Here is a 115,343-nt window from a genome sequence, read left to right as displayed (position 1 = left end):
GTTGTTGAAATAGACCCGGGTTGGATGATTTAACGCGAGCGTGGCAAAAGCGGCTTCGCTGGCTTTGCCGACCGGATCTCCAAGTGTCGCGGAGGCCAGAATGATAAATTTTATTTGATGATCGTAGTCGAGTGTTCTATCGATAATGTCGGCTACCAGGCCGAGATTCTTCTGTTCCACCAAACGGCCGACCGCGGTCAGGAGAATGGGATCGCCCTGCGGTTCTGAGCCAAAAGCTTCGAGGTGCAGCAATCGCTTCAATTGCGCTTTGGTGGCGAGACTGGCTGGACCGAAATTGTGATCCCCGGCAAGCATCTCGGATTGCGTGACGGGGTTGGCAAAAATCGGCTTTGTCCTGTTTGACTGCATCGCCCTCAGAACACCCGCTTTCAACTCAGGCAAATTTTGCGGCCGGTTCGTGTCGCTCAACCCGTTAGTTATGCCGGCAATGGGAAGCTTCTCAAACACATTGAGATGTCGATTGGGGACGAAGATTTCACCGGGTGGCCCGCCTTTTTGTGCATATGCCTGAGCCCAGAGTTGGGCGTGATTTTGTTTCAGTTCCGCGGCGTAGCCCCAGGTGCCGGCGATGTCCCCGCTCACCGTGGTGATTTTGCCGCCCATTTCATGCACTTTGAGCATGCAGGCCTTGATCAGATTCAGGTTGTCAAAAAAATCAAAATACCTGTGGAACAGTTTTTCGCCGGGCAGATTGATACGCTCAAGAGAATGGTAGCCACCGCCGATGAGGGGCGTGATTCCCTGGTAGGATGCGTTGTGAATGGTAAAATGCACCGGCACTTCGCTCAGGTAGGCATCACCCAGGTAAAAGGGTATTAGGCCCACGTGGTAGTCGTGCAGGTGAATCACATCAAAATGGCTCTGCTTGATGTATGAAGCCATGGCCTGGCTTACCGAGGAATAGAGGAGCAGTCCCATCTGCGGATCATCGGGGTAAACGGCTTGGGCATTGGTCCAGTTCAGCTGCAGGTTGTCCCAGAAGTAGACGACCTTCTGGCCGTCACCAAAAACATGCTCGTAGACATCGAATTCAAAAGGGTTGCCCAGCAGGGTCGCTGAGGCTTTGGATTCGACAGGAATCAGTTTGCGCTTGTCATAGTGGGCAAAACATGGGGAAAGGATGGTCACTTCCAGTTGGATGCCCTGCCTGTCGGCGGCCTTGACCAATTCCAGCGGCAACTCTTCAATGATTACCCCCAATCCACCAATCTTTACTCCCAGACCGGTTTCCGCTCGTCCGATTTCCCAAGCCGGCATTGCTACTCTGAGTTTGTCCTTAGCCTTCAACATGGAGCGAGTCCCCTTTTTTTTCATTGTCGATATCGCTGATGCCCTTCGCAAGCTCAGTGCTTTCTACCACAATATTGCATGAATGCCAGCACCATAGCGGCGCTCGAAGTGTTCTTGTCGATTACCATGGGGGAGAGCAGTGACGCCGGTGAGGTGCCGTTTTACTGCAAAATCAGTTTCTCGATTGCACCGATGGAGTTGCGTATTGGAATGTTCACCTTGATTGAGTTAAGTTACCATTAATTCGAGCTGACAGCAGCCAAATTTATCGATTTTATCGGTAAGCCTTTGTCATGCCGACGAAATGCCGCCAAGGCGGGAGGCATCCAGTGGGTACGGCCGACTCTCTGGATCGCGGCGTCTGGTTGAATGACGAAGGTTGTTTGCCCGTACAAAGGTGGCTGAATTTCGGCAACAGCAGAGGTTTTAGAGGATCCTCAGATGAGCGATCAGAACGGATCTGCAAATCAGGAAACAAGAGTCCATCACCTGGAACAAGAACTGCGAGAGTTGAGGGATGAAGCGGTCCGGCTGCAGGATGAATTGAACACTACTCGAGCATTGTACGCTTTTGTCTCGGCGCTCGGTACCAGCCCAAGTCTCGGGGAAAGCCTGCAGTTGATCGCAGATAAGATCAGAGAGTTTTTTGGCGCGGTTGGGTCGTGCCTTGCCTGTCTGGATGCGGAGGCGAAGAACTTGACTATCACCGCATGTGCAGGGAACAAGATAGAACCTCTGCGTAACCGCTGGCTTGCTGCAAGTTCTCCGCAGTTCGATGGGAGGGGGGAAGCGGTTATTTTTGAAGCAGACGTTGCAGGGGACGACCCCATCGCCGGTCAAATCATCGGAGGGGCCAATGTCGTGTCCGGGATGCGGGCACCACTCCGAATGGGGAGCCACTGTTTTGGCTACGCCTATGTCTTCAGCGAAGAAGACATTTTTACCGGTACTCACCTGGATACTTTTTTACGGTTGACGCAACACGCCGCTGCCGAAATCCAACGCAGCAGGACGGAACAACTGCTGAGGGAGAGTGAAGAACGGTTTCGCTTCATGGCCGAGACCACCGGCGATGTCATCTACCGTCTCAGGTATGACTCCATGACGTACGATTATCTCAGCCCGGGAATTTTTAATTTGACGGGGTATACGAGGGATGAAATCGAGGAGTACGGGTTTGGCAAGCTGATTCTGAGAATAGATACGCCGAGTGAAAAAAACATTTCTTCTCAAGCCATTATCAAGAACCGGCTGGAGGGCAAGACTCGGGAATATCGGGCAGATTATCTTCTGAAGACAAAGTCCGGCGAGTTGAAATGGATTCGGGACCACTCTTCCCCGTGGTACGATGAATCTGCCGTGATCATCGGATCGGTGGGCATATTGAGTGACGTGAGTGAATACAAGCGAGCCGAGGAACGCATCGAGCAGCGCACGGTGGAGCTCATCGAATCCGAGGAGAGGTACCGTAGTTTGGTCGAGAATGTGCCCCTGGTGGTCTATCGGATGAGACCAAGGGGGCACGTTTTTTTCCTAAACCAGTTTGTTGAACAGGTATTCGGTTTCACTGCCGGCGAGATCCTTTGCAATCCGGAGCTCTGGCACAGCAGAGTGCACGGAGAGGACCAGGGCAGGGTCATGAACCTGCGCGATGCGAGCTTCAAGGAAGCAAGAGACTTTTTCGCCGAGTATCGAATCATTCACAAGAATGGTCATTTGGCCTATGTGCTGGATCATGCCGTCCCGTTTTATTCGACCGATGGCCGCATCAGCAGCCTGGATGGGATCATCATGGACATGACCGGCAGGGTGAGGCTGCAGGAGCAATTGCTGCGGGCAGAGAGCCTTAAGACCATAAGCGAGGTTTCCCAGCGGCTGGCGCACGAGATCCGCAATCCCCTCGTGTCCGCAGGCGGATTTGCGCGATTGCTGCTGTCTTCTATGGCGAGCAGTGATCCCAACAGAGAAAAAGTGGAAATCATTGTGCGGGAGGTGGGGCGACTGGAGTCGATCCTGCGCATGATTATCAACTACATCCAGCCCCTCGAACTGAAACCGGTACCTACGGAAGTGGCTGACCTGCTTCATTCCGTGTTGCGCAAGCTGGCCGGGAGTTTCGAAGAGAAGTGCATTCGAACCAAGCTCCAATTGGCAGCGCAGATTCCCCCCGCGGCAGTCGATCCGGTGCTGATGGAACAAGCCCTGGAGGCTCTCGTCAGAAATGCCGTTTGTCATATGCCCACGAACGGCAGGATCTTCTTTCTGAGTATGCAGGAAGACGAGTTTGCCAAATTATGCATAAGGTATCCCGCGGAACACGTATCCAACGATGATATCGAACATTTCTTCTATCCTTTTACTACCTCTCACTTTGGACCCGGTGATTCCGACCTTCCCATGTCCAAGATCATAATCACCAAACATGGCGGGCATGTGCATGCCGCAGCCAATGAATCGAGCGAGATCATTTTGACGGTTTCGCTGCCGCTGCAAGGGAGTTCTGTCCCGGCGCATTTAGCTTAATACTTTGAAATGAATTAGAAATTTACTTTTTTACGGGAGCCTTCTACGGTTGATAACGGATTGTTGATTGGGCGGCGCGGACCCTTTCAGCCGCCGAGATAGAGTTTTTGTACTTGCGGGTTGGTCAGCAGTTCGCGACCTGTTCCCTGCAGCCGGTTCCTGCCCTGTTCCAGCACATAGGCGCGATGAGAAACGGCCAGACCCTTGCGGGCATTCTGCTCCACCAGCAAAAAGGAAGTGCCCTGCCGATTCATTTGGAGGATCCGCTCAAAGATCTCTTCGACCATAAGAGGCGCGAGTCCCAGCGACGGTTCGTCGAGCAGCACCAGCTTCGGCTGCATAAGGAGTACACGGGCGAGAGCCAGCATTTGCCGTTGACCGCCGGACAGTTCGCGGGCGGGCCGGTGGCGGCGCTGAGCGATCCAGGGAAACACGGCAAAGACTTCTTCTCTCCGGCTCTTGAGGGTCTCGCGGTCGGGCAGCAGGTAGCCGGCCATTTCCAGATTTTCGGTTACCGTCAGGCTGGGGAAAATGTTTTGACCTTGGGGAATGAAAATAAGTCCCCTGGTTCCCTTTTCCTGCGGATCCATCCCGGCCGTTGCCATCTCCTCGAACAGAATCTCTCCTCGAGTCGCTGGTAATTGTCCGACAATGGCGCGCAGCACAGTGGATTTACCGGCACCGTTGGGGCCGATCAAGCACACGATCTCTCGGGGCATCACAGCGAGTGAGATGCCGAAGAGAATCGTGACACGTCCATAGCCCGCATGCAAATCCCGCACTTCAAGTAGCTTCACAGCCTTTTCCCAAATAGGCTTCAATCACGGCGGGGTCTCGCTGTGCCGTTTCAGGAAGCCCGTCAAAGATGAGGCGGCCTGCATCCATCACCAGAACTCGTTCGCACAACTCGGTCACCAGCGGCATATTATGTTCTACGACAAAAAACCTTATTCCCTGCGCTGTCAACTGCCGGATGACCTGAACAATGTGGCGAATCAGAGAAGGGTTTACGCCCGAAGTGGGTTCATCCAGCAGCACCAGTTGCGGTCGGCACATCAGCACCCGCCCCAACTCGATCAGCCTCTCCTGCCCATAGCTCAATTCACTTGCGGGCCGGTCTGCCAGGTGCGAAAGCTTGAGCAGTTGGAGAATTTCCTCGGCGCGGCGGCGGTTTCCACGTTCCTGCCGATTGATGGCTCCCGGGCGGAAAAAAACCGCTAAGATGTTTTCTCCCAGCTGCTCTGGAGCCACCGCCAATAGATTGTCGCGCACCGAAAGAAAGGGCAGCACTCGGGTCTGCTGAAAAGTGCGGATCAAACCCAGGCGGCTGATGACGTCGGGCGGCAAATCCTGGATCGGCTTGTGGCGAAACAGAATCCAACCGTTATCCGCTCGATAAAAGCCGGTGATGATATGAAACAGTGTGGACTTGCCGGAACCGTTTGGCCCCACCAGTCCGGTCACCCGGTTGTTCGCCAGATCCACACTCACGTCGGCCACTGCTGTTAATCCACCGAAGCTCTTGCTCACATGTTCGATTCTAAGCACCGCGCCCCCCGTGCAATTCGGCAATGAGACCCTGCGGGCGTCTGAGCATGAGGAGCACCAGCATAAGCCCAAAAACCATCCCCTGCAGGGGCGCCACGTGCCGTCCAAAATCGGTCGGGATGGGCAAAAAACGCAGGGATTCCTGCAAGAGAACCACCACGCAGGTTCCGAGCAGCGGCCCCGAGGGAGATCCTTTACCGCCCAGCACGACACACAGTAGCACGATGATGGTCCCCTGCAGCGTGAAGTCGTTGGGACTGATATAGGTCATGTAATGTGCCCATAGAGCGCCGGCTAGACCGGCGATGACCGATCCGACGACGATGCAGCGCATCTTGAGTGAGAGAAGGTTCTTGCCGAACGCCTGCGCCACAAACTCGTCTTCTCTGACTACTTTGAGGGCGCGGCCGAAAGGGGATGTTTCCAGTCGGTGCAGGATAAGAAAAACCAGAATGGTGCACGCGACGGTGAACATCAGGTACTGCAGCAGGTCGGCCGGCATCCCGCCCAGCAGGGTGGGCCGGGGAATTCCGGGAATACCCATGGGACCTTTGGTCAGCCAGCGTTCATTGAGGAACAGAAGGCGCATCATTTCGCCGAAAGCCAGGGTGGCGATGCCAAAATAATCGCCGGTCAAACGCAAAACGGTGAATGCCAGTCCGGCACCGATCAGGCCTGCCAGGGCCATGGCCGACGTTATTCCCAGGGGAATCGGAAGGCCGCCGACGGCCATCAATGCAGACGTGTAGGCGCCGATGCCGAAGAAGGCGATATGGCCGAAATTGTACAGACCCGCATAACCCAGCTCAAGGTTGAGCGACATGGCGAAGATGGCGTAGATGAGAGTTGAAATGGCGATGTGTAACAGGTAATCCATGCCTCAGCGCATCCCCTTCTGGAAGGAGAAAATTCCTCCCGGCCGAAACAGCAGCATGACCAAAATGACGGCGAATGCGATGAAATCCTTGTAGCCCGGGGAGAGTACCGCCACGCTGAGGTTTTCCGCCACGCCTATCGCGATGCCGCCGATCAGCGCCCCCCAGACATTTCCCGGGCCGCCCAGCAACACGGCGGCGAAGGCTTTCAAAAGATTGATCACCCCCATCATGGGTTCGAGGCTCGTGTCCATGGCCAACAGTATCCCACCCACTGCCGCGAATGTGGCGGCCAGTATCCACACGGTACGATTCACCCGACCCAGCGGAATCCCCATGATTCCGGCCAGCTCCATGTTGTCGGCGACCGCCCGCAGCGCTTTGCCCAACATGGTGCGGGTGAACAGCCAGTAGAGAAAGGTGAGAAATACGACGGCGGTGATCAACATGGAGAGCTGCATCCGGGTGACGATGATGGGTCCCCATTCATAGCCTGCGGCGAGGTCCACATTGTAGGAGAGCAGGTCCGATCCGAAACCGAACTGGATGGCGTTGCGCAGCAGGTAGGAAAGGCCGATGGAGGCAATCAGGAGGGTCATGCGGGTGCCGTGACAGAGCGGCTGAAACACCAGACGATCCTGCAGCAGACCCACGCAGACGGTGCAGGCGACCGCAGGTGCCGTCGCCCAAATCAGCGGCAAAGACAGGGGAGGGGAGGTGAAAAAAAGCGCGCTGTAGGCTCCCAGCGCGATCAGTTCCCCGTGGGCGAAATTGATGAAGCGGAACACGCCGTACACCATGGTCAGGCCGACGGCAAACAGTGCATACATGCTGCCGGCTATTATGCCGTTGATCACCAGTTGCAGATAATACACGCCTGTGCTCTATCAGGAGGCAAACAACGGGGGCGCGTTTGCCCCCGCAATCGAGCAGGTTGTTTGAACCAGGGAAAGGGCCGCCAGTGGACTACTTTCGATAGTCTACGATTTTGCCGTCCGTCACTGTCCATTTGCCGTATACTGCCCCCACGTCGCCGTTCTCATCAAAGGTCTTGTCACCGGTGACACCCTGATAGCCTTTACCCGCTTCCATCAAAGCCTCACGGAGGGCTTCCGGGGTCGACTCTACGGCCAGATTGAGAGCCTTGGCCGTGAGGTTCACCATGTCGTAGTTGTATTCCGCAAACACGCCGATTTTGCTCTCCGGATAAGCCTTTTCCCAGGCGGTCTTGAAATGCTGATACTGCGGGGTATCCTGAGAAAAAGTGGGATAGGTGCCGATGATTCCTTCCGCTGCCTCGCCTGCGATCTCCACCAGCTTGGGGGACTTCGAGGCGGAGCCCATAATCCATTGGGTTTTAACCTTCATTTCAAAGGCTTGCTTCAGCATGGCGGCCCCTTCTTTGATGTACGTCAGGTTGACCACGGCCGGCGCGTTGCTCTGTTTGATGCGCAGAATTTCGCTGCGATAGTCGCTCTTGCCTTCTTCATGGGGGAACTCATCGATGATTTCGCCGCCGCTCTCTGTGAAGCTGTCCTTGAACGCTTCCGCCAGGCCGACCCCCCAGTCGTTGTTGATGTAAGTCAGCACCACCTTGCGGTATCCCAATTCTTTGGCAAGCTCGGCGCCGCCCCTGCCCTGCAGGATGTCTGACGGAAACACGCGAAACACGTAGGAGCCGCACTGGGAAATGTCGGCTGCAGCGCTTTCCGCACCAATCAGGACAACCTTATTCTGCTGGGCGATGGGGCAGATCGCCAAAAAATTCGAACTGGCTGCGGGACCAAAAATAATCGGCACCTTATGCACCGTGATCAGCTTCTGGATGGCAGAAACCGATCCCTGCGAGGTCGATCCGTTGTCCTCAAAAATGATTTTCAAGGGTTTTCCCTGGATACCGCCCGCGGCATTGACCTCTTCCAGAGCCAGGTTCATGGCCCGCTGGAATCCTTCACCATAGACCGCCAACTTGCCGCTCAATGGGGTTATGGATCCCACTTCCACCGCATCTTGAGCCCACACCGGGAGTGCCGCCAACACGATAGCCAACCCAAGCAACTTCTTCAAACTGCCCATCATAGATTTTCTCCTCTGTGGTTGTGGTGAGGATCGAATATTACGTCAATAGGGATGATGCTGTCCAGGACCTTGTCCGAGATCTCTCCTCCGGAACATGTTACCGACCGCTCACCGTCGTCACAACCCTACAGCGGTCTTGAGCGCATCGTTGCGTCCGTCTTTCCACGGGCTGAGGTAGCGGGCGATGGCTGCAGCGAGCGTGTCAAAGGTACGGCAAAACTTTTCCTCGTCCGTTTCCAGCAGGGTCATGCGGAATCCCTGCAGCTCCGAGCTGAACGAAGTGAGTGGCACGACACAGATTCCGGTCGCTCCCAGCAGATAATAGACAAATCGCTTGTCGGGTTGCATGCTTCGGTCGGCGGTCAGCTGTTCGATCAGCACACGCACCTCGGGGTCCTCCAGCGGCAATGACTGAGAGCCGTTGACCCAGCCATCCTCGAACACGGCGGTCATGTAAAACGCTCCCTGGGTGCGGTTGGCAACGATGCCGGGCAGGCTTCCAAGCCTGTGATAGGCCGCCCCGGACAAACGTTCATAGCGCTGCAGCCGCTCCTGTAGATAGCCCGGATAGGCAGGATGCTCGAATATGCGGGGGATCGCCCTCTGCGGCAGTGTGGTCGAGCAGACCTCCACCATCTTGGCGTTGACGATGCTGCGCACGTATTCTGCAAACAACGGGTCTTTATCGCCATTATAGACTTCCAGCCAGCCGCATCGGGCTCCGGGCCAGGGCAGCTCCTTGGAGATGCCCTTCATGGCTATGCCGGGGACGTCTTCGATCACTTCCGCCAGCGATTTGGTTTTGTTCCCGTTGAAAATAAGGTTCTGATAGATTTCGTCGGCGATGATGAAGAGATCGAAATCCCTGGCGATGCTTACGATTTCCCGCAGGGTCTCTTCCGGGTAGACCATGCCCGTCGGATTGTCGGGATTGACGATGAGAATGCCCGCCACGGCCGGGTTGTATTTTACTCTGCGGCGCAGTTCGGCGACGTCCGGCAGCCAGTGATTGTGTGGGTCGAGAGGGTAGCTCACGGGCGGCAGCCCGGCGTGGGAGGCTTCGGATGAGGAATGGGTGGTGTAGGTGGGCGAAGGGGTGATCACTCGAGCGGTGCGCCGCAAAAAGCCGTAGACCTTGGTGATGGCGTCTCCCAGGCCATTGAAGAAGATGATGTCTTCCGGTTTGATTGCGGCGCCGCCTTTGCTGTTATTCTTGGCCGCCAGGAACTCGCGTGTTTCCAGAACACCCTGGGTGGCACAGTAGCCGTAGGAACAGTCTTCCATGGCCAAATCGGAGATAATGGCCTTCATCCAGTCGGGAATTTTTTCTCCCTTGGCCACCGGATCGCCGATGTTTTCAGAATTGATCACAACCCCGAGCTTTTCCAGCCGTTGAGCCACATTGACGATGTTGCGTATTTCGTAGGTCAGCTTGCTTGCGCCTATATGGACAATTTCAGTTCGCATGGCAGTAATTTCCTTTCCAGTTATTTTCAGCCGATCGGGCTTGTGTTCTTTGATCAAGATCAAAAAGAAAAAGGCTGCGACAACGGGCAGCCCTGAAAACAAGAAGGGCTGCGGTGGAAGGCCCGCAGCCCTGAGATGGTCGGTAGTCTGTGCGGTTCTCTATACCATTCCCATCCGGACCACGGGCCTGCGCGCCGCGGCGGCCGCCGCCACTGCTGCTGCATTCAATGCTGCCAACAGATCCGTGATCCTGATGCGATGCATAAACTTTAACACTCCTCCACACGATCAATCCACTAACCGTGACCGTTTGTGCTCTCTGCTAACACAGCCGCAGCTGTTTGTCATCAAAAAAATGACAGAAAAAAATGAAAACCCGCCATGGCGCAGGTCAGGGTGTGACAGGAAGGAGCTCGCTGACAGGGTTGTGCTGCCGGGGAGTGCTGCGCACACCCTGACCTACGGCTGACACAATCGTGTTGTCAGGGGATGCTGTGCACACCGTGACCTACCAACGACCTGCAAGTGAACGTGTCCATGCCCACATGGGTTGCCAAATCTCTCATTATGTTCAGATGGTTGCTTCATGACCCGTTGCGCCGAAGATGCGGTCGTGCAGGTAGAGCCGATGATATTCCAGTTGTTCGGTGGAGCATTCGGCGCTCACATCCCTTGCCCCGACTTCGTGCACCGGCACCTGCAGCAGGTCCAGAAAACGCCGTGCACAGCGCTGGTGAGGCGGCCGATACTGATCGAGTTTCTCCAATTCAGTGACCAGGTGCTTGAACAGATGTTTTTTCAGGATAAACGAGTATCCGACCGTCTGCCTCTTTCGCCCGCTGATCTGCTCGATATTTTCGCGTGTGAGGAGACGCAGGGCTTCGAGGCTCTTGAAACATTCAAGCCGATCCAGACGTGCATTGACCAGCAGATGGTGGAGGAAGGCGTGGGGAAAAAAGCGCAGGGCACTGGTGACGGGATTGGCTGCGGTCATCCCCAAGCCGCACTGGCTTCCGGCCTTGACCGCATCACTCTTGGCCCACAGAGCATGGACGTGGTCGCTCAGCCCCTCTCCCTGAAGAATACTGTCCAACGTGGCTCCAAGGGAGAGCGTCCCCTGCAGACAGGCGGGGCACTGCCCGCAGGATTCTTCCGACAGCCAATCGGTGAAATGCCTTGCCAATCGCACCACATCGTCGTCTTCACCGATGAAGACCAGTCCGCCGGACCCCAGCATCGCGCCCACATTGTCAAAGCTGTCGAAATCGAGCGGCGTGTGCAACAAGTAGGAACGCACTCCCGTGAGTGACAGAATGGCTCCCGACGGACCGCCTATCTGAACCCCGGCCAAATGTTTGCCCTCCTGAATGCCGCCGCAAATTCGAATGATATCATCCAGTGTACGTCCAAATCGCACCTCCACCAGTCCGGTATGTTTGACGATGCCGGCAACGGAGAAAATTTTACTGCCGCCGCTGCGCTCGGTGCCTTGTTTGGCGTACCACCTGCCGCCTTTTTGGATAATGAGGGGAACATTGGCGAAGGTTTCCACGTTGTTCAACAGGGTCGGCTTTCCCCAGAGTCCCCTGAAGGTGTTGGAAATGGCGCCCAGGGTGGGCTCTGCCGCTTCTCCCTCGATGGCCCGCATGATGGCCCGTTTTTCCCCGGCGACAAAGGCGCCCGCTCCAAGGCGAATATCGATATCAAAGTGTTTTCCCGAAACGCCGAAGATGTCTTTCCCCAAAAAACCCTTGCGGCGCGCTTGAAACAGGGCATGTTCCAGGCGGCGCACGGCATCTTCGTATTCCTTGCGCACGTAGATGACCCCATAGCGGGCATCCACCGCAAGGGCGGCAAGCAGCATTCCTTCAATCACCTGGTGGGGCTGTTCCTGAATGAGAGTGCGGTCCATGAAGGCTCCCGGGTCCCCTTCATCGCCGTTTGCCACAATGAGTTTGATGTCATCCTTGTTCGGGTCTTTTTCGTCAATTGCGCATTTTGCCAGCCGTACCGCGTCCCACTTGCGGCCAGTGGGAAAGCCTGCGCCGCCGCGCCCCCGGAGCTTTGCCTCACTGATCGCTATGACAATGTCTCTTGGTTCCCATGCGGGTTCCGAGGTGAGTCCCAGTACCCGGAAAACTGAAGCGTACCCGCCATTGGCGCTATAGGATTCGATATCGTCCCCGGGTGATCCGGTGGAGGCAAAACCCAGCACCAAGCGATCCTGATCTCTCAGGAAGGAGTGATCATCTCCTTGTACCAGGCTGTCAGCCAGCCCCTGGTCTTCGACTGGGGGCGCGTGGTTCGGGGGTCCGCTGAGGCATATCAGCCTGTAGCTCCCATCCTTCCGCCTGACAGCAACGGCATTGGCGTTATAGACCCCCATGCGCATCGGACCCTCGGTTCTCTCCGCCTGCACAAACCCGTCGACAACTCTGGCCTGCGGCTTCAGGCTCTGTTGCAGTTCCCTGGCGAGGAATCCTGCGGGATAGTTGATGAAGGTTTCCATCTGTGCCGCCTGGTCGAGGATCACGCAGCCGTTTTGTTCGACCCCGTCGGGTGCCGTATAGCTGAAGGCCAGGCTGTGAGGGACAAACTGTCCGAGTGCATGGCGCCGGCCATTTCGACAGGCATAGACTTCCCCGGCGGCATCAATTTTCAAATAATATCCCGTGACATCGATATCTTGTGAGGTATCCAGCGCCACCCGGGCAGGTCCGTTGTTCCGAACGATTGCGGATATGCGGACTTCTTCCAGCAGATCGCTCTCATGCCCCGGCGCCAGCAGTTCCTTGATCCGGTTCAGGAACATGATGCGGTTTTCGTATTGGGGTCCTTTTAAGAGGTGCTCGATAGTCCTGGGTATGTCGTCCGCAGTGCGTTTTCCCAGGAAAGCATCGCGCGTTTTGATGACGGGAGCCAGGTGGCATACCCCGAAACAGTCCATCTCAATGAACTGAATGCCATGCCGCCCGACTTCTCCCTCTTCAGCCGCAATCTCTGCGGCGAGGCGACGCGACAAATCCGGTTGACCGCGCAGAAAGCAAGCCGTTCCCTTGCAGATGTAGATGATGATATCGCCGCCGGGATCTGCACTGTATTGTTTGTAGGATGCGATGACGCGAATGACGTCTACCGGATCGAGCTCCAGGGTTTGCACGATCTTATGAAAGGATTCCGGCGTGATATATCCGAAGATGTTGTGCACCTCCTGGAGAACCCGGGGTAGCCTGGCCTTGGGACCGAGACCCGCAATGACGTGATAAATGTCTTTGTGCTGTTCCCGTTCAGCGATAGCGGCAACGACGTCCGGACGTAACATGAACGCATAAAGAAACCACGCTTGTTCCTCGTCGCTGTAGGATATTCTGCGTGTCGAATGCTCCGGCAAACGATTGTAGCGCTCCATTTCATGCTGCAGTCGTTCGTGCTGCGTGGCCGAAGGTGCGTAGCACGTGGCCAGCAATTTCCGATAGGCCTCTTCATGTTCGATCAAGTATCTGACGAAGCTCGAATGCCCCTTGTTCTCGATGGGAAGGGCTTCCAGCAGGAACAAAGACGCCTTCTCGTAAGGTTTGAGGGGTAGCCGAATTCCGTGGGCCGTCCACAACTCCTGCGCTTTTTCATAGAGCTGACCCCAACACTGCGCCGGATCATCCGCCAAATTGCGGCCAACCTGGTTTTCATCACCCGCAAGACCCATGCTCTGCAGCAGCCCGCGAATCAGCAACGGCATGGAATCCGCACCGAATTTCTTGGCGGCGGTCTGGTTTGTTCTGATGGCGTGACGGGCATAGGTGAGCCCCATCAGGTTGGCGCGCGCTTCAGAAATCAATCCGCGAACGGTACGTTCGTAATCGACCCAGTTTGTCTCCCGCAGGGTCTGGAACTGCAGCAGCTCTTCTTCCAGAATTGGGTCGTCGGAGGCGGACAAAAATTCCAGTATCATCTCCAAAACGTCCTGTTCACGCCAATCAATCCGCGCCAGGTGACTGTCGAACAATCTGACTAGAAGCCCCTGCGGATCTTGCCCGTGCAGGCCTTTTTTTTTGCCCAGCAGGGTTGCACGAAAAGCATGAAATTTGTCGGGGCGCTGTTCGAAAGCCAGTCGAAGTTGACTCAAGCTGAGCCGCATGGTGCACACAGCCTGGGCAAGTTGCGGCAAATAGCCGGGAATTCGGGTATCGACGGGGCCCCAGAAGTATTCGTGAGCCCTGTCGTGCAACTCTATCCACTCATCGGGACTCATATGAGGAGTAGGCAGCACCAGTGCGTTTCGGGTGTGATTGATTTCAGCCATGCTCAATTCCTCCTCAACCAAGGCGTGATTCCAAAGTCACCATTTGCTCGCTCACCCAGTTGTCCAGGTCCCTTTCGGCCATCTGCTCCGCCTGGGCCTCCCATTCCAGCAAGGAAATTCTCAGCAGCGCACGCAGACGGTTGTCAAGCTCCTTGATCCTTGCATCGCGATCCGGGCGCTGAGAGGAACGCAGTTCCTCCAGTGGAGCAAACCAGTGGTCTCGCAGAAAGCACCTGAAGTCATCAAAGCTCGGGTCGGCCTCCCTCTTCTGATATTGGCGCAGGGTATAAAAAACGCTCCGGCGATTGATGCTTCCGTTGGACCAACTGCGGTAAATTTCTTCCCTTTTGTTATCCAGTTGGTCGACGATCTGCTCGATTCGCCTCTGAAAAGTGGCGATACGTTCCTTTTCGAGCAGATCCGAAAGCTGTCGGTACATTTCTTCTTTGATTCTCCCCAGTGCGACACCGCGTCGGCTTGCAATTTCATGGCAGCGTTCATTGCTCGAAACGTCATCTTTGAGAATGTCGGATCGGATTCCATAGAATTCCCGTTCCACCTCTTGCAGTTCCTGATCCTGAGCGGCCAGGCGGCGCGCCGTCACCGTCGTGTAAATCCAAATCTTGTTGTCTTTGAGTTGCTCTCTTCTTTCCCATTGGCGCTGGATGGCAAGTTCCAACGCAGGTTCATGGATGCCCGCCAGATCGTAGCCGGCATTCTTGAAATCGGCTACAAGACCCTGCAAGTTCCCATTATGTTCCTCGTTGAGGAGCACGTGAAAACGTATGAAATTTGTCAGTTCGTTAACCGCCGCCGCAATGGCGCGCTTTTCCTTGCGTGACACCCCGTCGCGCAGCCCTCGATTGATGGCGTCTTTGTCCTTGACGCGGGAAGCCAGCAAGGTAATCCCCAGTGAGGTGCCGGGCAGGCCCTTGGGTCCCGGACCTTCCAGTATGCGCTCCTGAGTGAAGCGCAGCCATGCCGCCTCCATGATGTCGGAGGTTTCCCTGATTTCCCTCATGAGGGCGGTCAAAGAATCCAGATTGCCCTCCATCTTGGCCAGCAGGAAAAGGTAGTGCAGGAGTCGTTCCCGATCCATGGTTCTGTGGCGTTCCAGAAGGAGATCGATGACCGATTTCAACTCCGGGAGCATCTTTACGAGGGCGGCCTTTTCCTTGGAGCGGGTCTGCTTTTCATCAGCTTCCCTCGGCGCTTCATGGGGATCCTTCGAAGGGTGCATCACATCCCCCGGGGCGCTTCGAGAAAGCAGTGGAAGCCGGCTGGCTTTGCTCAGCGATTGATGCTGACAGGTTAAAATGATGCGATAGAGGGCATCCTCTATCAGCCGTTCCCTCAAGTATGGATGGACCCTAAGCAGTTCACGAATCTCCGCTGCAAGCTGCTCCTTGTGCCTTCCCTCCCTGAGACCGCGTCGGATGAGCAGCCGGAAATAGGCAGAGGGGATTTCCGGCCGACGATCTTCCCCGGCGTGGTCGGCTGCTGCCGGTTGCAATTGAGCGTCTTCCTTCGCCCTGGCAGAAGAATCGCCCAGGAGTCGATCAAACCAGCGGCATTCTAGCTCCTCCCGGTATCTGTCCTTGATGGCTGTCACAATCACCGCACGGATCAGGGCAACACGTTTGTGCAACGGCTCCTGCCAGTTCTTCAGGTACCATGCGGAGCCGCCGCCGGTGTTCACCCCGCTGCCGTTTCCATCATCGGCACCGGGCAAACCCCGTAGAGAGTTCTTCTCCTCCGCCGAGAGTTGCTCCCACAGGCAACAGAAATCAACGGAGAAACGAAAGTTTTCTTCCTGAAAACGTTTCCAGATTCTGTCCCCTGCCAGCAGGAATTGTTCCTCTGTTGAGATGGGTAGAGAAAACAGCGCGACGGTTAGCTCTTCAGTAGAGGCTTCCGCCAGTTTTGACTCATCGACGAGCGCCGGGATGAGTTCGCGCAATTGTGCCAGGGTCCCGATCAAATGGTCTTCGGGCTGGTCACGCAATTGCGTGAGTCCGGCATGCATTCTTTCCATGGCGAGACTTTCGGAATCCAGCCAGTAGGTCAGGAGAGCCTCGCCAATGTGAGAGGAGCTCTCTTCCAGGAGGACTTCATTTTTTAGTGTGGCCAGCGCCTGACCCGCGGAAAGGGAAGACTCCTGATGCCAGTAGGCGTTCTTGATGATCTTGGAAAAGTCCTCCCAGTCTCTGATGAAAAAGTCGGGCAGGTTCATGCTCAAAAGATCTTCATTCCACCAATAACTGAATCCATCCTGAGATCTCTCGTATCGGTGCTGCAGGACCAGTTGGCGGTCTTTTGCACACAACTGGTGCAGGAAGAAAGTGTTTTTATAAAAATCTGCTGCAACCCAGGAAGGATCTTTCCTTTGCAAAAGCGGTCGACTCTGACGTTTGCGATTCAGCAGGTTCAACCAGTTCTGACGATCCTTCAATGCCTGCCATTCGGCTTTGAGCCTTTCCTCACCGTGTTCAATCAGGTGCGCCCGTTCATCATCATGCAGGCGTTCAACCGCCTCCGGACCCATAAAAGCCCGGAGACTCTCATGAAATTCCATCATGCTCGGGTTCTTGAATATTTGCGGCTTAGTGGGAAAATTGCGCCATAATTCTTTCAGCCTGGCCATCAACAGATGGCGAGCTTTTTGTGTTTCGCTGGAAAAGACTTTTCGGAACAACTCCTTTTCCGCCGAGGCTTGCCATTTGTTGGGATCAGAAAGGATCTCGAGCCAATTGGCGGACTCCCCGGCGTTGTCGGCCGTCTCTTTGAACTGGCGCAAAAGGCCCACGAGGTGAGAGACAGCGTGTTTCTGCAGGTGCACGCAGTGCTGGGGCTGCGCTCGATCGGTCAGCAAACTGCGGGCAAATTCCCGGCAGCCGACCTGGCCGCAGGCGGCACAATCCAGCTGAGGGAGCAGTTGCACAATTTTCTGCAGGGCATCTTCTGGTATGGCTGAGGTGGTTTCCTCAGGCTTGAGGAGACTCAAAAGCGTTGCTTGGACGGATTGATGGGTGAGTGTGTGCGGCGGCAGATCCACCTGCGCGGCGCAGTTTTCCAACTCCGCCAGAAATACATCCAGATCCCCATGGTCCAGGAACGACGGGATGTTACCGCCCAACCGTCGGTGTGCTTCCCACGCCAGATACGCTTTCCATTCCGCTGCATTGAGAAGGCAGGGGCGCAGGGCGGCTCGATACAGTGACGCGCCGCGCCGTGCCAGGTCTTTTTTTAAAGAATCGAGGGTGACGGCCTGAAGGGCATCCAGGGGAGGAGCCAGCACTCTTATCATCGGACCTATGTGGTCGACCGAAGCCGCAATGCGCGAAAGGTCTTCCCGGTGTCTGCCATAGCCCACCAGCAGAGTGTAGAACGCAGGGTAGAACTCGCTGACCATCGAACCGTAGACCTCCTGCAGGTCGTTTTCGGTCGTTTCAAAAGCCCGCTGGAGCTGCGGCAAAATATGCTCAGAGGGGATGACCGCGCGACAGTAATCTTCAACCGATTCTATGGCATGGGGATGAACCTGTTGGATGCTCAGCCCCCATTTTTTCCCAGTATCTGCGACCCAGTCGGGTCTTGCCCGTTCGCAAACGGCTGAAGCTGATTCCTTCAGCTGCGATGCTGGATTATTGGAGCATTCGTTGCGCAGGTACTGAAAGACAATGTAGCGAGTGAACTGGGTGTAATCGTGATAACCCTGAATTCGTCGGCTCTGTGCAATGCGTTGCAGCGCGTCCCACTGGCTCTGAATTTCTCGATCGATCCATTGCTTGAGCTCGTTGCGCGATTTCAGTTCATAGCCTTTCCTTGGTCGAACAAGGAGTCGTAAACATTGATCGGGCAGAGTCCCAAGGACTGTTTCGTGGAGTTTTTCAGGTTGCTTTTGCGGAAGCCAGGGAAGAGCGGCCATGGTCCAGCCGGTGGCAAACCGGACCAGTCTTGCGATATAGCGGTTCCTGGGCAACGGTTGCACTACGGCCTGTGAGTAGGCTGCACACTCACTGACTATGTCTCTTATGATGCGATTGTGCCAGTCAGTCAAGATTTGCCGGCTGAAAGCCAGATCATTTTCGATGCGCCCCGTGAGACTTTCCAAATCAAAAAAAAGGGGCAGGGGAGTTCTCTCGAATCGCTCCACTTCATCCAGCGAAACCAGATCCGCTTCATACGGATCACGAAATCCCTGATGTTCGATGTTAAATCCCTCCGACTGAAGCCGATCCAGAACAGCACCGGCCTCGGGTATCGTGCGTTCGCCCATGGTCTTGTTGAGCACCACGCGCATGAGATCCAACAGGCTGTCCAGCCGTCGGGTGGCAAACAGTTTTTCGATACGTCCCTGTTCGCTTTCAGTCAGCGTTTCGGCCAGACAGTATTGATGGCATCTGAGCAGGACGTAAAGGGATGGTGCCAGCAGCGATTCTTCTGCGAGCAATTCGGGGGAAACGTGACCGTCCAGCTCCTGAGCGAGTTGGTGACTCAACATGCCGGCGCCGCCATCGGACAAGCCGGATTCCTCAAGCATCCGAAACTCCAGCCAGATGCTCAGATCCTCCGGGTTTCGCAAAGGCTCCCCCTGGATGATGTGAGAGTGCAGTTGACGGTAGCGATCCAGTCTGGCTTCGTGCTCGATGGCGTCCAGCCGGTGGTATCTTTCGATCAACAGAAAGCGTTTGGTCCAGCCGGTAATGTCTTGCCGGCTCTTCTGAAAAAAACCGGCTCTCTCCAGATGCTGCAGGCTCGAGAGCAGGGCAGCCGGCAGGGAAGCCTCCGAGAAATGAAACATACCATGACCTGCGTCGGTTCTTCCCGGCGCCTCCGTAAACGGCAGGCGTAACGATGCCTCATACCACTCTCGACGGAACAAACAGGATGCGTAGCTGGAGACGTCGCATTCCCCTTTGGTTCTGCATGTCTCATCCAAGGCAAAGTTGCTCTCAAGCGCTTCGCGAGCCAAACGCTTGACCTCTGCATCGTCCACCGAAAACTCAAACAGGGTATGCAACTGAAAGAGGATTTCCGCCAGGAGTTGCTGCTTGCAGGCCAACACCTCGCTCTGCCACTGCACCGAAAAGTCGACGGGTTCTTCTCTCGACCCCATTGCGCCATGCGCGCTTTTCGGTTTGCCGCTCGGGCGCATGGGATATTGTCTGTCCAATTGATCGTATAGCTTTGAACGGATAGTCTCATCGATCATGAAGGTTTCCTCTTCTTGCGTCAGGGTCGGTGTTCTTGTCGAGTTCAGTGAGCTGCCCCGCCTGTTCTGCCGCTATGACAGAGCCTGAAAAGCTAAGGGGCGAAGCCCAGCAGTGCGGGTTGCACCCAAGTGCGATAATATTCCAGGTAGAAGCAGGGATTTTTGGGGTACGCAGGCAGGCATCGCTCCACAAGGTAGCGCTCCAGTTCGAGGCTGACGGTGTTATCGAACTCCTTTCCGTGTGCCTCCTGCGCCAGTTCCCGCAATCTCCGCGCCAGTTCCCGGAGCCTCCTCAAACCTTCCCCTTCAAACAATTCCCTCAGTTCAGGAGCGTAGTGCTGGGCGAGTACTTCACACTGCAATGTGCGGTCAATGACGTCCCGATAGCAGGCTTTGAAATCGAACAGAATGGCATCCACCTGGTCCGGCGACCAGCGCTCGGTCAACTGATAAAGGGCTGAATGCGGTTCCTTTTCCAGTCGTTTGATGAGCAGGTGCTGATAATCTTCCGGGTTGTAGAACAATGGCTGTTCACCCTGGAGTGTTACCATTTGCTTTAAAATGGTTTCAATGAGCAGCTTTTCCTCGGGTTCAAACGTCTGCCGGAAGGGTGTCTGGTCCGGCCGGATGTCTATTTCCCTTTGAAATTCGGGCGATTCGACGGTCGTATGGGGAGGAGGTGCTGGTTGTGCACCCTCGATCTGCGCCGTAGCAGCTGTTTGCGGAGAGACTCCGTGATGCATGAGCAGGGTGTGAGACACATCGCTTGCTACTCGCCCGTCCTCCTCCAGGAATGCTCGGGCACTCTCATGGTCCTGCGGATCATTGCTGTAATGCAGAAGAATGAGTGCGTGTCGCCAGTCTGCCAGCTGGTTTTGGACGGCATGCCTTGCCAATCGCATTTCAACGTACAGGACGATCTGCTGCAAAAGGGCAGTCTCCTGCAATATTTCCCTCGGTCCAATGAACTCAACCTGATGATGGCTGGCCAGTAACATGCTATAGTTTTTAGCTGCCAGGAAGCCTTCCAGTCTGTTTGCATGTGCCTCATATTCCTGCTGCACATCGTTTGGCCGCCGCATGTGTTTGGGCACCCGCGTGTGCCGGTTGGTGTTGCGCAGATCCAGCGCTGCCGCCTCCTGCAGCATGGCCCGCAGCAGCTTATCCTCGGCAAGCCACTTGTGGATCAAAGGCACTTCCCACGCCTGAGGCGGGTGAAACAGCAAGTGGGTGGAAAGCAGTATCTCCCGCATTTCCGGAACCGTGATTTCCCTGCCTCCCAAGCCGCCCACCAGTATTCGAATCCGTTTTTTGTCCGGGTTTGCCCGGAATGAATCAAACCGGGCGAGGGATGTGAGTACGCGTGAGGCGAGAGGCGGAATGGATCCGAAGCTGTTGGAGCGATCCATGATCACCAGTCGTTGCACTTTTTCGAACCATGGGAACAGTTTACCTTCAGGAAACGGGTTGAAGCAGCGCACGGACAAACAGCCCATTCCGCTCCAGCCCTGCCCTTCAAGTTCCTGGAGAGCTTCAACTGCATTGGGGTAGAGCGATCCCTGCAGGACGAAAAGGGTCTCTATGTGATCCGCCGGTGTAGTGGACTGGATTTCCAACTCATCCAGCTGGATGCCGGTCAGTTCCCGAACGGCCTGGACTGCATAGGGGTAAACTCGGGTTGCGGCCTGGTGCGCCTTTTCGAGTTCCGACTGGGTCTCCTGATAAACGGCGGAAGTGCCGCTGGGGCCGTGCACAATCAATTCTCCCTGGGCATTGATCAGCTTATGTTCCAGGAAGTCAAAATCTTTCAGCGCCTTTTTGAGCCAGGCACGCACCCGCTCATCGGAGGGAACCTTCACCAGCCCGATCTTATGCGTGTCAGTGATGCCTCCGATGGCGACGATGACGGGTATCTTGGCAAAATGGGTGAGAAGGCGTGCCAGGTACAGAGTCGGCACGTATTCCTGAATGCCCTTGGGGGCGAGCATGATCCCGCCGTCATCACGGAAGCTCATGAAATCCGTGTGGCTCTCTTCGATGTTCAGATTGGGAGCGGCCAGAGCGCGCTTGGCAATGAGGAAGAGCCCTTCCAGGCGGGCTCCGACAAATTGCGGGATTACCTCGGTGAACAGGCGCCAGCCCTGGGAAGCGGTGAATGTGACGGGCAGAAAACCACCGTTGCGTGCGATGCCGAGCAATTTTTCAGCAGCGACTTTCTCCGACGGATTGACCTCATCGACAACGATGTACGGGTGTCCGTTGGCGAAGGCTTCGGCCATGGCGTAGAATGGATTGCCGGCCGGAGTGATGGGAAACCCCACGTAGAAGAGAGGATGCTCGCCGGTGGCTATTTGGCTCAGTACCATCCCGGCCAGAGTGCCGCCCATGATCATCAGGTATTGACTCGGATCCTCTTCCAGCAGTCGGGAGTCGAGCTCCGTTGACAAGCCGGTCGGCATTTCCTGAGGAAGCTTTTCCCCGGATTGCTCTGCAGCGCTTCTTATGCCGGCCCGGGCTTTGGCCATGTCCATTGCCTGGTAGTATTGGTTGAGCAATTTCTTGTTGTTGATCACCGCCGCGGGAAAACCCTGGGTGAGTACAGGCAGGTCGCGCTCCCAACGAAAGGGGAATCCCAGTTCCTGAAGGGCCTCGAAAATCGGGGCCACGGCCACCAGGTTGGATACCACTTTGGAGGTGCCGGTGACTTCCTGCATAATGCCATCCATGTCCACCGTGACCATTCGGACACCGCCCATGGCCAGGACCTTTCCTGCCAGTCGGCGCTGTTCCTCGCTCAGGGAGCCGTGGGTTTTGTTCCACAGAAGCCGGGCAATCTCTTCGAGAATCGCCTCATGCTCCGGTCTGGTACCGGAAGACAACCGTTCACGAAGTGCGGTCGCCGCAGCACGGATTTCTTCCGGATAAAAGCCCGCCAGTTCGTGCCATAAAGCCTCACCGGACTTGTTGCTGTTGATGATGAGAAATCCATCGGGATGCAGTTGTCCGAAAAACAGGTCCGGCTGTCTCTTCATTTCCTCGAAGTTGGTAACCAGCAGGACAGCCATCGGGTAAGTGTACATGGCGTCTTTTCTCTGAAGCGGTTTAGAGTCGACAAAAGTGGCGGAAAGAACCGGCGTGCCACGTTTTGATGAGCCAAACTGCCAGGCCATCCCAGCCCAGGCGCCTTTGGCCGTGAAAAAGTTGGCAAAGATTCGGTTGATGGCGATTCCTCTGTCGCCGGCCAGACTTGCCACTCCCACCGAAAAAGGACCAAGTTGATCAATGTGCTGGAATATTCTGTCCCGTTCTTCACTCGCAGCGCTTTGCCGGGACTCCTTGATCAGCCCACCGCTTTTTAAAAAATCCTGCTTCAGTTGCTGCGCCAGCCGGAACTGTTGCAGCTCCATCTGTCTGGCTATGCTGCGTTCCTCGATGATACGATCCAGGAGAGCATAGAGACTCTTTCTCCTCGTCTCGAAAGGGGTGTGGTCATTTTCTCCGGCGGTGTGGAACAATTCATCTTCTATGGGATCACTTTTGATTGTGGTTTCAGCAACTTTCTTGAGTTTGCCGAGCTGCTCCTGAAGACCTTGCTGCAACGCTTCGATGGCGGTTAGTATTTGAGCCACCTTGCCGCTGCCTGAATCGTGCGCGGGAAGTTCATTCGCGTTCGGGGGAGCGATCCTCTCAAGTTCTCCCAGACGGGCAATGAATTCCTCGAGTTGGCTTTGCCGTTTTTGCGCTGTTATTTCCCGTGTTGCCAGGTATCGTGCCAGCTGGTCCCAACCCATGATGCGGCGCACCAGCTCCATCTCGAGGGAGACGGCGTATTCAGGCTTGAGATCTCCGGATTGGTTGAAAAGCATCGCATACGGGAATTGTTCCAGGCGGTACCGGTAATGCTTCCATGCCTCTTTGAGTTCAGACATCAGGGATGCCGCCCACTCTTCCGCCTGGCACACCAGATGAGTTTCCAGATCGATTTGCCAGTTGAGTTGATCGCGGTAACTTTCCAGTTGCATGATCAGATAATGGGCTGTCAGGTTGCTCGGTTCCAGCTTGCCTGTGCGGGGATTTTTGCGAAACAGGGCCCGATAGCGCGGATCGCGCTGTAGCCAGTAGGTGATGGGTTTGGGCGTACGGCTCCATTGGGCATACGGCTTGTCGCGTTCTTCAGGATGATAAGGAGTGATGCGTTTTCTAAAACGGCCCACAAAAACAATTTCCGGAAGCATGCCGGCATGAGCCATGATCTCTGCCAGGTCGTCGGGGTCTTCACCGAAAAATTTGCCGGTTTCCGGGCATGGAGTGATGTCCCAGCGGATTGCCGACTGCCCCAGTTGATCGGCCAGTTGCCAGAACTGCTGCATGGCTGTACGATTTGCACTGTGGCCGGAGCCGACCAGAATACCGGGAAATTCGCAGGCGAGGTTGATGAGGTTCCACTGAATCTTCTGGTTTCCAATCAGAAATTTGCCGACCGGTGTGGTCAAAGTGCCCATACCCAGAAGGGAGGTGGCGGAGCTCTCTCCTCCGGTATTGGAATACACCTGCGTATCGGTAATGTTGATGAAATGGAGGACATTGGGATGGCGTTGGGAAATCATATATGCCTGCTGTCGCAGGGCGTTCAGCCATGCGGGAAGGCCGATAACGGCGCCGCCGTCGCCTCCCTGACTGACCACATAGCGTCTGCCTTTGTTGAGATACCCCATGCGCACGGCGTGATCCTGGGCCATGGTGAGGGCTTCCCCCAGGGCAAAGCCACCGCCGAACACAGTACGGCCGCCGGGCACCTTCTGTGCCACCTCATTGACTTTGTTGAGCGTTTCGCTCATACATCCGGTTTCACAGGTAAAATAGACCCGGGGTAGCTCTTTTCGGGCGAGGCTCATGGCCATGGCCATATAGACCGGTATCGCCAGGACTTGCGCTTCGGCGCAGCTGGGACAGGCACTGTGCCCGCTGGCAAAGGCCAGGTTGCGGTAGCGGGCATGGATGAGGGCATGATTGCGTGGAATATCCTGCAGCAGTTGCCGGGCCTGATCGGCTTCGGCATGCATGAGCTCCGGGTGGCTGGTGAAAATCTTGAAAAACTCAGGCCCCAGATCTGTCAGCAGTGGATTTCTTGCCAAAGGGAATCCTTGCGGAATGTGGGGCGACAGGATTTGCCCCTGCCGGCCGGTGTGCTCGATGATTAACTGATGGAGCTCTACGGGAATCCGGTCCGCGTAAGGTGCCAGAAAAAGATCGATTTGTCCTTCTTCCCAGAGATCTACCAAAGACTGACCGATGGTTGCGGGACGTCCCAATGCATGAAATAATCTACTGGTCTCATTGACGGGAAAGAGCGTGTCTCCATGGCCCGAGGGAGCCACAGCAGCGACGTCGAGCCCGAGCTTCATGGCGGTTCGAGCCATATCCAGCTCGACTCTGCCACTTTGGGTTTGCAGCACTAAAGCCGCGCGCAGCAGGGAACGCAGGAGCACCACACGATTTTCCCTGCGTTTGCAGCGAACCGCGGTGGCCAACAGTGGTCGCCTGTCCGGGAAAGCCCCTCGTGCGGGCGGGTCAAGCTGGATCTGTTCTTCAACGGGCAGGGAGCGGCTTGTGTTCGACAATTCCTGCGGGACTTTCAGGCGTGGTCTTGTGTCATAGGGGAATTGCGCATCCTTATGACCATTGCCGTTTTTCAGCAAGTTCAGATAGTTTTCGGCAGGTTTGCCGTACAAATGAATGGCCGGGCCTCCTTCATTGATACCCGGTCTTCGGCGATCGCTGGATTTTTCCAGCTCTTCTTTGGGCCGTGCGGCAAGAAATGAACACCTCTTCTGGCACAGTCCGCAATTGGTGCAGAAGTCTTCACTCGGTCCCAGCAGCTGGGCCCCCTTGTCCGTTACGATGGCGCGCATTTCGTTGCACACCGTTGTGCAGCGCAGACAATGGGTGCAAAGTCTGCGGTCGTAAACGACCTTCTTGGAGATGTGTTTTGTCAGTCGTTCGGTACTGTGCCTCTGTACAATGGACGGGGCTCCCAGCGTGAGAAAGTCGCCAAAGTCGTCAAAACGTGCCGGGTCGTCTACTCTCTCCGTCAGCAGCTGCGCCGCCATCGTGAAAAATCCCCAACCGGCCTCGTCTTCTTCATCGGTCATTTCGATCAGATGCAGGTTCCCTGTTCGGTCCTGCAGAAGGGTCGCAAAGGTGAACGGCGATGCCGGGATGTCGGGATGGCCGAAAGTCAGCGTGTAATAACTGCCTTTTCCATACTCTCTCTGCACGACCTGGCGCAAAGGCTCAGGCCATGACCGCTCTTGGCAGTACTTTTCGTAGTGAGCGCCCAGAAGACCGAGTGAGAATCCCCAGCCCAGCGATTCCGAGCGCACAATCCGAAATATCTGATGAGAAATTTCAATTAAATGCATGTCCGAAGCAGGATCTTCCACGAGGCTCCAGGTGAATTTCGGCGCGGGCGCCTCATGGGGTCGTCTGTGTAGAATACTGCCGGCGAATGCATGAATCCAGTTCGGTAGGGATGACCTCATGTTAACAATCCTTTAATTGGTTGCCCAAAGCTGATCCATTTTCCGTGGGAATAATCGGCTGTTGCCCAACCGACCCGGGCGAACGGGCCGGATCGAACGAGCTTCGACCTGAAAAAACGCAATATCCTCGCGCGCGCAGCAAACCCGCCTGGTTACGGGTGAACCAATGAAGTCAACAACGGGCTCCGCCGAACAGGATGGAGATGTTTGTGCTGGACATGCCGAGTTCATTTTCAATCAAAATTCTGGTTCAACAGGGATGCAAAACCGTTGGATCAGGCCAGAACAAGATGTATTGTGGATGATCACCAAGAAGTGATCCGCGAGACTTCAGGCAACCGATGGTAATCGGTGCCGTCCTTCTCGATGCCGGTATCTCTAGCAAAAAACAATGTGTATTGGTGAGTCAAGAAAATAAATTTCACAAAGTGAGGAAGTGCTCGGGGTCTCGATATGAGCGATCCCGCTTCAATCTACGATGCTGTGCCCAACCAGCAACATGATGACGAGCAGGCCGAAGGGCAGAGGGTTCGTATGGATTTGGTAAACAGTTTTTCGTATCCTTTTGGGACTCATTTTGAATTTCATCAGGACTCCGATGAGAGCCAGTGCGGCCATAATCACCAAGCCCCATTCCGGTAGAGAGCTGGATCTGCAGCGGGACAGGCTGAAATGGATGCAGGCCAGAAGCAGCGCCAAAGGGTTGAGAATGTAATGGAAGGGCATCAGGTACTTTTTTTGAGCTCGGTTGAGTCTCTTGAGCCGCTCCTGCAGGTTTACCGACACGGCGTTGTTGTGGGTGAGGGCTTTTATCAGCAGGCTGAGCAGAACCGGAAGGTTCGCGGCGGCAAATGTCCAGGCGGCAGACTCCCCTGTGAATTCGTTTCCCTTGTCACCTTTCATTTTGCCATGCTCAGAGCCGAAAAGCGTATTCCAGTCAACCGGTCTGCCTTTGTGGCTATCGTCGTCAGCAGTCGTTTGAGGGGGACAGACCATGAAGCAGAAGCACATGCTTGACAACAAAACAGTCCCTGCCAGCAGCATTCTTGCAAGTGATGGATTCCGATTGCGCATTTCTGTCTTCTCCGTCCTTTCGCCCGATGCTTGTCAGCTCTCAACACCATGGCGCCCTACTGCGCTGCATGGTTGCCGGCCGCGCTGCGTGCCCGGCTGCAAAAATCTGAAGGAGATAACCACTTCACGCGGTCCGCTGGAGCCAGGATTAACGGCGCTGTGTGAGAGGGGTGGAAATCCCTCGCCTTTAGGCGATGATCGGACTATACACTGTGGCTATGCGGTGTTGCAAGTTTAATCGACAGCTTTGCTGGCGCCAAAGCGCCTCCCAGGCTCTATTCGCAAATGTTTCATTGGGTGGATTGAGGATATGAGCACAGCACAGATCACGGCAACATTGGGCAGCATCTTCGATGACGAGAATGAGCTCTCGGAACTCCCGGCTCGATCGTCGAGGTGGGCTGCATGGAGTCTCTTTTACGGGTGGCTGGTCCTCGCGTTTTTGATTCTCCCGGGATGCGCAACACCGGTAGGCGTCAAACAGGTGGATCCGCAAACCGTTCATCGGGAGCTGACCGGCAATGTGCTATCCTCGGGTGAGCTCAGTGAGCAAACCCGGGTTGTCCTCAATCGGAGAAGTCTCACCACGCTGTTCAAGCAGGACCCGGGTGAAGCTATCGCGCAGCTTCATGCCCTATATGTCGCGGGCGGCAATGCAGATGATCTTTCAGCCCTTGTAGAGACCTGCTTTCTGCATGCGGAAAGTTCCGCCAACAGGGAATTCTACCTCGCTTCAGCCATCTATGCGTATGCATTCCTTTTCCCGGAAAACCAGGAGGAAGAACCCAGTCCCTACGATCCCCGTTTTCGCCTGGCCTGCGACATTTATAACAGGAGCATCACCTCGGCTTTCAAGACCGATACGGGATCGACGGTGGCTCTTCGAGGGGGCAGCTTCTACCTTCCCTTCGGCTGTATTGAAATCAAATTTGATTCATCAAGTCTTTTCTGGAACAACAGGGTCCTGGTGTATTTTCAACCGGTTGCCGAGCTTCAGGTGCGCGGGTTGACGAATCGTTATCGCTGGTCGGGAATTGGAGCGCCTCTATCGGCCAGAGCGGCGTCTTTCAGCAGGCAGGCCGGCGCGTCGGAGCTCATTGCAGATGATGTGCAGGTGCCGATCACGGCCCTGTTGCGTATCCCCGAGCCGAGAAAGCAAATCACCGGGAAAAAGTTGCACGGGATTCTTGAGATTTACGATGTATCCGTTCCCAAGTCGGTTGACATCGGCAGCCGTAAAGTGCCTTTGGAGGTGGAATCGACTGCCTCTCTGGCAGCGATGTTGGCCGAATCTCCGGTATGGCAGATGGAGTTGGTGGGGTTCTTCAGAAGCATACTGAACATGAAGGGGAGCTCCCAGCTGCGCGCACTGCGACCTCACCAACGAGGATTGATACCGGTGGTGATGGTACACGGTACGGCTTCCAGTCCCGGCCGCTGGGCTGAAATGGTCAATGAACTGCAAAACGACCCGATCATTCAGCAACACTTTCAGTTCTGGTTTTTCGGCTACGATACGGGAAACCCGATCGCCTACTCGGCCTCCTTACTGCGGGAGTCACTCACGCAGGCGGTCAAAGAATTCGATCCGCGGGGCGAAGATCCCGCCCTGCACCGAATGGTCGTCATGGGCCACAGCCAGGGGGGGCTGCTGACCAAAATGACGGTCGTCGACAGCGGCGACAAGCTCTGGAATCTTATCAGCAAAAAGCCTATGGATGAGCTCGATCTTCGGGAGAGCACGCGCACCCTGCTGCGTAAGAGCCTTTTCGTAAAACCTCTTCCCTTCGTTCGTAGTGTGATTTTTATTGCAACTCCCCACCGGGGAAGCTTCATCGCGGGATGGCGTCCGAGTCAATGGATTACGCGGTTCATCAAGCTACCCACCAACATTTTGTTGGGCCTGGCGGACCTTCTGCAGCAGCATAGCCTGGCGTTTATCTCAACCGGCAGAATACCCACCAGCGTGGGCGATATGACCCCGGGCAATGCCTTCCTCAAAATCCTGGCGGAACTGCCCATCGCTCCAGGCGTTTCGGCTCACTCCATCATTGCCGTCAAAGAAGGAATGCCGGTGGACCATGGCCATGACGGCGTTGTGGCCTATCAGAGCGCCCATCTGGCAGATGTCGAATCAGAGCACGTGGTTCGTTCGGCCCATTCCTGCCAGGGGCATCCCCACACCATTGCAGAAGTGCGACGCATTCTCTTGGAACAACTGCAAGGAAAGCGCGGGCGCTTGTCCGAGCGAAGCCGATGAGCACAGATAGCCTTATCCAATCTGCGTTCATCTGGGTTCATTTGCGGTTGAAATGCTGGCCTTTGCCGTTAACAAGCTTGACCAAATTCGGCCATGGCGCGCAGCAAAGCGGTTTTGTGAACCTCTCCGGCGAAATGGACCGGGCTCTTGCCGTACAGCGGGTCCCAGCCGGCCGGATCCGCCGAGCAAAAATATTGGGTTTCCAAACCGATACGCGTCGCCGCCTCATCTACGGGCCATCCGATGATTCTTGCTGCGGCTTCCCAACTGGCGCCGCAGGGGGCTCCTCGCAATACTTTAACGCGGGCGATTTTGCCGTCTGCGATGTGTACGGCATACTCCGGTGCGCCGAATTTTTCACCGTAGATTCCCAGGCAGACCTGCCTGGAGAGGCCGCATCAGGTGGGGGGCGTAACCGCCCATTTGACACGATGCTTCTTCCCCGAAGCAACAATTGGAATGTTCAAAGCCTCGCACAGCCTTGCCAGATCATGCGACAAATCCGGGTGCACGAGGAAATCGAGCACCAGATCAGCCTCAAGGCTGGTCGGGAGATATTCTTCCGTCTCATCAAGGACGGCGGGCAAAGGAGCGTCGATGGACATAACGTGCAAGTCAAACAGCCCGACACCGTACCTTGTCAATCCTTGAATCTTTTTTTCTCCGCTGCCGTTTTGTTGAAAAACAATGATCTTTTGACGAACAGTTTCCGTCAGATGGTTGTCCGAACCGGCAACTTCTTCAATTCTTCCACACTTAAGCATCAATAGTCCTTCATCTGTCAGCAATGGTACCGATTGTTCCTCGATGTGATCTGATTCCCGCCGCAGCAAATGGGTCCACGGACATCATAACGGTGATCTCCATCTGTTTGCTTCCTTGATTACAGTGTATTTTAAGCACACCAGATCTTCACCGATCCTTTCCATTGCCTGTAATTTCAGAATCAGTGAGACGTCGTCGGAGAACAACGAAACGCCCCGGCCGAAAATAACAGGGGAAATGGTGACAATGATCTCGTCGATGAAACCTTCTCTGGCAAAGAGTGTATTGACCAGGGATCCACCCGCCAGAACAACTTCTGAATAGCCTTGTTGCTCCAGGGTTCTGAGAATTTCTTCCGGCCCTTCCTGGGTGAACCACAGGTTGCTGTCTCGTGACACTCTGCTGGAGTCACGGGTCATGACGACATTGACGCGGCCCGGCAACGGAGTCCCAAAGGTATCGAACGTCTTCGAGCCCATGATGACCACTCCCGCCTTTCTGCTGAGCGCAGCGAAAAATTTCTTATCTTCTTTGCCCGTCCAGTCGGGGAAATGATCCGGGGTTTTCCCGATCTTTCCATCCAGAGTCAGGGCCATTACCAGGGTCACCTTCATACTGTGCCTCATTTGTGCGACGGTGAAACCGTCCGGCGTGGTTTGCCCTCAATCGGCGAGCATCAACCGATTTGCCTTGTCCGCTCTATTCAGTATAATGGTTTTTGGTTGCGCGGACCGCAAGGTTATCCCCACGAATCATACACGGAAAATGGTGGATGGTGAAATGGATGGGTCACATTGCATCTCGCCGTGAGCAAGAACGCCGCTCGTGAACGTGCTCGGCAACAGCGCAAAGGGTTGTTGGAGACGCCACAATCAGGGGAATCACTTGCGGTATGGAGGAATAGCCCCCAGCGCCTGACGGAGCAGGTCGGACAATCGAGCTCACCTCGTTGCTGCAGTCCAGCCTCCTGGACTGGATATGGTTGTGATGCGAATACTTGTTGTGGAAGACGAAAAAAAGGTGGCCAACTTCGTGAAAAAGGGATTGGAAGAAGAGGGCTACGCGGTGGATGTGGCATTCGACGGAGAAATGGGGCTGCATATGGCTCTGGACGGGGTGCACGATCTGGTGCTGCTCGACATTCATCTTCCCCGGAGAAACGGACTGCAGGTGTTGCAGGAGATGCGCCGCCAGAGGGTAACCACGCCGGTGTTGCTGTTGACCGTGAGGGCGACCATCGAGGACAAAGTCCTGGGTCTGGATTCGGGAGCTGATGATTACTTGACCAAACCGTTTGCCTTTCAGGAACTTCTTGCCAGAACCAGAGCGCTCCTCAGACGGCAGAGCGAAAACAAGGAGGCGCTCCTCAGAATTGCAGACTTAACGGTCGATCCCGTGCAGCGAGTGGTGCAGCGGGGTGATCGGCAGATTGAACTGACCGCCAAAGAGTTCGGCCTGCTCCATTACTTCATGCGCAACCCCGGTCGCGTCCTGACCAGGACCATGATCGCCGAACACGTGTGGGACTATGATTTCGACTCGATGACGAACGTTATCGACGTCTATGTGAACTACCTGCGCAAGAAAATTGATGCCGGCGCGCGACCGAAACTGATTCACACGGTGCGCGGCGTCGGCTACGTGTTGAAGGCGGAGTAGAGCTTGCTTTTTAAAACCATTAGAAATCGCCTCACAGCCTGGTATGTCGGGCTGCTCACCGTCGCCTTCGTCATCCTCGGGGGCGCCGCCTATCAGCTGCTCTCCTACAGCCTCAACCAGGAGATGGACAACACCTTGACCAGCGTCGCCAGAGTCCTGGCCGAAAGGGCGGCCAGAGAACCGGGAGCGTCCTTTGCGGGCGAGGTCGATGAAATCTTTCGCCGCTTTTTTGGTTTTTCACCGGTTCACAGATACTTTCGCATGCTCAGCCCTCTTGGAAACAGGGCTTCTACACAGTTCAATCAGGCTTCGGAAACACTGCCCCTCAGCAACAATGCTCTCAACAATGCGGCGCGCGGACTGCCCACCTTCGAATCTGTTCAGGGCCCATACCACTATCCGGTGCGACTATTGACCATGCCGGTCATGCAGGGCAAGCGCCTGACCAACATCATCCAGGTGGGAATGCCGCTGGAAAACCTGCAAAAGACTCTCATTCGCTATCTGCTCGTGATGGCGGTGCTGCTTCCCGCGGTTCTGCTGGTAGCCGCCGCAGGCGGGTGGTTTCTGGTGAGGAGGGCATTGCAGCCGGTGGATCGTATGACCAAAGCGGCCAGCCGGATCAGTGCCGAGCACCTCACCGAGCGCGTGGAGGAAACCCACGCCGGCGATGAACTGGACCGGCTGGCAAAGACCTTCAATCAAATGCTCGCGCGATTGGACGCGGCTTTCAGCCAGGTGCGGCAGTTCAGCGCCAGCGCATCGCACGAACTGCAGACCCCGTTGACAATACTCAGGGGTGAACTGGAGGTCGCACTTCGCTCCTCGAGGAGCCCCGATGAGTATCAACAGATCATACGAAGTTCGCTGGAAGAGATTGATAAGCTCTCTCAACTGGTCGACGGCATGTTGATGCTGTCGCGTGCGGAGGCCGGCGTGTTGAAATTTGATCGGCGGCAGATTGACCTGGCTGCACTGGTTGAAGAGGTTTACTGGCGGCTTAGAGTCTTGGCCGAATCAAAATCAGTGGATCTGCTGCTGGATCGCCCGGATTGTGTGAGCGTGCAGGGAGATCGGGAGCGCCTGAGACAGTTGCTGGTCAACGTTATCGAAAACGGTGTCAAGTATACGGGTGACGGCGGCCGGGTTGCGGTCTCATTGAGGCAGGCGAATGATTGTGCGGTTGTGGAAGTTTCTGATACCGGCGGCGGAATTCCTGAAGAAGAACACGAACAAGTCTTTCAACCGTTTTATCGCACCCTCGATGCGTTGCCGGAAAAAGGTGCCGGGTTGGGTTTATCGATTGCGCGCTCCATCGCTCTGGCCCATCAAGGTCGAATCGAAATTGACAGTGCGCCGGGAAAGGGAAGCACCTTGCGCATTGTTCTGCCCACGGGGCAGAATCATCTCAAATAAACTTCCATTAGAAAATTTTAATTTCCCTCTAATCTTCTTCTAATCTTTCCTTCCTATAGTTACGCCAACACTGTCGACAAGCATGCAGGTCATAAGAACGCACATGAAGAAAGGACAACAATGCTCAAGAATGTCAAGCAATACGTCAAGGTTGAACGATTTCGAGTGGGGTTCTTCACCACAGTTGCCGTTATTGGTCTGATCACCGGGCTGATACTGGCTTGCGGCACGGACTGGACTCGTTCCGTAGCAGCTCACACATCGGAAAATCCTGCACTGCCGACGAGGCCGGCGGTTCTGCAGGAATCCTTTGCGCCTCTGGCAGAACGACTTTCGCCTGCGGTGGTGAATGTCAAAGTCACTAAAGTGGAGAAGGCGGTTTTCAATCCACGTGAAATTCCCGAGGGGCCTTTTGGGGATATGTTCAGACGATTTTTTAACGACAATTTTCAGTTGCCCAATCAACAACCAGTGAAAGGTGCCGGATCGGGGGTCATCATCAGTGAGGAGGGATTTATTCTGACCAACAACCACGTAGTTGAAGGGGCGCAGGAGGTCACGGTGACACTCGCGGACCAGAAAGAGTTGAAAGCGGACATTGTCGGCCGCGACCCCAAGACCGACCTGGCGGTTTTAAAGATTCCGGTCCGGCACCATTTGCCCGCTGCACAGCTGGGCAATTCGGATCAGTTGAAGGTGGGTGACTGGGTCATCGCCATAGGCAATCCCTTCGGGCTAACTCACACGGTAACTTCGGGCATTGTCAGTGCCAAGGGGCGAATCATCGGTGCCGGGCCCTACGATGATTTCATTCAGACCGATGCATCCATCAATCCGGGCAATTCCGGCGGACCTCTCTTCAACATGAATGGTGAGGTCGTCGGCATCAATACCGCCATCATTCCCAACGGCCAGGGCATTGGATTCGCCATTCCGGTGAACACCGCCAAGCCGCTGATTCCGCAACTCGTGAAAGACGGCAAGGTGACCAGGGGATACCTGGGAGTGAACATTCAATCCGTCACCCCGGAAATTGCAGCCGCCATGAAACTTCCAGATGATAAAGGCGCCCTGGTCGCAGATGTTATGCCGGACGGACCGGCATCGAAGGCGGGCGTCCAACGGGGTGACATCATCCTTGCTTACAATGGCAGGCCGGTTCAAGACAGTCACGACCTCCCCGCGATAGTGGCAGAGTCGCCTGTCGGTCAAGAGGCGACGGTGACCCTTCTGAGAAACGGTGAAAAGAAGGAGATAAAAGTCACTGTTGCCGAACTGCCGTCCGACAACGACGCGGTGGAATCCTCAGCAAAGCCCGAGCAGGGAAAATGGGGTCTGCAGCTGCAGAATGTTACGCCGGAGATGGCTCGCCAGCTCGACCTCCAAGTCCAGGGGGGCGTTATGGTGAGCGCCGTGCAAGCGGGCAGTCCGGCTGACAAAGGGGGAATACGGCCGGGCGACATCATCTTGGAGGTCAACCGTCATCCTGTCACAACGGTTGAGGATGTGACCCGGAACATTGCCGGGAACAACAATGAGGATGCGCTCCTGTTGTTGGTCCGGAGGGACAGCAGAAGCCTGTTTGTGGGTCTCTCCGAAAAACAGTGAAGGACCGGATCGCCCGCTGCTCTTCAACGGGGTGCGGTGAGGGCAACTACGAGCCCCTCCCCCGGGAGGCTTGCCGGAATACTGGGTGTGCCGTGTGATCAAATCCTGTGGGCAGGCACAGGTGCAGCCTCCCTCCCCGTCAATATAATGGGGGCTACCCGCTTTTTTGCACGGTGGCCCCTTTGGCTTTCAAGAGGAGAGCTCGCGCAAGGGGGGGGGTCATTGCTTTCCTGCCGGCGGTGAGGGTATCATATCTCCCGGCAGCAGCTTCCAAATGCCGAGATTTCTCGCACGTGCGCTCTTTTCCAGTCTGTGGTATTCTGCCGGCGCATGGGGCAAAGCCTCCGCCCATCCGTTCTGCAACATATAGGCGGCGAGATCCTCGCCTTGCGAGGTACACACGGCATTGATGCCGCCATCCCCATTCCGGCTTATTTCGTGGCAGTGAACAAAATAGGGATCGATTTTCAGTTCCAGCATCAATACCGCTCTGGGGCCACACCGCGGCGGTCGTAAGAAGTCAAGGCACGATTCATAAGTCGGAGGTATACGAAGACCGTAAAGCCAAATAGTCCGTCCCTGCACACGCAACGAACCATCATTTTTCACGATCGCGTAACTTTTGTACTCGGCGGCCTGCGGTACCAGCGGGAGAGAAAACAAAACAGCCAGCACGAAGGTTGTTCTCCAGCGCATCGTCTGATCCTCCCAGGCATAAAGCCCTGCAACAAAACCCTACGATTTGACATCTATTCACCTTACATTATAAGCAAACCTCTGCAGACCTGCAAAAAAGTGTCGTAGGGACAGGGAGGATCCGCCGGCGCAACAAAAGCGGAATCCTGTTCGGGATTTCATCGCCCCAATGGAGTGAGTTCTGCCAGGCAAACTACCGTGGTCATTGCGGCGAACGCCCGAATTCAGCGTGTCTGCATCACCGCTGAATGCCTACCGTCCTGACGGTATTTCGTTGGCATGACAAAGGGTTACGTGGAAAATCGCGAAATCCGGGGCACTATGGCCGAAATTTTCAAAATTGAACCGGTGCATAAAAAAATGCTGCCACGATTCGGCTCTTTTCTGATATAGAACGGAGTGCTGTCGAAACTGAGAGAGTCTCGCTGTTTACCTGAAATTTTAGGATGATACATGTGCTTTATGCGAAATTATCGAGGTCTGGCCGTTGTCCCCGTTATTGTCATTTTTGGACTGGTCGCCGGCTGCGCAGCCTTGAACAAGAACAAGAACAACGTGAAAGAACTGGCCAGCGCCATTGAAGCCTTCAACACAGCCTTACGCTGGGGAGATTTCAAGCAGGCTGCGGTATTTGTTGCGCCTGCTTACCAGGAGAAATTCTGGCGGCAGTCGGACAAACTGGAAGGTCGGATGAGATTGACCGAGTACGATATTCGCCACATAAACTGGCAGAGCACTGCCCATTCCGTTCCGGTAATTATACGATATCGTTATTATTTCACTAATGATCCAAACCTTAAGACAGAGACGGTCACACAGATCTGGTCATATAGTGAAAAAATGCAAAATTGGCTGATAACCCAATCCGGATTAGACCCCCTCACAATTCATTGAACATTGGTTCAAACAAGAACGGGATAATGCGAGGCGCGCAGTGATTTTTTGCGACCACCGGGGAGAATGCTACTTTTCGATGCCCTTGTAATCTGATATAGAATCGCCACACAGAACTATGACTTGTGCGTTTCTGTTTGTTATCTATTCGCTTCCAGAATAGAATCAGCGACCGACATACAGACGCCTGGAAATAGCAACGTTCAAATCCCCTGGAAGAGCCGGGCAATTCATCCTTGACTCATCCTGATCGTGCTATAATTGAGGGGTTACTAAATACGCAAAGCAGGGAGGCTTTGATTTTGAGTCCTTTTTACAAGAATTTAGCCCTTTGGCTGGTCATCAGTCTCATGGTGATTCTATTGTTCAACATGTTTCATCAGCCGCAGCAAACCAGCCATCAAGTCAACTATAGCCAGTTCATGACTTCGGTGCAAAAAGGGGAAGTATCACAAGTCACCATTCAGGGCGACAATATTTCCGGAGTCTATGCTGACGGCAAGCCTTTTCGTACGTTTGCTCCGCGTGATGCAGATCTGATTCGTACTCTCAGGGAACACGGCGTAGAGATACAGGCCAAACCTCAGGAAGAATCACCATGGTACATGACCATCCTGATCAGCTGGTTCCCGATGCTGCTACTCGTCGGGGTGTGGATCTTTTTCATGCGCCAGATGCAAATGGGCGGCGGCAAAGCGATGAGCTTCGGCAAGAGTCGTGCGCGGCTGCTGAGCGAGAGTTCCAAAAAGGTCACATTTGACGACGTGGCAGGCATTGATGAAGCCAAGGAAGAGCTGCATGAAATTGTGGAGTTCTTGAAAGACCCCAAGAAGTTCACTCGACTGGGCGGAAGAATACCCAAGGGTGTGTTGCTGGTGGGTGCGCCCGGTACCGGCAAAACCTTGCTGGCCCGAGCTATCGCCGGGGAAGCCGGGGTGCCGTTTTTTTCCATCAGCGGGTCTGATTTTGTGGAGATGTTTGTCGGAGTCGGCGCTTCCCGAGTGCGCGATCTGTTCATGCAGGGCAAGAAAAATGCTCCGTGTCTGATCTTCATCGATGAAATTGATGCCGTGGGAAGACACCGGGGAGCGGGCCTGGGAGGCGGTCATGACGAGCGCGAGCAGACGCTGAACCAGTTGTTGGTGGAAATGGACGGCTTCGAATCCAATGAAGGCGTTATCCTTATTGCAGCGACCAACCGGCCCGATGTGCTCGACCCGGCCCTGCTGCGTCCGGGCCGATTCGACCGGCAGGTGGTCGTGCCCGTACCGGACATACGCGGGAGGGAGGGCATTCTCACCGTGCACATGCGCAAGAAGCCTCTGGCCGCCGATGTGGATAATCGGACACTGGCCAAGGGGACGCCCGGATTTTCCGGGGCGGACCTGGAAAACCTGGTCAACGAGGCAGCCCTGCTGGCGGCGCGGAAAAACAAAGACGCCATTGACATGTCGGACTTTGAGGAAGCCAAAGACAAGGTGATGATGGGTCTCGAGCGCAAGAGCATGTTCCTGAGTGAGGAACAGAAGCGCACCACTGCTTATCACGAGGCGGGACATGCGTTAGTTGCGCGAATGCTTCCCGGGGCAGATCCTTTACACAAAGTCACCATCATACCACGCGGCCGCGCATTGGGCCTGACCCAGCAGCTTCCCCAGGATGATCGGCACACGTACTCACGAGACTACCTGGTGGACAGCATCGCCATTTTGATGGGAGGCCGGGTGGCCGAAGAACTGGTTTTCAACCAGCGCACCACAGGGGCTTCCAATGATATCGAGCGAGCGACGCAAATGGCCCGGCGCATGGTGTGCGAATGGGGCATGAGCGAAAAGATGGGGCCGCTCAGTTTCGGCAAGCGCGAGGAGCAAATATTTCTTGGCCGAGAGATAGCGCAGCATCGCGATTACAGCGAGCAGACAGCTATTCGGATCGATGAGGAAGTGCGCAGTATTGTGGAGGAAAATTATCAGCGTGCCAAGGATATACTCACACAGCACATCGATCTGCTGCACCTCATTGCCGGTGCCTTGTTGGAAAAAGAGACCCTGGATATCCGCGACATAGACAGGATCATCGGTGAGGTCAAGCCGGAGCTCATTAAGGACCTTCCCCCCAAAGAGCAGGAGCCGGCGGATTCCGGCCTGGTCATCTCCCCATCGATGGAAGCGGCCTCCAGTACAGAGCCGGAAGAGAACCCAAAACCTGGCGACGATTCGGGACCGGAAAAATCGGTCAAGCCCTCCGATAAGAGCGACATCACTTAACGGGAGGCACGCAGCGATGAGCGTTTCCCCGCGCAAGCCATATGTGCTTCGGCTCAAGTCCGGCACGCTGGAGCTCGGACCGCGTACTCTGGTCATGGGAATTTTGAACGTCACACCGGATTCCTTTAGCGACGGCGGGTTTTTCTTCGATTTTGAGGCAGCCAGCGCCCAGGCTTTGAGGATTATCTCTCAAGGGGCGGATATCTTAGACATCGGCGGAGAGTCGACCCGGCCTTTTTCCGAACCCGTCTCCATTGATGAGGAACTGCAAAGGGTTCTGCCTGTCATCGAGGCCGTTCGACGCGTCAGTGACATTCCCATCTCCATAGACACCACCAAAGCCGAGGTGGCTCGTCGTGCATTGGAAATCGGAGCGGACATCATCAACGATGTCAGTTCACTGCGCTTTGACGACCGGATAGCAGATCTGGCTGCCGCCACCGGTGCCCCTCTTATCCTCATGCACATGCAGGGAGTCCCCGGGACGATGCAAAAAAATCCCACCTACGCTGCGCTTTTTTCCGAAGTCATTGCTTTCCTGCAGGAGCGCATTGATGTTGCCGTCCGGCACGGAGTGGCGAGGGAACAAATTGTGGTGGATCCGGGCATCGGATTCGGCAAGACCGTGAACCATAACTTACTGCTGATCAGGGAGCTGAATCTTTTGCAGTGCCTGGATCGTCCCATTCTGCTGGGGGCATCGCGCAAACGCTTTATTGGAAGCCTTCTTGACCGCCCCGAACAAGATCGTGAGATTGGGACGGCAGTAGCGAATACTCTTGGAATTGCGGCCGGGGCGCATATCATCCGTGTTCACGACGTGGCCATCAACAAGCAGGTGGCGGTGTTGAGTGACGCCCTCCGCAATGCCGGGCAGTGAAGCCTTTTTCCGATCGCACTTGACGAGGAGTCAGCGATGAAACGCTTGTTTGGTACCGATGGAATTCGCGGGGTAGCCAATGTGCCCCCTATGACCACTGACATTGCCTTGAAGGTGGGATGCAGCACCGCCCATGTCTTTAAGAACAAACACCGCCGACCCAAAATCATTATCGGCAAGGACACCCGTCTTTCCGGATACATGATCGAATACGCCATCACCTCGGGGATCTGTTCCATGGGTGTGGATGTCCTGCTGGTCGGTCCTCTGCCTACTCCCGGCATCGCCTTCATTACCTGCAGCATGAGGGCGGATGCGGGTATTGTTATCTCGGCATCGCATAATCCTTACGAATACAATGGAATCAAGATTTTTGCCGCAGACGGATTCAAGCTTCCCGATGAAACGGAAAAGCTTATGGAAGAGCTCATTCTAAGCGGGGAGATCGAGCGTCTGCCACGGCCATCGAGCTCCGACATCGGCCGTGCGCGGCGTATCGATGATGCTCAGGGACGTTACATCGTCTATCTGAAATCAACCTTCCCCGGGGCGTTGAGTATGGAAGGCTTGAAACTGGTCATCGACTGCGCCCACGGTGCGGCATACAAAGTGGCTCCCACCGTGTTCGAGGAATTGGGTGCACAGGTCATTATCACCGGCGATTCTCCCAATGGTAAGAACATTAATGAAAAGCGCGGCTCTCTCTATCCCGAACATATGGCCGCCCTGGTCCGGGAACATGGCGCCGATGCCGGATTCGCCTTCGATGGGGATGCCGATCGGGTGGTGTTTGCCGATGAAAAGGGTGAAATTCTCGACGGCGATCAGTTGATGGCCATTTGCGCCGGTCACTACGTCAGGAATGACAGACTGAACGGCAAGACGGTGGTTGCCACGATCATGAGCAATTTGGGACTGGAAATGGCGATCCGCAGGATCGGCGGCTGCTTGTTGCGGACCCCGGTGGGAGATCGCTACGTGGTCGAGCAAATGCGACAGGGAGGATACAATCTCGGGGGCGAACAATCCGGACACTTGATTTTTCTCGATTACAGCACCACCGGCGACGGGATTCTCTCTGCTCTGCAGGTGTTGGCGGTGATGCTGCGCGAAGGACGTCCTCTGTCGGAGCTCAAGAAGACCATGGAACTTTATCCGCAAACCTTACTCAACGTGCCCATTAAGAACCGCAGACCCATTGATGACATACCTGAACTGGTCGGCTTGAAGCAAGACATCGAGCGACGTCTCGGCAAGGACGGGCGTCTGGTGATTCGGCCATCCGGAACCGAGCCGGTGGTGCGCGTGATGGTGGAAGGTATCGACCAGGGACTGATTGAAAGCACTGCCCAGGAGATGGCATTTCACATCCAAAAATATATGGCTTGAGGACAGGACATCGCCATGCTGCTCGCTATGGATATCGGCAACACCAATACGGTCCTGGGAATTTTTGTGGGAGAGCAACTGGTTCAGGACTGGCGCATCCGCACGGAAGTCAACGCCACTACGGATGAATATGGAATTCTGATGCGCAGTCTGTTTGCAGCCAATGACCAGGCGCCGGAGAAAGTCAAGCACGTGATCATATCGTGCGTGGTGCCGCCGGTTCTCAATTCCGCCGAGGGCTTCTGCCGAAAGTACCTGCACATCGACCCGCTCATTGTCGGACCCGGCATAAGAACCGGAATGCCTATCTTTTACGATAATCCCAAAGAGGTGGGGGCGGATCGCATCGTCAACGCGGTAGCCGCCTTTGAGGCCTACAGGAGCGCCACCATCGTGGTCGATTTTGGAACGGCCACCACCTTCGATTATGTTTCCGAACGAGGCGAATACATGGGTGGTGTCATCTGCCCCGGAATCATGATTTCCTGTGAAGCGCTGTTTCAGAAAGCATCCAAACTGCCCAGGGTCGAAATATTTGCCCGACCTCGATCCATCCTGGCCAAGAACACTATAGCATCCATGAATGCTGGAATTGTTTATGGCTATGCCGGCCTGGTGGAAGGAATCATCAGGCGAACCAAGCAGGAACTGAAGAGAGATCTCAAGGTCGTCGCGACCGGCGGTCTGGCTCCCCTGATCGCAAGTGAATGCCCGGCTATCGACGAAGTCGACGAATACCTCACGCTCAAGGGGCTGAGAATCATATTCGAAAGAAATCAGAAATAGCCATGTCCGTGAGTGCTTTAAGAGACGGAGCCCGGGTTGCTCTGGTGGCTCCCGCCAGCCCTTTTGAGACGGAACGGTTAGAGCAGGTGGCCGGAATTCTGCGCGACAGGGGATTCGATCTTGTCTATGGCGGTCATCTCTTTTGTCGGCACGGATATCTGGCCGGCACCGAAGCCGACCGGGCTCAGGACCTCATCGATGCCATAAACGATCCGTCCATTGCCGCCATCATATGTGTGCGCGGCGGGTACGGGAGTAGTCGGCTGCTCCCCTGGCTGCCTTTTTCAGGGCTGCGGGGAAGTCCCAAGATATTCCTGGGCTACAGTGACATTACCTTCCTGCATCTCGCTTTCCTTGGTCGGATGGACTGGATTACCTTCCATGGACCCAACCTTATCGATGCGAACTCTCGGCCGGGAAAACTCGACTCTGTTTTCCGGGCACTCCAGGGGGAAAATTGCTTTTCCTGGCTCCTGCAACCGCAACAGATTCTGCGTGACGGAATAGTGACGGGCAGGGTGTTTGGCGGCAACCTCACCTGCATCGCCCATTCTATCGGCACAGAGTATTTCCCTGACCTCGAGGGCGGTCTGCTGCTGGTGGAAGATTGCGGCGAGGCGCTCTATCGCCTGGATCGGGCGATGAACCATCTCAAGCTGAGCGGATTACTGGCGCGTCTCAGCGGCCTGATTCTCGGCAATTTTAAGGATTGCGGTGAACCCCATGCCATCCATGATATGGTGCTGGATCACTGCAGGTCCTTCGACTTTCCGATCATTGTCGCTCTGCCGTTTGGCCACGATGATCCCAACGATGTGATTCCCTTCGGGATTCCCTTTACCTTGAATACCTATGAACGAACCTTCGGAGCAACGCAAAGCCCTTTCGCAGCCTGATTTTCCACTATCTTCAGAGCTTGACCGCTGTTTTCGGACGGCCCTGGATGAGAAAATCTTTTCAGGGGCCAGTTTGCTCGTGGGCGATTCCGAAAAGATAATTTTTCAACAATGTTGGGGGCGGACCAGGAGCGATGGAATTCCAGTCGATGCCGCAACCCGATTCGATCTCGCCTCCCTTACCAAGCCGCTGGTTACCACACTGCTTGTCATGCAGGCTGTCCATGCCGGGAAATTCGGGTTGGATGATTGTCTGGCAAGCTTTTTCCCCGCCGGCTTGGTACCGCTGGAAAAACGATCCATCACCATCCGGCAACTGTTGAATCACTCTTCGGGACTGGCGGCGTACCATTCGTTCTATCTGGAGCTCATCGAGATTCCCGAACGGGAGCGGGCGCCTCGACTGCTTGAGTGGATCATGCGCACGCCATTGCAGTCCCGGCCGGGAAGACAGTCCAGGTACAGTGACTTGGGGTTTCTGGTATTGGGAACGATTATCCAATCGGTGTTGCATGACCCTTTGGATGTGCTTGCTCAGCAGTTTGTCTTTATGCCCCTTGGTGTCGAGGAGCTTGGTTTTGTGCGACTGATTCCCCCGTCGAATCCCACCATTACGCCGGCATTTCCGAGCCAACCCGGGTCTGCTTTCGCAGCGACCGAATGGTGTCCATGGCGCCGGCGACTGGTACAGGGCGAAGTGCATGATGAGAATGCCTACTGCCTTGGTGGAGTAGCCCCCCATGCCGGCCTGTTCGGTACGGGGCAGGGGATTTACTCGGTACTTTCGCACCTTTTGGGTGCATACTGCAGGAAGAACCAAGCTGCACTGTTCCCTCCAGATCTGCTCGAACACTTTTGGACGAGGGCAAATGCAGACGAAGTCGGCACCTGGGTCTTGGGCTTCGATACCCCAAGTAGCCAGGGCTCCAGCGCGGGTCGTTATTTTTCGCCGCACAGTGTCGGCCACCTCGGGTTTACCGGCACTTCTTTCTGGATGGACCTGGACCGGCAAGTTCTGCTAGTCTTGTTGACCAACCGGGTCTACCCGACTCGGAAAAACGAGAAAATAAAAATTTTCCGACCAATGGTTCACGACCTTGCAATGAAGGCATTTTATGCACACTCACGGCATTAAAAAGATCTACCTGATGGGCATCGGCGGCATCGCCATGGGGACACTGGCAGGGATGCTGGCAGAAAAGGGCTTCCAGGTAACGGGTTCCGACCAGAACCTTTATCCTCCCATGAGCACTCACTTGGAACAGTTGCGTATCCCGATATTTACCGGCTACGGGGCTGAAAATCTGGAGCAGGCTGCCCCGGATCTGGTGGTCATCGGCAACGTCATTCGGCGCGACAACCCTGAGGCTCTCCATGTCGTGCAGCGTGGGCTGCCGTACTTGTCCATGCCGCAAGCCATCGGCGAGTTCTTTTTGGACCGGCACCAATCCATGGTGGTCGCCGGTACTCACGGGAAAAGCACGACGGCATCTCTGCTGGCCTGGATATTGAGTCATGCGGGCCTCGATCCCAGCGCATTCATCGGCGCTTTTGTGAAGAACTGGCAAAGCAGTTACCGCCTGGGGACGGGGCCATACATGGTCATCGAAGGTGACGAATACGACACCGCTTTTTTCGACAAGGGTCCCAAATTTCTCCACTACCGACCTTCTATAGGGATTGTCACCAGCATCGAATATGACCATGCTGATATCTTCCCGGACTTTGCGGCGGTCATCGATGCTTTTGGGAGATTCATGCAACTCTTTGGTCCCCAGAGCCATTTGATTGTCAATGCAGACGATCCCAATTGTATTGCTCTGGCGCGCCAATGCAACGGCAGGGTCATGACATACGGCTATTCTTGTGATGCCGACTGGCGGATTCTTGACATAAATCACCGCCCGGGAGAAATTTTTTTTCGCTACCAAGATCCACAATTAAACCGCCATGATATGGTCACCAGGCTTGCGGGCGACCACAACCTCATGAATACCATGGCGGTGATCGCCGCCGCTTCCCTCGCCGGCTTGACTCCCAATCGCACGCAAGAGGCCATTTTGGCTTTTGCCGGAGTAACCCGCAGGCAGGACGTTATCGGAGAGAGCCGCGGCATTCTTGTTGTCGACGATTTTGCCCATCACCCGACGGCGGTCAGGGAGACCATATCAGCCATGCGGCTGCATTTCCCTGAAAGACGCATCATTGCGGTATTTGAACCGCGAACAAACTCGAGCCGCAGACGTGTGTTTCAGAATGCCTATGCCAGGTCGTTTCAGGATGCTGCCTGCGTTCTTATAAAAGAACCCCCGGGCCTGGAGAGTATTCTGCCGCAAGAACGTTTGGACGCCCGGCGCATGGTGCAGGATATTCGCCGGGCCAAACAGGAGGCGCACTACTTTGAGAACACGGCAAACCTGCTGCAGTTCCTGCTTGGCTACTGCAGGACAGGCGACTTGGTGTTGTGTATGAGTAACGGAAGCTTTGACGGTTTGCCGAGCGAGCTTTACCAGGCGATTCAGGAACAGTGACAATGGACAAAATATTGCTGCACACCTGCTGCGGACCGTGTACTCTTTATCCCCTGCAGCGACTCCGCGCACAGAATTGGACGGTGCATGGATTTTTCTACAATCCCAACATCCAGCCTTACCAGGAGCTGCAAAGGAGGCTTGAAGCGCTTCAGTGGATCGCTCATAAAGAAGATCTGAACCTCATTGTTCGCCCCGATTATGAGCTGGAGGCCTTTTTCCGGCATACGGCTTATCGCGAAAAGCAGCGCTGCCTGTACTGCTACTCGACTCGACTGGAAGCGGCAGCCCGACTGGCGAAGAAAAGTCGTTTTGACGCATTTTCCACCACCTTGTTTTACAGCAAGCGGCAAAAACATGAGCTGATCCGCTCGATAGCCGAGGAAGCTGCCAGGCGCGTCGGCATCCCCCTGTTTTATGAGGATTTCCGCACCGGCTGGAAAGCGGGGCAGGAGCGAGCTGAGGGGCTCGGTATATATCGGCAGCAATATTGCGGTTGCATCTATAGTGAAAAGGAAAGATTCTGCAAAGATTGACGGTGCATGCGGAACGATTCGATCAAGCTCCATATTCGCCAATATTATGCGGCGCTTTATGAAAATAAACAGCCACGTCACCTGCCGGTGAAGACAGGCAGACTACTGGCGGAATGCTTAAACTACCCGCTAACGCTGCTTCACTTTCTGTCGGACAATTACTGGCAACATTTCTTGCCGTGCGGCAATCCCATGGGCTTGCTCTCTCCCAAGAGTGGAGATCGTTTACTCAACCTCGGCTGCGGGGCGGCCATTGATTCTTTTGTGATGGCGGCACTGCACAAGGATGGCATCGAGATCGTCAATCTCGATGTGGTTTTCACGGCCTTGCACAAGGCTTGTTGTCAGGCGCGCAGGGCACCCTTTGAGCACATGCTGAGGTGGCTTTGTGCGGACGGTGAAAAGCTTCCTTTCCAAAATGAAAGCTTCGACTGGCTACTGATGAATGGATCGTTCAACTTGTTTCCGCAAAAATCAACTGTTCTGCAGGAAATTCGGCGGGTGCTGAAACCGCTCGGAGTGTTTTGCTGTGCCGACCTGTGTGCCGCGTCCATGCTGCCCGATTACTTCGAACAGGAAAAGGATGCGTGGGCATGGTGCATGAGTGGCGCCTGTACCGAAGAAAGGCTGGGCCAGCTGTTGACGTCCCATGCCTTGGAGTGCATGAGGCTCAATCGCCGGAAAGCGAGCGGCGATCTATTGTATCCGGTGGTCTTTTCCTGCCGAAAGGTCTAGTCTTCCTGTTGTTCTTCAACCATCGAAATGGCTTTGGTGGGACATTCTTCCGCACAAATGCCGCACCCTTTGCAGTATTCCAGATCGATCTCTACCGGAATGCTTCGTTTGACCACGCCTTCCGGGCAGTACAGCCAGCAGATGAAACATGAAGCACGCTTGTTCTTGGCCGGTGCACATTTGGAATTGTCAATCTCGGGTCGGAACGCTCTCCAATCTCCAGTTCTTCCTGCTTCGCCGATGCACAATTTGGAGTGCGCGTAGGTGAACTCGTCTTTGTTTCTATCCGCCATGTATATGAATCCTTTTGGTTTTCTGATGGTCAAGTCGGACAAATCAGGCACACGCCAGTGCAAATTTTCTGAGTGTCGTGGTTCCTTCATAGGCGAGGCGGGCACCCTGCACATTCCTTTCTGCCGCCTGCCCGCTGAAATGGCTGCGCAGTGCTCTTTCGATACTCTCCAGGCTCACCAGTCCGGTCGCTCGGGCAAAGCCTCCAAGAATGGCGGTGTTGAACAGCACCGTGCCGGAAACGATCAGCCCAGCCTCCCTGGCCCATTGGCTGGCATTGGTGGTGGCCACATTGTACGCCGGATCGAAGCCCAATGCTTCCGGCGGTTTCCCTGAGTTGATCAGTACGATGCCATCGGGCCTGATGCCTGCCGTCACGTTCACAACTTTCAGCAGTGTTGCATCCAGGACCACAACCACATCGGGATATTCCACCAGGGAAAACGTCCTGATCGGTTCTCGCCCCAACCGATTGGTGGCAATGATGGGTGCACCCCGTCGCTCCGCTCCGAAGAAAGGCGCCGCTGTGACACCTTTGTAGCCGTCGTAATACGCCGCTTCAGCCAAAATACTGGCAGCCGTAACAGCTCCCTGGCCTCCGCGGCCATGCCATCGCACCTCAACACAGTTTCTTCGCATACCTCTCAGCCCCTGTACCCGTTACTGACAGTAAATCCGATCCATCCGCAGCAAGAGCGGCAACCGATTGATGCAGAAAACCATTGCTTTCATGACCTTGCCGACTTGTGACGTAGTTTAATACCTCTTTGTCCGTTCGGAGTCAACAGAGCCCCCTTTTAAACTTGCTTTTTGGGCGCCTTTTGGCTAATTCCTGCTGGGTCAGCTTACGGGAGGATCGATGATCAACTGAGCGAGGGAAGTGATGCAAACGGAAGGCCGCCTGATTGGAACAATGAACCTGGCAAACGGATTGACTGTTTACTTTTATGATCAAACGGTGGGAATCATTGGAGACCGCTGCCAGGTCAAGATGGTTGTCTCGATACCCATAGAAATCAAGCGGGAATACTTTGAAAATACCGATAACCCCGGTACCACATACGACAAATTTGTTTCCGTCGTCGGCAACACGGTTCATTTCCAAGCCAGCCGCTTGCGCAATTTCATCGACCGCAGCGAGGTGGATCAGATCCTGGTGGAACTCAAAGGAGAGTTCATCCGTTCCAATCTGGACTATATCTCAAGGCCTCATTTTGCCCGCCGGTTTGTTTGGAAAATGTACCGAGAGTGGCAGGAGAGCGTCCGTTTGAATCAAATGTACGGCCACCACCTGCAACAGGCGAAGGAATCCGGCTGAAAAGCATCGAAATGTGAGTCGGTGGATGTTTCGGAAAACACTCGAGAAAGCCCCGGAGAGGCAGTGAAATCAGGGCCTGATTGCTACCGGTGTTCCTACACCTGCCACACGGAACAACTCGTCCATGTCTCTATTGTACAAAGCTATGCAGCCATTGGTCCAGTCTTTGTGGGCGCCGCCCGCATGGATGAAGATCTGGCCCCCCAACTCTGTGTTGGCCGGAGGTAACAGCGTCCTTTCCAGGGCAGCCACGATTTCCCTGAATTCCGGGGGGGTGATGAGTCCCGCAAAAAGAGCACGTTCGGCACGCCTCTTATCGGGGTAATTGATCCCTAGAGACTTGATGAAGCGGCTCATCGGGTTTTTCACGCAGATGATGAAGTTGCCCTCAGGGGTTTTGCCGTCGCCCTGGGTCTGTTTGTCGCCTCTGGGGTTAAAGCCCAATCCAATGGGGTAGTCGCGCACAAGGACGTTGGACTGGATCACGTACAACCTTCTTTTTTCCTTATATACATAGACTTCCGGATTGGTGATTTTATCCAGAGGGGTAAGATAATCTACCGTGAGGGGCAGCAAATCCCGTCCGGAATGCCTGCTTCCAGCCTGCCCTGAGGTTTCGGTCCGGGCGTCCAGCGAATCGACTTTGGATCCTGATTTCTGCATGGAACATGCAGAAATGACGACTGAAAACAACAGCAGTCCCAGCAAAGGACAAACGCGGGATCGGTTCAGGGCAAACAGACGCATACGGCTCACTTCCTCCTGCATTGATTTGGTCCGGCAAGGCGACAGTCGAAAGCTAGTTTAGCGAATTCTCCGGTTTGTTGAAATACAAAAAATGATCTCGGGATGACTTTTTTGAGATCCCTGCTCCCCTCGCGTTAGCTCTCCAGGAGTCCGGCACTCCATTGTAATGTCATCCCTGGACAGGTGGAACATTATAGCCGACTATTTTGGGACTGATGAAGATGAGCAGTTCCGTTTTGGTGATCTTATGGAAATTTGATCTGAACAACCACCCCAGCAGAGGAACTCTGTTCAGCCCGGGTACTCCCTCCTCGCTGCGATCCTCACTGTTTTCTATGATGCCGCCGATCACTATGACGGCGCCGTCGTCAACCAGAAGTTCCGTCTGTATTTCCTTGGTGTCGATGGGTGGTTGGCTCTGAATGCCAATTGGCGCACTCAGATCCACTTGATCCTTCTTGGCCTTGATCTCCAGCCGCACGCGCTCATCGGGTGTTATATGGGGGGTCACCTCAAGTTCAAGAACAGCATCCACAAGCTCCGTGGAGGCCACATTTTGATCGCTCAACACCAGGTAAGGCACCTGCTTTCCCTGCTTGATGAGGGCCTTAACATTATCCATGGTCAGCACTCGCGGTGCCGAGACAATCTTGCCCTCTCCGCGGGTTTCGAGGGCCGTCAGAATGAGATCAACGTTCCAAATCGTCTGGCCGGTCAGTTGCCCGAAGCTGAATCCGAACGAATCCGGCGAGGTAGCCGGATGATTCACTTGAAAATCCTGAGTGAACAAATGAGAGCCGCTTCCCGAAGTGCTGGCCAGGAAGAAATTCCATTCGATGCCCAGGTCCCTTTCCATGTTCTTATTGAGCTGCACAATCCGCGCTTCGATCATCACCTGAGGAGTGGGTTTGTCCAGGCGGCTGATCAGCGTCTTGGCATTTTGCAGCCGCGACTGATAATCTGTGTAAATGACCAGGCTGGTGCGATCATCGATGGAAATTTTGCCCTTCTCACTTTTGATTTCGCTTATTTTCGCTGCAATGTCGGCAGGCTTGGCATAATTGACGGCAAGATATTCCGTTGTGATTTCACCAAAATCTTTGCTCGCCTCCATCAGCTGCTGGCGCGCCTTCAACGTCTCTTCCTGCTGTTTCCATTCCTGCTGGAGCTTTGCCCTGGTGGCGATGCGAATGACATTGCCGACTTTGTCTACCGCCAGGTCGTTCATGGACAATATCAAGTCGAGGACCTGGTCCCAGGGCACTTGCTCAACCTTCAGGGTCACCTGACCCGCAACGCCTGGATCGATCACCATATTGGTGCCGGTGATATCGGCAATCAAACGCAGAACATTTTTAACGTCCGCGTCCAGCAGGTCCAGGCTGATCGGTTTGCCCACGAAGCTCTTGTTCAAACCGGTTTCCTGTCCGGATCCCACCGATGAACCGCGTACAGGAGCAGGGCCGGTTACTCTACCCGGAGCAACTACGGGGCGTGCTTCTGGCCCCACAGACATTGAGGAAGAAGGGGAGGGCGATACACTCCGGGTGACAGGGACGGCACGCGGGGAAGATTTGTCGGCCAGGGTAAGCCTCAACATTAGACCATTACTGTCGGTCGGGCTCAAAAAATAGCGTTCAAAAGGCCTGTTAAGCGTTCCAACTATTTGTATGCCCCGGGATGAAGCCGAATCCCGGTAGATCAACCTGACTTTATCAGAGGCGGTCGGCACCGGTGGCTGGGGCGGGGTCCGTTGCACATCGCCGAGGTCCAGTACAAATTGGTTTTCTCCCAGCCTCTGCATTTGATAATTCTTGAGCGGGCCTGTACCGAACAAAGTGATGACTATTTCGTTGGGTTGCTCGGAGATGTTTATGTCGAGCAGCCGGTTGGTTGCCGTTTCGCCAGGCGCAGCGGTTGCAGAGTCCCTGGTAGGAAGTTTTGACGGCACCGCCGCTGCTTGCTGTCCGGCGGTTTCCACCGTTGTCCATTGATCTGCAGGGGGCGACGGCGTGGCGCAACCCAGGCAAAAGGAAAGAATGAAAGTCACAATGGTGCATGTGCTGGTAAATTTTGCTGCTCCCTGCATGTCCCCCTCTTCTCTAACCGATCTTGCAAGGAAATCAACTAAGGTAATCGTTGTTCATGGTGTGCCTATTTTCTCTTCTTCTTTCCCTCGGTTTGTTGCTGCGCCGGTTCAAGAAAACGGTAAGTAACGATGGTGCAGCCCACCTGCAGAGTGGAATCATCACGGCGGGTGATGGTTAGATTGTCGACCTTAAGAATTCGATTCAGCTTGCTGATCCTGTCAAAAAAAGTCCCCAGTTCATGATACGACCCAATCAAGTCAAGGCGCACCGGAATCACTGCATAAAATTCCCGTGGTTGTTCAGGTTGTGGTTGGAACAAGATATTCTCCAAACCCACCTGAGCGCCCAATTGGGACACACTGTCGAGAAGACCGGGTATCTCTTTTTGGTCAGGCAGCATGGCCAACAGGTGGGCAAGTTCGACCTCTGACTGGGCCACCTCTTCTTCCAGAACATCCACCCGTTCCCTGGCCTTTTTCAGTTCAACCAGGCGCTTTTCCTGCCGAACAATATTCGTTTTGAGGCCGTTGATGCGTTCAGCCAACGGCTTGTAGGTAGAGAAATAAAAAGCCGCACTCAAGGCCAAAAGGGTGCCTGCAAACAGCAAAATCTTCCTCTGCGTGGTCAGGCCTTCAAATTTTTCCTGGAGCGACACGGGCAGGGTGAGTCTTTTCATCCCTTCGAACCCCTATCTTTGAATTGCATCAGGGCGACCATATTCTTTTCGGTACGGCACCAACAACCAGTCAAAATATCTGTCCCTTTCAGCACCGGCAACGGTTGAATTGCTTCAAATACGGCCACGGAATAGCGAGCTCGAGACGGCGGTTCATTCTCCCTTGACATTGCTTGATAGAGCAACACGTTTCTGATTTTCAGTCAACCCCAAATTAGCTGAATTGCAATCAGCAACGAATTCGAAAAATGGTATTTTCATCTGTAATAATGAAGGTTTGCTGCGCAGTCCAAAAAAGCATAAGTTGAATTGCACTTGAATGCAAGCGCAAAAACAATGCCCTGAGGCTGTTCAAATGCAGTTGCTTCAGATATTTTTGTAGTGACAATGGGCGGAATCAGCCATGTTTAGAAAAAATATAAGTTGTGCATTGATGGATTCGACGATGACAGTCAAACCAACCGAACCACATACCACGGCAGAACCAGCTGAGCAGCGCAGCCATCCCCTTGCGGGCGAGATGGAAACCCTGCCGCATTCACCTGGAGTCTACCTGTTCAAGGACCCTCAGGGGAAAATGCTGTATGTCGGTAAGGCCATTGACCTGAGAAAGCGGGTGAGCAGCTACTTCCGGAAAACCGGTTCGGAAAACATGAAAACCAGAGTCCTCCTCAAAAGGGCTACGGAGCTCGAATATGTGATCACCTCCAGCGAAAAGGAGGCTCTGCTCCTCGAGGCCAGTCTCATTAAGAAACACCGGCCGCGCTACAACGTCATCCTGCGTGATGACAAGAATTATCCTTGTTTGCGTATCGATCCCCGGGATCCTTATCCACGGCTGGAGATTGTGAGGCGCTTTCGCGGCGATGGCGCATTTTACTTCGGTCCTTATCATTCGGCGCATTCGGTTCGGGAAACCTTGAGACTCTTGAATCAGCTTTTTCCCTTGCGGCAATGCAAAAGCAGAAACCTGGTGACCAGGCAAAGACCCTGTCTAAACTACTCGCTGGGACGCTGCCTGGGGGCCTGCGCGGGCAAGGTCAGCCAGCAGCAGTATGCCGATGTGGTTGCGCAAGTTGTATTGTTTCTGCAAGGCAAGACCGACATGCTGCAGCAGCGGTTGCGGCAGCAGATGGAGCAGGCGGCAAAAATTTTGGACTTTGAGCGGGCGGCATTTTATCGAGATCGATTGCAAGCCGTCGCAGAGACTCTGGAAAAGCAGCATATCGTTTCCAACCGCCTGCAAAACCAGGATGTGTTGGGAATTTACCAGGAAGAACAAGGCACGGAAATCGTCGTTCTTTTCGTTCGCCAGGGAGCTCTGGTGGGGCAGAGTAGTTTTGATATCAAAGAGGCTCAAGGGGAGAAGCCGGAACTGCTGACTTCCTTCATCCAACAGTATTATGCCGAAGGACGCTATATTCCTGATGAGATCGTTGTTCCCCTTCCCCTCGACAGCCAGGAAATCCTGGAAGAATGGTTGTCCGAGCGCCGCGGCAAAAGTGTCAGGATTTGGCCCGCCAAGCGCGGAGACCGCAAATATTTGCTCACATTGGCAGAAAAAAATGCTCGGGAAAAATTTGCCGGCCATCGAAAATGGAGGCGGCAGGAAAAGAATCTGCTGGAAAGTCTTCAAAGCATATTGAGACTGCCCGCTTGTCCTCTTCGCATGGCGTGTGTGGACATTTCCAACATACAAGGAATGCATGCGGTGGGGGCTCTGGTAGTATTTGACCGCGGGCAACCCGATAAATCATCCTATCGCCATTATCACATACGGGGCAAAGACCGACCGGATGATCCCGCCATGATGGCCGAGGTCGTGGAGCGGCTCATAACGGAAGATGCGCAGCTCACCGCCAGTCTGGACTTGCTGGTCCTGGATGGTGGTAAGGGACAATTGAATCGAATACATCGCGTTCTGGCGGCCGCCGGTATTGACCAGGAGCTTCCCGTCATTGCCCTCGCCAAAGAACAGGAAGCCGATCGGGGCGATAAAGGCCGCGGGCTTTATGAAAAGGTGTACCTGCCGGGGCGCAAGAATCCTCTGTTCTTATCGCGTTTTCCCGCTATCCTGCATCTCCTGCAGAGGCTCCGCGATGAGGCCCACCGGTTTGCCATAACGCACTATCAGCATCGCCACCGAAGTCGGCTGCTGTCCTCGATGCTGGATTCTGTGCCCAACATCGGACCCAAACGGCGCCAACTGTTACTTCAGCACTTCGGCAGTGTGGAAAAACTGCAGCAGGCCGGCATCGAGGAATTGAATGGAGTTCCCGGGTTGCCAAGGAATGTCGCGGAGGCTCTCTATGAGTACGTTTGCCAGGATCGAAGCAGCCAATGAAAAGGGTACGCAGGCTCAATTCTCGGACGGTCAGCCGGCAGCTTGTCCAAGGACACCCTCTTCCTCGAGGGAGAGGATAGGGGTGGGGGTGTAACTGGTTGAAGCCTCACCCCCTCAAGAAAGAGAGGAATCTTCCATGCTCGGAGCGTCTCCCTAGCCGGATTCCTCGTCATCTTCCAAGCTCAGGCGTCTTAACAATTTTCTGCCCAGGGCACGCAATTCGACATCAGGTATCCCGGCAAGCAGTTCCTTTTCCTCACGAGTCAGCGGACGGCTTGGGGATTTTGATTTCTTGCCGGACGGTACTTTCTTTTTTTTGAGTCTACCCAAAAGGCGGTGATTGGGATTCAGAACCGGTTGGTCAGGGGCAATTTCCCCAATCCTGATGACTATCTTTTCAACCAGAGGCTCCGGCCGGCTATGGTTGATCTTATCCAGCAGGATCGTCTTGTTGAGTTCGAGATGATGTTTCCAGATGGAATCATAAACATGAACGTGCAGCACCTTGTTCTTGAGTGATTTTGGCTGGGAATGACGAGCCAGCTGTGGCCCCACCAATTTTTCCCAGTCCCCTAATGGGTTGGCTGAAAAAGCCGGGTGTTTCTGCAAAAAATTGCACAGCAGCTCCCCTATTTGCTGCCGGCCGCCCCTTGCTGCCTTCATTCACCCCTGCCCTGCGAATGAGTCGCGTTGTTTGAAGCGGCCCGCAGCTGCTCCAACATGGTGTGAAGTTGTTTGAAATGCTTCTGCATGGCTTCCAGAATGACAACGGTATCACTGCTTTGAAAGGGAACGCGCGACAGCAAATGATCATAGAAGAGCGCATCGACATTGGATAGATAAAGATTCTCCATGCGTTGTAGCAGACCGCTCACCAGGCTGAGCGCGATGACCACGACAATCACCTGTGCGATGGGGAGTAGGCTTGCCGTTAGAGGCCCCAGTGAATCATTGATTTCCTTTTGCGCCGTCAAGGCGGGTAGCAACTCAAGGTAAAAAAGCCAGCAGGTCTGGACGAATGCCAGCAACGGCAAGGACCACAGCAGCCAGCGGAACGGCGTCCAGGATGCCCAGAGAATCTGCCAGTCCGTTTCAACGACACGGCGCTCCTTCTCCGTCATGTCCTCGGAGGAGAGTGTCCGGTGAGAGTGGGTGAGTATCAGACGCAACCTTTGAAAGGCATGAAATAGGAACCGCAGGCGAACGCTCTGCAATTTCTCCATGAGCATGTCCGTGGGGAATGCTGAGTGCGACTGACCGGAAAAGTCAGCGAAATTTACTTTGGGTTTGCCGGGGACATTCTTGACGGTCTGCTTCAACAAAACCTTCACCAAATATTTGCCAAGATATTGAACCAGCAGCCAGGCCGTCTTGCCAAACAAAAACAGTGCGACTACCCAAAGCAGGTACAGGACGATTCCACCCACAGGGTCCAACCCCAACCAATAGCTCTGGGTCCAAAATTGACGGGTTTTGAGAACTTCGGGATGGACCGAAGCCAATACGGCGGCTCCCTGATATTTGACCTGATAAAGATTGCAAAGGGGGTAAGCGAATCCCAGGCAAACCAGGAAAAGAATGAACCAGAAAAGTCTTTGAATGGCCTCGTAGCGTCTCAGTGTATAATGCATAAGGGTTCCCACACTTGGTCAGGTATCCTGGATGAATGCTGGTTGTGGCTTCCAGCCAGCCGGTATCGGCATTGAGCATGCATTTTATGGGGAGAAAGTCAAGCCATTAAAGCAGGCAGTGCGAGTCACTGGAGTAGGGCAGGGGTGATGGACCACAGCGGATATTGAGTTCCGCCCATGGGCTTCTGTGTGTTTAACGCCAGCGGTGGATGGTTGAGATTTATACCTGCCGGTTAAGGGCTTGGAAATCCTGCCCGTATGAGCGCATTCCGAAGGGAATCCGCGACCAGTGCTTGGTGGATTCCACGGTCTTTCTGAGCTCGGTGGGACCTGCGATGGGGCCGAGCCCCGAACGGGGGAAGACGAAACTTCCCCCGCCGGCAGCAAACAGCCTATTTTTTCCAGATGGGATCCTCGGGACCATAACTTTCGGGCAGGACCGCCTTTTCGCCCCAGCCATCGGGAAGCTTAGTGCCAGGCTTCTCGCCGAGCTTTTCCTTCTTCTTGCCGAGGCCCGGCCGGGCAAACTTCATGTGCCCCTCTTTCAGTGTCCGGCCATTGATGACAGCTTCCGAACGGAGCCGCGTGCCCACTGTCTTCTCCATCTTCCGGCCAAGCCACAGAATGCGGTCCACGTCGTAGCCATGCTCGATGCCCAGTTCGTCGATCTGAACCAGTAGATCCTCCGTGCAGATCAGGCCGACGTAGCGGGGGTCCTCATAATAGTACTCGCCGGTGCCCTTAATGGGGCAGTCATCGAGGAAATTAGCCGGCTGGCCGCCGAGGCCGCCGAGCGTCGACTCGAAACGGCAGATGCCCGCCTGGAGGGCCGCCAGAACGGACGAGGAGGCGATGCGCTTGGTTTCGTGCAGGTGGCACAGGTGCGCCTCGGGATTCGGCATGGCATCAAGGATCATGGAGAAGTAGCGGTACACGTCGGCGGCGTTGGCCGAACCGTCGTGGTCCGCATGCTCGATGTCGTGGGCCCCGATTTCAAACCAGCGTTTGGTGAACTCCACGGCATCCTCCAGCTTCGTGGCGCCGCTGATGGGGCTGCCCCAGATGGTGCTCACGGTGCCGCACATCTTGATGCCCGCGTCGCGCGCCTTCTTGATGCACCGCTCGGCTTCCTTCCAGTAATCCGGGAGGGTGGTGCCCGAGTTGGCGAAGTGGTGCTCTTCGTCGGTGGAAACCATCATGAGGATACGGTCGGGACCATAACCCTTCTGCCTCATCTCGATGGCGCGGTCAACGGCGGTCTCACGAATGGTCACGCAGGTGAGCGTCACGTCCTTGTCAATGTCGATGCCCTTCCTTGCGGCGCGCTTCCGGAAAGCGTCACTGCGCATGGCCTGCATTACCTCATCGGCGTCTACAAACTGCGGCGTAGTGGTAATGGCGCCCAGGTTCGTCACTTCCAGCTCGCGGCAACCCGCAAGGATCAGCTCCTGACCGTAGAAAATCTTGGCCTTCGTCGAAATGAATTTCTCCAGATGCTGAAAACCGTCACGGATCGTAATGTCCCCGATGGTCACCTTTTTGGGCATCCTTGGAAAAATTTTCCAGTAATCGTATTCTGTTTTTATCGTCATGGTGGTATCTCCTTGTCTCTCAACACTGTTTCTGGTTCATGCTGGTCGAAGGCCGCTCTCCTTCCCCGAAGGGAAGTGCTGTGGATGGTCGCTAAACGATGCCCCCCCTTGTTCCTCAAGGGAGGAATCCATCCCGGCCGGTCAATGATTTCTGCCGTCATGGACTAGAATCTCAAATTGCCGAAGGCCGGTTCGCCAATCGGTTGCAGCAAACTGACCTCGAAAGCCATTGCCAGCCAGTCTCTCACTTCCCTGAACTTCAGCACTCGATCGCTCAGCAGGCGCGCTCCGCAATAGAAGGGGTGAGCCTCACCGTCGTATTTATCCATCATCTGCTGGCGGAAGGCCTGCTTTTCCCCTTCGCTCATGGGATTGCCCGTAGCCGCACGCTTGCGCTCTTCAATCGAGAGCAGCACCTCGGCTGCAGACCGGCCGCTCATAACGGAGGTCCTCGCCCTCATGGTGTGAAACAGAAAATGTGGACGGTAGGCTCTGCCGCACATGCCGTAGTTGGCCGCACCGTTATCCGGGCCGACCACCAACTGGATGCGAGGGACCTGGGCGCACGACACCGAGCGCACCATATCCGCGCCGTACTTGCCGATGCCCATATGTTCCGATTCGGACCCCACCATGTAACCGGGTGAGCTCTGCACAAACAACAGGGGCACCTTCTCCTGGGAGCAGCGGACAATCCACTCGGTGGCCTTGCGCGCCGCTTCCGCAAAGATGATGCCAAGGCCGTTGGAAGCGATGACTCCCACCGGTATTCCTTTCAGGCGAATTTTTCCGGTCACAATATTGTCGCCGCGACCCGGCGAATAGGTCTTTTTGTATTCGATGAAATAACTGTCGTCGGCTATGGCTTCCAGGAAGTCACGGACTCTGATGCCTTGATGAATCTTGGCGGGAAACGTTTCATAAATGGCCTCGACGGGCATCTGCGGAGGACTTTCGGCGTAGCGATGGATATGCAGCTTTTGGGGGGCTTCCAGCGACAAAATATCGCGCACCTTGGCAATCGCTTCGTCCTGATTGGTGCAGAAATGGTCGGCGCCGCCCGAAATTTGGGTATGCACCCGGGCTCCTCCCAAATCTTCGGCGGAAATCACTTCGCCGGTGGCGGCCTTTACCAGCGGAGGCCCGCCCAGGAAAGAGTAGGACATCTTATCGATCATGATGGACTGGCATGCCATAAAAACAATATACGCACCACCGGCGGTGTTGCCTCCAGTACTGAGAGTGATTTGTTTCAAGCCCTTGGCAGACATGCGCGCCATGTTGTAAAACATCGAGCCGAAGTGTTGATCATCCGGAAAAACGTCCGCCTGCATGGGTAGATAAGCGCCACCCGAGTCTGCGATGTAGACGCAGTTGAGGCCGCAGCGCTCGGCTATAGCCTGGGCCCGCATGTGCTTTTTCAAGGTTATGGGGAAATAGGTCCCCGCTTTCACGCGGCTGTCGTTGGCCACGATCATGGTCCAATTGCCATAAATTTTCCCAATGCCCGTCACAATTCCGCCACACGGCACGTCGTCCACATCCGGGTAAAACATTCCGAAACCGGCGATACGGCTCAGCTCGAAAAACTCGGTCCCGGGGTCGATCAGCTTCTCGATGAGCTGTCGTACGGGTTGTTTTCCCTGCTTGGCCAGGCGCTCGATGGCCTTTTCCCCACCGGGCCAGGTGGCGTCATAGACCTGCTGGTCGAGCTTGAGCTCTTCATTTTCCCAAAACGCTCTGTTTTCATTTCCTGAATCGGTCATTTTGCATCATCCTTACCAGGCGTAGTTGATATTATTTACCCTTGTAGACCGGTTTGCGTTTTTCGCGAAATGCCGCCAGCCCTTCCAGTCGATCTTCTGTGGGGATGGTCACCCAATAGGCATTCGATTCAATGGCAAGACCGGTGTGCAGATCCGTCTCCAAACCGTAGTTGATGGCATACTTGGCCTGCTGGATGGCAATGGGACCGGTCTCGCAAATCATGGCGGCCATACTCAGGCACTCATCCAGTAAAGACTCAGGCGGGCAGATCTTGTTGACCAGCCCAATATCCAGGGCTTCCTGAGCATCCACTCTGCGCCCCGTAAAAATCAGCTCCTTGGCTTTGCCTCGTCCCACCAGGCGCGGCAGCCTCTGGGTGCCCCCCGCGCCCGGAATGATGGCCAGACGGGTTTCGGTGAGTCCCATACTGGCTGTGGTGGACGCAATGCGCAGATCGCAGGCCAGAGCCAACTCCGTTCCACCCCCCAGGGCGATCCCGTTAACCGCCCCGATAACGGGCTTGTTCAAGTATTCAATGAAGGTGAAAAGGTTGCGGATCGTGAATATGAATTCCCTCACCTGTTGCTCGCTGTAGGTGGCCCTCTCTTTCAAATCGGCACCCGCACAAAAGGCTTTTTGGCCGGCACCGGTGATGATGACTACCCGGACCTCAGGATCAAACTGAATGGCCTCGATGCGCTCTTTGAGAGCCAGCAGCATGCCGAAATTGAATGAATTCATCACCTCGGGCCGGTTGAGCGTGAGCAGCGCGACCTGATCTTTTCTTTCCTCAAGGACTAGCTGTTGATCCATAACTCCCCCTCTTTGGCAACAGGCGGTGACCAGAACGGACTCGACCACCGCCTGACGTCTTTAGCGTTGCGCTTTGCGAGCAAATTCTTCCCGGGTCAGTTCGCGGGCAATGATCATTCTTCGAATTTCGCTGGTGCCGGCACCTATTTCATACAGTTTGGCATCACGCCACAGTTTTTGCACAGGGAATTCGAGGCAATAGCCGTAACCGCCGTGAATCTGGATGGCCTGATCGCACACCCAGGTGGCCGTTTCGGCGGCAAACAGAACGGCTGAAGCCGCCAACTTGGTGAGCTCTGTGCCCTTGCCGCCGCGCGGCGATCTCTGCGCCAATTCAGCAGCCCGATAGACCATGAGTCTGGCGGCTTCGGTTCTGGCGTACATGTCGGCCAGTTTCTGCTGAATCATTTGAAAATTGGCAATGGGCTGCCCGAACTGCTCACGTTCCACCGAATAGCGAATGGAGTATTCCAATGCCTGCTGGGCCATGCCCACCGAACCGCCCGCCAGCACGATGCGCTCAATGTCAAGGCCGCTGGTCATGACGTGCACGCCCATATTTTCCTGACCCACCAGATTGTCCGCAGGCACCTCACAGTTTTCGAACACCAGCTCGCCGGTCGGGGAACCGCGCATCCCGCATTTTTTCAGCTTGCGGGAGACTGAAAAGCCGGGAAAATCTTTCTCCACTATGAACGCACTGATACCTTTGGCACCCTTTTCGGGAGCCGTTTTGGCATAGACCAACAGTGTGTCGGCTACGGGTCCATTGGTGATGAATATTTTGGTGCCGTTCAAAATGTACTTGTCGCCCTTCTTTTCCGCTCTGGTGCGAAGACTCATGGCGTCGGAACCCGCGTTGGGTTCCGTGAGGCCTAATGCACCGATCTTTTCACCGGTCATCATGGGCGGCAGATATTTCTCTTTCAATGCTTCGCTGGCGTTCTTGTGAATATTGTTGGCGCACAGATTGGAATGGGCGCCATAAGTCATAGCCAGCCCCGGGCAAATGCGACTCATCTCCTCGATGGCCAATGTCTGCATCAAAACATCGCCGCCCAGTCCGCCATACTTCTCGTCGATGGTGATTCCAAGAATGCCGATGTCGGCACATTTCTTAAAGAAATCGGGCGGAAACCAGTCTTCTTCATCAATCTTTTCCTGCAAAGGCCCCAATTCGTTCACGGACCACTTGTAAACTGTTTCCTTGATCATGCGTTGTTCATCGGTCAGTTGGAAATCCATTTGTCTTCTCCCTTCCGTTCGAATTCTCGCGGTTGCCGTTGTTAGTCACCATCACTCGATTCATTCCAAGAACTGCAAATGCGCTTCGACGCCCTTCCTTCCATACCCTGCCGTGTTGCAATCGGCCAATTGCCCAATTGCCAAGACGGCAGTGGCAATATCCATTGCGCATGCGATCCGCCGCCAGGAAGCTGTACGGCAGCTCCCTCCTCTGTGACAGAGGCGTCCGCCATTCTCGGGCAAGCTCCTGCCAGTTCGCTGACGAACCTGAAAAAATTCATTTAATCAAAAGTGAAACGAATTTGTTAATATCAAATTTTTCTTGGAATTCAAAAACGAAAATTCACAAAAGTCTCAAGAGAGTTCGGAATGCGGGCGATACAAGAAAACCAGCCGGCCTAACGCGGCGCGATCCCCATGCGTGTCTCAACCGCCTTGTCGAGCATGGCGGGGAGTCCTCCTCGTTCCTGCGGGGAGAATCCAAAAACCTGCTGCCAGATGTCTTCACCTTCCATGCACAAATAGACGCAAATATGCGCATCGACCTCGCGTATGCGGTCCACCATCCAAGCGTAAAGTTCCACCCGAATATCGCGAAAATAGCGCAGCTTACCGTCCAATCCTCGGATGAATTCGCCGTAGATGACGGTGCTGCCAGGATGCCTCCTCTGGATGATCGGTTTCAATTCCGGCATGAAGCGAAACGCCCCCAGGCTGATCCAGACAATGCGGCTCGTGTCGACGGATGAGAACAGTCGATCGAGGACCTCTCGATAACCTTCGCGCCAGCCGGGATATTCAATCATCGGATCGAAATGAAACGCCAGTTTGTATCCCCATTGGGCAACTTTTTTGGCCGCCGCCAGACGCTGTTTGATGGTGGTCGCTGCGGTCTCTTCGCGACGGCGGATGGGTGCTGCGTTCAGAGACCATGCCGCCAGAGTGTGTCCCCTGTGATCCAGATCCCTCAGATTATCGATAAAATCGGTCTTGGTCTTGAGCTCCAGTACGGCGTTGGGCTGTTTAGCAAAAAACGGAACCAGATCGCGTGAGAATTCCGTCCAGGGATCCACCAGCAGGGAATCCGTGAATTCCCCGGTGCCTATGCGGTAAAGCCTTTCGCGATGGGTAGCCAGTTCCTGTCGCAATTCACGGAAGAGATCCTCTTGGTTGCCGAAAATCCTCAGGTTGGGATGATTGAGATAGGCCTGCAGAATGCAGTAAGTACAATTCAAGGAGCACTGCACGCCAAAGTGCAGGATCTGATAGCCGCAGCAGAAATAGTGGCGCGTTCCCGGGCAGGACTTAAGAAAACGTCCGCGAAATTGCACCACCTCGAGTCTTCGCGGATCTCTCAGCGGCGAGTCCGAAATGGTTTCAACCACCTCGAATTGGGCTGCGGGCAGATTGCGCCGCAGTTTCTCAACCAGACGGCTGGTCCTGCAGGCCTCTTCGACCAAAATCTTGCTCGGCTTGTTGCGCATTAAGAGCTGCCTCTCCAGGATTCATTAACGGTTCCGGTAAATGATTTGTGTGCGGTATCTCATGGGCGGATCAATGCCGCAAACTGGCCGGTCCTCACTGAATGTTTCAAATCCTGCAACATCTCCATGAGTTGCTGCGGATTCTGGAAATAGAGCTGCAGCTGCCAGGTCGCGCCTTCGAATGAAGGTGGAGGCAAAATCTTTACGTTGCTGGGAAGTCCGGCAGCATTCATGTCTCGCACAAAACGTTCTTCCCTGGCTGCGACTCGAGGATACCGCCGGCGGTAAAGCCGGGCACGCACCAGTTGAGTTTTCTCACGATGGTTCACAGTTTCGTCCAGGATAATATCAGTGATTGCTGGGTCCGTGAGCACTTGCTCCTTTCGGATGCTGTCACGCAAAGCAATTTCCTTTACTCGATCAAGAATCTCACACTGGATGCTGCTGCTGCAGCGGAGTTGTTTCAAAAGGGCAACCATGCTCTTCTGGGATTCACCTTCCCAGTCCGCCAGTTGCAAAGCGGCTCGCTCACAAATGTCATCGCATGCGGCTGCAGTCAGCAGTTCCTGAGGCGAAGCAGCCAGACGCACCCACTTTCCAATAGCGCCTGGTTTGGCGGGGATGCCCAACCGCGGCAGGTAAAGACGCAGCAGCTCCTGTTGCGAAAGATGATCCGTGAGTCGTGCAATCAGCTGAGATTTTTCCGCGGTGTTCAAAGGTGCGCCTGAAAGCTTCACTGCAGCGCGCTCGATCATCAACCTGGCGGGATCGTAATCCTGGGGGAAAATGAGACACTCGAATGTTTTCAATCCTTCCCGGCGGGCCCAGAAAAGCCTCTTGAATCCGTCAACAATGACCCTGGATCCATTCGGTTTCTGCCAAATCCAGGGTGGCGAGAGTATACCGTGACGCTGCAGTGAAGTACGCAGTTCAGCCGAAGGCTCCAACGCGAAAAGGGCAAAAGTGCGGTCCTGCCAATCGAGGTCGTTGATGGTCAGGTCCTCGTGTATGCTGTTCATTGTGGTTTAGCCAAACAGTTTGAGATGTAGGTTAAACGAGTGTTCTCCCGGAGAGGCGCTGCAGGGCTTCGATGTAGCGCAAACGGGTGTTTTCTACCACCGTCGGCGGCAGCTCCGGCGCCGGGTCGGTTACCTTCCACCCGGACTGCACCAGATAATCCCGCAGATATTGCTTATCAAAGCTTTCCGGACTAGAGCCGACCTGGTATCGATCGGCCGGCCAGAACCGGCTTGAATCAGGGGTGAGGACTTCGTCGATGAGTATCAGCCGATCGTCCATAAGACCGAACTCGAACTTGGTGTCGGCCAGAATAATCCCTCTGCTTTCAGCGTATGAAGCTGCCTTCTGGTAAATTGCGAGGCTCCTGTCCCGGACTTGTCGAGCGATCCTTTCCCCCACCAGGGCAGCCATTTCGGAATAGGATATGTTTTCATCGTGCGCCCCCTGGGCTGCCTTGGTTGAAGGCGTGAAAATGGGCCTTGGCAGCTTCTGAGCTTCCTGCATGCCGGGCGGCAGAGCAATAGCGCAGAGCATTCCTGTTTTCTGATAATCCTTCCAGCCCGATCCCACCAGGTAACCTCTGACAATGCATTCGACGGGCAGTGGTTGAGCCTTCTTGACTCTCATGCTGCGTCCGCTCAGGTCAGCCCGATAGGGACGGCACACTGCCGGGTATTGGCTCACATCGGAGCTGATGAGATGATGCTCGATCAAGTCCTGGAGAAATTCGAGCCAAAACTCGGACAACTGGGTGAGCACTTTGCCCTTATCGGGTATGGCGGTCCGCATCACGACATCGAAGGCGGAGATGCGGTCAGTCGCCACGATCAACAGTGAATCGTCAAGATCGTATATGTCTCGCACTTTGCCTCTGGAGAGCAGTTTCAATTCGGGAAAATTCGTTTGGAACAACGTCTTTTGCGACATTCGTCTTCCTCCATCTGGTGAAAACTCACCGGCTGTGTTTCCCGCCCGTCACCAACCATCACACGTACCTCAACCCAGCCTTGCAAAGCCAATAACAGCTTTCCATACACTATAGATACGATTGTGAATCTCTCTATCATAATCTTGCCAGAATGCAAATCTGCAAGCAGGTCATTTACCGATCCGGGCGCTCCTGCTCAAATCCTGGTTGACCCACCCCAGAGCTCTTGTTATTTTGCAGCTACAGACAGGCAGGGCGATTTAAACGGCAGCGAGAGGGTGCCAATGAATGCTGCATTAATGCTCAATGGTTTTCTTCCATGTTCCAGGCACCGATGCAGTGCAACAGCTCATAACAGGAAGTGATTCATGAAGAAATCACCACACCTTTCAGTCGGATCTCTGCGCGGAATTGCTGCTTTGTTCGACGACGCGGAGCGCAAGGAGATTTTTCGCAAATACTTGTTTTTCCTTGGATGGGTAGAACTCTTGATCTTTGCGGGTTGCTTTCTCTATCAACTGGGGGACCAGGGCTACGACCAATACGGACCCATCACAACGCCCTTTCCCTGGAAGGTTTACTTCCTGCTCTCCTTCCTGGTGCCCCTGGCTATCACTTTTCTCCTTGGCGTCATTATTGTTGGTTTCAACAAATACTTTGGTGAACCTGAAGCGGCCACTGCAAAGCCACAGGAAGACATTCCTCCGGAAGATAAGTCGAGTCGCGCCTACAAGCTCTATGTGGCGATGAACTGGCTCCAGCGCCTGCCATTTCTCAGCCTGCTGCTGTTTTTGGGAATTGCCGTCGGGGTATTCTACAACCTGGACGTCATCCTGGGTTTTATCGGTGCCGTAGGGGAAAAGACGGTCAAGATCATGTTGACGGCCGCCGCTATCCTGTTGGCTGTGGGGGCGGTTTTCGGCGTTGTCTTGCTGGTCCTGAACTTCAAGTTGCGCAAGAAGTCAATGGAATACAAGTACAAGGCCGATGTTGCTGAACGTTACGGCCTGATCATTCTCGAAGACAATACCGTCCTCAACAGTGAAGGAACGCCGCTGCTTCAGGGCAAAAATTTCAAGGATGTAGTGCCGCTCTTGCCGGATTCATCCGAATCCCGACCGCCAGCCGATCCCGGCGCAAATCTGGCGACTCAAACGGCTGATCTCAAATCGACCTGAGGTTTCGGCCGCCCAGATCAAGATTCCATGTTCCGGATTCCTTTGCGGGCTTCAGCAAGGCTCCCATCCCGGCACAATGCCTCCAAGGCGATGGCCATTGGGGAAACTGTGCGAGCCTGCCGGTCTCATATCGTCTTGAGGCAATTCCTTTTCTTAACCCTTATAAAATCGTGATGGCAGGTGATGGATATTCTCATCTTTGAGCAGCGAGTTCTCCAATTTGTGCGGCAACGGCAACTCATTGATCACAACGATCACGTCCTCGTGGCGGTTTCGGCAGGACCCGATTCAGTGGCTCTGCTGCACGCTCTTGTTGCACTTCAAAACGATCTGGGGATCGCGCGGCTGACGGTCGTGCATTTTAACCACCAGCTGCGCGGTCATAGTGCTGCACAAGATCACGATTTTGTGCTTGCTTTGGCGAAACGTTTGGGTCTTTCGTTCTGCGCCGCTCAGCAGGATGTGCGTGCCTGTCAGAAAGATCATGGGGGTTCTCTGGAAATGGCGGCGCGTGCCTGCCGCCACAGCTTTTTTCGCGAAGCTATGCTGACCAACGCAGCACAGAAAGTTGCGCTGGGACACACGGCAAATGATCAGGCGGAGGAACTGCTGCTGCGACTGATGCGTGGAACGGGCCCCTCGGGAATGGCGGGAATGGCGGCCGGTACCGAGCAGGGAATCATCCGTCCCCTGCTTTTCGCCGGCAGAGTGGAGGTGATGGAGTATCTTAAGGCCAGGCAGCTTGACTTCCGGCTGGATGCCTCCAACTTGGAACCCACCTGCCAGCGCAATGTTCTCCGACTTGAAATGTTCCCACGGCTGGAAAAACATTTTCACCGGCAAATCACTCAGACTCTCTGCCGCCATGCCAGCCTGGCCCAGGAAGAAGAAAGCTACTGGAAGCAGCAGGTCGAGAGAATCTGGTCCGGGGTCTGCAGCGAGGAGGCCCAAACGCGGATTTCGCTCCGTCTGGCCGGTTTATCGACGCTCCACCCCGTCCTGCTGAAGCGCGTTCTGCGCGAAGCCGTCAAACGGCTTAAAGGAAGCACCCTCGGTTTCTATGCGGTGCATTGGGTATTGCTCCATGAATGGAGCACACAGCCCGGTTCCGGCAAATTCCTCCAACTTCCCCGCAGGCTTTGCGCTTACAAGGAGGCTGATACACTGATTATTGCAACGGAAGCCCTGCACGCCCCCGCTCCCTTATTGGAAGGCATTTCCGAATTGGGATCTCACGACTTTGGCGTGTTCCGGCTGAATCTTAGCTGTATCCGCCGCAATTCCTCAGATGCGCCACCGGCAGAGCCCAATATCGCGTGGATGGATGCCGATCGAGTCAACTGGCCGTTGACGACTCGCTGGTGGCAGCCGGGGGACCGTTTTCAACCCCTTGGTTTAGCAGGGAGCAAGAAGCTGCAGGATTATTTTACCGATTGCAGGATCTCAAGGTCCCGCCGAGGCAGAATTCCGCTGCTCTGCGATCGACTGAAAATCTGTTGGATCATGGGGCAGAGACTGGACCACCGGGTGCGGATCACCCCGGAGACGAAACAGATCCTGGTTGCAGAGTATCAGCCCAGTGAATGATTCCGGAGAACGTTCCCCGCCGGTCCGGCACATGCCTTGTGTGTATCCCGACTTTCGCTTTGCAGGGGGGACTTTCAACCGCGACTTGACTTTTCCCCGCAATCTGCTGTTCGGGATTTCGCCGCTTGTGCGACCGAAAAATCCGCATTCCCGAGCTGAGCCCCTCTGAAATTATCGATCTAATGGTTGAAGTTGAAGAAATTGTGTTGGGCATGGACACCGCCATCCCCTGCGGCTCGATGATCATCGGGAGATGGCCGCCACAGCGGGAAACATCAGCAAAACCGACAAGCACGCCCGGGCTGAAAATCTCGTTTGGATGAGGCTGGGAGGAACAGTTGGCGGAGGCAGCCCGATGTATGCTTCGTGGTTTGTTTTTGAGATACGGATCTTGAGAATGATTACCTTGAGAACGGAGCTATTGAGGCTCTGGTAAAAGCAAGGATGAATAAATTCGCAAGGAGGCTTGTGATGACCAAGGAAGAAAAACAAGAAGGCACGATGGACATGCAGGCGGCGATGGAACTGTATGCCAAACTGGCGACTCCGGGAGATCCACACAAGTTGCTGGCGAGCATGGAGGGGACCTGGAAAACCAAGAGCAAGTGCTGGATGGAACCGGGCAGGTCACCAATGGAATCGGAAGGGACCAGCGAACAGAAAATGCTCGTTGGCGGACGCTTTCTGCAGCAGGAATTTAAGGGCGATATGATGGGCACGCCGTTTACCGGCCTCGGTTTCACCGGATATGACAACCATACCAAAAAGTATGTGACCACCTGGATGGACTCGATGGGCACGGGCATCATGTTTTTTGAGGGAACTGCCGGCCGGGATGGCAAGACCATCACACAGGAGGCCCGTTACGACGACCCTGTGCGAGGCCCCATGATTTGGCGTGCCGTGACCAAGTACGTGGACGGCGATACCATGCTGTTTGAAATGTACGCCACGGCAAAAGGGGGTAAAGAAGAAAAAATGATGGAAATCACCTACACCAGGAAAAGTGACCGAGGGGCCGCTGCGCGGCCTGGTGAGGCAAAGAAATCAGTGCCTTGAATTCCATCGTCTATTCGGCCCTCCATTAGGGTTTCGTGCGGGGTATGCGGAAGGAATTCAATGAGAGGAAACTTCGCCAGGTAATCGCTCAGTGGCCGGCTGCCAGTTCCCCGAGTTTTTCCGACAGGAGCCGGTAGCTTGTGTGCAGGTTGCGCCGTGTTCTGATGAACTCCGGGCCGTTCGCCGCCAATCTTGTGCGCAGCTGCTGATCCTGGATCAATCGGGAGACGGCCTGCGCCAGAGACGTTCCCCCGTCATCCGTAACCAGCAGGCCGGTTTCATTGGCCAGCACCACCTGGGGCACACCCGCCGTATCGAGGGCTACGACCGGACAGGCGCACGCTTGGGCCTCCAGAAAAACCATCCCCAGAGATTCTCCAAGCCCCGGAAAAACGAACATATCCGCTGCCGAGTAGAATGCCGGCATCTCTTGACGTTCCACTCTTCCCGCAAAAATGACCCGGCCCGGCAGGAGCTTGTCCGCCATGGCACGGGCCTCGCCTTCCATGGGGCCGTCCCCGCAAAGCAGCAGCGCGAGCTCGTGTTGTTCCAGGTTGAGCACGGCCAGGGATGTGAAAAGATAGCGGATGCTGTCGAATTTGACATCGGCTCTCAGCATCGCCGCCGTCAAAAGAAGGGTCTTGTCGGATGGAATGCCATACCGTCTGCGCACTGCCAGTCCCGCAGGTTCATTACGTTCAAACTCTTCGGGGAAGATTCCCGGCGGAATATACGTTATTCGGTGGGCGGGCAGAGCGCGATGCAGCGCCTCGAGATCGTCCAGATTATTGGTATAGGCATGTCGACATGCCTTGAGGGCCAGTCGGTTGCAATAAAAGCCGAACCGGGTTTGCTTGCGCTTGCGCCTGCGCGTGCTGTACATGGGCTGGAACAAGACGTAGGGAATATGCAGCAGACGACTGATCCAGGGACCGAGCACATCGGGGGACTTGTAGTAGCTGTGGTAGGTGAGCCACAGGTGGGGGCGGAAGCGTATGCTGCGGCGATAGGCCGAGACAAAACTGGCGGCGGCTTGCAGCCGGCCCCGATGATTTTGCCAGAACCACCTGGATCGAAATTCGGCAATTTCTCGGCAATCGTGGCCGAGAGCATTCAAAGCCTGCCGGATGCCGCGTGCGATGGTCAAATCACCCGACGGCTGCGGATGACTGAGGGGCTTATTGGGACAATAGAAAGCGATCTTCATCGTTTGGCGAGGGCTCTGCGGAACAGTTCAAACAGTTGCGCCGTGCAGCGGCGGTTGTCGAATTCCCTCTCCACCTTGGCCCGCGCTCTCTCTCTTGGTTTATCATAGCTGTGGGAGTTGCCCAGCATATGCATGATTCCGTGGGCCAGGGCAGCCGGATCTTGCGGTTCCACCAGAATCCCGCTGAGGTTGTCTTCGACCAGTTCGGGAATGGCCGAAACCCTGGTGGCGATAACCGGCAACCCCACAGCCATCGCCTCGACGAGCACGTTGGGTATGCCGTCCCGGTCGCCGTTGGCGGCAACCTTGCATGCCAGGGCAAAACAGTGGGCGGAACGGTAGTGCTCGATGACTTTCTCGTGGGGGAGGGTTCCAAGCATCGTGACCCGGTGCTGAATTCCCAGTCGGCCAATGATCGTGTGGAATTCTTCGGTGAGTTCTCCACTTCCGATTTGCACCAGTTGAAAATCCAGGCCGGCATCGTCCAAAAGCTTCGCCGCCTTGAACAGATCGTCGTAGCCCTTCTTTTCCACGTGACGCCCGATGGAGAGAATTTTATAAGGCGGTGCAGGATCCGGACGATGATCGAAGGTGAAGAAGCCCAAATCGATGCCGTGATAAATGGTGTGGATGGGAGTCGAGGGATTCTGCGCCGCGCGTTTATGGCTCAGCCCGGCGAGATAGCGGGCGTTGTAGCGAGTGCAGGTGACTACGAACTGGGCGTTCTGTATCTTGCGTGTCAGTTGCTGAGGGTCCGAGGTGTAAATGTCCTTGGCGTGAGCCGTGAAGCTGAATGGCAATCCCGTCAGTTGTGCGGCGAACAGAGCAACCGAGGTGGGGGTGTGGCAGAAGTGGGCATGGATGTGACTCACCGGCCGATCCAGCAGGCGCTTTGCAGTGAGGTGCCCGGCCTGCAAAAAATGCCGCACGGTCGCAGTCGTTCGCCGCTGCCAGGCTCTGCGAAATGCCGCGCCAAGTTCTTTCAAGTAGCGAAAGCCCAGCTTTCGCGCCGCTGTCCAGTTGCTGCGCAGCAGGACCTGCCAGTGCGGCAGCACATATTCCGGCAGGTAAGTGACCGGCGCTTGGATCGCCTTTACCTTCTTGTGTGAAAAACTTTCTCGCGGCTGTTTGAGCGAATAGATTTCAATGGGTATTCCAAGCGATTCCAGGAGTAAAATTTCGGTGCTGATGAAGGTTTCGGAAATGCGCGGGTAACCTTTGAGGATCATCCCCAAAAGATGTTTGTTTGGCTTGTTCGCTACGGTCATAGTATGGAGGGTCTGGCGGGTTATTTTGCGTTCATGTGAAAATACCGGTCAAGGAGGTGTGCGGGTGTCTCGTTCCTGTTTTTCTTGTTCTCCAGAATGCGCTTGCGGATGATGTTCAGCGCCGTGAACGGAAAAGACTCCATTTTCCGCCGATAATAGGTTCCATTGTCCAACAGCAGCAGCAGTTTTTGCCGCAGTATCCGGGGATTCAGTTCACGCGGATCGATATAATCACAAAAACCTTGCGAACACAATACCTGCGCACGAATCAGTTGTTCTTCCCGAGGAACCGTTCGGGGGACGATCAAAAAGGGTTTTTTCTGGCTGATGATTTCACACACGGTATTGTAACCACCCATACTCACCACCACTTGGGAAGCTCCGATGAGACCCTCCACAAAGCGGTGGAACTTGAGGCAGATAAAGCCGAGGGCTTTGCATTTCCTGGCCACTTCGCGATAGTGCTTGCGTGACATGAAGGGGCCCGTAACTACGGCCACCCGCGTGTGCGCTGGAACACCCCCTTCCGCCGGGTCAAAAGCGGCCAGCACGGTATCCACGACCGGATGGCCGTCGCCGCCTCCGCCCGTGGTGACCAGTATGAGGCGATCGTCTTCTCTTATTCCCAAATCCTTTCGGGTTGCGCGGATTTCATCGGGAGACGGTACATGCCTTGGAATGTACCCGGTGAAATGAACTTTGGCGGCAACATGTGGAGGAATCCGATATTCGCTGATGGCGTCGTAGAACTCCCGCTGGCCGTAGACCCAGATTTCCCCGTAAAGTTGTGCCATGGCCTCGTATATGTCCTTGCCCGTCCAGTCTTCAATGGTCGATTCGGCGCTGTCCATGATGTCGCGCAACCCGAGAATCGACTGGCAGTGAGGGAACTCCTCCTTGAGCCACTGCAGGGTGTCCACCACTTCCCTCTTCAAACCCAAAGGAGCTTTGTCCACGATGAAATAGTCGGGCTTGAATGCCATGGCTGTTGCCAGGATAAGACTCTTTCTGATTTCCAGCACTTCGGTCGCTTCCAGGCGCATGGACTGGGGAAGGTATTGCTCATTGGTGACCTTGATCATGCCGGGGATGCGCACAAAATCCACGCGCTTGGCGATGTCAAAGCGGCCTACCAGATGAGAGCCGGTCAATATCAGAATGTTGGCGGGACTTTTCCTGAGACTGCGAGCGATTGCCAGGGTTCGTCGAATGTGCCCCAAACCATAGGTATCATGGGAATACATCAGGATTTTGTAGGGGACACTATCACTCACGATACTTCTTTCGGTTGGCTGGCAATCGTGCGGGCGGCGTCGTTCGCTTGATCCAGACCAAACTGGTCAACTCACCGACGTTACGCAATACGCCATCCTGGCAACAATGGGCAATCTGGATATGACCAAAACTCAGCATTAGCAAAATGCATAATAAAAACAATAAATGCTAATGGCAATAAAGATCTATGGAGTCAAAATCAAAAAAGCCGGTCCCGGACCACATATTTTTTGCTCGATACATGTCGTTTGTACGATCCACATTACTTTTTACATTGTGACACTGGAATGATATCTAGCGTTAAGTCGATTGATTTGCAATGAGTTTCTTACCCCCGACAGTGTATCGTTCAAGGAGGTTTTCTTCATGAGTTGTCAAGTGATTCACACGGAGCGGGCGCCTGCGGCCATTGGTCCGTATTCGCAGGCAGTCAAAGCGGGCGATTGGTTGTTTGTGAGCGGTCAGATTGGGCTGCATCCCGAAACGGGGGAGTTGGTGAGCAACGATCTAACCGGACAGGCCGGACAGGCACTGGAAAATCTAAGTCAAATAGTGACGGCTGCCGGCTGCCGACTGACCGATGTGGTCGCGGTCGATGTCTATTTGACGGAGATGGGCCAATTCGCCGCTTTCAATGAACTATACCAGCAGGTATTTTCGAACCATCGACCGGCGCGTGCCGTCGTGGAAGTGAGTGCATTGCCCAAGGGGGCGCTGATCGAAATAAAATGCATTGCCCATCTTCACTAGCCGGCGATAGTTGCTGCACCCCCCATGGATGATCGCCGGTTTAGGCTGCTTCTGGACTGGTTCGGCCTGTCCCGGGACGGCTACTACCGGGTCAGAAAAGGAGTCAAAAAGCGCATTGGCAGGCACATGCTGGAGTGCGGCTGCCGCAATGTCAGCACATACCTGATGCGGCTGACCCAGGATAGAACACTGAGAGAGCAGTGTCGGACTCTTTTGAACGTTTCCATAAGTCGTTTTTTTCGGGACCGCGCCCTCTGGCAATTGTTGCAGGAGGAGATTCTTCCTGAGCTCATAAATGCCGGGGTGGATCCGTTCAGGGTCTGGTCGGCGGGTTGTGCCAGAGGCGAAGAAATTTACAGTTTCAAGATGGTGTGGGATCTTCTTGGCCATGGTCGGGACTCGATGCCGCAACTGCAAGCCTGGGCCACCGACATGAACCAGGAATGCATTGATGCTGCGCGTAGGGGTGTCTACTCTGCAAGCAGTCTTAAGGAAGTGCCTGACGAGTTGAAGCAACGATATTTTGAACGCCTCCCCAAGAAGTCGCTGTTGGCAATTCGAGAGTCGGTTAAAGGGGGGATTTCGTGGAGGTGTCTCGATCTCGTGGCAGACGAGCCGCCGGCACAGGATTTTCACATGGTCTTTTTGCGCAACAATATTTTGACGTACTGTGGGGAAGTCTTACTTGACGCGGCATTGCCGAAAATATGGGAAGCCTCTGCGCAGGGCGGCTACCTTATCATCGGTTCAAAGGAGAAGTGGCCGCCGGAGGGGGGCCGCTTTATCCCCATGCGGGGCATCCCGGCCTTCTTATGAAGTAGCTGGTCATCCCCAGTTGCACCATTTCAGAGCATATCCAGGATGCGGTCCTTATAGGCAGGATTGAGGGACAAAATGGCTCTTGCCTCAGCGGGTGTGGCTATCTCCCGGCCAATTTCCCGCGCCATGCGCACCACCTTCTGCACCAGCAGAGGATTGCTGGCCGGGGAGCCGTCCGGCATAAACAAGTTGTCCTCCAGGCCGACGCGCACGTGCCCACCGAGCACGATGGCCGCAACCGCCAGAGGAATTTCCTGCCTGCCGATGCCCGCCACCGACCAGGTGGAACCCGCGGGGATACTCTCGGACAGGAACAACAGATTCTTGACGGAACCGGGCATGGCGCCGGGGGCGCCGAGAACGAAATCAAAATGCAGGGGCGGCTTGATGTAGCCTTTTTTCTGGAGATGCAGCGCATTATTGATCATGCCGGTTTCAAACACTTCGATCTCGGGTTTGACGCCGGTTTGCTGATAGACTTTGGCCAGATATTCGATGAATTGCGGTGAATTTTCGTAGACGATGCCGGGAAGGTTGTTGGATCCAGTGGTGAAGGAGGCCATTTCCGGTAGGAGCCGCACCGGGTTGACGCGATCTTCCCAGTCCATCCCCGCACGGCCGCCGGTGGAGAGCTGGATGATGACTTGCGGGGCAAGCTCCTTGATTTTGCGCACATTGGCCTTGAAGTTGGGGAGCCGCAAAGTCGGGCGCTGCTCCTCATCACGGGCATGAACATGAAACAAGGCCGCGCCTTCATCGGCGCAGCGCCTGACATCTGCGGCGATTTCCCCGGGCGTTACGGGTACGTTGGGATTCATCTTCTTGGTGGGTACGTTGCCAGTCAAGGCGACTGTGATGATGAGCTTGTCCATTCGCCATGTCCCTCTAGGTTCACCGGTACGGGTTGCCGTGACGCGGGTGTACTCGCGGCTCACTGCCGCACATCCTGTCACCCTGCCGCGCCTTCCATTGCTCGCTGCGCAGCCATTTTTCGCATCTTTTGAATGCTGATGGCAACGGCGTAGACGCCAATGCCGACGGGATACATGTAATACTTGTTGGCGGGGTCGATATGGAAAAGCCATGCGACTCCGCCCGGGTGGAACAGGGTGAACCATGCTGCCAGAAAAAACGGGATTTCATAAAGTTTATTCTTCACCAGGCACCACCCCTGGGCGAAGCACTCGAAGGCGGACATGCCGATCAGAGCCATGCCGAAGATCAGCAGGGCGTGAGACCAGCTGTTGATGCCGTGCAGAATCAACTCTGGATTGAATACGAACATGAAGGCGATGCAGGACGTTCTTATGTCATACAAAAAGCCTTGAATCCCGGTGGGAATCGGCTCCGACTCGGCAATGGCCGATGCGGCGTAGGCCGCCAGCCCTACCGGCGGGGTATCATCGGCCAGGATGCCGAAATAGAAGCAAAACAGATGAGCCGCCATGAGGGGCACCAGGTAACCGAATAGGCCTCCCACTTCCACAATGATGGGGGCGGTCAAAGACGCCATGACAATGTAGGTGGCAGTGGTCGGAAGCCCCATGCCGATGATCAGGCAGGCCATGGCGGTTATGAGCAGCAGCAGAAAGATGTTGCCGCGGGCGAGAATCTCCACTACATAGGCGATCATTCCGCCGATTCCCATATTCACCACGCCGACGATGATTCCCGCCGAAGCGCACGCCAGGGCCACAGACATCATGTTTTTGGAGCCCTGCACGAAGCCGTTGGCAATAATGCGAAATGCCTCTCCAATGCCGGAAAACAGCCCGGTTTTTCGTTGCATTGCATTGCGCACCTCCTGATAGAAGATCACTCCAAACAGGACCATGATGGCGCGAAACGCGGCCAACTCCGGTGAGTGCCTCAAATAGATCAGCTCCCACATGAGCATCGCCAGGGGGATCAGATAATGCACTCCGGTTTTGAGAGTTTCCCAAAAGTTCGGCAGGTCCTCGGAGGAAAGCCCCTCGATGCCGTGCTTGGATGCTTCCAGGTGCGCTATGCAAAACAGTCCGAAGTAGGACGCAAAAGCCGGGATGGCAGCGGCTTTGATCACCTCGACGTAAGGCACATTGACATACTCGGCGATAATAAAGGCGGCGGCGCCCATGATCGGCGGCATTAACTGACCGTCGGTGCTGGCGGCCACTTCGATGGCGGCGGCTTTTTTGGCCGGATAGCCCATCTTCTTCATCAGTGGAATGGTGAATGGGCCGGTGGTCACGATATTGGCGATGCTCGAGCCGGACACCAGTCCGGTGCCGCCGCTGGCAACGATGGCGGCTTTCGCTGCGCCCCCCTTGAAGCGTCCCAGAACGGCAAAAGCCAGGTTGGTTAAGAACCTTCCCGCACCGGCGCGATCCAACAGCGCCCCCAGCAGTACGAACAGGTAAACGATGGAGGCGGAGACCCCCAGCGGTATTCCATAAATCCCTTCGGTAGAAAGGGCGATGTTGCTGATATACTTGCTCAGGGAAACGCCCTTGAAGGCTATCAGCGAAGGCATATGGGGACCCAGAAAGGCGTAGGCGGTGAACAGCAGTGCGATTATCGACAGGGCGGGGCCGATGATCCTGCGGGTGGCTTCCAACAGGAGAACGACTAGAATGCCTCCACACACCAGGTCCAAAGTAGTCGGAGCTCCGGCTCGCATGGCGATCTCGGCATAGAACAGGGCGAGGTAGAGCGCCGTGAAGGTGCCCAGGATTGCGCAGGCATAGTCCATGAACGGAATGCGGTCGGTGATGCAAAGATAGCCCAGCCCCTTCCTGCGCTCCTTCTGACACGGCATCAGCAGATACAGAAGGGCCATAGCAAAGGCAAGATGAATCGCCCGCGTTTGCGTACTGTCGAGGACCAGAACACTTGGCAGGGCCAGTTGAAAAAGAGCCCAGCCAATGGCGATGACCGAAACCAGAAGTCTTTCATGCGGTCGGAGAGTGCGAACATCACCGGTTTCCTCCTTGAGCAGTTCCTCGGCAGATTTTAGCTTTCTCTGCAAGCCTAGTTTCTTCAGCATCTTTTATCCTAAGACTCTTTTTTACGGTAAAAAGCGACACTCACCGGGCAGTGACGCATCATCTTTTCAGCGACTCCGCCCACCAGTAGATGGGGATGGTCACTCCTGCCCTTGTGACCCATCACCACAAGATCGACCTCTTCTTCGTTGACCACTTTGATGAGCTCCTCGAACGGGTGCCCGACTCTAAAAATGACCTTGACGTTCTCTTCAGGAAAATCCGAATCGGCTATCATTTGCCGGAACATCTCGGTTCGTTCATCGATCATGCCCTGGACGTAATCTTTTGTATGGACGGCATACCCCATGGCTTCGATTTTGCCGACCGCCCGGACGTCTTTGATGTTGATGACATTGACTGCCACCAGCTGAGCGTGGAGTTGTGTGGCGAGCCTTGTGGCATAACGGAAAGTGACGGGGCAATAGTCGGAGAAACAGATGGCCACCAGAATCTTGTTCACTTCAGGCATGGCGAGGGGATCCTTCATGAGTTTGCGGCAAAATGACGGTTCTCAAACACGCCCCGGTGCACACCCAGAAGGCTGTCCCGATCCATTTTCCGTCGGGAAAGTTCCAGCTTCCCGGGCACCCATCGACTGGGCTGTCATCCTGAGACCGCCGGCAGCTGACCGGCGCGTGTGTGACGAGGGCAGTGTAGCTGAGCAGGAAGCCGACCGATAACGGGCATTTTGGCAACCCGCAAGGGTTGCCACGGAAGCACCCGATTCTCGGACAGACTTCCGGCCACTCTACTGTTTTGGTTTGAGCTCGTCAGCAATATGCTTGTCCAGTCCCGCTTCCTGGTAGTATTTGAAAGCGCCTGGATGAATTGGGGCCGACAGGCCTTCGAGCATGTTCTCTTTGGTCAGGACCGCATAAGCGGGATGCAGTTCCTTGAATTCGTCAAAGTTCTCGAAAACCTCCTTGGTGACGGCATAGACTACTTCGTCGGGCACCTTGGCGGAGGTGACAAAGGTGGCCTTCACGCCGAATGTCTCGACATCCTCCGTATTGGTGGCGCTGGGGTAGAGCTTAACGGGAATAGTGGCTTTGGCATAGTAGGGATGTTCTTCCAGGAGCTTTTCGACACCGGTTATCGGCACAAAATGGACCTTTCTGCGCCCGGCGGTGGCTTCCTGGATGGCGCCGCTGGGGTGCCCTACGGTATAGAAGAAAGCGTCGATGCGGCCGTCCTGCAACAGACCGGGGGCCTCAGCCGCCTTTACGCCGTGAGCCGTAAGGTCTTTTTCAAAGTCAATTCCGGCATTAGCGAGGGCATCGATGGAGTTCTGACGCTGGCCGGAACCGGGATTGCCGATGTTCACCTGTTTACCTTTGAGATCCTGCAGGGTATTGATGTCGGCGTCGTCGGCAGCCACCAGGGTGATGGATTCGGGATGGATGGCAAACACGGCACGCAGATCCTTCTGGGGTCCCAGCTCTTTCCATTCAGCCAGCCCGTTGACCGCCTCATACTGACGATCGGACTGGACGACTCCAAAATCCAGATCACCGGACATGACCGCATTGACGTTGAAGACCGATCCTCCGGTCGCTTCGACGGTGGCGCGAATACCATAAACGTCCCTCTTGTTGTTGACGATTCTGGCAATGGCGCCGCCGGTCGGGTAGTAAACGCCGGTGATGCCGCCTGTTCCGATGGTGACGAATTTGGTTTCAGCCTTCGCAGGAGTCGTGCCGACTCCTGAGGCCAAGACAAATCCAGCCACAAAAACCATGCTCAAAATAAAACCTCGCTTCATCTTCAACCTCCCTTTCTGTTCAGGTTCTTAGTTATTGTTGATGGTCGGTTGGCCGCAAACGGTTCCTTTCCTGTTCCCTCCTTTCTTCAGGTCGTGGTGTCAGGGTCATTGTCAGAGTTGTCAGAAAACCGTACGGGAGATAAGCATTATGCCAAAATTAATGGGGCGCTTATATTTTTCTAGCAAATTTTGGCAAAGGACGCAACCCATATGTTTTGGGTTGAGATAGTTTCGGTTCACACTTTTACCTTTCGATGGGGAAGATCTGATTTCGCTTGATCCACTAAAGTCCATCTGATATGAGTTGTGCCGTGAGTGCCCTGTGGGGAAGTCATGGGGGTTGAATTCGGTCCTGGCGCCGTATGAATGTGTAAGAGGCAAATGCTTGAAATTTTGGCTTAGGGGTTTGTCAGAAAAGGAGAAGAAAATGCGCATGAGGATTTTGGTGGGTATCGTCCTGGTCGTATCGTGCCTTTTTTGGGTCAACGTCAACCTCGGCTCTGCTGAGGAAAAGGTGATCATCAATGGGATTGACGCCAATTTTCCACCTTTTGCTTATGTCGATAAGAATGGCAACCCGGACGGATTTGACGTCAAGTCTGTGGACTGGATAGCCAAGGAAATGGGCTTCAAAGTGAAACATCAACCGATGGATTGGGACGGAATCATCCCAAGCCTCAACGCCAAGAAGATAGACATGATCGCTTCCGGGCTGAGCGTCACCGACGAGCGCAAAAAACAGGTGGCCTACACCATTCCCTATTGGGTGATCAAACAGGTTTTAGTGGTCAAGAACGATTCCGACCTGACCCCTGAGACCGCCCTCGCCAATGGCAACAAAATAGGCGTGCAGCGTGGTACGTCCGAAGCCAAATGGATGGAAGAAAACCTGATCAAGAAGGAAGGCAAGGATTTTGAACTGGTATACTATGATTCCGCTCCGCTTTCCGTGGAAGATGTGCTGAACGGCCGAATTGTCGCTGCCGCTATGGACGATGCTCCAGCGAATGATGCAGTGAGCAAGAAACCGGTAAAAATCATCGGCGGCTTTGGCATGCATGACGAGGAATTTGCTTATGCCGTGCGCCAGGATGATGCCGACCTGCTGAACACGTTGAATGAAGGCCTCAAAAAGCTTATGGCTTCTCCCGAATGGGAGGAACTGCAGAAACAATACGATCTGAAGCAATAGTTGATGTCGGCTTGTATTTTATTTCCGGAAGCATCGGTTTTCACTGATTGCTTCCGGTTTTTTGTTGTGACGCGCAACTCACCGGTTGTTTCCAGCCAAACGCAGCTGTTTGCAGAAGCTGTAATGAAAAGTTAAACCAATAATGACTGAAGGTTTCGTTGCGGTAATCAATGCCCTGCCTTATATGCTCAAGGGTTCGTTGGTGACCATTGGAGTGGTGTTCGGTGCCATGGGGCTGGGCCTTAGCCTGGGCGTGCCGCTGGCGGTGGGGCTGGTATACGGTCCGGGCTGGCTGCGTAAGATCATTGGCTTCTATGTCTGGTTCTTTCGCGGTGTTCCCCTTCTGGTGTTGCTTTTCCTGTTCTACTTTGGTCTTTTTTCTTGGATGGGCATCAATTTTTCTGCCTTTTCGGCAGGAACCATCGTATTGGGGTTGATCAGTGCAGCCTATCAATCACAAATTTTTCGAGGAGCGATGCTGTCGTTGCCGGAAGGGCAGCTGAAGGCTGCACGAGCACTCGGTATGAGCGATGTCAAGGCCATCTTATTCATTATTTTGCCCCAGGCTCTGCGCCTGTCCGTTCCGGGATGGTCCAATGAGTACTCCATTGTGTTGAAGGATTCAGCAGTCACGTATGCCCTCGGAGTAGCGGAGATCATGGCGCGCACTCATTTTGTGGCCTCCCGAACCTACCAGCACCTTCCCCTGTATATCGCAGCCGGGATGATGTATCTCTTAATGACTTACATCGGTGTCAAAGGGCTTCGAATACTCGAGAAAAATGTCAGAATACCGGGGTATTCCTATTAAAGTTGAAGGCTGCTGAAAATGCATGGGATCTTCAACCCAATCAACGTCAACGGACGTCAAGCGCAATCTTTGTAGTTTATGGAAAGCCGGTTGCGACCGGCAGTGGAATTATTTATGGCAAGAACTGACAACAATCCCGTACTGAAAGTGGAAAACGTCCGAAAGTCATTCGGTGACAAGGAAATTTTGAAGGGATTGTCCCTTTCCGTCAAAAAGGGGGAAGTCAAGGTCATCATCGGACCGTCTGGAGGAGGTAAGAGTACGCTGCTGCAATGCATCAACTTTCTCGTTGTGCCTGATGAGGGGGAAGTCTGGTTGGAGGGGCGGAAGATCAACTATGCCAAGAAACGGGAACTGTATGCCTACCGCCAGCAGGTGGGCATGATCTTTCAGGATTTCAACCTGTTCGACCATCTCACCGCACTGGAAAATGTTCAGATCGGCTTGGTGCGCGTCAAAAAGATGGACAAGGTGAGCGCACACGAAAGGGCGGCGGCGGAATTGCGCCGGGTGGGTCTGGCAGAGCATGCTGGGCATTACCCTGCCCAATTGTCCGGAGGCCAGAAGCAGAGAGTCTCCATCGCCCGTGCTCTGGCGATGGATCCCAAGGTGATGCTGTTGGATGAACCGACCTCGGCTCTCGATCCGGAATTGATCGGAGAAGTGCACGCGGTGATCAAGGATCTGGTGGCCAATGGCATGACGATGCTCATGGCCACCCATCAGATCGGCTTTGCCAGCGTCCTGGCCGATGAGATCATATTCATGGAGGATGGCTGCATCGTTGAACAGGGACCGCCGACTCAAATCCTTTTGAATGCTCAGTGCACTCGGACCAAAGAATTTTGTGCCAAGATAACGCACCTGTCGGCCGACAGCTGAGAGTACCGGCGGGGACGAACCATCGCGCCTATGGAAGAGCTTGTCTACATTCAGCATGAGGTATTGCCAAGCCTGTTTCAGGGATTGTGGATCAGCGTGTTGCTGATCATCCCGTCGGCCTCGCTGGGGCTTGTCATTGGTATTTTGATGGGGGCTGCACGGGTATTTGCCGGCCGCCCCGTGATGATGGCGGCCAATATCTATGTTGCACTGTTTCGCGGTATCCCCCTCGTTGTGCAATTGTTTATCTGGTATTTTGGGCTGCCCTACTTCGGAATTTACTTCTCACCCTTTCTGGCCTCCGTGGTGGCCTTTTCCCTGTGCAGCGGCGCCTATCACTCGGAGTACATCCGCGGTGCTCTGCTGTCCATAAAGAAAGGCCAGATGTTGGCCGCAGAGGCTCTGGGATTTGGCAGGTTGGAAATGTTACGTTCCATTGTTCTGCCACAGGCCCTTCGACGGGCTCTGCCAGGCTGCGGAAATGAGCTGATTTACCTCATAAAATATTCATCGCTGGCATACATGGTAACGTGCATCGAACTGACGGGTAAGGGAAAAATCCTGGCGTCTCACTCCTTCAAATATACCGAGATCTTTCTCATTGTCGGAGCTTTCTATCTGGTGCTGGTATCCTTGGCGGGGCTGCTGCTGCGACACATGGAAAATCGCCTCAGCCTTCCGGGATTTGAATTCCATAGGACATGATCCTTGACTGAATCCGAATCTTCTCCCTATGCGCCTCTTTCCCCGCCGGTCATTGCTGCCATTCGTCAAGCGGTGGGCGATGCGTGCGTCATCCAGGATCCGACCAAGCTGGAGGATTTTTCCAGAGATGCCATGGCGGGGATAGAAAAATTTCCTGAGCTCGTTGTTGAACCGACTACCGTGGAACAGGTAAGGGCCCTGCTGCAACTGGCCAATGTGCATCATTTCCCGGTCACTCCGAGGGGTTTGGGGACCGGCTTGGCCGGAGGAGCGGTCCCGGTTTTTGCGGGCGTGGTGCTGTCCATGGCCAAAATGAACCGCATCATCGAGATTGATAAGAATAATCTCATTGCAGTGGTGGAACCCGGTGTCATCAATGCCGACCTCAAAAGGGCCGCGCGCAGGCAGGGATTGTTTTATCCGCCGGACCCGGCCAGTATGGACACCTGTTCCATCGGGGGAAATGCCGCAACGAATGCGGGGGGCTCCAGTTGTGTCAAATATGGAACCACGCGCGATTACGTGCTTGGACTGGAGGCGGTGCTGCCCAATGGCGAGCTGATCAGAACCGGGGTCCAGACCCGCAAAGGGGTGGTCGGGTACGATCTCACCCATCTGCTGGTGGGCTCGGAGGGAACTCTGGCGGTCATCACCAAGCTGATCTTGAAATTACTCCCCCATCCGCCGGCTGTCAGCACGGTGGTGGCTTTGTTCCGCGATCTCACTTCAGCCATGTCCAGTGTTTCTGCTATTCTTGCCAACGGATGCATACCGTGTGCACTGGAATTTTTGGACCGCAACTGCCTTGATCTGGTCGGCGATTCCCTGCCCTTTGAAAGCGCGCGTTCGGCGGGGGCCTTTCTATTGGTGCAGGCCGATGGAGCAGCGACGGTAGTGGATGCGGAAGTGGAAAAAATGGGCGCCTACTGCCTGGACAACGGCGCCATCGATGTCATTTGGGCGCCCGATTCGTACAAGCGGGCACAGATGTGGGAAGTTCGCAAGCAGGTTTCCGTTACCATAGAGAACAGCTCCCCTGTGTACATTCCCGAGGACGTTGTCGTACCGATTGCCGGGATTGCGGACTTTGTCGACAATCTGCCCGATTTTGCAGAGCGCTATCAGGTGAAGATCTACGCCTTCGGTCATGCGGGAGACGGCAACATCCATCTCAACATTACGGCTCAGAGCCGGGCATCGATGTCGCAGGTAGAAGAGGGCATTTACGCCATATTGCAAAAAGTTGTGTCGATGGGCGGGACGATTTCGGGAGAACATGGCATCGGCCTTGCCAAGCGTCGCTTTCTGCATCTTGAATTAGCACCTGCCAACGTTTGCTTGCAGCGGAGCATCAAGCAGGTTTTTGACACGAATCAGATTCTCAATCCTGGGAAAATCTTTCAATAGATCGGGGACTATTTCCATGTCGGTGCGTTCTGCCCTGGTGGCTTCGGGTAAGATCTACCAAACCCGCGGAATCAGCCAGCGAGTAAAGCAAATCAGCATTTCAGCCATCAAGGAAATGCCCATCCTCGCCAGCCAGGTCGGCGATTGTGTTTCCCTCGGGCAGGGCATTCCCTCCTTTCCGACCCCGAATCACATTGTGGAGGCGGTGTGTCGAGTGATGCGCAACGATCCCGATTGCGGCAAGTACAGCTTGGGACCGGGTATGCCGCAACTGCGCCGGGCCGTTGCCGAACGTCTGAGCGGCCAGATCGGAAGAGCGGTCGATGGAGACACGCAAATCTGCATTACCGTGGGTGCCATGGAAGCTCTGCTGGCGAGCATCCTCACCGTTGTCGAACGAGGCGATGAAGTGATTTTGCCGTCGCCCAATTACGCATCTCACATCGAGCAGGTCCTTCTGGCTGAAGGTGTGCCGATCTTTGTGCCGCTGCAGCCCGGTGACTGGCAATTGGATCTGGAGGCCGTCCGCACGGCGATCACGCCCCGAAGCAAAGCGCTTATCCTGTGCAATCCACACAACCCGACGGGCGCCAACTTCAGCGCATCAGCACTGCGCGAACTCGCCGAACTAGCCATCGCACACGACCTCTTCATCATTTCTGATGAGACTTACGATTTTCTGGTCTACGACGACCAGCCGCATTTCAGTTTGACCGCATTGCCCGAGCTCCAGGATCGCATGATCGCAACCTTCAGCTTTTCCAAGAAATACGCCATGACGGGTTGGCGGGTCGGCTTTGTATACGCCTCTGAAGTGCTTCTGGACCACATCATGAAAATTCATGACGCCGCCGCCATTTGCGCCCCGACGCTGTCGCAGCATGCGGCCCTCGCGGCTCTGCAGGGCCCGCAAGGCTGTGTCGATGAAATCCGTTCGGCGTTGAGAGCGCGGCGCGATCTCACCTGCAGGCGGCTTGACCGGATGCAGCAGATGTTCTCGTACGTCAAGCCCCGGGGCGCCTACTACCTGATGGCCCGCTACCAGGCGCCAGGGGTGGACTCGATGGAGTTCGCCCTGCGCCTGTTGCGGGAAGCCCGTGTTACCACCATTCCCGGTGCTGCCTTTGGACCTGACGGCGAGAGTCACATCAGGCTTTCGTTCGGGGGCAGCGAAGAGGAAATCCACGAAGCCTTCGATCGCATTGAACGCTGGCTCTCCTCCGATCCGTTCCCTTAGTGCAGCTGTGAGCAAGTGACGTGCTATTTCTTCATGAATGCTATGGAAGGGAGGACTGTGCCCAGCGGAAGAGGTGCTGTCCCGCCCTCGAGGCCGCCCCCGCCGGTGCAGCTCACCCGCAGGCCCTGCGTGTCACCGCTCACCGCAAAGGCAGTCAAAAATAATTTAAAAACGAGCTGTTGTGAATTGAGGAGAGAGACCCCTCAGAATATACTTCTTTGATTCCTTGGAGTTTTCCCTTATTCCGCGACAACCACGAAGCTGTTTTGCTGGTTATCCCAAACAACAGAGTAACGGTGCGTCTCTCCAGGGGTAACGGAGGTTTCCAGCGGGGTGACGCTGTCCTTGACCATCCAGAAGGACGGCTGCAGCGACAATGTCATATCTCCGGCAGGACGCGCCCAAGTCAGTCTGCCACAATTGCCGAGCTTGCCGACTTCCTTGCCATTGTCCAAAACGGTGATCTGTCGCATGCCGCCTCGACGCGAATACTTTCTTTCCACGGAGATCACGGCTTGCTCACTGCTGGGCGCGTTGATGCCGACCCTGGGCACGGATTGCTTGGTACTGGTACACCCGACCAACAATAAAACCAATGCCGCCATCAGGCAGAGTAAGCTTCTGGTCATCGATCTGTCTCCTTTGAAACTGATGGGTTGCAGCAAACACCATAATTCACTAGGTCAGCGGCTTTGAAATTACCACACAATGGTTCCTTTTTGCCAAAAAAATTGAATTGCTTGCCATTGCGCCTGTTGATTAGTATGCAGGATATTGACTGGACCGATTGGCAGCCGGTCAGCACTAGGAGCGGATCACTAATGAATGGAGTCCAAAGATGAATAGACAACCAGCTGAAGAAACCATAAGAGCGGCTATCAGCCTGGCCGAGACCTGGCAGAATCGGGCAAATCAACTGCTCACCGCCGAGGAAAAAGACATTCAGGATCAGATGTTGCGCCTGCTCACCAATCCCATCGACAAGGTGATCATGGTGAGAATGATCGACCAGAGCTTTCGTTCCCATGATTCTCGCCGTATTGCCGATCAAATCAATTACCTGCTGACTAAACATGGAGTTCCGGATTTTTTTTCTTCGGGGGACCGGCTGCTCATGCGTTTATTCCTTGGAGTGGGCAGATATTTTCCGCATGTTTCGGTACCCAAAGTGATCGATAAGATGCGTGAAGACAGCAGTCGCTCGGTTATTCCCGGTGAAAAGGATGTGCTGTACGCGCACCTGGGCAAGAGGAGAATCGAAGGCGTTACAATGAACATCAACAACCTCGGCGAGGCGGTGCTGGGGGAAGAAGAATGCCTCGCCCGCCTGAATAAATATCTCGAGGATCTGAGGGACCCCGAGATCGAATACATTTCCATAAAGATCTCAACCATCTACTCTCAGATCCAATCGCTCGCCTTCGAGCATACTACCGGCATTCTCAAAGACCGCCTCTCGAGGCTTTTCAGGGCTGCCAGGGACCATTCTTTCAGCCGAATCGATGGGAGAGTGGTTCCCAAGTTCGTCAACCTGGATATGGAAGAATATCGCGATTTGGAAATCACTGTCAGTGTTTTCAGGCAGACGCTGGACCAGGAGGAGTTCAAGAATCATTCCGCCGGCATAGTGCTGCAGGCCTATTTGCCGGATTCCTACGATGTGCAGCGGGACCTCACCGCCTGGGCTCAGAAAAGAGTGGCCGAGGGCGGAAGCCCCATCAAGATCCGCATCGTCAAGGGCGCCAATATGGAAATGGAGCAGGTGGAGGCGGCACTGCACGGCTGGCCCCTGGCTCCTTACGACAACAAATTGGATGTGGACGCCAATTTCAAGCGCATGGTGGATTTTGCGATGGTGCCGGAGCGCATCCAGGCGGCCCATCTCGGTATAGGCTCGCACAACCTTTTCGAACTGGCCTACGCTTATCAGGTGGCCAGGGAAAACCGGGTGACCGACTATTTCTCCTTTGAAATGCTTGAGGGCATGGCCGATCACGTGCGTCGTGCCATACAGGAACTGGGTGAACAGGTTGTTCTGTACGCGCCGGTGGCTACCAAGGAGAATTTCATCAATGCCATCGGCTATCTCATCCGGCGCCTGGATGAAAATACTGCGGAGGAAAACTTCATGCGTTATCTGCCTAAGCTGAAAACGGATTCCAGGGCATGGAGCTTTCTCAAGGAGCAATTCATTGCTTCGTGCAAGCACAAGGACAGGGCGTCCAAAGCTCCCCACCGGATACAAAACAGATCGAACGAAACTTTTTCCGAGACCATGGGGACCTTCTATACGGGAGAATTTCGCAATGAGCCGGACACGGACTGGTCTCTGGCACCCAACAGAAAATGGGCCGAAGCGGTCAGGGCAAAATGGCGGAGGAGCGCATCGGACCAGCCTGAAGAAATTCCCGTGGTGGTTGCGGGAAAAGAAGTTCACGAGGGCAGAACAAAGCGTGAATGCTTGGATTCGTCACAATTGGATTCCAAGGTGTGCGTAGCCCGTTACTGCATGGCGGATGAGGAAGACGTCAGCCGGGCCGTGGCAACGGCCAAAGCCGATCCCGACGGGTGGAGGAATAGGAGTCAGGCCGAGCGGCACGAGATTCTCGCGCAGGTGGCGATGGAGCTGCGGCATGCCCGTGGAGACCTCATCGGTGCCGCCGTTGCCAATACCGGCAAGGTATTCACGGAAGCAGACGGTGAAGTGTCAGAGGCCATAGATTTTGCCGAGTACTACCCTTTCTCGGCCAAATATTTCTCGGATTTGCAACATATCCAATGCCGGGGCCGGGGAGTGGGACTGGTCATCTCTCCCTGGAATTTTCCCATAGCCATTCCCTGCGGCGGCATCCTTGCCTCTTTGGCCGCCGGCAACACGGTGATCTTCAAGCCCGCGTCGGCCGCAGTGCTGGTTGCCTGGTATCTATGTCGGTGTTTCTGGAGAGCGGGGGTGTCGCGAAATGTATTGCAGTTCCTGCCCTGTTCGGGTGGCGACATTGGAACAAAGCTCACCAATCATCCGGATGTGGACTTCATCATTCTGACCGGCGGAACGGATACCGGACTCGAGATTCTGAAACATAGACCGGATGCTTTTCTGGCAGCGGAAACCGGCGGGAAAAATGCTACCATTGTGACCGCCATGTCCGACCGGGATCAGGCGATTAAAAACGTCATTCATTCCGCCTTCTCAAACTGCGGGCAAAAATGCTCGGCAACATCCCTGCTGATACTGGAGAAGGAAGTCTACGAGGACGAAAACTTTAAGCGACAGCTAGTGGACGCAGCCAGAAGTTATGCTGTGGGATCGGCCTGGGATTTTGCCAACAAGATGGGGCCCCTCATCAATCCTCCCAGGGGAGATCTGGAAAAGGCTTTGACCAGGCTTGAGCCCGGGGAATCGTGGGTTTTGCAGCCCGAGAATCTCAAGGACAACCCTTATTTGTGGACGCCCGGCATCAAGTGGGGAGTGCAGCCCGGATCCTACACTCATCTGACCGAATTTTTCGGGCCTGTTCTGGGGGTTATGCGAGCCAGGGATCTGGATCACGCCATCGAACTGGTCAACCAAACGGGCTTCGGTCTGACGTCGGGACTGGAAAGTCTCGATACGCGTGAGCAGGAGCGTTGGAAGGCGGGTATCAAAGCAGGGAATCTCTATATCAACCGCGGCACAACGGGGGCCATTGTACTGCGCCAGCCCTTCGGCGGAATGGGAAAATCGGCCCTGGGAGCCGGTATCAAAGTGGGCGGTCCCAATTATGTGACCCAATTCATGAACTTTGAGGAGGAGGATTACCCGGTGGTCGGAGCCATCAAGCAAGATCACGCGCTGCTGCGTGTGGCCTGCGATTGGCAACGGAAACTCGACTGGGGGCAGCTGAAGGAATTTGCCGAAGACTTGCAGAAAACCATCCGCGCGGTGAAGAGTTATCTTTACTGCTTTGGACAGGAATTTTCCCAGGAAAAGGACTACTTCCATTTGCGCGGCCAGGACAACATTCTGCGCTACCTGCCCATCGGCAAAGTGGTGGTGAGAGTTCATGAGGACGATTCATTATTCGAAGTGCTGGCGAGGATTGCTGCGGTCAGGATTGCAGGGTGCGATCTGGCGATCAGCATCCCGCCGGGCTTAAACAATTCCATAAGGGCATTCCTGGTTGGCAGCGAGGGGAGAAAGTTTCTCGATCATACGCCGCTCGATGGTCAGAGTGATGAGGAGCTTGTTGCATTGCTGCCTAAAATTCAACGCATTCGATATGCAGCGCCGGATCGGGTGCCTCAGAGGATCTATCAGGCGGCTGCGGAAAGCGGGTTCTATATTTCCCGCACCCGGGTCATGATGGAGGGGCGTATTGAACTGCTGCAGTATTTTCAGGAGCAGAGCATTTGTGACAATTATCATCGCTATGGCAACCTGGGAGAACGCGCATTGATCTGAGGTGAATGGACTCGAAGACGTTCACCGGGCTGAAAGACGGCACTCACCAGGGGCTTTCAATTTTGACAGAATCAAGGGAGTGCGCCCGCTGATCAGCAGTGTGGTGGGCGCAGCCTCCCCGTGCCGAGGAACGCCCGGTTGCCCGGATCCGGCAACGGGCGCTGCCTGCGGCCACGAGTCTTTGCCTGCTCCTCATCCGGTTCAGCCCGCTTTTGCCGGACATTGAACTGCTAGATGATCTTTGTTGGCGGGTCCTGCCTGGCCATCAACTCGATGTCGCGCGGGTTGCACAGTTGACTCGGCAGTTGGGCCACCCTGCCGCAGGCAATGCAAACGAAATTGATTTTTTGCAGTTTGGGTTTACAAATGTGTCTAGGGTCTGTTGAGGCTTGGCCACAATGTTCGCATACAAAAGCCTCTTCCAGTTCGGCCGGGTCACAGAGATGCCCCGCTTCGCCCGCCGGCTTGCCACAATTCTTGCAAATATGCAGATGTTTTTGCGCCATGTTGTCCTCCCACTCGTTTGAGGTGATTCGCATTCGTAGGGAATGCATTAACAACAACTGTGCCAATCTTGCATATCATGATTCTATAGCTTCCAAGATAATGTTTCTGGTGTAGGTTGAGCTGCGTCACGCGTTTCGTGTGACGAACCCCAGTGCCTCGTTTGCCGGGTTTGGTACTTCAACCCAGCCTACCTGGAAGCCAAAATCATTTTCATCAACAGTATGGCTCGGAAAAGGTATGAGCCATACTGGGGGAGGGTGGGGCAGCGGAGCAATCGAGACACCAGCGGTCTGCTTTCACTCAGGTCCGTGGTGAGAGACCATCAGAGATCACATCCCTTGGAGATTATCCCAAGATCGATCGTGTTTAAACAAGATATGTCGGCCTGCACTGCGGTATTCTCGAGAATTCCTGAAGCTCCGCCGCCTTGACGGTGTCTTTCCGGAGTGACGGCGCAGGAAAAATTTCGGGATGGTTCTTTGGGTATGTGTCTCATGATGTATTTTGAGACACTCCTGTTTCTGATACATGAGAGGTTCATGCCGATGGCTTCTTCCTGGTCAATGCAGACGCGAGCGCAGGCTCTGCACCCAAGGCCCGGCAAGCCGATGTCATTCCAGCAGTTGGTAAACGGGTATTGGTTGATCCGATGCTGGGCCGCCCCCTGGTGGTTTCTCGTGCTTGAAGAAATGAAAAGATTTGCTATCCTGATCGTCCATGTACTTTCTTTCTGGCAAGGGATAATGGATTTCAGGGAATAAGGAAACATTCGCGATGAGGTGAAACATTATGGCAGCAAGGGAACAATCCAAGGGCGTCTGTTTTTTTTGCCGGCGTGAACTGGCGAAGGGCGGCTTGACGCGGCATCTGAAAACATGTCCGAAACGGCAGGAAGCAATCGGCAAGGCGGGGCAGAAAAAGGGGCAGCCCCAGACCATCTATCATCTGCAGGTGCAGGATTTATGGAACGGCGATTATTGGCTGCACCTGGAAATGAACGGCAAGGCGAGGCTGCAGGAACTCGACCACTACCTGCGGGAGATTTGGCTGGAATGCTGTGGCCACATGAGTGTGTTCCAGACGGGGTCCGGCGGTTGGGGCGGAAGCGAGATTGCCATGTCCAGACGGGCTGAGCAGACGTTCGAGCCGGGCATGGTGCTCACCCACATATACGATTTCGGGACTTCTTCGGAAACGCAGGTGAAGGTGTCGGATGTCCGATCCGGGAAACCGTTGAGCAAACATCCCATTTTCCTCATGGCACGTAACAGGCCGCTGGAATTCAAATGCATGCAGTGCGGCAAATCTGCTGCCTGGCTGTGTCTGGAATGCGTCTATGAACATGATGAGGATGGCAGCCTGTGCGATGAGCATGCCAAAGATCATCCGCACCATGACTATGGAGAGCCGATCCCCCTGGTCAATTCACCGCGCCTTGGAATGTGCGGCTATACCGGCCCGGCTGAGCCACCCTACTGATTCGGGCCATGATTGTGTCGTACCACCCTGTTCTCGCAGGGGATGTCAATCGGATTTGTGCCGGCAGAGATCCCAATGAAGAGGATCTTGCTTTGATGCGACAGGCGTCGGCCATATTGCTGCCTCAGGGTTGTACCGAAACCCTGTGGAACGCCGCCCGCCAATGTTGTTCCCGCATCTTTCCGGATTACCGATGCCGGTTCCTGTATAAGGGTAAGTTAGGGGACATTCGCCTTTTTCAAAACTATCGTCTGCCTCATCCGCGTTCCTGGCTGTTTCCAACAGTTGACTCGTGCCCGCCGCAATTTTGGGATAATGCGACCTATCCTCTGGTGGTCAAACACAACGAAGGGGGTGAAGGCTCCCACGTATTTTTGCTGAACAATCGGGAGAGCGTCGCACCCATCCTGCGAATGTTTGCCGGGATGGAGAAAAACGGATTCTCCGGTTTTTTGGCGCAGGAGCGGATTCCAACGAACGGTCGAGATCTGCGGGTGGTCATCATGGGTGACACGATATACAGTTATTGGCGTGTCCAAGGGGCTGAGGAGAGCTTTTACCACAATCTGAGCAAAGGAGCGGTCCTGGATATGGTGAGCGACCCGCATTTACAGGCTGTGGGCAGACACTGGGCGAGGCATCTCAGTTGTGTGAGCGGAATCAATCTGGCGGGGCTCGATTTTCTGTTTCCTGTGAATGAGGGGCACGTGACGGGCCATCCGCTGTTCCTCGAGATCAATTATTATTTTGGCAGGAAGGGACTGGGCGGATCGAAAAATTTCTACCGCCTGTTGGAGGAGGCTTCTCAGGCGTGGTTGAAGCGGGTCGGCTGTGTTGGCCCATGATGCTGCCAGATTTCTGTGATAGTCCGGTGTGATGGCTTTCTACCCCCTTTAGTGCCATCCCTGTGTACGCTAAAACGGTCGGAAAAGCCGCACTGCCTGATTGCGAGCAAGCGCCCGCCCCTGCCCGGGTTTTCTGCGCTCGCGGGCTAACCGCCGCCCACGGGAGGAAACAGTGCCACGCGCTCGTTCCCGTACAGCACCGTTTCCCAGTTCGCCGCACGGCCGTCGATCATGATCAGCTTGATGTCGGCCACGGGTAATTTCAGCTGTTCGGCCAGATCGCGCACCGTCATCCCCGCACGGATCGGCACAGTCAAGCCGTTTGCATGATCATAGTCGGGAAAGTATTTTCTTAAGGTCGCCGCCAGCAGTACCTGTAATGCCATCCAAGAGCCCTTTGTAGTCGCCTCTAGTTGGAATGGGCGTGACGGTAAACGCGTTTGACGTGTACATTGGATACCAGCGCGGTGTAATCCTTGCCCTGTTCCAGATCGACCCGAATACTGTGCTGGTCAATTTCCATATAGCGTGCAAGAACCGCCAGAATGTCGTTCTTCAGGGATTCCATGACATCCGGTGCCAGATCCATGCGATCATGCATCAGTACTACCTGCATTCTTCTTCGGGCCTCTTGACTGCTCGGTTTCTCTCCAAAAAATCTGCGGATTGCCTTCAGCATTTGCTAATCCTCCTGTTCAGCTCCAGATGAACCGCTTCATTTTGCCAAGAAAGCCGTTCCCACTCTCATCCTCAAATGGCACTTCTTCACCGTTGAGACGAGCTGCTATCTGGGTGAAGGCGCGCCCAGCCCGGCTGCCGCGCTGATGCACCAGGGGCACTCCCCGGTTGGTGGAAATGACGACTTCCTCACTTTCCGGCACCACCCCCAACAGGGGCACTGCCAGAAGAGAAAGGATGTCCGCCGTGGACATCATGTCGCCTTTCTTGACCATGCGGTGATTCAAGCGATTGATGATGAGGTGAATGTCTCTGAGGAGACTCGCTTCGAGCAACCCAATGACTCGATCTGCGTCGCGTATGGCGGAAACTTCGGGAGTAGTCACGACAATCGCCGTTTGCGCTCCCGCCACAGCATTCTTAAAACCCTGCTCGATGCCTGCCGGGCAATCGATGATGATATAGTCGAATTCCTCGGCGAGCTCCGCACACAGAGTCTTCATTTGTTCCGGTTGAACCGAGTTCTTTTCCCGGGTCTGGGCAGCCGGGATCATACACAAATTGCTCAGTTTGCGGTCGCGAATCATGGCCTGTGCGGTGCGGCAGTGTCCTTCGATGACATCCACCAGGTTGTAGACAATGCGGTTTTCGAGGCCCATCACCACATCCAGATTGCGCAGACCGATGTCGGCATCGAGCATGCAGACAGAGTACTTCTTCTTGGCCAACATGGTGCCGATATTAGCCACGGTCGTGGTTTTCCCGACGCCCCCCTTGCCTGATGTTACCACAATCGTTTTTCCAGCCATGTGTCATCCATCCCTGTAGGTGCCAATGCCATTGCCCCATCCGCCGTTTGCGCCATTCCCCTGTTCGCGACCAGGGCATCCAAAGCATTGTCGGAAGGTTACAGTTTGTGGTTTTGCTCCCCGCCACCCCACCCCCAGCGTCACAAAGTCAAGACCTGGATCATGTTGTTCTGAATTTCGGCGATTTCAAAACGTTTTGGAGTCGGTTTGTTGCCGGCGGGAGGAAGCGCCACCAGATCAGCAATACGAATCTGACTGGGTTCAATGCTGAGTGCCCAGATGCGTGCCGAGCAGTCCCCTGTTGCTCCCGCATGGGCAACACCTCTGAGGCTGCCGAAAACGATGATGTCGCCCACCGCGATGACTTCTGCACCGGGATTCACATCCCCCAGCACCACGCAATCCGCCGGCGACTCGATGCGCGTGCCGGAGCGGCAGGTGGACCGCACAATCATGGGGGTTACCTCCCGGTTGCGCGGGCTGGAGCATTGAGGAGCCGCTTTAGGGCGGGTGCGCGCCGGCTCAAGGGTGCAGACGAGATCTTCTCGCATCTTCACTTCGACCAGCTTCACACCGGCTTTTTCTGCCAGCAGGCAGCGCAGTTCGAGAATCTGGTCCGTTTGTAGTGGTCGCGCGCTAAGATCCAGGCTCATCTCCGAATGATAAAAGAAATCATGCGACTCATCCAGGCGGTGTTTCATGTAACGCATGATCTCCTGGAAAGGAGTCGTCGCATCGGGCACCAGGGTGAATCCGTCCCGGGTTGCTTTGATCTGAATCGGCAGTGGTCTGTCAGCATTCCTCAGCGGCAATTAGGGTCCTCCTGCGCCGGTATTGTGATTGGTTCCATTCTCCGGGAAAATGGTTTGCCTCAACTGGAGCCACGTCCTGAATCGAGGATACTGGTTGGAGGTGCGGTTCCAGGGTTGGTCGTAGAGGAGCGGTTGAATGCCGGCCCGGACCAGAAAATGACACGTTTCAAGTCGATCTTCAACGAAGCAGCGAACCCCGAGTTCCTGGAGAATTCCCAACTTGGCTTCCGGGGATCCGGTCGCCACCACCTGAATGTTTTCCGGCGCTACCTGCGGCAAAGTCTGCTGCAGCCAGCGGATGATCGATTCCGGCCAGATGCGCGCGGTGACAAAACGCAGGGGACCATGTTCGGCCAGCTCAGTGAGCACGTCGGGAGCCAGCGGCATGGGGGGAATTTGCAGGGTGTGCTCGTCGTCCAGAGTGAGACAGATGAGATCATCGATGATCTCTCGTTCCAGATTCAGACACTGGTACAGATCATAGCACGTCATGTGCTCTTTGCTGAGGTGGGATAATCCATACCTGGAATGAGCCAGCCTGACAAACACCTCCATTGTGTCGGCAACTACTCCATCTATATCAAAAGCCAGTTCTTTCGGCTCGATGGCCTCTCTTGTACGCATAACTATTGACTATTCTCCACACTGCATTCATCGGTGACACACGCCTGGGCCGGTTCGTCAAAGCGAAACGAGATCTCGTAGATGCCGTCTTCGAAATGGCTGTGCACAACATAGCCGACCTTATGAAAAATTCCCAGCATTCTGCGATTAGCCGCCAGCACATAAGCCGTGAAACCGCTGATGCCTTTACTCTTGGCTATCTGACAAAGATAGTGCAACAAAAACGTGCCGATACCGCCCCTCTGCCAGTCGGCCCGCACGGCAAAATCCACCTCGGCCATATTGCTTTTTTGGTCCAGAATATAGCGGCCCAGTGCCACTATGGTTTCATTGCCGATTTCACCGGTAACGCCCACAATGGCCATCTCGTGCTCATAATCGATGTTGACCATACTTTGCGTGTTGCGATGCGGGAACACCGTCATGGCGGACAAGAAGCGGTAGTAGATGTCCTGGTCCGGCAGGGAATAAAAAAATTCCTGCAGAGCGCGTTCATCGGTGGGTTTGACGGGGCGAAAAAATACCTGCCCGCCACCCGGAAATATCTGATAGGTTTCCCATTGGCCCGGATAAAGAGGTTCAAAGATGGGCGCAAGGATCTGGTCCTGGTAAACGTAGCGCAGTCGTTTGGCTTCCTCCAAAAGGCGCTCGCGAAATTTGGGGTGAGCTATGTTGATAAGCGCAAGGGCCCGCTCCCGAATGGTCTTGCCGTGCAGGTAGGCGATACCGAATTCGGTCACCACGTATTGTACCGTGCTGCGCGGGCTGACAACCCCGGCCCCGTTGGTCAAGTGGCTGACAATGCGGGATTTTTTCCCGTCCGGACTGGTCGACGGCAGGGCGATGATGGTTCTGCCGCGTTGCGCGTGCGACGCGCCGTGCATGAAGTCAACATAGCCGCCGATACCGCTGTAGACTTTATGGCCGATCGAGTCGGCACACACCTGGCCGGTGAAGTCGATTTCCAGGGCGGAATTGATGGTGACCATTTGATCGTTTCGGCTGATAATTCGGCTGTCGTTGACATAGTCGATGGGATAAAGCTCCACCTCCGGATTGTTGTGAACAAAATCGTACAGCTCTCTGCTTCCAAGGCAGGTGCTGGTGATGATCTTGCCCTGGTGAAAGTTCTTCCTGGAACCGTTGATGACACCTTTACGCACCAGGGAAAGGTGGGAATCGGTTATGATCTCTGCATGCACTCCCAGATCCTTCTTATCCTCCAGGTAGTGCAGCACTGAATTGGCGATTCGACCCATTCCCACTTGAATGGTCGAGCCATCTTCCACCAAGCTGGACACGTAGCGGGCGATGCGTTCGGCGACCGCACTGCGTTCGCGAAAGACAATCTCCAGCAGCGGTTCCTCGTATTCGACAAAATGCTGGATGCTGGTGACATGGAGAAAGCTGTCTCCCAGCGTACGCGGCATTTTGGGGTTGACCTGAGCCACTACCTGCCTGGCCGTTTCGGCTCCGGCCTTGGTGATGTCCACGGCGATGCCGAGGGAACAAAACCCATGGCCGTCGGGAGGCGAAACCTGCACCAGAGCCACGTCGATTCCAAGGGACCCTTCCTCACGAAAAAGTCTGGGAATCGACGAGAAGTAGATCGGCACATAATCTGCCAATCCGAAATTGACCGCCTTCCTGGATTTGGGTCCGACAAAGAAGGTGCGCAGACTACAGTGGGTGGCAAGATCCGACCAGTCTTCTGGAATGGCGCCTATGGAATGGTTTTGCACCAATTCCAGATCGCGCCGCCGTGCGAGCAGGGGCAGGAGGGATCGCACCAGGTGTTGCGGTTCGCCGCAACCGGAACCAATGAAGATGCGATTTCCATCACGAACTATTGAGTCGAGTACCGTATCCGCCTGAATCAAGCGTTCGCAATAATAGGATTTCCATCCATCCCCAAAATACATACAAACAACTGTCCCTGGATTTTGCTAACAAAACGGGTGGACGCTCGGGTGTATTACCCGGCTGCCTTGGCTGAAGCCAGTGAACATGTTTCACGGGTACCTGCACTTATAAAACAGAATTCCACAGATGGCAATCGACTATGCGATGCACCTATATTTTCTCCGCCCCTGCGGGATCCCAGGCTTTTTCTTCTAACTCTGCGCTTCTCCATATACAATGGGCGAAGGGGAGGCGGGCTGTTGCCACCCGGCTCTCTGCGCCAGCAAATCCAGATGAAGGGTGGTCCACTCCTCCAATGGAAAATAGACCGGATCGATCATTTCTCGCACATCGATCTGCTTGAAGTACGTCTTGCAGAGTCTGCAATAATGCACATGATATTGGGGTTCGTTCTCGGTGTACAAGTAGCCGAGGGATTCGTGATGCCGGTTCTCGCAGCTTGGGCACTGTATTCTGTAGAGCCCCCATTGAGTAGCACACCAGGAACAATAGGCACGACGTTCACCCTCGCCTTGCAGGGAGAGCAGCGAAGGCAGCGATCCGCACACCGGGCAATACCCCTTGAGCCAACTTGCGGGCACTGGGAACCTGTCTGTCAAGTCCTGTGCCGCTACTTCCAGAGAAGGTCGCAGGCTGCTGCGCGCGCAAAAAATGATCGAAGCGACGTCCTTTTCAGTAGTGTCCACCCATTCTTCCCACGGCTCCCATTCATGCTCCAGAAAACTTTTCCAGATTTCCTCCCTGTTTTGGGGCAGTCGGGTCAGGGCATCACGCAAAGCGCGGCCGGCATCGCGCAGCGGGAGATTGTCCGCTGGAATATTTTCTTCCAGAGCAGTCAATATTTTTTCCGCTGCATCCGTGTCAATGGGAAACTCCCATCGCTTCAACAGGGGAAATCCTTCGCTCCACCTGGTTTGAACCCGTTCGGGAGCGATGGAGGGCGGATCCAGTGCGAGGTTCTGCTTGACTTCGAGTTGCGCCAGGAAAAGCGCTTCCAATAGCGGATACAGGCTGCTGTACGCAGGTTTTGCAGACTTGGCCGAACTGATGGCCTGTTTGATCTTATCCTTTTCTTTATCCAACGGCCTTTTCAAAGAAACCTTCCTCACTAAAGGAGGGAAGCCGAATCGATCAGCTTCCCTCCTTTCGGTTTAAGCACATGCTAATGGGTCAGCGGCGTGATAACACCACACCATCCCAACTTGCCGCTGCCGGCCTATCCTGGCAACATGGCACGAAGTGCGCGGCTCGCCGGTTTGGTCATGCGTCGCATGGCAAGCTTTCGACCGATTCCCGAAGCCGCACTGGCGATGGCAAAATCGTGATACGCTTTGGGATCGTCGACCACCAGGTAAATGGTGCGAATTTCATCCGCATCCAGCAACTGCGCGTTGGGGAACTTGGCTTTCACCACTTCCAGGCGCTTGTTAGCCATAGCCATGATTTCCTCGCGGTCGCCAAAATTCATGGCGCCCGTGGGGCACACCTTGACACAGGCCGGAAGCAGCCCGGCACTCACTCGATCAAAGCACATGGTGCATTTGACGATGCGCCCATCTTCGCTCAGTCGAGGAATGTTATAGGGGCACGAATCCTTGACTTCATCGAAATTTGCTTCGCGTGTCTTGTCGGTATAGACCACGGCTCCGGTTTTTTCATCATGGATGACGGCCCCCTCCACATAAGCTTCTATGGCATCCTTACAGGGGGGTTCAATGCAATGGCGGCACTGGTCGGCAAAAAAATACCAGGCCAGTTTGCCGTTCTTGTCCACGCTTTCCGAGAAGCGCACCAGTTTATAGGTCTGGGCGTCAAGGTCCGGGGGGTTTTGATGACTGCCCGTGTTCTTGGTCATGCTGGCCCCGTTCTGGTTCCAGTTCTTGCAAGCAATCTGGCAACCGCGGCAGGCCGTACAACGCGTGGTATCGATAAAGAAACTTTTCCCTGCCATGGCTTACACCTCCTTCTTGCTTACATTGACCATAAACGCCTTGGTTTCCGGGATGCGGGTATTGGGATCCCCCACAGCCGGGGTCAGCAGGTTCGCACTATCGCCCCCATCGGGCGGCCATGTCCAGCCGTAATGCCACGGCAGGCCGACCAGATGGACTTCCTGGCCCAGTACGGTGAATGGCTGTAAGCGTTTGGTGACGATGGCTACGGCTTCGAGTTTACCGCGCGGTGATTCGACGATAGCCATGTCGCCGTTGTTGATACCTTTCATCCTGGCCAGCTGTTCACTCATTTCCACAAACAGTTGAGGCTCCGCTTCCAGCAGCCATGGCAGCCAACGAGTCAAAACTCCGGTCTGCCAATGTTCGGTCACCCGGTAGGTGGTGCCCACAAAGGGGAAACGCGGATCGCACGTCTTGATGATGTCTCTCGCGGTGCCGTAGACCGCCGCCACCGGGTTGGTCAGCTGTGCACTCAAAGGATTCTTTTCCACCGGGCATTCCAATGGCTCATAATGTTCCGGAAAAGGACCGTCCTTGGCCCCGTTCCCAAATATGGAAGCAACTCCGGCCGGCTTCATGATGAAGGGCAGTTTGCTCTTGTCATTGGCTGTTCCATCCGCGTTCTGCAGAGGCGGCCATCCGCCGTCGGGCACATCACCCGTCCATTTTCCCTTGCCGTCTTCAACCACCCATTGAATGACCGGCTTTTTGGGATTCCAGGGGTTGCCCTTGAGATCCACCGAAGCGCGGTTATAAATGATCCTGCGGTTGACCGGCCAGCACCACGACCACTTGGAATAGAGGCCGAGACCGGTCGGGTCGTCCTTCTCGCGGCGAGCCATGTTGTTTCCATCTGCGGTATAGCTCTGGCAGTAGAGCCAGTTTCCGCTCGAAGTGGAGCCATCATCCTGGAGCAGGGCAAAGGAGGGCACCAGGTCACCCTTCTTGTACTGTTTATCCTGAATGGTGACGTCTTTGGTGAAGTACCCGTTGATTGCCTTAGCCACCGAATGGGCGTCGAATTTCCCGTTGCTTATGTAATCCCACTTGAGATTGAGAACAGGATCCGGGAACGTAGCCTCTTTATCCTCCTTATAGAGAGCCCGGATTTCGTTAAACAGCTCAATGATGATGTCGCCGTCGGGAAGAGCCTCCCCAGGGGGTTCCTGAGCCTTATAGCGCCACTGACCCCAGCGGCCGCTGTTGGTGATCGACCCTTCCTTTTCCATATAAGCCGCGCAGGGCAGGAAAAAGACCTCAGTTTTGATCTGCTTGGGATCTACCCCGGGGCCCTTCCAGAATGATGCGGTTTCGTTTTCAAACAAGTTGACGACTACCATCCAGTCTAGATTTGCCATGGCGTCACGGTTCTTGTCCGCGTTGGCGCCGCTGCAGGCGGGATTCTGGCCCCAGCACAAGAAGCCTGAGAATTGCTTCTGGTACATGGAATCGAACAGATCCAGCCACGAATAGGTCTTGCCGTCTTCAACCTTGGGCAGCCAGCTGTAGCAGAATTCGTTTTCCGGTGTGGCGGCGTCGCCATACATTGACTTCAGCAGGCTTGCAACATACTTGGGCCGATTCTGCCACCAATTGGCGCTCAGAGGATCGTTGCTGGTGGGGGTATATTTCTTGTTGTACTCGGCCAGGGTCTGCAGTGACGCCGCGGGCGTCGGCAGGTAGCCGGGCAGAATGTGGAACAGCAAACCATGGTCGGTCGAACCCTGAACGTTTGATTCGCCGCGCAGCGCGTTGACACCACCGCCGGCGGCTCCCATGTTGCCAAGGAGCAGCTGAATGATGGCCATGCAGCGAATATTCTGCACCCCAACCGTGTGCTGGGTCCAACCCATGGCGTACATGATGGTGCCGGCTTTGTCTGGGACGCCGGTTGCCGCATAGGTTTCATAGACTTTGAGCAAATCGTCCTTGGGCGTGCCGGTAATGCTGGAGACTGTGTCCAGGTCGTATCTTGCATAGTGCGTTTTCAACAGCTGGAATACACAGCGCGGATCCTCCAGAGTTTTGTCCACTGCAGGCATGCCGTTTGCTTCCATCTTGAAAGCCCAGGTGGATTGATCGTATTTGCGTTTTTCCGCGTCGTATCCAGAAAACAGACCATCTTTGAAACTGAATTTGTCCCCGACGATGAACGCGCCGTTGGTGTAGTTGGCAATATATTCTTTGAAATACTTGTTATTGTCGATAATGTATTTGATCATTCCGCCCAGGAAGGCAATATCGGTGCCGGATCGAATCGGTGCATAGATGTCGGCTTTAGCTGATGTGCGGGTGAACCGGGGGTCCACATGGATTACCGGGGTTCCCGCCAGCTGCGCCTTGGTCACCCAGCGAAACGATATAGGGTGGTTTTCCGCGGCATTGCTGCCCATGATCAAAATACAATCACTGTTGGCGATATCGATCCAGTGATTGGTCATTGCGCCACGTCCGAACGACTCTGCCAGAGCCGCAACAGTGGCGCTGTGTCAGATACGGGCCTGATGTTCGATGTACACCAGCCCCAGGGCACGCAGCATGGCCTGGTAAGTCCAGCATTCTTCATTATCCAGCGCCGCGCTGCCAACCGAAACAATGCCGTCGCAACGATTGACCACAAGCCCCTTCTCATTCTTGGCCGTAAAGCTCGCATCGCGGCTCTTTTTGACGCGCTTGGCAATTTCTTTGAGGGTCCAGTCCCAACTCTTCTCTTCCCACTCGGAGGCGTTGGGAGCCCGGTACAGTACCTTGGTTATCCGCCGGTCATTCTGGGCAATCTGATATGCCGCGGCGCCTTTGGCGCACAGCGATCCACCGTTGATGGGATGGTCGGCGTCCCCTTCGGTGTAGACCACTTGTCCGGTCTGTGTGCTGGTATGGCAGATAATTCCACACCCGACGGCACAGTAACAACAAATTGTAGGTGATTCCTTAGCGTCTTTGGTGCGCAATTCCATGCTGAAGGCGTGCACGGGTCTGAGGTCAAACCCCATCCCGCTCAAGGCCAGCCCAGCGGTTGCCGCACCGGAGATCTTAAGGAAATCCCTTCGTGTCAACTTCATATGATTTCCCTCCTTGTCCACTAATTGGGTTCGCGCCTGTCTGCAGCAAGAGACCTGCGCTCTCTTTAGGCCTTGTCAGTCTGTCTTTGCGGCGGCTATCACCTCCTTAAGTGAGAAATCTTGCGGGTTTTTTGAAGTCAACGGAACTACGTACGGAGTCCGATGGCGAGGTGGTCGAGCAGGTTGTTCGGTCGGTAACATCCTGGATCGGCATTACTTATACGCACCTTTACATGGTTACGAGTATGTGCCAGAGCTCACACTCAATTTTGCAGAACTGCCCACTGCGGTGCCATATGCAATCTACTCTATGGCATCGTCCTTTGTCAACAAACGACACAAAAGAAGCTTCATCTGAAAATTGTTTCTCCCTGGATCGATCCTCGTTGGCACCCGAAGGATTTCACACGTTCGCTTTTGTGCGAGGTGATCATGCATCCACGCACTTGGATCTTTGCACGGGACGGTCGTGTCTTTCCTGGCGATCTCCGCCGGCAGACCAATGGGTATGGGCAAGGCCCCTCGGTGGGACGAAATGGGTGAGGGGGCGGTGTCAGTCAATGATTGTTTCACCATGCTGTAAAAGCTGAAACTCCCCGGGCGCAAGGCCGGCCTTGTCCATGGCCTGGCGGAGCTTTACCGGGGGTTCGTCCAGGGGTTCGTCCGTCAGGATGAAAGTGCCCCAATGGATAGCTACGGATTTCCTGGATGCGATGTCCTGATGCACCATGACCGCCTCTTGCGGGTTCATGTGATGGTGCTTCATGAACCACCTCGGCTCATACGCTCCAATGGGGATTGCCGCCAAGTCAAAAGGGCCAAGCTTTTGGCCGATTTCTTTGAAATGCGGGGTGTATCCCGAATCCCCTGCGAAGAAAAAGCGGTAGTCGTCCGAACATATCACCCAACCTGCCCACAAGCTCTTGTTACGTGCCAACACGTTCCTCTTACTCCAATGCTGGACAGGTACGGCGGTGATTTCCAGGTTGCCGTCGCGATGCTGCTGCCACCAATCCAATTCAACGACCCGATCAATCCCGCAGCGTTGGAACCACTGCTTGAGTCCCAACGGCACGAAAAAAGTGATTTTATCGCCGGAATCGCGTTGGTAGAGCTTTTTGACACTGTTTTTGTCGAGGGCGTCGTAATGGTCATGAGAAATGATGACGATGTCTATGGGAGGCAACTGGGCGAGAGTGAGCCCCGGTTCGACTACGCGTTTCGGGCCGGCCCACTGAACGGGCGAAGCCCTCTTTGAAAAGTGCGGATCGGTCAGGATGTTTCGCCCTCCCAACTGCAAGAGCAAGGTGGCATGGCCGATCCATGTGAGAGTTGTTTGTTGACGGTTTGAGCGCAAAAAGTGTGGATTGTTCTGCGCCGGCGGAAAATGATAGCTTTCGGGCGGCGGAATCTGCTTCCAGAGACGATCCCAGCGCCACCGCAAAAAATCCACGAAGCGCGATTGCTCGGTGAGGTGCACGTTCGTGAATCCGTCACCGGTGTGATGGGGCTTGCGCGATGTTGAAACCTGTGCCGTGCACCCGAGCAACATGATCCAGGCAAATGTGAATAGCAGGAGCAGACATTTGAGCACCTGTGCGCTGGTCAGAGCATGCATGGCGGTTGCTCCTTTCTCAGTGGATTGTCAGGCACCATGATAATCACTTGAAAAGAGGCGCGCAGGCACACACAGTCATTTATTGGGGCGAGAGCGGCGTCACTCCTCGGACAATCTCCTGTATGGCTCCGTCTATTTCCTGCGTCGTGGTGAAGCGGCCTACCGAGAACCGAACGGTTCCCATGGCATATTCCAGCGGCACACGCATGGCTTCCAATACACTGGATAGTGCTACATGGTCACTGTGGCAGGCGGCTCCCGCTGAAGCAGCCACACTCTCCAATTGGGAAAGCAACCTATTGGCTTGCACTCCCCTGAAACTCACATTGGCGGTGTTGGGCAATCGCTTGGTCGGGTGCCCATTGATGCGCAGTCGGGGAAAGGCTTCCAGCAGACCTAGTTCCAAGCGGTCACGCATTGTCCGCATGTGTCCCCGGTAGGTGTCGAGATGTTCATGAATCATCGCGCACGCTTCCCCGAGGCCGACTATTTCGATTACGTTTTCCGTTCCCGCGCGCCGGTTCATTTCATGATTCGCTCCATGAATCAGCTTTTCCAGGTCGACGCCCGTGCGCACGTAAAGCACTCCGACCCCTTTGGGTGCATACAACTTATGACCTGCGATGGAGAGCAGATCCACCCCCAGGTCATCCACCCGTACAGGGATTTTGCCGATCGCTTGGGCCGCGTCGGTATGCATGAGGATCCCATGACGGCGGGCAATTCCGGCGATCTCTTCAATGGGCTCGATGGTTCCCACCTCGTTGTTGGCATGCATGATGGTGATCAAGATGGTTTGCTCGGTCACCGCCTGCTCGACCTGCTGTGGATCGACAAGCCCATGTCCATCCACCGGCAGATAAGTGACGACAAATCCTCTTCCTTCCAGATAGCGGCAGACTTCCAGTACGGCGGGATGTTCTACGGCCGAAGTGATGATATGATTTCCCCTGTGTCGACGCGCCCAGGCCGCTCCTTTTATGGCGTAATTGTTGGATTCCGAGCCGCCGCTGGTGAAAATGATCTGTTCGCTTTCCGCATGCAGCATGGCCGCGATTTGCCCGCGGGCTTTCTCGACCGCCTTCCTGGCGGTGACCCCATAGACATGGGCACTGGAGGGATTGCCGAAATGTTCATGAATAAAAGGCAGCATCGCCTCTGCGACCCGCGGATCGATGGGGGTGGTCGCATTGTAGTCCAAGTAGATCGGCTTCATGATTCTCTCCGTTCGGTGGCAGGTTGATTACAGACTCTGCAGATAGATCATGACGGCGGTATTGTAGTTGAGATAAAGCTTCTTTTCGAGTTCTTTAATTGAATTTGAAAATCCCCGTCCTGTGGGCGGGGTCAGAGTTGTTTGGCTTGGCCTGAAATAAACCTGCTGCTACACCTCCATTTGGATTGTCCCCACAATTCAAAATGAAGGAGTAGCGGGTGAGCAGGTTTAGGAAAACATCGCATATTGTCTGGCATTGTCAATACCGGATCGTGTAGGTTCCAAAGTATCGTTTGCGAGTGTTCACTGGTCCAGTGGTGCGCGAGGTCTACGAGTGCATTCAAGTGTTTTTCGGCCGGTTGGGCAGTGAAGTGATTGAGCTCAATGTAGAGCCCGACCACGTGCATCTGCTGGTGATGAACCCTCCAACCCAAGCCCATAGGCCCACACACGCTGCCATTCGTTTACAACGCACCGCCTGGAGTTCGGTTACGACATCCGCACTGTTCAAGAGCTCTTGGGCCACCAAGACGGCAGGACCGCTATGGTTTACAGCCATGTCCAGGTATGGCGGATAACCATCTTGACGCAGAAGGCCAGACGCTTGCGCATGCCTTGACCATATTGACAGAAGGAAACCGCTTTCATGAGGGGAAACCCTAGATGAGTGACCGCAGTGAGTATCCGTCGTGCTGTTGGCGAAGGACGAGTGGAAATCGCACCGCAGGACAAGATCATTAATCATCGGCAGCAGGTCGAGCGGATCTTGCATGACATCGGCTTTCCGGAAGCCCTTGTCACTGACGGGAGCCGCTCCTCGGATTTTCCCCTCGAGGATACCGACTACGCGCGGTTGACCCGCGAGTATGGCTTCGAGGTTGGCAGGCACGACCGTATGGCGGCCGTTGCGGAGCGACTGGCCGGGCTTCGATGCTGAAAGAATCAGGTAGAGGAACACGTTTTGAAAAAGCCATTGAAAATAGATGATGATTTCACCCCATGCCGTGTTGATGCCGGAGATCAGCTGTATCCAAACGGCATTTTCGTATTTAACATCACAAAAATGATCGAGTACATTCAAAGGAACCCTGAGAGCTTTGCTGTTGAAGAAGTAAGTGTGAGCGATTTCTCCCAAGCTTTTTCATCCATAAACGAGTCTCATGTGGAATCAGTCGACATTTCAAGACCGGTAATATTGGCAGAGATATGCCCTGGACGATACAATCTGATCGATGGCCACCACAGAGTGGAAAAGGCTCGCAGGATGGGGATAAATAGCATCCGAGCGTACAAGCTGAGTGCTCACCGGCAGATGAGATTCTTGATCGACGAAAAAGGATATGTGGCATACGTGGAATATTGGAACGGCAAACTGAAAGGCCCCGGGAAGATTGGCCGTTCCAACAACAAGAAGGATCGTCGAGCCAAACACTCGGCCTAAGGGGATCGCTCTCGGCTCCTCTTCGTTGGAAAGAACCCGTCAACGGTTTGCAGCCGCTGCAACCGGACGTTCGTCAAAGGAATGGCTCATCTGTGACGCTCGCTTTACCCCAGCTCTGCATGTCGGGAATCCAAGGTGAAAACGACCGCGTACTTCAAATACATGCGGAAGAGGCCAGACCGGGCTCCAATACAAAAGGAGTGGATAGCGCGTGTGATCCAGTCCCCACGGAAGACCGAGATTCAATCCGACGGGAGAATTCGGAAGTGGGGGTGGATCAAAGAAGAAACCAAATTCCTTCGGGTCATATTGCTGGAAGATGGCGAAACCTTTCACAATGCTTTTTTCGACAGACCCATAGATCTCGACGGGCAGGGAAACCTGGTGAGCATGACCATCGAGCACGCACGAGCCAACGCCCGACCAGAGGAATTCTCGTTCCAGCCATGTAGGTTGGGTTGAGCGCAGCGAAACCCAACAAAAAAACAAGACTGTTACGAAATCAGCAAACGGATGCAATACCGCAGAGCCAAAATAGAGGGAGGGACGTATTTTTTTACCCTCGTGACTCACGGGCGGGCAAATCTATTCTCCCATCCTGAGAACATTGAATTGCTGAGGCGGGCGCTCAAAGAGGTCATGGGCCGTCATCCGTTCCGCATGGATGCCGCGGTGGTGCTGCCGGATCACCTGCACTGTATCTGGACGTTGCCCGAGAATGACATGGATTTTTCCAAGCGGTGGCGCTTGATCAAGAGTTATTTCAGCCGCCGCTGCGGGAACCAATGCAGACCGCCAACAACACCGTCGAGGTTGCAGAAAAAGGAGCAGGCCGTCTGGCAGCGCCGATTTTGGGAGCATCTCATGCGGGACGAACAGGATTTTTTGCGCCACGTGGAATACATCCATTACAACCCGGTCAAGCATGGGTTGGCGAAGGCGCCCAGGGATTGGAAATATTCCAGTTTTCACAGATACGTGCGGCGCGGGGTGTATGATCTCGATTGGGGCGCGCATGAGCCCATGGAATTTGATGCCGCGGTGGGGCGAGAATAGGTGTGAGCATTCGCATTCGTTCCGGGCGCTGCTGTGGCGGTGGGGGTGTTGGGTTTCGCTGCGCTCAACCCAACCTACGGTGCTACCGAGTCTGTGGGGGCGAAAAGGACGTTCTTGAATTGGTTTTCAGTAGCGGAGTTTGGCTTGCGCGGCGCTGTAAGGTCGCAGCACCAGAAACCGGGGGAAAATCATGCCGGTGCACAACGCTGATATCGCCAAGATCTTTGCCAAGGTGGCGGATCTTCTGGAGATCCAGGGGGCCAATCCGTTCCGGGTGCGGGCCTATCGAAACGCTGCAAGGCAAATATCCAGTCTTTCTCGAAGCGTGCGGGATATGCTGGAACAGAATAAATCCCTGACGGATCTGCCGGGCATCGGTGAAGACCTGGCCGGCAAAATAGAGACGATCGTCGAAACCGGGACTCTGCCTTTATTGCAGGAGTTGATGAAGCAGTCGGCGCCGGAACTGGACGAACTTCTCAGGATACCCGGGTTGGGCCCCAAAAGAGCACAGACGCTTTTCAAAGAACTGCATGTCACCAACTTGGTCGAACTCCGCGGGGCCGCCGAAAAGCGAAAAATTCGGGATCTTCATGGATTCGGTGAAAAGACGGAGAAACAAATTCTGCAGGGGCTTGAACAAAGAACGAGTGAACAGAGAACGAAGCTGGCTGTCGTGGAAGAAGTGGCGAAATCCCTGACGGAGTATCTTGATGCGTCTAACGCGACAAAAAAGATTATGGTGGCGGGCAGCTATCGGCGCAGGAAAGAGACCGTTGGGGATCTGGATATCCTGGTTACCTGCCGGCAGGGCTCCCAAGAAAAAGTGATGACCCGTTTCGTGGAATACGACGATGTCGAACAGGTCGTATCGCAAGGCAAAACGCGTTCCACCGTCATCCTGAGGTCCGGTCTGCAGGTGGATTTACGCGCCGTTGCGGCGGTGAGCTACGGTGCAGCGCTGCACTATTTTACAGGCTCCAAAGCTCACAACATCGCAGTTCGCAAAATGGGTCAGAAGAAAAATCTTAAAATCAACGAATACGGTGTATTCGACAATCGAGACAAGCGGATTGCCGGCAAGACCGAAGAAGAAGTCTATGAAAAAGTCGATCTCCCCTACATAGAACCGGAGATGCGCGAAGACAGAGGGGAAATCGAGGCGGCCAAAATGGGCCGACTGCCTCAGTTGATCACACTCGATCAGATACTGGGAGATCTGCACTCGCACACCAAGGAAACGGACGGGCGTTACAGTCTGGAGGAGATGGCGGAAGCAGCGCAGAAGGTGGGTTACAAATACCTGGCCGTTTCTAATCATTCAAAGCATTTGACTGTCGCCAAAGGGTTGGATGCCAAACGATTGGCTGAGCAGATCGAGAAGATAGATGCTCTCAACGAAGACTTTGAGGATTTTTTGCTCCTTAAAGCCATCGAGGTGGATATCTTAGAGGATGGCTCCCTGGACTTGCCCGACAGTATCCTAAAGGAGCTGGATTTGACCGTGTGTGCGGTGCACGATAAACACAACCTCCCGCGCGGAAAACAGACAGAGCGGATCATCAGGGCCATGGACAATCGGTATTTCAACATCCTGGCTCATCCGACCGGCAGATTGATCAATGAACGCAGACCCTGCGCAGTGGACATGGAACGGCTGATGGATGCGGCAAGGGAGCGCGGCTGCTTTATGGAGCTCAATGCCCAGCCGGATCGGCTGGATCTCAATGACATCTACTGCAAAATGGCGAAAGAGATGGGAGTCAAGATTGCGATTTCAACCGACGCCCACGGCGTCGACGATTTGCAGGATATGCGTTTTGGTGTCTATCAGGCGCGCCGCGGATGGCTGGAAGCAGAAGATGTTTTGAACACTAAGAGTTGGACGGAACTGAGAAAACTATTCCGTCGGGACAACTGAGGTGAAGGGATGAATTTTAAACTGTTAAGGATCCTGTCGGAAAACAGTACGAAATCGATTACGGGTTGTTTGTGGGAGAAAACTTGCAGAACGGCGATGAGTCGACTGCGGTTACTCGTTTTAGCTCTCCCTGCCAACCGAGCTCTCGCCTGCCCGATGGAGCTGAAGCCTGGCGAACAGAGGACCTGTGATTTCAAACAGCGCGGTACTGGCGATCACGATGGTGAGAACAAGATCGCCGTATTCTGGAAGGCGTTGCTGAACCAGCAGCGCGAAGCCCAGTGCCACGCCCGCCTGAGGCATGAGGCACCAGCCGATCCGACGCCTGACAGACTGCTCGGCTCCGCACAACACGCCCGCGACCCATCCGCCGAACACAAGTCCTGCAGCACGGGCCAGTACGTAGACTCCGCCGATCAGTCCAATTTTGGGGAGTTGTCTAATATCAAATTTCAGCCCCGCAAGGATGAAAAAGATCGCCAGCAGGGGCTCGCGGAGGTGTTCGATTTCCTTGAAACACTGTTTTCTCTTCGACAGGTTGACGACCACGACGCCGAGCACTATTGCTGCAAGCAGGTAGGAGACGCCGATCATGACAGCGATGCCGGTTTGAAGGATAACCAACCCCGAAGCCTCGATCAGGGTGAGCTCCCCCCCGCGAATCCGACCGCTGATCCATGCCATGGGCAATCCCATCGCAACGCCAAGCAGCAATGCTCCGAACACTTCCCACAATCCGGTGAACAGCTGGCCGGTAGCAGCACCCGCTCCCCCGACGGCCGTGGCGGCCACCAGCAGTAAGCTGAACGCGATGACCCCCCAGGCATCGTCGACGGCTACCACGCCCAGCAAGGTATCGGTGAGTTTGCCTTTGGCCCGGACCTCACGAACGGTTTCGAAAATGGCGGCCGGTGCTGAGGCCGGGGCGATTCCCGCAAAGATGAGAGCCAACGCCGGGTCTCCGCGCAGAAGATAGACGGCCGCAAAGACCAACAGCGCCGCCGCTATCGTCTCACCCAAAGAGATCCCCAACACCTGCTGACCCTTTTCCTTGATATCCTGCCACCGGAACTCCTCGCCCAAGAGAAAACCGATGATCGCGAGTGCGAGATGTGCGACGAATGGAAACCAGTCAGTCACTTGGGAAGGCACCAGAGCAAAGCCGCCGGGACCAAATATCACACCCAGGAGCAGCAACAGAGTCACTCGTGGCACATGAATCAGCGGGCCGCTCAGATGCGCCAGAAAACCACCCATGAGCATCGCGCCGAGCACCAAGAGCTTCCATCCATCTACTGTTTCCATATTCACCCTCGAGGACTGAATTCATCAATGCGCCCCTGTACCTCACTATAGGTATCTGCATTCTCAATTCAAGGGAGCAGGGTGGTGGGCAGTCAGGAGTTCCGCTTCTTATGGTATCAAAAAGCTATTTCTTATCACCTCACCTACTTGTCAAGCAGCAGAAACGTTGGGGGCACCTGATTGGCAGGTTTCTTGCCGACCCGTGCCTTTAGAGCCACGCCTCCGGTTTCATGCCACACTTCAGTGGCCCATGGCCTGGTGTAAGCAGTGACAAAAAACAGGGCCTCTCTGCCCGGCTCCATAGGAACAAGAGGTGTTGCCGTTGCCTGAATGGCTCGAGCGCATTCATAGTCCTCCATGAAGAATTTGTTCTCGCTCAGCGTCAGGCTCCAGTCCTGATTTGCATTGCGAACCTCAAGCCTAATTTCAGCTTTTGTAGGAAATGTGTTCTCTACCCGGAAAGTGAAAACCGCAGGAGAAGCTGTGTCGTGAACTCGGATGTTTTTTTGGGCAAAATTCGAGCCACCTGAGAAACGGATATCGTAACCGTAGTCAATTGTCACCAGGATGCAGCCATGCGTCTCCTCATCGGGAAGATCTGGAGGAACCCAGTCCATTGAGACTTCCTGCACGGTGTTTTTTACGATGTTTATTATCTGGCTGCCGATGTCATAGAATTTAGGTATGCCCGCTGTAAAAGGATAAAAGCCAAAGCTGATTCTCACCCTCTCGGCATCCTGTGGTCCATCGTTTAGAATGCGCGCGAAAATCTTGTTGGGAACTCCGGTGGTGATGTTATCTCCGTTACGTTCGCTTTGCGTTTCCACGGCATGTGAATAATACCATGGACTGCTCGGATGGGCCGTGTCGTCAAAACCTCTGAATGTGAGATCGGTACGTCCCTGCTGAGCAGAAGGAGAGATGTTTGTGAAAGCTGCAAATGCATCGATCTCGCCAAACCCCCAGTATTGATCCCAAGTAGGTGCGGCCTTGGGATAAGCCACGGTCGTGTCGGCACTGCCTTTATTTTCGGCGCTACGGATCAAAAGATCTTTGACGCTGCCGGAAGCTTTATTGGCAAAGTCTGCCATCTGCGGGTTATAGTCCAGCACAAGGCCGACTAGTCCGGCGGTCATGGCGGTCGCAATGGAGTTGGAAATTGCCGTACCGCTCTCGCCGCTGGGCATGATCACTTCCGGTTTAAGATCGTCCAACTGATCAATGTCTCCGTCATTTGCCCGGGGACCTTTGACAAAAGTAGCGGTGTCATCCGCCCTGTTGACTGTATTATGAATGTCTGCGGTGCTGACGCCGATTGCCCGCGTTGCAGCGCCTGGACCGGTCACGGCGACATCGGCGCTGTTTTCGCCGCAGCCGGCCACCACCAACACGCCGACCCCGGACAGAAGATCCAACATTTGCTGTCGAGCTTCTCTGCCATCCAATTGAGCACTGCCGGAAAACATCAGTGTGATCACGTTGATGTTCCAGTCGGTTTTCTTTTCGTAGATTTTTTCGAGTGCCCTGAGAAGCGCCGTTTCATCGACGCCATTCTGGTCGCCCACTTTAATGTCGATCAGGCTGGCGGAAGGGGCCAAAGAACCTGGGCCAAAAACCCATGACGCCATCCAGGTTGCGTGGTCAACGACGGGATCCGGCGCCGGGTTTTCTTCGGTGTTGGTGAGGCCGTTGTATCCATGAGCGGTCGCAAAAGAATTGTCAACGCCGGTATCAAGGAAGGCGATACCCACCCCACTGCCGTTGAGTGTCGCAGGCCACCCAAACATCCCTTCAAGAGTACTGGTGCCGTAAAAGGCACTGTTTTGAACCTTGGTCGCCCGATAATTGTCTGCCAGCCACTTGTCGGCGCCGGCCAGCTCCACCATGGCCACCTCGGGGCGAGCCGCAATTGTTACGGCTTCCCCCCGATCAATCCCAGCCACTATCACAAAGCTGAGGTATTTGCCCACATGGGTGATGTCTCCGTATGTGCGAAGGAACTGAATGATCTGACTTGTGCTCGGATCGCCGATACATTGATTTAAATCGACGATCACCTTCATTTGGCCGGATTGCGTCTCGATGAGGTCGTCCACGAAGTTGTGGTTGGTGTCCCGCACCCAGTTGTGGAGTTTGCCGTGTTCTTTCCATTCTGCAGGGGTCCAGGGAGTAGCGAATGCCGGAGCAACAAAAAAAGCCGCAGCGACCATTACAAACAGACATGAAATAGGCCTTCTACTCCTCTTTGTCATGGTGCCCTCCTTTCTTGATCTCTCTGAAAACGGACAGGTATAATTATTACGTCCTTGCTGATGCCTCTGTTTTTGCGTTCGCCAACAGGGAGCTTCTTGGCTAAGGTGCTCACCTGGTTCTTCGGCTCATATCAAGCAGCGATGCGCATGTGCCGCCTGCATTTTATGTTGTGAAATGCTTTCAATCGCCAAGGAGCAACAGAAACACACCGGGATTGACGGAGGATTCCTGTACAACCACCTTATCGAGCCAGCCGCAATCGGAGCCGGAAGAAACCGACCAATCCTTTTCATAGGTCCAGCTTATACCGTGAAGTCCCGCTGGGATGGTGTATGTTTCTTTCTCCCAGCCCGTTTCCCCGCTTATTTTGTCCCTGGTAAACCCGTCTATTTTGAACTCAAGAAAGTCATAATTTTCTTCCGAGGAGACCTTCCAGTAAAATGTCAATGTTGCAGGGCCAGTGACCTTGGAGAATATCGAGACTGACTCGCCATGGGTGATGTCCCCACTCTGGGCGGCATCACCATCGTAATAGTATGTAGCGAACTGGATAAACCAAACAGCGGTTACATCTCCGATGGTGAACCACTGCAAAAAATTATTGTCGACGGCTGGTCCTATGCCGTTTTCAAGAATAGATACGGAGGGGTCGCCATAAAGATTATAACCGAATAGATTTTTCCAACTGTCCCATTTCCAATCGCCGTTCTGGTTGACTCCCATGTCGCTTTTCACATCGAAAAGGGCCTTTCCTGCCGTTTTATTTGATTTTATCAACTCCTCACCGTAGTAATACCCAATGCTTGAATCATCGCAGTAGTATTTAAGCCATGTACCCCAGTTGCCACCTGCGTACCAGCTGGTTCTGTTGGTACTGAGTGTTGCAATGGCTCCATGATAGAGTAGAGATTTCCCCAAATTGTTGGAAATTTCCGGTTCACCGTTCCGGCAGGAAGACTGAAAGACAAAGGAAGGGTAACTGTCGTTCAAGGAAGCGACATCGGAGCTGGTCATAACCGTTCCATCCCAGTGGTCTCCCCACCCAATCCAAGTCTCGGTCGGGTTTCCATGGCCCGCCCACCAGACGGCGCCATATTTATTCGCACTCCATCTGTCTTTGGTTTTCCCACCTCTTAACTCTTCGTCACTTGCAAATATGGAATTGGCTTCAGCATAGGCAGTTCCCTGTTGGTACATTTTCCAGTGCAAAAAACCCGCGCCTGCTAGATATCCGGAGACCATGGCCTCACCAAAATAGGCCTTATCCGTCGTCGGGTCCTGAAAAGGCATAGGTAGGAGTGCGTTTCTTCGCCAGAATATGTTCGTCTCATTACCGTAATTCACGATTTTCGTCAGAACGGAGACCAGGTCATCCGAACTGGAGTAGAACGGAATTCTCCCAACATAGACCTCGTTGACGAAATCAACTCCCCCGGGACCGCTATCATCCTCGTATTCGGCAAAGACCCCATCGCCGTCAAGGTCCCAGTTCCCTGTCAAGTCCGCATAAAAATAGTCACTTCCGCGGCCCAGACACGTTTTCATGGGGATGTTTCCAACAGTATCATCCGCTATTTCCGGGTCATCGGGATCGGGGTTGCCTATCAATAGAACATATTCAATACCATAGCTCAGGTAGTGATCCTGCAACCACTTCCTGATCTTTTCAGCGGTTCCGTTAGGATATTGACCAACCAGACCTCCAAACTCGAACTCAGTGACAACAAGAGGTTTGTACCCCTTATTTTTTAAATGTCCTACCAGATCTCCACTCAGGTACCAACTGTAGGTGTACTTTATGGTGCTGGTGGTGATGATGATATAATTATAAATTGACGATGCCGTGGCGGTTTCCTCAGCGGCTTTGTACCAATCCAGACTTTCAGAAAAATTCATGATCATTTCTTTGGCTCTGCTGTCCATGACATTATCGGTAAGTTCGGCCTGTGACACCGTTTCCATTCCTTTCCTCAGATATTTCACTGTCACCCCTACCTCAGGAATGGCGTTCACATGTCTAGTCACTGGATTGTATTGAAAAGGGGTGTACCTTATTCTGACTAGTCTCCATTTGCGCATTCGGGAAAACCCTAAATTCTCAACTGGGTTCTCCGGAAAGAACTTGTCCTGTTCGAAGACCTCCGCAGCCTCGCCATGCGAGATCTTGTTGTCCATTCGAGGCAACAAAGGAGGCATCTTGTTAATGTTGTATTGCCCAAGAGGGGTTTTTCTTTTGACGATATATTCAACCTCTTTGGTTTGTTCGTCCACATCCGGAGGTACTGCTATCCAATAGAGCTTGCTCGGAAGATCGGGATAGCCCGGTACGGCGTATGAAAAATAGCCCTCGATGGAGATCTTATGAGATGCATCCTCATGCATTCGAGCTTCAGAAGTCGGAGCCTCAAAATTATAGACCTGAAAACTCATCTTCCCTTCAGACAGCATCGGTATGAACGTTAGAAAAAGCGAGATGAGGTAAATAAGTCGTCTGCAAAAGTCCTTCATCTTCGACCTCCTCAAAATTCGTTCCCATTTTCTGGCTTTTTTGTCAGTAGGGCCGCCCCCCATGACAGCAGTTCATTTTTTTGTTGGGCATGCAAAACACAAAAGGCCGATAAAGGACATCGACAAACCTTTGGAGATGCTACCCTTTTATTCAAAAACAAATTTACTCGTATGGCGTTTTCGCAATTGAGTAAGGATATACGGCCAATAGCTTGAACTCAGTAAAACCGAGATAGGCAGCATCAGTGGAAGAGGTGCAGGAAGAAATTGTCACTTATTATATGGAAATTTGGGGCACGGAGTCAATCGGAAATAGCATTCCCCCAAGAATACAACGCGATGGGCCGCCTAACTACACCATCGCATGACATGAGCCGTGGCACGAACTTGCAGTGCCGAAGGCACATACAACGAGTGCATAGGTATTCAATGGCTGTTCGGCACCGATACCCCCAAACTTACATTCCGCAGTTGTGCCGGTGATGAATGGGTAATTATGAACTGCGCCAGCCATGTTACCTCTGAAG

88 protein-coding genes and 1 pseudogene (1 of these 89 running past the window's edge) are annotated in these 115,343 nt (G+C 54.6%); 38 read left to right on the top strand and 51 right to left on the bottom strand.

Going from position 1 to position 115,343, the window contains the following annotated elements:
• A protein-coding gene (locus K1V27_RS20220) for a glycogen/starch synthase (RefSeq protein WP_258931939.1) crosses the window boundary here: on the bottom strand, positions 1-1,311 show its 5' portion. The gene continues 1,089 nt to the left of window position 1, outside the view; only the first 1,311 of its 2,400 coding nucleotides appear in the window; its start codon is at positions 1,309-1,311; the stop codon falls past the left edge of the window.
• Positions 1,312-1,752: 441 nt separating this feature from the next.
• Between K1V27_RS20220 and K1V27_RS20215 the strand changes: the two genes are divergently transcribed.
• Positions 1,753-3,834 carry a PAS domain S-box protein gene (locus tag K1V27_RS20215; protein ID WP_258931936.1) on the top strand — a complete coding sequence of 694 codons (2,082 nt, stop codon included), beginning with the start codon at positions 1,753-1,755 and terminating at the stop codon, positions 3,832-3,834.
• An 86-nt stretch (positions 3,835-3,920) separates the two neighbouring features.
• Here K1V27_RS20215 and K1V27_RS20210 read toward each other — a convergent pair whose 3' ends face one another.
• The 10 genes from K1V27_RS20210 to K1V27_RS20165 all read right to left on the bottom strand — a co-directional run bounded on the left by K1V27_RS20210 (position 3,921) and on the right by K1V27_RS20165 (position 26,763).
• Positions 3,921-4,631: an ABC transporter ATP-binding protein gene (locus K1V27_RS20210; protein ID WP_258931934.1), complete on the bottom strand. Its 711-nt coding sequence runs from the start codon at positions 4,629-4,631 to the stop codon at positions 3,921-3,923.
• The gene (locus K1V27_RS20205; RefSeq protein ID WP_258931931.1) at positions 4,618-5,382 is read right to left on the bottom strand and encodes an ABC transporter ATP-binding protein; all 765 of its coding nucleotides are present in this window, start codon (positions 5,380-5,382) and stop codon (positions 4,618-4,620) included. The genes K1V27_RS20210 and K1V27_RS20205 overlap by 14 nt, the downstream gene beginning before the upstream one ends.
• Positions 5,375-6,259 (bottom strand): branched-chain amino acid ABC transporter permease, encoded by an 885-nt coding sequence (locus K1V27_RS20200; protein ID WP_258931928.1) that lies wholly within the window; start codon positions 6,257-6,259, stop codon positions 5,375-5,377. The genes K1V27_RS20205 and K1V27_RS20200 overlap by 8 nt, the downstream gene beginning before the upstream one ends.
• A 3-nt stretch (positions 6,260-6,262) precedes the next feature.
• Positions 6,263-7,132, bottom strand: a complete 870-nt coding sequence (locus tag K1V27_RS20195; protein WP_258931926.1) for a branched-chain amino acid ABC transporter permease — start codon at positions 7,130-7,132, stop codon at positions 6,263-6,265.
• A 91-nt stretch (positions 7,133-7,223) separates the two neighbouring features.
• Entirely contained in the window at positions 7,224-8,336 is a 1,113-nt protein-coding gene (locus K1V27_RS20190; RefSeq protein ID WP_258931925.1) for an ABC transporter substrate-binding protein, read from the bottom strand.
• Positions 8,337-8,453: 117 nt separating this feature from the next.
• On the bottom strand, positions 8,454-9,803 hold the full coding sequence (locus K1V27_RS20185; RefSeq protein WP_258931923.1) for a pyridoxal phosphate-dependent aminotransferase: 1,350 nt from the start codon (positions 9,801-9,803) through the stop codon (positions 8,454-8,456).
• Between the two features lie 571 nt (positions 9,804-10,374).
• Positions 10,375-14,103 (bottom strand): NAD(P)H-dependent oxidoreductase subunit E, encoded by a 3,729-nt coding sequence (locus K1V27_RS20180; RefSeq protein ID WP_258931921.1) that lies wholly within the window; start codon positions 14,101-14,103, stop codon positions 10,375-10,377.
• 13 nt (positions 14,104-14,116) lie between these two features.
• Entirely contained in the window at positions 14,117-19,318 is a 5,202-nt protein-coding gene (locus tag K1V27_RS20175; protein ID WP_258931917.1) for a (Fe-S)-binding protein, read from the bottom strand.
• 92 nt (positions 19,319-19,410) lie between these two features.
• Complete coding sequence (locus K1V27_RS20170; RefSeq protein WP_258931912.1) at positions 19,411-25,740, bottom strand: hypothetical protein; 6,330 nt, start codon at positions 25,738-25,740, stop codon at positions 19,411-19,413.
• Positions 25,741-26,328: 588 nt separating this feature from the next.
• Entirely contained in the window at positions 26,329-26,763 is a 435-nt protein-coding gene (locus tag K1V27_RS20165) for a hypothetical protein (protein WP_258931906.1), read from the bottom strand.
• Between the two features lie 481 nt (positions 26,764-27,244).
• Between K1V27_RS20165 and K1V27_RS20160 the strand changes: the two genes are divergently transcribed.
• Positions 27,245-29,194, top strand: coding sequence for an esterase/lipase family protein (locus tag K1V27_RS20160; RefSeq protein ID WP_258931905.1), 1,950 nt, complete (start codon positions 27,245-27,247; stop codon positions 29,192-29,194).
• 68 nt (positions 29,195-29,262) lie between these two features.
• Here the strand turns inward: K1V27_RS20160 and dfsP are convergent, their stop codons facing one another.
• Complete coding sequence (gene dfsP, locus K1V27_RS20155) at positions 29,263-29,958, bottom strand: DUF166 family (seleno)protein DfsP (RefSeq protein ID WP_309574033.1); 696 nt, start codon at positions 29,956-29,958, stop codon at positions 29,263-29,265.
• An 84-nt stretch (positions 29,959-30,042) separates the two neighbouring features.
• Positions 30,043-30,573 carry a dihydrofolate reductase family protein gene (locus K1V27_RS20150; protein WP_258931902.1) on the bottom strand — a complete coding sequence of 177 codons (531 nt, stop codon included), beginning with the start codon at positions 30,571-30,573 and terminating at the stop codon, positions 30,043-30,045.
• Positions 30,574-30,946: 373 nt separating this feature from the next.
• Between K1V27_RS20150 and K1V27_RS20145 the strand changes: the two genes are divergently transcribed.
• From K1V27_RS20145 to K1V27_RS20135, 3 genes are all read left to right on the top strand, one after another.
• On the top strand, positions 30,947-31,618 hold the full coding sequence (locus tag K1V27_RS20145) for a winged helix-turn-helix domain-containing protein (RefSeq protein ID WP_258931900.1): 672 nt from the start codon (positions 30,947-30,949) through the stop codon (positions 31,616-31,618).
• A 3-nt stretch (positions 31,619-31,621) separates the two neighbouring features.
• Positions 31,622-33,034, top strand: a complete 1,413-nt coding sequence (locus tag K1V27_RS20140) for a sensor histidine kinase (protein ID WP_258931898.1) — start codon at positions 31,622-31,624, stop codon at positions 33,032-33,034.
• Positions 33,035-33,154: 120 nt separating this feature from the next.
• Positions 33,155-34,642 (top strand): DegQ family serine endoprotease, encoded by a 1,488-nt coding sequence (locus K1V27_RS20135; protein WP_258931897.1) that lies wholly within the window; start codon positions 33,155-33,157, stop codon positions 34,640-34,642.
• A gap of 219 nt (positions 34,643-34,861) precedes the next feature.
• On the opposite strand, the gene K1V27_RS20130 is transcribed toward K1V27_RS20135, so the two are convergent.
• Complete coding sequence (locus K1V27_RS20130; protein ID WP_258931894.1) at positions 34,862-35,338, bottom strand: thermonuclease family protein; 477 nt, start codon at positions 35,336-35,338, stop codon at positions 34,862-34,864.
• A gap of 462 nt (positions 35,339-35,800) precedes the next feature.
• Here K1V27_RS20130 and K1V27_RS20125 point away from each other — a divergent pair, with 462 nt between their 5' ends.
• The 10 genes from K1V27_RS20125 (at position 35,801) to K1V27_RS20080 (ending at position 46,252) form a co-directional block, all read left to right on the top strand.
• Complete coding sequence (locus K1V27_RS20125) at positions 35,801-36,232, top strand: hypothetical protein (RefSeq protein WP_258931891.1); 432 nt, start codon at positions 35,801-35,803, stop codon at positions 36,230-36,232.
• 302 nt (positions 36,233-36,534) lie between these two features.
• Entirely contained in the window at positions 36,535-38,499 is a 1,965-nt protein-coding gene (gene ftsH, locus K1V27_RS20120; protein WP_258931889.1) for an ATP-dependent zinc metalloprotease FtsH, read from the top strand.
• Positions 38,500-38,515: 16 nt separating this feature from the next.
• A complete protein-coding gene (folP, locus tag K1V27_RS20115) occupies positions 38,516-39,379 on the top strand; it encodes a dihydropteroate synthase (protein WP_258931884.1) in 864 nt (287 codons plus the stop codon).
• Positions 39,380-39,415: 36 nt separating this feature from the next.
• A complete protein-coding gene (glmM, locus tag K1V27_RS20110; protein WP_258931882.1) occupies positions 39,416-40,768 on the top strand; it encodes a phosphoglucosamine mutase in 1,353 nt (450 codons plus the stop codon).
• 15 nt (positions 40,769-40,783) lie between these two features.
• Positions 40,784-41,554 carry a type III pantothenate kinase gene (locus tag K1V27_RS20105; RefSeq protein WP_258931877.1) on the top strand — a complete coding sequence of 257 codons (771 nt, stop codon included), beginning with the start codon at positions 40,784-40,786 and terminating at the stop codon, positions 41,552-41,554.
• A gap of 2 nt (positions 41,555-41,556) precedes the next feature.
• Complete coding sequence (locus K1V27_RS20100; RefSeq protein WP_258931870.1) at positions 41,557-42,450, top strand: S66 peptidase family protein; 894 nt, start codon at positions 41,557-41,559, stop codon at positions 42,448-42,450.
• Entirely contained in the window at positions 42,407-43,585 is a 1,179-nt protein-coding gene (locus tag K1V27_RS20095; RefSeq protein WP_258931868.1) for a serine hydrolase domain-containing protein, read from the top strand. The genes K1V27_RS20100 and K1V27_RS20095 overlap by 44 nt, the downstream gene beginning before the upstream one ends.
• Positions 43,566-44,981 carry a UDP-N-acetylmuramate--L-alanine ligase gene (locus tag K1V27_RS20090; protein ID WP_258931867.1) on the top strand — a complete coding sequence of 472 codons (1,416 nt, stop codon included), beginning with the start codon at positions 43,566-43,568 and terminating at the stop codon, positions 44,979-44,981. Before K1V27_RS20095 ends, K1V27_RS20090 begins: the two co-directional genes overlap by 20 nt.
• A gap of 2 nt (positions 44,982-44,983) precedes the next feature.
• Positions 44,984-45,517: an epoxyqueuosine reductase QueH gene (locus tag K1V27_RS20085; protein WP_258931861.1), complete on the top strand. Its 534-nt coding sequence runs from the start codon at positions 44,984-44,986 to the stop codon at positions 45,515-45,517.
• Between the two features lie 6 nt (positions 45,518-45,523).
• Positions 45,524-46,252 (top strand): methyltransferase domain-containing protein, encoded by a 729-nt coding sequence (locus K1V27_RS20080; RefSeq protein WP_258931859.1) that lies wholly within the window; start codon positions 45,524-45,526, stop codon positions 46,250-46,252.
• Here the strand turns inward: K1V27_RS20080 and K1V27_RS20075 are convergent.
• Both K1V27_RS20075 and K1V27_RS20070 read right to left on the bottom strand, forming a co-directional pair.
• Positions 46,249-46,545 (bottom strand): 4Fe-4S binding protein, encoded by a 297-nt coding sequence (locus tag K1V27_RS20075; protein WP_258931857.1) that lies wholly within the window; start codon positions 46,543-46,545, stop codon positions 46,249-46,251. The two genes, K1V27_RS20080 and K1V27_RS20075, sit on opposite strands and share 4 nt — an antisense overlap.
• A gap of 43 nt (positions 46,546-46,588) precedes the next feature.
• Positions 46,589-47,182, bottom strand: a complete 594-nt coding sequence (locus tag K1V27_RS20070; protein WP_258931854.1) for a 2-oxoacid:acceptor oxidoreductase family protein — start codon at positions 47,180-47,182, stop codon at positions 46,589-46,591.
• A gap of 244 nt (positions 47,183-47,426) precedes the next feature.
• On the opposite strand from K1V27_RS20070, the gene K1V27_RS20065 reads away from it, so the two are divergent.
• Complete coding sequence (locus K1V27_RS20065; RefSeq protein ID WP_258931853.1) at positions 47,427-47,861, top strand: hypothetical protein; 435 nt, start codon at positions 47,427-47,429, stop codon at positions 47,859-47,861.
• A 69-nt stretch (positions 47,862-47,930) separates the two neighbouring features.
• On the opposite strand, the gene K1V27_RS20060 is transcribed toward K1V27_RS20065, so the two are convergent.
• The 3 genes from K1V27_RS20060 to K1V27_RS20050 all read right to left on the bottom strand — a co-directional run bounded on the left by K1V27_RS20060 (position 47,931) and on the right by K1V27_RS20050 (position 51,374).
• Positions 47,931-48,608, bottom strand: coding sequence for a L,D-transpeptidase family protein (locus tag K1V27_RS20060; protein ID WP_258931851.1), 678 nt, complete (start codon positions 48,606-48,608; stop codon positions 47,931-47,933).
• A gap of 169 nt (positions 48,609-48,777) precedes the next feature.
• Entirely contained in the window at positions 48,778-50,697 is a 1,920-nt protein-coding gene (locus K1V27_RS20055; protein ID WP_258931850.1) for a type IV pilus secretin PilQ, read from the bottom strand.
• Positions 50,698-50,762: 65 nt separating this feature from the next.
• Complete coding sequence (locus tag K1V27_RS20050; RefSeq protein ID WP_258931848.1) at positions 50,763-51,374, bottom strand: type IV pilus inner membrane component PilO; 612 nt, start codon at positions 51,372-51,374, stop codon at positions 50,763-50,765.
• 445 nt (positions 51,375-51,819) lie between these two features.
• Here K1V27_RS20050 and uvrC point away from each other — a divergent pair, with 445 nt between their 5' ends.
• Positions 51,820-53,718 carry an excinuclease ABC subunit UvrC gene (gene uvrC, locus K1V27_RS20045; protein ID WP_258931846.1) on the top strand — a complete coding sequence of 633 codons (1,899 nt, stop codon included), beginning with the start codon at positions 51,820-51,822 and terminating at the stop codon, positions 53,716-53,718.
• 153 nt (positions 53,719-53,871) lie between these two features.
• On the opposite strand, the gene K1V27_RS20040 is transcribed toward uvrC, so the two are convergent.
• From K1V27_RS20040 to K1V27_RS20000, 9 genes are all read right to left on the bottom strand, one after another.
• Positions 53,872-54,381 (bottom strand): DciA family protein, encoded by a 510-nt coding sequence (locus K1V27_RS20040; RefSeq protein ID WP_258931845.1) that lies wholly within the window; start codon positions 54,379-54,381, stop codon positions 53,872-53,874.
• A complete protein-coding gene (locus tag K1V27_RS20035) occupies positions 54,378-55,349 on the bottom strand; it encodes a hypothetical protein (protein ID WP_258931844.1) in 972 nt (323 codons plus the stop codon). The genes K1V27_RS20040 and K1V27_RS20035 overlap by 4 nt, the downstream gene beginning before the upstream one ends.
• A gap of 392 nt (positions 55,350-55,741) precedes the next feature.
• Entirely contained in the window at positions 55,742-56,941 is a 1,200-nt protein-coding gene (locus K1V27_RS20030; RefSeq protein ID WP_258931843.1) for a hydroxymethylglutaryl-CoA lyase-like TIM-barrel protein, read from the bottom strand.
• Positions 56,942-57,105: 164 nt separating this feature from the next.
• Entirely contained in the window at positions 57,106-58,707 is a 1,602-nt protein-coding gene (locus K1V27_RS20025) for an acyl-CoA carboxylase subunit beta (protein ID WP_258931842.1), read from the bottom strand.
• Positions 58,708-58,738: 31 nt separating this feature from the next.
• On the bottom strand, positions 58,739-59,521 hold the full coding sequence (locus K1V27_RS20020; protein WP_258931841.1) for an enoyl-CoA hydratase: 783 nt from the start codon (positions 59,519-59,521) through the stop codon (positions 58,739-58,741).
• Positions 59,522-59,581: 60 nt separating this feature from the next.
• The gene (locus K1V27_RS20015) at positions 59,582-60,766 is read right to left on the bottom strand and encodes an acyl-CoA dehydrogenase family protein (protein WP_258931840.1); all 1,185 of its coding nucleotides are present in this window, start codon (positions 60,764-60,766) and stop codon (positions 59,582-59,584) included.
• Positions 60,767-61,164: 398 nt separating this feature from the next.
• Positions 61,165-62,250 carry an SPL family radical SAM protein gene (locus tag K1V27_RS20010; protein WP_258931838.1) on the bottom strand — a complete coding sequence of 362 codons (1,086 nt, stop codon included), beginning with the start codon at positions 62,248-62,250 and terminating at the stop codon, positions 61,165-61,167.
• Positions 62,251-62,309: 59 nt separating this feature from the next.
• On the bottom strand, positions 62,310-63,269 hold the full coding sequence (locus tag K1V27_RS20005) for a ParB/Srx family N-terminal domain-containing protein (protein WP_258931837.1): 960 nt from the start codon (positions 63,267-63,269) through the stop codon (positions 62,310-62,312).
• 31 nt (positions 63,270-63,300) lie between these two features.
• On the bottom strand, positions 63,301-64,197 hold the full coding sequence (locus K1V27_RS20000) for a phosphoribosylaminoimidazolesuccinocarboxamide synthase (protein WP_258931836.1): 897 nt from the start codon (positions 64,195-64,197) through the stop codon (positions 63,301-63,303).
• 369 nt (positions 64,198-64,566) lie between these two features.
• Here K1V27_RS20000 and K1V27_RS19995 point away from each other — a divergent pair, with 369 nt between their 5' ends.
• The 3 genes from K1V27_RS19995 (at position 64,567) to K1V27_RS19985 (ending at position 68,022) form a co-directional block, all read left to right on the top strand.
• Positions 64,567-65,376, top strand: a complete 810-nt coding sequence (locus tag K1V27_RS19995; RefSeq protein WP_258931835.1) for a hypothetical protein — start codon at positions 64,567-64,569, stop codon at positions 65,374-65,376.
• Between the two features lie 183 nt (positions 65,377-65,559).
• The gene (gene tilS / locus K1V27_RS19990; protein WP_258931834.1) at positions 65,560-66,963 is read left to right on the top strand and encodes a tRNA lysidine(34) synthetase TilS; all 1,404 of its coding nucleotides are present in this window, start codon (positions 65,560-65,562) and stop codon (positions 66,961-66,963) included.
• 471 nt (positions 66,964-67,434) lie between these two features.
• The gene (locus tag K1V27_RS19985) at positions 67,435-68,022 is read left to right on the top strand and encodes a DUF1579 domain-containing protein (RefSeq protein WP_258931833.1); all 588 of its coding nucleotides are present in this window, start codon (positions 67,435-67,437) and stop codon (positions 68,020-68,022) included.
• Between the two features lie 88 nt (positions 68,023-68,110).
• Here the strand turns inward: K1V27_RS19985 and K1V27_RS19980 are convergent, their stop codons facing one another.
• From K1V27_RS19980 to K1V27_RS19970, 3 genes are read right to left on the bottom strand one after another with little or no spacing between them, the layout of a single operon-like run.
• Positions 68,111-69,229, bottom strand: coding sequence for a glycosyltransferase family 4 protein (locus K1V27_RS19980; RefSeq protein WP_258931832.1), 1,119 nt, complete (start codon positions 69,227-69,229; stop codon positions 68,111-68,113).
• A complete protein-coding gene (locus K1V27_RS19975) occupies positions 69,226-70,458 on the bottom strand; it encodes a glycosyltransferase (protein ID WP_258931831.1) in 1,233 nt (410 codons plus the stop codon). The genes K1V27_RS19980 and K1V27_RS19975 overlap by 4 nt, the downstream gene beginning before the upstream one ends.
• Before the next feature lie 59 nt (positions 70,459-70,517).
• Positions 70,518-71,771: a glycosyltransferase family protein gene (locus K1V27_RS19970; protein WP_258931830.1), complete on the bottom strand. Its 1,254-nt coding sequence runs from the start codon at positions 71,769-71,771 to the stop codon at positions 70,518-70,520.
• 367 nt (positions 71,772-72,138) lie between these two features.
• On the opposite strand from K1V27_RS19970, the gene K1V27_RS19965 reads away from it, so the two are divergent.
• Both K1V27_RS19965 and K1V27_RS19960 read left to right on the top strand, forming a co-directional pair.
• Positions 72,139-72,522 (top strand): RidA family protein, encoded by a 384-nt coding sequence (locus K1V27_RS19965; RefSeq protein ID WP_258931829.1) that lies wholly within the window; start codon positions 72,139-72,141, stop codon positions 72,520-72,522.
• A gap of 24 nt (positions 72,523-72,546) precedes the next feature.
• Positions 72,547-73,338: a CheR family methyltransferase gene (locus tag K1V27_RS19960; protein WP_258931828.1), complete on the top strand. Its 792-nt coding sequence runs from the start codon at positions 72,547-72,549 to the stop codon at positions 73,336-73,338.
• Positions 73,339-73,367: 29 nt separating this feature from the next.
• Here the strand turns inward: K1V27_RS19960 and K1V27_RS19955 are convergent, their stop codons facing one another.
• The 4 genes from K1V27_RS19955 to K1V27_RS19940 form a co-directional block, all read right to left on the bottom strand.
• Positions 73,368-74,213, bottom strand: coding sequence for a beta-keto acid cleavage family enzyme (locus K1V27_RS19955; RefSeq protein WP_258931825.1), 846 nt, complete (start codon positions 74,211-74,213; stop codon positions 73,368-73,370).
• Between the two features lie 77 nt (positions 74,214-74,290).
• Positions 74,291-76,366, bottom strand: coding sequence for a TRAP transporter permease (locus K1V27_RS19950; protein ID WP_258931824.1), 2,076 nt, complete (start codon positions 76,364-76,366; stop codon positions 74,291-74,293).
• A gap of 8 nt (positions 76,367-76,374) precedes the next feature.
• Positions 76,375-76,836, bottom strand: coding sequence for a universal stress protein (locus K1V27_RS19945; RefSeq protein ID WP_258931823.1), 462 nt, complete (start codon positions 76,834-76,836; stop codon positions 76,375-76,377).
• A 279-nt stretch (positions 76,837-77,115) separates the two neighbouring features.
• Positions 77,116-78,129, bottom strand: coding sequence for a TAXI family TRAP transporter solute-binding subunit (locus tag K1V27_RS19940; protein WP_258931822.1), 1,014 nt, complete (start codon positions 78,127-78,129; stop codon positions 77,116-77,118).
• Positions 78,130-78,562: 433 nt separating this feature from the next.
• Between K1V27_RS19940 and K1V27_RS19935 the strand changes: the two genes are divergently transcribed.
• From K1V27_RS19935 to K1V27_RS19910, 6 genes are all read left to right on the top strand, one after another.
• Complete coding sequence (locus tag K1V27_RS19935; protein ID WP_435051686.1) at positions 78,563-79,321, top strand: ABC transporter substrate-binding protein; 759 nt, start codon at positions 78,563-78,565, stop codon at positions 79,319-79,321.
• A 142-nt stretch (positions 79,322-79,463) separates the two neighbouring features.
• On the top strand, positions 79,464-80,132 hold the full coding sequence (locus tag K1V27_RS19930; protein ID WP_258931820.1) for an amino acid ABC transporter permease: 669 nt from the start codon (positions 79,464-79,466) through the stop codon (positions 80,130-80,132).
• Between the two features lie 114 nt (positions 80,133-80,246).
• Complete coding sequence (locus K1V27_RS19925; RefSeq protein ID WP_258931819.1) at positions 80,247-81,014, top strand: amino acid ABC transporter ATP-binding protein; 768 nt, start codon at positions 80,247-80,249, stop codon at positions 81,012-81,014.
• 30 nt (positions 81,015-81,044) lie between these two features.
• A complete protein-coding gene (locus tag K1V27_RS19920) occupies positions 81,045-81,719 on the top strand; it encodes an amino acid ABC transporter permease (RefSeq protein WP_258931818.1) in 675 nt (224 codons plus the stop codon).
• Positions 81,720-81,722: 3 nt separating this feature from the next.
• Positions 81,723-83,126 (top strand): FAD-binding oxidoreductase, encoded by a 1,404-nt coding sequence (locus K1V27_RS19915; protein ID WP_258931817.1) that lies wholly within the window; start codon positions 81,723-81,725, stop codon positions 83,124-83,126.
• Between the two features lie 16 nt (positions 83,127-83,142).
• The gene (locus K1V27_RS19910) at positions 83,143-84,363 is read left to right on the top strand and encodes a pyridoxal phosphate-dependent aminotransferase (RefSeq protein WP_258931816.1); all 1,221 of its coding nucleotides are present in this window, start codon (positions 83,143-83,145) and stop codon (positions 84,361-84,363) included.
• Positions 84,364-84,602: 239 nt separating this feature from the next.
• Here K1V27_RS19910 and K1V27_RS19905 read toward each other — a convergent pair whose 3' ends face one another.
• Complete coding sequence (locus K1V27_RS19905; protein ID WP_258931815.1) at positions 84,603-84,992, bottom strand: hypothetical protein; 390 nt, start codon at positions 84,990-84,992, stop codon at positions 84,603-84,605.
• A 209-nt stretch (positions 84,993-85,201) separates the two neighbouring features.
• Between K1V27_RS19905 and K1V27_RS19900 the strand changes: the two genes are divergently transcribed.
• Positions 85,202-88,804 carry a bifunctional proline dehydrogenase/L-glutamate gamma-semialdehyde dehydrogenase gene (locus K1V27_RS19900; RefSeq protein WP_258931814.1) on the top strand — a complete coding sequence of 1,201 codons (3,603 nt, stop codon included), beginning with the start codon at positions 85,202-85,204 and terminating at the stop codon, positions 88,802-88,804.
• Positions 88,805-89,034: 230 nt separating this feature from the next.
• Here the strand turns inward: K1V27_RS19900 and K1V27_RS19895 are convergent, their stop codons facing one another.
• Positions 89,035-89,310: a hypothetical protein gene (locus tag K1V27_RS19895; protein ID WP_258931813.1), complete on the bottom strand. Its 276-nt coding sequence runs from the start codon at positions 89,308-89,310 to the stop codon at positions 89,035-89,037.
• 790 nt (positions 89,311-90,100) lie between these two features.
• On the opposite strand from K1V27_RS19895, the gene K1V27_RS19890 reads away from it, so the two are divergent.
• Positions 90,101-90,790 (top strand): hypothetical protein, encoded by a 690-nt coding sequence (locus K1V27_RS19890; RefSeq protein ID WP_258931812.1) that lies wholly within the window; start codon positions 90,101-90,103, stop codon positions 90,788-90,790.
• Positions 90,791-90,798: 8 nt separating this feature from the next.
• On the top strand, positions 90,799-91,635 hold the full coding sequence (locus K1V27_RS19885; protein WP_258931809.1) for an ATP-grasp domain-containing protein: 837 nt from the start codon (positions 90,799-90,801) through the stop codon (positions 91,633-91,635).
• A gap of 146 nt (positions 91,636-91,781) precedes the next feature.
• Here K1V27_RS19885 and K1V27_RS19880 read toward each other — a convergent pair whose 3' ends face one another.
• The 11 genes from K1V27_RS19880 to K1V27_RS19830 all read right to left on the bottom strand — a co-directional run bounded on the left by K1V27_RS19880 (position 91,782) and on the right by K1V27_RS19830 (position 104,332).
• The gene (locus K1V27_RS19880; RefSeq protein WP_258931808.1) at positions 91,782-92,021 is read right to left on the bottom strand and encodes a MoaD/ThiS family protein; all 240 of its coding nucleotides are present in this window, start codon (positions 92,019-92,021) and stop codon (positions 91,782-91,784) included.
• Positions 92,022-92,044: 23 nt separating this feature from the next.
• Complete coding sequence (minE, locus tag K1V27_RS19875; RefSeq protein WP_258931806.1) at positions 92,045-92,314, bottom strand: cell division topological specificity factor MinE; 270 nt, start codon at positions 92,312-92,314, stop codon at positions 92,045-92,047.
• A gap of 16 nt (positions 92,315-92,330) precedes the next feature.
• Positions 92,331-93,122, bottom strand: a complete 792-nt coding sequence (gene minD / locus K1V27_RS19870; RefSeq protein ID WP_258931805.1) for a septum site-determining protein MinD — start codon at positions 93,120-93,122, stop codon at positions 92,331-92,333.
• A gap of 140 nt (positions 93,123-93,262) precedes the next feature.
• Positions 93,263-93,934 (bottom strand): septum site-determining protein MinC, encoded by a 672-nt coding sequence (gene minC, locus K1V27_RS19865; protein WP_258931803.1) that lies wholly within the window; start codon positions 93,932-93,934, stop codon positions 93,263-93,265.
• Positions 93,935-94,558, bottom strand: coding sequence for a 5' nucleotidase, NT5C type (locus K1V27_RS19860; RefSeq protein ID WP_258931802.1), 624 nt, complete (start codon positions 94,556-94,558; stop codon positions 93,935-93,937).
• 2 nt (positions 94,559-94,560) lie between these two features.
• Complete coding sequence (locus K1V27_RS19855) at positions 94,561-96,480, bottom strand: bifunctional acetyl-CoA hydrolase/transferase family protein/GNAT family N-acetyltransferase (protein ID WP_258931801.1); 1,920 nt, start codon at positions 96,478-96,480, stop codon at positions 94,561-94,563.
• Positions 96,481-96,672: 192 nt separating this feature from the next.
• Positions 96,673-97,575, bottom strand: a complete 903-nt coding sequence (locus K1V27_RS19850) for a formate dehydrogenase accessory protein FdhE (protein WP_258931800.1) — start codon at positions 97,573-97,575, stop codon at positions 96,673-96,675.
• Positions 97,576-97,697: 122 nt separating this feature from the next.
• Positions 97,698-98,432: a 4Fe-4S dicluster domain-containing protein gene (locus K1V27_RS19845; RefSeq protein WP_258931799.1), complete on the bottom strand. Its 735-nt coding sequence runs from the start codon at positions 98,430-98,432 to the stop codon at positions 97,698-97,700.
• A 3-nt stretch (positions 98,433-98,435) separates the two neighbouring features.
• Positions 98,436-101,498 carry a formate dehydrogenase-N subunit alpha gene (fdnG, locus tag K1V27_RS19840; RefSeq protein ID WP_258931798.1) on the bottom strand — a complete coding sequence of 1,021 codons (3,063 nt, stop codon included), beginning with the start codon at positions 101,496-101,498 and terminating at the stop codon, positions 98,436-98,438.
• Positions 101,499-102,051: 553 nt separating this feature from the next.
• Complete coding sequence (locus K1V27_RS19835; RefSeq protein ID WP_258931797.1) at positions 102,052-103,116, bottom strand: MBL fold metallo-hydrolase; 1,065 nt, start codon at positions 103,114-103,116, stop codon at positions 102,052-102,054.
• A 79-nt stretch (positions 103,117-103,195) separates the two neighbouring features.
• A complete protein-coding gene (locus K1V27_RS19830) occupies positions 103,196-104,332 on the bottom strand; it encodes a cysteine desulfurase family protein (protein WP_258931796.1) in 1,137 nt (378 codons plus the stop codon).
• A 218-nt stretch (positions 104,333-104,550) separates the two neighbouring features.
• Here K1V27_RS19830 and tnpA point away from each other — a divergent pair.
• The 7 genes and pseudogenes from tnpA to polX all read left to right on the top strand — a co-directional run.
• Positions 104,551-104,748 (top strand): annotated as a pseudogene (tnpA, locus tag K1V27_RS23200) (IS200/IS605 family transposase); the annotation flags it as partial.
• A 62-nt stretch (positions 104,749-104,810) separates the two neighbouring features.
• Positions 104,811-104,951: a hypothetical protein gene (locus K1V27_RS19820; protein ID WP_435051685.1), complete on the top strand. Its 141-nt coding sequence runs from the start codon at positions 104,811-104,813 to the stop codon at positions 104,949-104,951.
• A gap of 57 nt (positions 104,952-105,008) precedes the next feature.
• Positions 105,009-105,269, top strand: coding sequence for a hypothetical protein (locus K1V27_RS19815; RefSeq protein ID WP_258931795.1), 261 nt, complete (start codon positions 105,009-105,011; stop codon positions 105,267-105,269).
• A gap of 24 nt (positions 105,270-105,293) precedes the next feature.
• Entirely contained in the window at positions 105,294-105,773 is a 480-nt protein-coding gene (locus tag K1V27_RS19810) for a ParB/RepB/Spo0J family partition protein (protein WP_258931794.1), read from the top strand.
• Between the two features lie 213 nt (positions 105,774-105,986).
• A complete protein-coding gene (locus tag K1V27_RS19805; RefSeq protein ID WP_258931793.1) occupies positions 105,987-106,235 on the top strand; it encodes a hypothetical protein in 249 nt (82 codons plus the stop codon).
• Positions 106,236-106,286: 51 nt separating this feature from the next.
• On the top strand, positions 106,287-106,829 hold the full coding sequence (locus K1V27_RS19800; RefSeq protein ID WP_258931792.1) for an REP-associated tyrosine transposase: 543 nt from the start codon (positions 106,287-106,289) through the stop codon (positions 106,827-106,829).
• 190 nt (positions 106,830-107,019) lie between these two features.
• Positions 107,020-108,750 carry a DNA polymerase/3'-5' exonuclease PolX gene (polX, locus tag K1V27_RS19795; protein WP_258931791.1) on the top strand — a complete coding sequence of 577 codons (1,731 nt, stop codon included), beginning with the start codon at positions 107,020-107,022 and terminating at the stop codon, positions 108,748-108,750.
• Between the two features lie 120 nt (positions 108,751-108,870).
• Here polX and K1V27_RS19790 read toward each other — a convergent pair whose 3' ends face one another.
• The 3 genes from K1V27_RS19790 to K1V27_RS19780 all read right to left on the bottom strand — a co-directional run bounded on the left by K1V27_RS19790 (position 108,871) and on the right by K1V27_RS19780 (position 114,816).
• Positions 108,871-110,055: a cation:proton antiporter gene (locus K1V27_RS19790; protein ID WP_258931790.1), complete on the bottom strand. Its 1,185-nt coding sequence runs from the start codon at positions 110,053-110,055 to the stop codon at positions 108,871-108,873.
• A 143-nt stretch (positions 110,056-110,198) separates the two neighbouring features.
• A complete protein-coding gene (locus tag K1V27_RS19785) occupies positions 110,199-112,307 on the bottom strand; it encodes a S8 family serine peptidase (protein ID WP_258931789.1) in 2,109 nt (702 codons plus the stop codon).
• Between the two features lie 181 nt (positions 112,308-112,488).
• Positions 112,489-114,816, bottom strand: coding sequence for a C25 family cysteine peptidase (locus K1V27_RS19780; protein ID WP_258931788.1), 2,328 nt, complete (start codon positions 114,814-114,816; stop codon positions 112,489-112,491).
• Between the last annotated feature and the right edge of the window lie 527 nt (positions 114,817-115,343).

The sequence above is a fragment of the Desulfoferrobacter suflitae genome, assembly GCF_022603395.1.
GTDB classification, from domain to species: domain Bacteria; phylum Desulfobacterota; class Syntrophobacteria; order Syntrophobacterales; family Syntrophobacteraceae; genus Desulfoferrobacter; species Desulfoferrobacter suflitae.
Note: the sequence above shows the minus strand (reverse complement) of the source record. Positions and strands in the feature narration are given on the sequence as shown.

Coding starts and splice junctions, on each gene's coding strand:
- K1V27_RS19910 (WP_258931816.1), top strand. CDS start 83,143: ATGTCGGTGCGTTCTGCCCTGGTGGCTTCGGGTAAGATCTACCAAACC.
- K1V27_RS20165 (WP_258931906.1), bottom strand. CDS start 26,763: ATGAAAGGTGACAAGGGAAACGAATTCACAGGGGAGTCTGCCGCCTGG.
- K1V27_RS19965 (WP_258931829.1), top strand. CDS start 72,139: ATGAGTTGTCAAGTGATTCACACGGAGCGGGCGCCTGCGGCCATTGGT.
- K1V27_RS20070 (WP_258931854.1), bottom strand. CDS start 47,182: ATGCGAAGAAACTGTGTTGAGGTGCGATGGCATGGCCGCGGAGGCCAG.
- folP (WP_258931884.1), top strand. CDS start 38,516: ATGAGCGTTTCCCCGCGCAAGCCATATGTGCTTCGGCTCAAGTCCGGC.
- K1V27_RS19860 (WP_258931802.1), bottom strand. CDS start 94,558: ATGCGTACAAGAGAGGCCATCGAGCCGAAAGAACTGGCTTTTGATATA.
- K1V27_RS19980 (WP_258931832.1), bottom strand. CDS start 69,229: ATGAAGATCGCTTTCTATTGTCCCAATAAGCCCCTCAGTCATCCGCAG.
- K1V27_RS20175 (WP_258931917.1), bottom strand. CDS start 19,318: ATGATCGATGAGACTATCCGTTCAAAGCTATACGATCAATTGGACAGA.
- K1V27_RS20065 (WP_258931853.1), top strand. CDS start 47,427: ATGCAAACGGAAGGCCGCCTGATTGGAACAATGAACCTGGCAAACGGA.
- K1V27_RS20060 (WP_258931851.1), bottom strand. CDS start 48,608: ATGCGTCTGTTTGCCCTGAACCGATCCCGCGTTTGTCCTTTGCTGGGA.
- K1V27_RS19890 (WP_258931812.1), top strand. CDS start 90,101: ATGGCAGCAAGGGAACAATCCAAGGGCGTCTGTTTTTTTTGCCGGCGT.
- K1V27_RS20190 (WP_258931925.1), bottom strand. CDS start 8,336: ATGATGGGCAGTTTGAAGAAGTTGCTTGGGTTGGCTATCGTGTTGGCG.
- K1V27_RS20075 (WP_258931857.1), bottom strand. CDS start 46,545: ATGGCGGATAGAAACAAAGACGAGTTCACCTACGCGCACTCCAAATTG.
- K1V27_RS19930 (WP_258931820.1), top strand. CDS start 79,464: ATGACTGAAGGTTTCGTTGCGGTAATCAATGCCCTGCCTTATATGCTC.
- K1V27_RS19995 (WP_258931835.1), top strand. CDS start 64,567: ATGAAGAAATCACCACACCTTTCAGTCGGATCTCTGCGCGGAATTGCT.
- K1V27_RS19880 (WP_258931808.1), bottom strand. CDS start 92,021: ATGGCATTACAGGTACTGCTGGCGGCGACCTTAAGAAAATACTTTCCC.
- K1V27_RS19960 (WP_258931828.1), top strand. CDS start 72,547: ATGGATGATCGCCGGTTTAGGCTGCTTCTGGACTGGTTCGGCCTGTCC.
- K1V27_RS19925 (WP_258931819.1), top strand. CDS start 80,247: ATGGCAAGAACTGACAACAATCCCGTACTGAAAGTGGAAAACGTCCGA.
- K1V27_RS20095 (WP_258931868.1), top strand. CDS start 42,407: ATGAACGAACCTTCGGAGCAACGCAAAGCCCTTTCGCAGCCTGATTTT.
- K1V27_RS19940 (WP_258931822.1), bottom strand. CDS start 78,129: ATGAAGCGAGGTTTTATTTTGAGCATGGTTTTTGTGGCTGGATTTGTC.
- K1V27_RS19945 (WP_258931823.1), bottom strand. CDS start 76,836: ATGCCTGAAGTGAACAAGATTCTGGTGGCCATCTGTTTCTCCGACTAT.
- K1V27_RS20040 (WP_258931845.1), bottom strand. CDS start 54,381: ATGAAGGCAGCAAGGGGCGGCCGGCAGCAAATAGGGGAGCTGCTGTGC.
- polX (WP_258931791.1), top strand. CDS start 107,020: ATGCCGGTGCACAACGCTGATATCGCCAAGATCTTTGCCAAGGTGGCG.
- minE (WP_258931806.1), bottom strand. CDS start 92,314: ATGCTGAAGGCAATCCGCAGATTTTTTGGAGAGAAACCGAGCAGTCAA.
- K1V27_RS20000 (WP_258931836.1), bottom strand. CDS start 64,197: ATGTCGCAAAAGACGTTGTTCCAAACGAATTTTCCCGAATTGAAACTG.
- K1V27_RS19950 (WP_258931824.1), bottom strand. CDS start 76,366: ATGCTGAAGAAACTAGGCTTGCAGAGAAAGCTAAAATCTGCCGAGGAA.
- K1V27_RS20200 (WP_258931928.1), bottom strand. CDS start 6,259: ATGGATTACCTGTTACACATCGCCATTTCAACTCTCATCTACGCCATC.
- K1V27_RS20170 (WP_258931912.1), bottom strand. CDS start 25,740: ATGCATTTAATTGAAATTTCTCATCAGATATTTCGGATTGTGCGCTCG.
- K1V27_RS20125 (WP_258931891.1), top strand. CDS start 35,801: ATGCGAAATTATCGAGGTCTGGCCGTTGTCCCCGTTATTGTCATTTTT.
- K1V27_RS20085 (WP_258931861.1), top strand. CDS start 44,984: ATGGACAAAATATTGCTGCACACCTGCTGCGGACCGTGTACTCTTTAT.
- K1V27_RS20130 (WP_258931894.1), bottom strand. CDS start 35,338: ATGCGCTGGAGAACAACCTTCGTGCTGGCTGTTTTGTTTTCTCTCCCG.
- K1V27_RS20015 (WP_258931840.1), bottom strand. CDS start 60,766: ATGGATTTCCAACTGACCGATGAACAACGCATGATCAAGGAAACAGTT.
- K1V27_RS20135 (WP_258931897.1), top strand. CDS start 33,155: ATGCTCAAGAATGTCAAGCAATACGTCAAGGTTGAACGATTTCGAGTG.
- K1V27_RS19885 (WP_258931809.1), top strand. CDS start 90,799: ATGATTGTGTCGTACCACCCTGTTCTCGCAGGGGATGTCAATCGGATT.
- K1V27_RS19975 (WP_258931831.1), bottom strand. CDS start 70,458: ATGATCCTCAAAGGTTACCCGCGCATTTCCGAAACCTTCATCAGCACC.
- K1V27_RS20035 (WP_258931844.1), bottom strand. CDS start 55,349: ATGCATTATACACTGAGACGCTACGAGGCCATTCAAAGACTTTTCTGG.
- K1V27_RS19985 (WP_258931833.1), top strand. CDS start 67,435: ATGACCAAGGAAGAAAAACAAGAAGGCACGATGGACATGCAGGCGGCG.
- K1V27_RS20055 (WP_258931850.1), bottom strand. CDS start 50,697: ATGCAGGGAGCAGCAAAATTTACCAGCACATGCACCATTGTGACTTTC.
- minD (WP_258931805.1), bottom strand. CDS start 93,122: ATGGCTGGAAAAACGATTGTGGTAACATCAGGCAAGGGGGGCGTCGGG.
- K1V27_RS20080 (WP_258931859.1), top strand. CDS start 45,524: ATGCGGAACGATTCGATCAAGCTCCATATTCGCCAATATTATGCGGCG.
- K1V27_RS20020 (WP_258931841.1), bottom strand. CDS start 59,521: ATGGATCAACAGCTAGTCCTTGAGGAAAGAAAAGATCAGGTCGCGCTG.
- K1V27_RS19800 (WP_258931792.1), top strand. CDS start 106,287: ATGCAATACCGCAGAGCCAAAATAGAGGGAGGGACGTATTTTTTTACC.
- K1V27_RS19895 (WP_258931813.1), bottom strand. CDS start 89,310: ATGGCGCAAAAACATCTGCATATTTGCAAGAATTGTGGCAAGCCGGCG.
- K1V27_RS19845 (WP_258931799.1), bottom strand. CDS start 98,432: ATGGCAGGGAAAAGTTTCTTTATCGATACCACGCGTTGTACGGCCTGC.
- K1V27_RS19920 (WP_258931818.1), top strand. CDS start 81,045: ATGGAAGAGCTTGTCTACATTCAGCATGAGGTATTGCCAAGCCTGTTT.
- K1V27_RS20160 (WP_258931905.1), top strand. CDS start 27,245: ATGAGCACAGCACAGATCACGGCAACATTGGGCAGCATCTTCGATGAC.
- K1V27_RS19790 (WP_258931790.1), bottom strand. CDS start 110,055: ATGGAAACAGTAGATGGATGGAAGCTCTTGGTGCTCGGCGCGATGCTC.
- K1V27_RS20025 (WP_258931842.1), bottom strand. CDS start 58,707: ATGACCGATTCAGGAAATGAAAACAGAGCGTTTTGGGAAAATGAAGAG.
- K1V27_RS20185 (WP_258931923.1), bottom strand. CDS start 9,803: ATGCGAACTGAAATTGTCCATATAGGCGCAAGCAAGCTGACCTACGAA.
- K1V27_RS20100 (WP_258931870.1), top strand. CDS start 41,557: ATGTCCGTGAGTGCTTTAAGAGACGGAGCCCGGGTTGCTCTGGTGGCT.
- K1V27_RS20215 (WP_258931936.1), top strand. CDS start 1,753: ATGAGCGATCAGAACGGATCTGCAAATCAGGAAACAAGAGTCCATCAC.
- K1V27_RS20105 (WP_258931877.1), top strand. CDS start 40,784: ATGCTGCTCGCTATGGATATCGGCAACACCAATACGGTCCTGGGAATT.
- K1V27_RS19905 (WP_258931815.1), bottom strand. CDS start 84,992: ATGACCAGAAGCTTACTCTGCCTGATGGCGGCATTGGTTTTATTGTTG.
- K1V27_RS19955 (WP_258931825.1), bottom strand. CDS start 74,213: ATGGACAAGCTCATCATCACAGTCGCCTTGACTGGCAACGTACCCACC.
- K1V27_RS20050 (WP_258931848.1), bottom strand. CDS start 51,374: ATGAAAAGACTCACCCTGCCCGTGTCGCTCCAGGAAAAATTTGAAGGC.
- K1V27_RS20180 (WP_258931921.1), bottom strand. CDS start 14,103: ATGGCTGAAATCAATCACACCCGAAACGCACTGGTGCTGCCTACTCCT.
- K1V27_RS19855 (WP_258931801.1), bottom strand. CDS start 96,480: ATGTATTTTGGGGATGGATGGAAATCCTATTATTGCGAACGCTTGATT.
- tilS (WP_258931834.1), top strand. CDS start 65,560: ATGGATATTCTCATCTTTGAGCAGCGAGTTCTCCAATTTGTGCGGCAA.
- K1V27_RS20030 (WP_258931843.1), bottom strand. CDS start 56,941: ATGACGATAAAAACAGAATACGATTACTGGAAAATTTTTCCAAGGATG.
- K1V27_RS19785 (WP_258931789.1), bottom strand. CDS start 112,307: ATGACAAAGAGGAGTAGAAGGCCTATTTCATGTCTGTTTGTAATGGTC.
- K1V27_RS20090 (WP_258931867.1), top strand. CDS start 43,566: ATGCACACTCACGGCATTAAAAAGATCTACCTGATGGGCATCGGCGGC.
- K1V27_RS19900 (WP_258931814.1), top strand. CDS start 85,202: ATGAATAGACAACCAGCTGAAGAAACCATAAGAGCGGCTATCAGCCTG.
- K1V27_RS20150 (WP_258931902.1), bottom strand. CDS start 30,573: ATGAAGGTGACCCTGGTAATGGCCCTGACTCTGGATGGAAAGATCGGG.
- K1V27_RS20005 (WP_258931837.1), bottom strand. CDS start 63,269: ATGAACAGCATACACGAGGACCTGACCATCAACGACCTCGATTGGCAG.
- glmM (WP_258931882.1), top strand. CDS start 39,416: ATGAAACGCTTGTTTGGTACCGATGGAATTCGCGGGGTAGCCAATGTG.
- K1V27_RS20010 (WP_258931838.1), bottom strand. CDS start 62,250: ATGCGCAACAAGCCGAGCAAGATTTTGGTCGAAGAGGCCTGCAGGACC.
- K1V27_RS19835 (WP_258931797.1), bottom strand. CDS start 103,116: ATGCATGCTCTGACCAGCGCACAGGTGCTCAAATGTCTGCTCCTGCTA.
- uvrC (WP_258931846.1), top strand. CDS start 51,820: ATGACAGTCAAACCAACCGAACCACATACCACGGCAGAACCAGCTGAG.
- K1V27_RS19935 (WP_435051686.1), top strand. CDS start 78,563: ATGAGGATTTTGGTGGGTATCGTCCTGGTCGTATCGTGCCTTTTTTGG.
- K1V27_RS19780 (WP_258931788.1), bottom strand. CDS start 114,816: ATGAAGGACTTTTGCAGACGACTTATTTACCTCATCTCGCTTTTTCTA.
- K1V27_RS20145 (WP_258931900.1), top strand. CDS start 30,947: ATGCGAATACTTGTTGTGGAAGACGAAAAAAAGGTGGCCAACTTCGTG.
- K1V27_RS19830 (WP_258931796.1), bottom strand. CDS start 104,332: ATGAAGCCGATCTACTTGGACTACAATGCGACCACCCCCATCGATCCG.